This window comes from Sphingosinicella sp. SM1-17 (genome assembly GCF_056821765.1).
The window spans coordinates 2,014,718-2,124,232 of sequence record NZ_JBPDIO010000001.1; the positions used below are offsets into that span (position 1 = coordinate 2,014,718).

The window sequence follows — 109,515 nt, forward strand, 5'->3', positions numbered from 1 at the left end:
GATCGCGTTGAGCGGCGCGGCACGGAAATTGGACAAAGCGGCCGGGTCCAGTTCCAGGCCGGCTTCGGTCAGCCGGTTCGCCAGTTCGCGGGTCTGGTGCGGCATCCACATGCCTTCTTCGGCAAAGGCGGCGCTGGCCATCAGCGCGGCAAAGGCGGACAAACCCGCGGCGATCGACTTCATTATCTGCACCCTCCCATTGAAAAGCTCTTGATCCGGTCACTGCGATTAGGCGGCTTTCAGCCCGTCGTGAAGCATGGGCAAAACACGATGTCCGGGCGCATCGACGTGTCAGAAAAGGAAGGCCAGTAGGCCTTGCAGCCACGGCGTAGGGAGCGCTCCGTCGGCGGGAACGCGTTCAAGCCTTGCCTCGGTTTGGCTTGTTTGTTATGATATAGCATCTCATTCTTCATACTGCCTCGTCATCGGAACATCGTCAATGGCTTCATCCTCCGGCTCGGCAAGGGCTTCCTCATGGCTCGACGGTCTGGCGATCGGTGCCTCCAGCCTGTGCCTGCTCCACTGCCTGTTCCTGCCGCTGGTCTTCGCCCTTCTTCCCGCCGCCTCCAGGTTGATCGAGCTTCCGGAGAGCTTCCACCTTGCCGCCTTCGTGGTGGCCGTGCCGGCGAGCGCTGTGGCGGTGGTCACGGGCTACCGCCGCCACGGCCTGTGGCTCCCGGCCCTGATCGCCATTCCCGGCCTGCTCCTGCTCGGAATCGGTGCGCTTGGCGGACTGAGCCTCCTCTACGAAACCGGCCTGTCGGTGATGGGTAGCCTGCTCCTGGCCGGCGGCCACCTGGCTAATTGGAAACTGCGCCGCCGGGCCGCCGAGTGCCCGATCGGGCAGACAGCAAGCGGCTGAGGGCGCGGCGTGCGGCCGACCGGGCCGCACCGTCGGCGAGGCGCCAGTCGGACCTTGCATGCGCGGCCTTTCGAATGTTATTACATTACCGTGGCAAGATTCCTGTCCCTGCTGATGATGTTCGCGCTCGTTCTGACGAACGGCGCCGTCGCCACCGCCATGTGCCGCCACGTCGACGATCAGGCGCATGCGCAGGCGATTGCGAGCAGCGACGCCGGGGTGGCCTCGGCCGCCAGGGCGGAGGAGACGGCTGCGGCCGCCGCCAAGAAGGGAACCCTGGTCGACGCCGCCATGGTCCAGCTGGCGGGTTTCCTGTTGCCGCCAAGCCCTTCCGTGCCACTGCCGCAGGCCTCGACCGAGGCACCGCGTCCTGCGATCGAATCGGTCAGACTGGCGAGCCGGGCGATCAGCCCGCTGCTCGAACCGCCGCTCGGCTGAACGCCTCGCTCCGGTGAGGGCGCATAGCGGCTTCTAGCCGGTCCGGCGGTCATTCCGACCGTCCGTGCCTGCCCCAAGATCCGGCCCGAGACGTTCCCATTCTCGTTCGAATTCTGCGCGCGCCGAGCGCGATTCCGCTGTCCTGAGGGGCAGCCAAACAATGGAAACCTGTACACATGCTTCGACTGACCTTGCTCGCCGGAACGGCAGCCGCCATCCTCGCTCCTGCCAGCGCCTTCGCCCAGGCCACTTCCGACGCCGCGCAAAGCCGGCCGGCTCCTGCCGCTCCCCACCATGAGGAATCGCAGGAAATCATCGTCACTGCGTCCTTCGTTCGCGAGCTGAATGTGCTTGCGGGTACCTCGGTCCTGTCCGGCACCGAGCTCCAGCGCGACATCCGCCCCCAGATCGGCGACACTCTGACGCGGCTTCCGGGCGTTTCCGCCACTTCGTTCAGCCCCGGCGCCTCCCGGCCGGTCCTGAGAGGTTTTCAGGGCGAGCGGATCCGCGTGCTCACCGACGGCATCGGTTCGATCGACGTGTCCAACACCTCCGCCGATCATGCGGTGACGATCGATCCGCTCACTTCCGAACGGATCGAAGTGCTTCACGGTCCGGCCGTGCTCCTGTTCGGCGGCCAGGCGATCGGCGGCGCGGTCAACGTGCTCGACCGCCGGATCCCGCGCTCGATCCCGGAAAATGGCGCCCATGTCGACATTCTTGGGGTCTACGGCTCGGCCGCGGACGAGCGCTCGGTCGGCGCCGCCGCGGACGTCGAGCTCGGCAATAGCGGGCTCGTTTTCCACCTCGATGGAAGCTTCAGGAAGACCGACGACCTGCGGGTCGGCGGTTTCGTCCTGTCGCCGACCCTTCGTGCCGAGCAGCTCGAGATTGCGGAAGAGGAAGCGGCGGAAGGCCATGCCGAGGAGGCGGCGGAGGCGCTCGAGCTTGCGGGGCTCCGCGGCCGGCTCCCGAACAGCGCCACCGAGCAGAAGACCCTTGGTGCCGGGGTCGCCCTGATTCGCGATCGCTTCAGTCTTGGCGCCTCGCTGAGCTGGTTCGACACCAGTTACGGGGTGCCGATGCGTCCCGGCGCCGGCCACCATCATCACGAAGGTGAGGAAGGCGAGGAGGAGCATGAAGGGGAGGAGGAGCATGGCGAAGAGGCCGTGACGATCGGCCTCGATCAGCTTCGCTTCGACGTTCGCGGCGAGTTCGAGCTGGGCGGCGGCTTCCTCGACCGGATCAGGCTTCGCTTCGGCGCCGCCGATTACGAACATACGGAGTTCGAAGGCGACGAGGTCGGAACCATCTTCCGTTCCGACGGGATGGAAGGTCGGCTGGAGTTCGTTCAGCGGGACCGCAACGGCTGGCGCGGAGCGAGCGGGGTCCAGTTCGCCACTCGCGACTTCGAGGCGATCGGCGCCGAGGCCTTCGTTCCGCCCAACGAGACCCGGCAGCTCGGCCTGTTCACCTTGCAGGAGTTCGACCTGGGGCAGGTCGGGCTGGAAGCCGCCGCCCGCTACGAGAATGTCGACGTCGGTTCGAACCAGGTCGGCGTCGATCGCAACTTCAACGCCTTCTCGTTCGCGGCCGGCGCGTCCTACGAGCTCGCCCCGCGCACCCGGATCGGCCTCAATCTTTCCCGGACCGAGCGCGCCCCGGCGGCGGAGGAGCTCTTTTCGGACGGGCCGCATATCGCGACCCAGGCCTTCGAAGTCGGCGACCCGACTTTGTCCAAGGAAAAGAGCTGGGGAGCCGAGGCCTATGTCCGGGTCCAGAGGGATCGCTTCACGCTCAACGCCACCGCCTTTGCCAACTGGTTCGACGACTTCATCTACCAGTCGGCGACCGGCGAGGAGGAGGACGAACTTCCGGTCTTCCAATATCTTCAGCGTGACGCCCGTTATTACGGGTTCGAGGTCGAAGCGACCGCGACCCTGTTCGAGGCCGGCGGATTCCGCTTCGTCGCCGATACCGTCGCCGATTATGTGCGCGCCTCGATCCGTGACGGCGGCGGCGCCATTCCGAGAATCCCGCCGCTCCGGCTGCTCGGCGGCATCGAGGCCCAGTCCGATTCGCTTGACGGGCGGGTCGAGGTCGAATGGGTGGACGATCAGGAGCGGGTCGCCGAGTTCGAGACCCCGACCGACGGCCACACGCTCGTCAACGCGTCGATCGCCTGGCGACCCTGGGGACGCGAGCGCGAGGCGGTGCTGATGCTTTCCGCCAACAACATCTTCGACGTGGATGCGCGGCGCCACGCCTCGTTCACCAAGGATTTCGTTCCGCTTGCCGGACGCGACATCCGGCTCAGCGCCAGGCTGAGCTTCTGAGGCGATGGAAACCACTCGGATGGCGCGGGCAGGCCGGCAGGAGGAGCCGGAAGCCCGCGCCGCCGGTGCGCTTCCGCCTTTTGCCGATTATCACCGTCTCGGCATCGAGCGCGGGATTCAGTGGAGCGCGCTTCGCCTCGATCTCCTGGCCCTGCTCTGGGAGACCCGGGAGGCCTGGGGCGCCTATGGGATCGTCGATCGCCTCAGCCGCGAGGGCTGCCGGATCCATCCGAACAGCGTCTACCGTTCGCTCCGAAGCCTCGAAGCGGCGCGACTCCTGGTCCCGATCGTCACCTGGAGCCGCTACGTCATCTCGCCGGACCCGGGCATCGGCTTCTGGGGGGTGGCGCTCTGCTCGGGATGCCGAAGCTTCATCTTGTTTCCGATGCCGGAAGAGGAAAGCTGGCTCTGGGCCGTGGCTCGCGAGGCCGGCTTCCGGCCTCGCCGCGCGGCGGTGGAGTGCGTCTCGACCTGTGCAAGCTGCTCGGCGTCAAGCGGCGGGTGAGAGGGGCTCGATGCGTTCCGTCTGGCTGGCCTTGATCCTTTCCTGCTCCGCCGCCGCTGCGGACGCGAGCGAGCGGGCTCATGAGCGCCTGAATTCGGCCGTGCGCGCCGGGGAGATCCTGCCGCTGCCCTCCGTGGAGGCAAGAATCCTGCCGATGATGGAGGGGCATCGCTATCTCGGCCCGGAGATCGACCTGGAAGGGCGGATCTATCGGCTTAAGTTCCTGAAGGACCGGCGAGTGATCTGGATCGACGTGGACGCCCGAACCGGCCGAGTGATCGGCCGACTGGGCGGCTGAGGAGCCCGGCTCGAACGGCGCACTGGTAACAGGGCCGTATCGACCCTATATTGGCGAGACCGTCCCCCTTGCACCAGGCGCCGGGGCGGCTGAGAGAGAGTTCGTGCTCCCGTCTGATCAAGGAGCCGAAACATGATCCCCAATCCAGACAAGTCGGCGGTCAGTCCCGCCGGCGCCGACGCCCGGAGAGTTGCGGCCGGACATCGTGCGGGTGCCCACAACAAGTCCGTGGCGATGTCCGACCTGCTCACGGTCCTCGAACGGCGCGACCCGGATCTCGAGCCTCGCGACCCCTCTTCTGCCGCGATCGAGCCTTCGAATGTCTCGCGCCTCGCTTCCAATGCGCCCGGCGCGGAGGTCGCGGCGATGCAGGCGCAGTTCCGAAGCGACTTCGCCGGCGGCCTGATGGGCCGCCACCATAACAGCTACCAGCATCGTTCCCGGGTCCTTCGACGGCTCGGCGAGGAAGAACCGTCCTAGCAGCCTGCTTCCGCCGGGATTCTCCGGCGGCGTCAGCCTCAATCGCACGCAGAAGGAGCCTGAGATGGCCAAAGGCCAGAAAAAAGGAAACAAGGAGGCGCGAAAGCCGAAAAAGGCTGCGCCTCCCAAGCGGAATGCCTCCAACCCTTCGACCAAGGGGATCGTGGGCGGGCTAGCGAAGAGCTGAGCCGCCCGAAGAGTGACGGCCAACGATCGTTTTTTGGAAAGGACGACAGATGCAGCTCTCATCCGCCTTGTGCAGGGCCCAGCAGGCCTTTCATAGCAATCGCGCGGCCGATGCCCGGCTCGACAATGTCAGGATCATTGCGACCAACGCAGCGGCGGCCTGGGGGCAGGAAGCGCTCAACGCCGAACGCCGCGAGGCTCGAGGCCTGCGTGCCCGGGAGAATGCCCTGCGCAACTCGACCACCGCCTCCTCGGCGGGCTCGGAAAACCAGCCTTCATCCGGGGATGATCCCGCCAAAGCCTAGGCTGGCGTGCCTGCCCCGGCCGCGTCCGAAGCCGGAGAGGCCCCGGGCTCAGCCCTGCCTTGAATCGCGTAACCGCCAGGGCAGGCTCGGGAGCTTGACCATTTCGCGTCCGCACAGGGTGCATTGGCTGACGAAATAGCCGGCTTCCCAATGGCTCGTCTCGAAGTCGGGCACATGGCGCCCGAACAGGTCGTGGAGGCTCATCTCGCTCTTTCCCGCTTTGGCGCGCCGCGCTTCACTTGCGCCAGCGCATCGTCGAGGTTGGAATAATGGTAACCATCGACATGATAGCGATAGGTCGCGGTGCGGGTGATCCCATTGCGCTCGATCAGCGCAAGTTCGGAATCGCCAGACGACGTCCGATCGCTTTGGCGAGACGGTCCCTCGACCTCCAGCCCGGCTGAATATGCACTACCCATGGGGTTCACCTGTCGTCCTTCCTGCCGTTTTGGCCGTTTCGCAGGCCTTCCGGTCGCCGCCGGTCAATGGAGAATGGCTGGCCGCTCCAGACTGCCGGCAAGCCTCGCCTGCCGCTGATAGGTTCCCGCCATCTTGAGATGCTCGACCCGTTCGCCGCTGTCGGTGGCGATCGCCGCCAGATATTCGGCCCCGATTGCCAGCTGCTCGTAATAAGTGGCCTCGTCCTTCACTCCGAATGGCCCGGCGGCCAGGGACAGGATGTCCGAGCGGTTCCGGAGCCGTAGCTGCCGGCCAATTCCCGACGGATCAAACCCGCCTCCGCCGGAGTCGCGCTCCGGGCCATCATCGCTGCCACGCTGTTGCGGGCCAGCCAGTCGTGGGTTTTCATGGGATCACCTCGATCGGCAAGCGGGAGCACGATCGTCTCTCTGTCACGGGATGCTTGCGGTCAGGATCGGGTGATGCCTGCACTTATAGCATGGCTGGGACCGGTGGGATAGAGCCGCGTCGGAATTCATTCGCTCCACCCACGCTGCGCTTTCAGCGGATGAGCAGCAGGCGCTGTCTCGGATAGTCGACGATGAACCGGGACCAGTTTTGCAGGCTATAGGCGCCGAGGAAGCCGACCGCGTCTAGGCTGGCAAAATAGCCGATCGGCTGCTGGACGATCAGTTGGGGGCTGGCGACCTCCAAGCCGCCCAGGGAAAGTGTTTCACCCTGGAGGACGGGGATCCGGATTTCGCCGCCTGTGCCCCGCGCCGTGAAATGGCGAACGGGCTCGAGGCTCGGATCGCGCTCCCTGAGCTGACGGTAAAATGTCTGGGTGATGTTGACGAACGTCGTCGGTCCTCTTCCGATCGACGCTCCGGTGTCGATCCTCAGCGTGACCGGCAATCCGTTGATCCGCGCCTCCACTCGCGGAATTCCATTGTCGATCTCCATCGGGACGACGACCGCCCGATCGGCTCCCTCGAAATCTTCCGCCCTCCTGGCAAAGGCGATGGCTTCATTCCTCATGTCGAACATGACGGCATGATCCTTGATGACGTCATGGCCGATGATCCCGGCAATGCGCTGCCCTTCGGGCGCCAGCGAACCCGACAGATCGTAGACGGTCGGCTGAAGGTCGCGCGCGACCACGCCGCCCAGGTCGAGCAAAGGCAGTCGCACCCCCCTGACCTCCACCGTTCCGGCAGAGCCCTGAACGGTCGTCCGCTCTGTTTCCGCCAAACCCAGTTCGGCGGCGATGCGGCTGTCCAGGGCGCTTCGATTCGCTCCGGTGTCGATCAGGAACCATAGGGGCCGGCTGCTGCCGATCCGTCCCTCGACGAAGGCGACATAGTTCCGGAACAGCGAGGGCGGAGCAGCAACCGTTGTCGCCGGGTCTCGACGCCCCGGCTCCGCAGATGCACTGAAAGCAAAGGTCGCCAACAGAAGCAGAAGGGGCCTCATTCGCCTTCGAAACTCCCACCACTGAACGATCTTCGCCGCGTCAATCGGAGACGGAGTTTGGAGCTTGATCATAATGGGTCAATCTTCGCAACTTTTGGCAAGCGAAGACTTGCGAAAGCGTCTAGCGGGAGACGACGTCTTTGGGGGGGAGAGCGCTCATGTCCTGGCGACGCCTGGTTGGCCTGGAGGAACAAACCGCCTCCGAGAAGCGAGCGGCGCTGAACGGCGTTTCCCTTTTCTTCGGTGCACTGATCGGCGCCAATCTCGGCACCATCGACCAGATGCCGATTGGCGATTACGTTCTGCTGATCGCGATCATCTGCCTGATCGTCCTTTACATCCACCTGGCTCCGGTGGCGCGCAACCGCTGGACCGTGCTGGCGCAGCTTCTGGCGCTCATCGTCGGCCTGTTCCTTCTCCTCGTCCACGAGGCGGGGGCGTCCGCCTTCGTCGGCCCGCGGCCGACCGGGCATGTCTTCGCTACCATCTGTCTCTGGCTCGTTTCCGTCGCGCTGGTGGAGCTTCGGCCCATTGCCGGCCGCTCGGAGAGTCCGGCCGACTAGACCGGAGCGATCGTGGCCTCCGGTGCGGCAGGCTCCGGACCGAGGTTCGGCAGACCGCCAGCCTGCAAGTCGCAGTCGGCAAGGCATGGCGCGCAACCATGGGCGGGAGTCGCGCGTCTGGTGAACCTGGATGCGCCTGTCACTCGCCAAGACCTTCGCCTTCGGAATGATCGTGCTGGCGAGCGGCTGCGGCTCCGGCGGCGGTCCGCCCGTGTCCGAAGCGGAACGAAGTGCCGGCGCCGAAATCCATGGCCAGCTGCTTCAGGAGTTTGGCGGCGCTTATTCCGGCGACGAAGCCGACTTCGTGGCCGCGGTGGGCGAAAGAGTCGCCAGCGCCGCCGGTCTTCAGGGGCAATGCACCTTCACGCTCGTCAACAGCGACGTCGTCAACGCCTTTGCGGTGCCCGGCTGCTACATCTACGTGACCCGCGGATTGGTGAGCATCGTCAACAGCGAGGGCGAACTTGCCTCGGTACTCGCCCACGAACTCGGCCATATCACCGGCAATCACAGCGAAAGACAGCAACGGCGCTCAATCCTCCGAAGCCTCGGAGTCGCCGCCCTCGGCCTGATCACCGAATCCGAACAGGTCAGCCGGATCGCCTCGGCGGCGGCGGGCTTCTTCACCCTGCGCTATTCGCGCAAGCACGAATATGAAGCCGACGATGCCGGCATCGGCTATCTCCGCGCCGCTGGCTATGATCCCTACGCCGCGGCCGACATGCTCCAGGCGCTTGGCCGCCATTCCGAATTCCTGAGCCGCAGTCGGAGTCGCGACGAAGCCCGGAGTCTTCCCGAATGGGCGGCGACCCATCCGCTGACGGCGAACCGGATCGAGCGATCGCGTGCCAAGGCAGCGGCAACGGGCCTCGATCCCGACCAGCTTCCGGAGCATGAGGCGAACTATCTGCAGGCCGTGGACGGCCTGCTCTATGGCGACGATCCGCGGCAGGGCTTCGTCATGGGCCGGAGCTTCGCCCATCCGGTGATGCGGATCGCCTTCGAGGCTCCGGAAGGCTTTTCGCTGACCAACAGCCCGCAGGCGATCCTGATCGAAGGGCCGGACGGAATCCGTGGCGAATTTGCCGGCGGCAAGCTCCCGGCCGGAGGGCTCGAAGCCTATGCCGAAGCCGTGCTCACCGGCCTGCTCGGCCATGCCCAGGTCAGGATCGGCGCCGGCCGGCGCGAGCGGATCAACCGCGTGCCGGCGATCATCCTGCCCGCGGCGGTCGAGACAGAGCAGGGAAGGGTGAGGATCGCCCTCGCTGCCTACCAGGCGGGCCGGGATTCCGCTTATCACTTCCTCATCATCTCGCCGCCCGGCGCTCAGCAGGAAGACGCGCTGGCCCGGCTCTTCGCCTCGTTCCGGTTGCTGAGCGCCGCCGAGGCGGCAAGGCTTCGCCCGCGACGGATCGAGGTCGTGGCGGTGCGGACCGGCGATACACTGCAGAGCCTCGCGGGCAGGATGGCGGCGGAGCAGCCGGTGGCCCACTTCCTGATGCTGAATGGCCGGGAAGCCTCCGATCCGCTTCGGCCCGGTGAGAGCGTGAAGCTGGTCGTCGGCGGTTGAGCGCCGAGACTCGTTCCTACTGGCTCTGCAAGAGGGATGGATGAGCCTGTCGAAGCAGGAGCGGTTGTGAATGGGCCAGCGCCAGGGTGAAAGACGAGAGCTCCTGGTGTAGCTTGCCGGCATGTGGAGCCGGCTTCTTCTCGCCATAGGATGGTCCTCGGCACTTCTGGTTCCTCCCGGCTCGGGCAAATCTGCCGAGCTTCCCCAGGGCGTCGAAATCATCGCTGGCTCGAGCCTGGACGACATGCTCCGTCAGTGCTCCCGGAGCGCGCCCGAAAAGGGCGAAGGGACGTGGCAGCCGACGCCCCGCAACGTGCTGGACCTCGAAGCCCAGCTCAGGTCTGAGCTTCCACGCCAGCTGAACGGGATCAGCGGGATGCTGCCGTCCGATCGGGATCGGCTGGACGACTTTCCGACAGGCTTCTGGCGGGAATATGTCGGCATCATTCGTCGGGGGCGTCGCTACATCTACGGAAATTTCGGTCCGATCGGCGGGTTTCCCGGTGATTGGGGCCTGGCGATGGAGGGCCCCACCCAGATCTGTGACGGTGGCCCGGTCTTCTTCGGCGCGGAATATGACGTGACTTCGCGAACCTTTACCCATTGGGGGTTCAACGGCCCGCTGGGGTGAGTGGCTCCTCTCCGTGGCGGTCGTGGAACCTGGCCCGGTTGCAGGGCCGCTGAGACTTCGCCGACTCGAGCCACATCGTCCCCCTGATGCCGCTTCCCCAGCTGAAAATCGGCTCGGCCCGGCGTCCTGGCGGGGCTCCAGCAGCGGTTGAGGCGTTGTAGCGCCAGGAGGTTTGGCTGGATGCAGGACGACAGGCCATCGCGACCCGGGGAGGGCGGGCATATGAGCTCCACCGGCGGGACCATCGTTCGAACGTCTGACCCCGACCGGCCCTACAAGGTGGTTCTCGCCCATGAGAAGGCGCAGCCCACCGAGCATGCCTTCGCGACGATGCGGGAGGCCGAGGCCTTCATTCGCCGCAACACGCCGGTTCCGGCGGAACGCTCCACCTTCTTCGACAATCCCGGCAAACAGGGCTGACCCTTGCCGATCACAAGGCGAGGCGGATCAGGGCGAATCCGCCGAGCAGGGCCGTCGTGAAGGCAATGCTGACAAGGTTGAAATGCCGCTCCACCAGCCTCTTCATCGGCGCTCCGAAGCGCCAGAGCAGGGCGGCGACGGCGAAGAACCGTGCGGCTCGAGAGATCGCCGAAGCGAGCAGCAATATGTGGAGCGGCATTGCGGTCGCGCCGGCGGCGATGGTGATCACCTTGAATGGCAGCGGGGTGAAGCCGGCGACGAGCACGATCACCCAACCGTGCTGGTTGAAGCGGGCTGCGAAGTCGGCGAAGCGCTCCTCCAGTCCATAGATGGAAAGGATCAACTGGCCGAAGGATTCGAACAGGAACAATCCGATCGCATAGCCGAACAAGGCGCCAGCGACCGAGGCGAGGGTGCAAACAAGCGCGAAGCGAAAGGCGCGCTGGGGCTGCGCCAGGCACATCGGGGCGAGCAGCGCGTCCGGCGGAATCGGGAAGAAGCTCGCCTCCACGAAAGCGATGAAGGCAAGCCATCGCTCGGCGAACGGATGTCCGCACTTGGCCAGGGTCCAGTCATAGAGTCGGCGCAACATGGGGCCGGTCCATAATTCGGCTGCAGCTTGGTGGAAACTCGGCCGGGTCCGGGAGCGTGAGGCGATAGCGGGATTGACGAGGAGCAGCCGGATCATCAGTCAGGCGGCTTCAAGCCCCGGCTTGGCGAACGGGGCGGGCGCGAACCTCGCCGCCTTGTTCCAGATCCAGAAAGCTTCGATGCCTTCCATGAACAGCGCTTCGACCCTTGCCCTGACCGGCTTTGCGATCCTCGTCGCGTCGGCTTCCCTGGGCTCGGTTGCCCAGGCGCAGGAACATCCACCCGCGGCCGAAGCCGATGACGGGCATTCGGAAGAAGAAGAGGAGAAGATCATCGTCCAGGGCACCCGGACCCGTCGCCGGGTGCAGGACGAGCCCATCCGGGTCGAGGTAATCACGCGCGAGGAGATCGAGGAGAAGCTCCTGATGCGGCCCGGCAATATCGCGATGCTGGTCAACGAAACGGGAGGCGTTCGGGTCCAGGTCACCTCGCCGGCGCTGGGTGCCGCCAACATCCGGGTTCAGGGGATGGAAGGCCGTTACACCCAGCTTCTCGCCGACGGCCTGCCGCTCTACGGAGGCCAGACCTCGTCGCTGGGCCTGCTTCAGATCGCACCCACGGATCTCGGCCAGGTGGAGGTGATCAAGGGCGCCGCCTCGGCGCTCTACGGTCCATCGGCACTCGGCGGAGTGATCAACCTGATTTCGCGGCGGCCGGCGGATCGGCTCGAAGCGGAACTGCTGGCCAACGCCACCACTCGCCGCGGTCAGGACCTGACCGCTTATCTGTCCTCACCGCTGGGCGGCGGCTGGAGTGCCTCGGTGACCGGCGGTGCCCATCGACAGAGCCGGAACGACCTCGACGGGGACGGTTGGCTCGACATTCCCTTCTATGAGCGCTTGACCGCCCGGCCGCGCTGGTTCTGGGAGGGTGCGAACGGCGCGTCGGCCTATGTCACTCTGGGCGCGATGGCGGAGCAGCGCGTCGGCGGAACCCTCCCGGGGCGCACGGTTCCGGACGGTCGCCCGTTCCGCCAGGCGCAGGACACCGACCGGCTGGACGCCGGGCTGGTGGCGGAAATCCCGGTCGAAGGGGTGGGGCGGCTTCACCTGCGCGGCTCCGGAATGAACCAGGACCATCGGCATGTCTTCGGCGAAGTGGTGGAGGATGATCGTCATTCGACCGCTTTTGGCGAAGTGTCTCTGGCCGGCCGGTCGGGCGCGACCTCCTGGGTCGCGGGGCTGGCCTTCCAGGCCGACCGCTTCCGGTCCGATAGCTTTGCGGCCTTCAACTATGATCACGACGTGCCCGGGCTGTTCGGCCAGGTCGAGCAGGAGGTCACGCCTGAGCTGACGCTCGCCGGAAGCGCCCGGCTCGACTTCCACAACGCTTATGGAACGCAGTTCAGCCCGCGCCTTTCCGCGCTCTACCGCCCCGGTCCCTGGACGGTCAGGGCCTCGCTCGGGCGGGGCTTCCATGCGCCGACGCCGTTCGTCGAGGAAATCGAGGCCGCCGGACTGTCGCGGCTCGAGCCGCTCGGGGAGCTGGAGGCGGAGACCGCCGAGACGGCGTCGCTCGACATCGGCTATGCGCGCGGCTCCATCGAGGCGAGGGTCACCCTGTTCGGATCGAACATCGACCGGGCAACCCGGCTGGTGCCGGTCGCGTCCGACCGCGTCCGGCTCGTCAATGTTGACGGCCAGACTCGGATCCGGGGCTCGGAGCTCCTTTTCCGCTACCGCCGGGACGCCTTCACGATCACCGGCAGCTATGTTTATGTGGATTCGAGCGAGCCCGACGAAAGCGGTACCGGGCGCCGCCGGGTGCCGCTGACTCCGCGCCACAGCGCCGGAATGGTCGCGATGTGGGAGGAGCATGGCCGGGGCCGGATCGGGATCGAGGCCTATTATACCGGTCGACAGTCGCTGGACGACAATCCCTTTCGAACCGAGAGCCGGCCCTATCTCCACCTCGGAGTGCTTGGCGAGATCGTGCTGGGCAAGTTCAGCCTGTTCGCCAATGCCGAAAACATTCTTGGCGTTCGCCAGACCCGCTACGATCCGCTTCTCCTCCCTCGGCGAGCGCCGAGCGGGCAGTGGACGGTGGACGTGTGGGCACCGACCGAAGGGTTCGTCCTCAACGGCGGCTTGCGGCTGCGTTTCGGCAGCCGCTAGGCGTTGCTCCGGTGGCTTCGAAGAGACGACTGCGCAATGGGTGGAATGCCGGCTTGGCGCGCGGTACGCCGGGCCGATGCCGTCGGCCGCTTCCCGCCTGTTGAGAAACTTCATGGTCAAGCTCGCAAGACGGCTGGCGATCGCTCTCGTCCTCCTCCTGTTCCTCCTTTCCCTTACCTTCGTCAGCTTGACGCCGACCGTTCCGGTTCAGGGCCGCCCGTCGGCGCAGGACGTTCAGGCCGCTCGACAGGCTTGGGAGCAACTGAAGCTCGCTCGCGGCCAAACTCCCACCCAGCTCCGGATCGACGAGCGGATGATATCGGGACTGTCCGCCCTCGCCCGCGATGCCCTGGGCATCGAGCGGATCGATGCCGGCCTGTCGGAGGAGGGTTTGCGGGCTCGCGCAAGCCTCCCGCTAGCGTTCGGCCTGTGGCTCAACCTGTCGGCATGGGTCAGCGGCGATCATCCGAATTTCCCGCCCTTCCAGCTGACCGTCGGCCGGCTGGATCTGCCCGCCGCGGCCGGCCGGCCGCTTGCCGGCCTGGTCCGGTGGGTGCTCCGCCTCAGGGGCGCGGAGATCCCGCGGCTGGACGACGCCGTCCAGGGCATCAGCATCGGTCGCGACCATGTCCGTGCCGACGTCGCTCTGCCCTCCGGTACGGGCCTGGTCGACGGGGTGCTCGCGGCGCGGAGCGGCGGGGTCGATGCTGCGCTGGTGGAAGCGATCCATTGTCGGGTCGCGACCGCCCAGCAAAGGCAGCCCGTCGGAACGCTTTCGGGCCTCGTCCGGCGCGCCTTCGTGGAATGGCCCGGGACCGACGCCCCCGGCTATGCCCGGGCGGCCTTCGTGGCGCTTTCCCTCGGCGTCGTCGGAGAAAGGGCCGAAGCGCTGATTCCCGGTGGCACCCGGCTGAGGCGGGAATGCCCCTTTCCCGAAGGCGCCGTGCTTCTGCAGGGGCGGGACGATCTCGCGAAGCACTGGATCTTCTCGGCCGCTTTGACCTCGGTGCTGGGCGCCCAAGCCGCCGGGAGTCTGGGCGAGTGGAAGGAATTGGACGACAGCTTGCCGGACGGCTCCGGCTTCTCTTTCGTCGATCTGGCGGCGGATCGGGCCGGCGTCCAGGCGGCGCTTCGTGCGCTGGATCCGCAGACCTCCGTCGCGACCTTGCAGGGCCTCGGCCGGGTCACTGACGACCAACTCCTGCCAAGGGCCCTGCTCGGCGGCGCCGAAGGCCTGGAGGACGTTTCCTTTGTCGAACGCTTCGGAAGCCTTGATCAAGCGCGATATCGCGAAGCGGTTGCCCGGATCGACCGGATCCTGGCCCGGCAGGGGCGGAAATCGCCTCCGAATTGAACGGGATCAGTCGAAAGCGACACCGTCGCGGCGCTGCGCCACGTGCCAGAGCACGCCCGAAGGATCGATCACATAGGCGATCCGCAATCCCCAGGCTTGCATTGCCGGCGCGCTGGGCGACGGCACTCCGAACCGGCCGGGCAGGTCGAGCGCCTCGATTTGCGCCCACCAGCCGTCAAGATCGTCGACCATCAGCTGCATCATGAAATTGGCCGCCCAATCCTCCTGGAAATAGTTTTGAAGGACGAAGCTGCTCGGCCCGATCGCGAAGATCGCCACCTCGCTGTCGAGCAGCTTGGCGAATCCCAGCGCCTCGTAGAAGCGCTTGCTGAGCTCGAAATCGCGGGCCGGAAGGAAGGGCCGCGCCAGTTCGGTGCCGGTGGGGACAGGCTTCACGGCTGCCCCGCCGCGCCCGACTGTGGCCGAAGGTAGCGTTCCAGCCAGCCATGGCGGCAAGATCGGCCTCCCCCACGCCGTAGACCAGCCAGTTGCCGTCGGGCGAAACGGCCGGCGCGGCAATCCGCCCCATCGTCGCGAGGTCGGTCGCCGTCATCGGCCGGGCGAATGCGGCGGGGGCGGCGGCGAGACCCTTGTCCACCAGGGGAGGCTAGAGTGGCAAAGCGACGGGTGCAACTTAGGTTTGGAGGCGAACCGGACCGGCACTAGCGGTTGGATATCCCCTCCTATCGGTGGCGGAGGGCGATTGACGTCGTGCCGGTCGTCCAAGACTGGGCACGATGTAGTAGACGTTCCCGGGCGCGCGCCCGGCGCTGTTCGGCGGCTAGCCCTTGCTGGCGGCCAGGGTGTGGGCGACGATCGCGTTGGCGTGGCCGTGGCCCATGCCATGCTCGTTCTTCAGCATGGCGACCAGTTCCATATGCTTGGCCGGCAGCCGGCTTCGCACCAGGTCCTGCCATTCCGAAACGGGCCGTCCATACTTCTTCTCGATCGATGGGAAGTAAGAGGCGGGTCCTTTCACCGGTCCGTCGGCCATGGCTTGGCTTTGCTCCTTCGCGATCCTTGAAGGCTCCGTCATCGCCTGGCACCGTGCCAATTGCAAACCGGCTGCGGGGCTTCGTTCGCCCCCGGAACAGGGAATGCCCAAGCTTCGGCGATGATCCCAGGCGATGAAGCGGCAGTTCGGGAATGATTCGCGGCACCTGCTCGGCTAAGACCATGCTGATGCTGTCGGCGGCGGGGGTTTTCGAAGTGGTGCGACTCGCGTTCGTTCGGAGGCTCCTGTTCGTCCTTGCCGGCCTTGCCGTCGCGCCCGCGGCGCAGGCGCAGACGGTGGCGGAGATCGCCCAGACCTGCCGCCGGGTCGGCGACGTTCCGAGCCGGACGGGGACTCCGAATTTCATCCGGATCGATCCCGCCGCCGCCGAGCAACTGGCCCGGATCGGGCTGGACCGGGCCGCGATCTTCGAGCGCATGGCCGAGACCTCCATTCCGGAAACGATGGGCTGCTGGGCGATGCCGGTCGGCAATTTCGACAGCCAGCTCATCTCCGTGGGCATGTCGCAATGGAATTTCGGCACCGGCAGCCTCCAACCGGTGCTGGAGCGCTGGCGCGACAGTTTCCGATCACTCCGACGCTTCCGCCGGGCGATGGCCGAACTGGCGCCGAACTATGGGCCGCTGCTCTTTTCGCGGGACTGTCTGGCCGTGCCGGTGCGCGAGCGCTGCAGGGCCGCGATCCTCGCCGCGCACGACAGCGACGGCCGGCTTCATCCCGTCCTGGCGGCCGAGCTGACCGCGATCTTCGAAAGCGATGCCATGCTCCAGGTCCAGGCCGATGCCTATGTGCAGCGGCTGCTGTTCGTGCGCGACGAGCTGATGCGGGTCTTCCCTTCCGGCCCGATCACGATGCGCAAGGTGCGCTGGGCGATCGACACGATCGTCCAGCAGACCCGGCTGCCGCCCGACGAAGACATCGCCCGGCTCCGCCGCAAGCTCGCCGCAATGCCGCCGGCGGAGCGCTGGCCGCGGCTGCGGGCGATCTTCGGCTGGTACCGGGCGCTGGCGGAAACGATCGACCAGGATGGAATCGTTCGCGACTATGCCTGGAATGTCGAGCAATGGAGCTGCCTGATCGATTGGGGCCTGATCGATCCCGAGCAGTATGAGCTGCTTCACCTCACCTTCCTGAGAAGCCGGACCGCGATCGGCAATAGCGGGCGCTGGCAGGCGCTGACCTTCTCCCGTCGGGCGAAGATCATCCTCGGCGTCGGCAGCGTCAGCGGCCGGAGGGACGGCGAATGTCCGGCTGCGGAGATGTCGCGTCACTCGGAGGCCACCGGATGAAGCCGCGGTGGATCAAAAAGGAACGAGGCAGTCTCGGAGCTGGCAAAGTCGAAAGCGGAGCGAAGTGATGAACGAACTCACGGATCCACTGCCCAAGCCGGCCGGCCATTATTCCAAGGCGGTCAGCGCCGGCGACCTGATCTTCACCGCCGGGCACCTGCCGGAGCGCGCCAGCGAAGGCGCCCATGAAGGGCTGTCGTTCGAGGAGCAGGTCCGGTCTGCCTTCCGGGGCCTGTTCGCCACCCTGGCCGCGTTCGGCGCCGGCCCGGCGGACGTGGTCAAGGTCACCGCCTATGTCGTCGACGTGGAGAGGTGGGGCGAGTTCAACCGACTCTTTGCCGAAGCCTTCGGCGAGGACCGCCCGGCGCGAACCGTTCTTCCGGTTCCCGAACTCCATCATGGCTGTCTGGTCGAAATCGAGGCGATCGCCGCCCGGCCGGGCCTTGCTCATTCATCGTCCTCGCATGCCGTTGGGGGCGCTTCGGCTTGACCGCTGTTGCGGTCGCAGCGAATGCCGCGCGTTCGTAGAGCGGGTGGAGGACCTGCGACCGGAGGCGCGGTTTCGCCGGGGTGACGCATTGATCGATCCTTGGACAATCCTTCTCGCCGGCGGGGCGGGCGTGGTCGGCGGCGCGATGAATGCGCTTGCGGGTGGCGGCACCTTTGCGACCCTGCCGGCGCTGATCGCGCTGGGGTTGCCGGCCAACATCGCCAATGCGACCTCCAATGTCGCCTTGCTTCCGGGGGCGGCAACGAGCGCCTGGACCTTTCGCGACGAGCTCGGTCCCGTGGCAGGCCTTTCGGTCCGGTTGCTCGCCGCGCTGACCTTTGCGTTCGGACTGGTCGGAAGCCTTCTCCTCGTTCTCACGCCCACCGAGACGTTCGACGTCATCATTCCCTGGCTTCTGCTATTCGCTTTCGTCGTCATGGCGTTCGGCAGGCGCGCCGCCGACTGGCTCCATTCGAGGGTGACGATCGGCCGGCCGACGCTGATCGCGACCCAGGCGCTGCTCGGGATCTATGGCGGCTATTTCGGCGGCGGGGTGGGGCTGATCCTGACCGCCATTTACGGCCTGCTCGCCAACATTCGGCCGCGCGAGCTGTTCGCGATCCGGACGACGATGCTGGCGGTGGCGAACTTCGCCGCCGCCTTCGTTTTCATCGGCTTTGCAATGGTGTGGTGGTGGGCGTGCCTGCCGATGCTCGCCGGGGCGATCGTCGGCGGCCGCCTGGGGGCGCTGCTTGGCAAGAAGCTGTCGCACCGCGCCGTACGCATCTGGACCTTGCTGGTCACGGCCGCGACGACCTTCGTCTTCTTCGTTCGGGCTTATGGCTGAGGGAGGTTGGCGGCTCCCAGCACCACGGCCGATCCCGAACTCCGTCGAGCCTTCGTGAAGGGTGGCGGGACATTGTAGCGTCGGCCACGATCTCGGCTAAGGTCGTCGAATGATCAGGAAAGGCGCGATCGCTTCTGCAGGGCTCATCCTCTTGCTGCTGCTTGCCGTGATCGCCGCCATCTTGTGGCCTGTCAGTGCGGCTCCATTCAGGGACGGTCCACGCGATTATCTCCTGCGCAACGTGCACGTGGTGGATGTCGAGAGCGGGATTGCGAGCGGCCCGACATCGGTCCGAATCCGCCATGGCGTCATCGCGGCCATCGGAGAAGATGCGGGCACTTCGGACGACGCGGCGATCGACGGGGGTGGCGGATATCTGATCCCGGGCTTGTGGGACATGCACGCCCACACCTTCCAACTCTCTCCCCAGATGCATCTACCGCTCTTCCTCGCTAACGGCGTGACGAGCCTTCGCGACATGATGGACTGCCCCGGCGAGCAGGACAGCCTCATCGCTTGCGTCAACGACAAGCGCGCGTGGAACTCGGCCGTGGAAGCCGGCCGGATGGCCAGTCCGAGGATCGTCAGTGTTGCGAGCTACTATCTGGAGAATTCGGAACTCACGGCCGCCGAGGTTTCGGGCCGAGTGCGTGAAGCTGCGCTTCGGGGGATCGACGAGGTCAAGGTGTATAACCGTCTTTCCCGCTCTGCTTATTCAGCGGCGGCCGCGGAGGCCCGGCGAACAGGCCTTCGGCTCGTCGGTCACCTGCCCAGGGCGGTCAGCCTCGAAGAGGCGCTTGCGGCGGGCCAGCGCAGCTTCGAGCACGCTCATCTGCTTCCGAGGCACTGTTTCGATGGAGCGGCTGCCTGGCGGAGCGGAGAACTGGATCAGACGAACCGGACGTTGATCGCGGAGGCAATCGTCAGAGATCATGATCCGGAGCGATGTGAGCGAGCCTTCGCCTTGCTGGTCGAGGCTCAGGCTTGGCTCGTGCCGACCCACGTAACCAGAGAAGAGGATGCCAGGGCAGGCGAGGGACGCTTCATCGATGATCCACGCCTGGTCTATCTGGACCCGCTGTCGAGATGGGCGTTTCGAGACGATCTGGCTTCCACTCGGTCAGCCTTTCCCGGCGAGCGGGGAGAGCAGGTGCTCCGTGACTATTTCGAACTTGGGCTGCGCCTGACCGGCGCTGCGCATCGGGCGGGCGTGCCCATCCTGGTCGGCACCGACACGGCGATTGGTGGCTTTCGTTATCATGACGAACTGGAACTGCTGGTTCGCTCCGGTCTCTCTCCCTCCGAGGTGCTGCGGTCCGCGACGATCCAGGCTGCCCGCTATGCGGGCGTTGAAGAGGCCTCCGGGTCTGTGTCCGTTGGGAAGGCGGCCGACTTGGTGCTGCTGGACTCGAACCCATTGGTGGATATCCGCAACGCCCGAAGGATCAGGGCGGTCATGGTTGCCGGTCGGTTCTACGGCCGCCAGGACCTTGACGAACTCCTCAGTTTCACCCGGAGGCAGGCAGCCCGGCCCGACAACTGGGTCAAGCTTCTGTGGGGCCTCGCACGCAGTTCCGTGGCGTCGGACTTGTAGTCGATTCCAGCGGGCAAATGTCCGCTTCCCCTTGGGAAGAACTTGGTCATAGCTCGCATGACTCGACGGGCGATCTCGCCCGATCTTGCCGGAGCGACATTGCGGCTTATGACGATGGCATCCGGTTGAGAGGGGGAGGGAGCATGAATCGCGCCGCTTTGTTCACGGGGGCGCTGCTGGCGCTCGCTACGCCGCTCATCGCCCAGACGCCGCCGGCCGCGACCGGCGCAAGCGCCGATCCCGCGCCCGGACCGAGCAGCGTCTTCGACGCCAACGACCTGTTCGGCCTCGAAGTCGCCGACAATCCGCGGATCAGCCCTGACGGCAGCCAAATCGTCTATGTCCGTCAGTCCGGCGACATCATGACCGACCGGATTCGCTCCACCCTCTGGCTGATCGACACCCGCACGGGCGAGCAGGCGCCTCTGGTTGCCGGACCCGGCAACCATTTCTCCCCGGTCTGGTCTCCGGACGGCCGACGCCTCGCTTATATTTCGACGGCCGAAGGCGGCGCCGCGCAGCTCTACGTGCGCTGGCTGGACAGCGGCGAATCCGTCCGGATCACCGGGCTTCCGAACAGCCCAAGCAGCATCGCCTGGTCGCCCGACGGCCGGCAGCTCGCTTATCTGATGCTGGTGCCGGCGGAAGCGCCGAAGCTCGGCCGGACTCCCAATCGGCCGGAAGGCGCGCAATGGGCGGAGCCGCTCCAGCAGATCACAGCCGTCACCTACCGGGCGGACGGTCAGGGGCTGATCCGCCCCGGCTTTCGCCACCTCTTCGTCGTTCCCGCGGAGGGCGGCGCCCCAAGGCAGCTGACCCGCGGCGATTTCCATCATGACGGGCCGATTTCTTGGAGCCGTGACGGGCGAACGCTCTATCTCAGCGCCAATCGCGAACCGGACTGGGAGCGCGAGCCCGAGCAATCGGACATCTATGCCGTCGAGACGGCGTCCGGAATCATGCGGCGGATCACCGATCGCTCCGGCCCGGACGGAAGCCCGGCCGTGTCGCCCGACGGCCGGAGCATTGCCTATATCGGCTACGACCATCGGCCCCACGGCTACACCCAGAACCGCCTCTACGTGATGGACGCCGACGGCTCCAATGTAAGGGCCCTGACCGAGCGGCTGGACCGCGACGTCGGCGCCCCCGCCTGGGCGGCGGACGGCCGTTCGATCTTTGTCCGCTATCAGCGCGAAGGCCTGGGCCGGGTCGCCCGGATCGGCCTCGACGGCAGCGTTCGGGAGTTCGAAACGGGCCTCGCCGGCGCCGGGCTCGACCGGCCTTATTCGGGGGGAACGTTCAGCGTCGCCCGCGACGGCAGCCTCGCGGTCACCACCGGCAGCGCCACCCGCCCGGCCGACATTGCCCTGGTCCGCGGGACAAGCACCCGGATGCTGACCGACCTCAATCGCGACCTGCTCGGCCACAAGCGGCTCGGCGAGGTCAGGCATATCGCGGCGACATCCTCGGCCGACGGGCGAGCGATCGATGCCTGGCTGACGCTTCCGCCCGGCCATTCGCAAGGACAGCGCCATCCGCTGATCCTCGAAATCCATGGTGGGCCGTGGCAGGCCTATGGCCCGAACTTCGCCACCGACAATCAGCTGTTCGCGGCCGCCGGCTATGCCGTGCTTTCGGTCAACCCGCGCGGCTCCACCTCCTACGGGCAGGAATTTGCCGACCTCATCCACCTCGCTTATCCGGGTCAGGATTATGACGACCTGATGAGCGCGGTCGATGCCGCGATCGCCGCCGGCTTCGTCGATCCCGACCAGCTCTACGTCACCGGCGGGTCGGGGGGAGGCGTCTTGTCGGCCTGGATCATCGGTCAGACCAACCGCTTCCGGGCAGCGGCGGTCCAGAAGCCGGTGATCAACTGGACGAGCTTCGCCCTGACTTCGGACGGCGTTGCCGGCTATTCGCGCTACTGGATGGGGGCCATGCCCTGGGAAAATCAGGAAGCCTATTGGCGCCGTTCGCCGCTCTCGCGGGTCGGTAGCATCGCAACGCCGGCACTGGTCATCGTCGGGACCGAGGATAACCGGACTCCGCCGAGCGAGGCCGAGCAGCTGTACAATGCGCTTCACCTGCGCGGCGTGCCCACCGGTCTGATCCGGATTCCGGGCGCGACCCACAATCTGGTCGGCCGGCCCTCACAGAATGCGGCGCGGGTAAGCGCCATCCTCGACTGGTTCGGCCGCTACCGTACGAACCGCTGGCAGCCGCCGGCCTCGGCCGGGGGGCAGTAGCTCGAGGTTCGCCCGGAGCGGGGGCCGTTCCGAGAGACGATGGGTTCCGGGTCCGGCCGCTCGGCTGCCGGACCCGGGAGCCCAGTCGCGGCAGTCAACGCGCGGCGAGCATCTCCACCATCGCATCGAACCGACCCTCGCGCTCGGCCCAGCGAAGCGGTTTGACGTTCTCGACCAGGATTTCCGGCGGCGTCGGCTGGAGCTGGAACAGGGCCATGGCTTCGTCGATGAAGGCGTCCAGGGGCATGTAGCCGGCCCGCGTCGATTGGCCGGGCGTGAGCTCGGTCTGGACCCCCGGCGGCACCAGCTCGATCACCTCGGTCCGGCCCTTGAGCTTCGCCCTCAGGGCAACGGTGTAGGAATGGAGCGCCGCCTTGGTCGCGCTATAGGTCGGGGCCGCCGCCATCGGCACGAAAGCGAGCCCCGAGGTGACGTTGACGATCGCCGAGTCCGGCCGGCTTGCCAGGTGATCGACAAGGGCATCGATCAGCCGGATCGGACCCAGAAGATTGGTGACGATCGTCGCTTCCGCATCGGCGAGGTCACGGCTGCGGCCAGCCTCCTCGCGGCGCATGATGCCGGCATTGTTGACGAGGATGTTGAGCGAAGGATGGGCCTCCGTCACCCGGGCGGCGAAGGCCTCCAGGGCGGCGGGATCCTCCACGTCGACGGGGACGGCGTGCATGCCCTGACGGCCGGCGATCGTTTCCTCCAGCGCCTCCATCCGGCGGCCGGCGACGATCACTTCGTTGTCGAGCGCATGGAAGCGGCGGGCGAGCTCGCGCCCGATGCCGGAGCCGCCGCCAGTGAGGAGGATCGTGTTTCCTGTGAGTTTCATGCTCTGCTCCTGTATCTTCTGCTGCGACGATGCCGGTCCGCTGGGTCAGATGACGTTGCTGGCAGTCGGGCGGACGATGATCTCGCTGACGTCGACATCGGTCGGCTGCTCGATCGCGAAGCGGATCGCGCGGCCGATCGCATCGGCGCCGAGCGCAGCCTCGCGAAACGCTTCCATCATCTGCTGGGTGCCGGGATCGCTGATCGTGTCGGCGAGTTCGGATGCCACGACCCCCGGCGAGATGATGGTGGCGCGAAGATCCTTATGCTCCTGACGGAGACCGTCGGTGATCGCCCACACCGCGAACTTGGTCGCGCAATAGACGGCGCCGGTCGGCACCACATAATGGGCGCCGAGTGAAGCGACGTTGACGAAATGGCCCGAGCCCTGTTCGCGGAAAAGGGGAAGGGCAGCGGCGATGCCGTTCAGGACGCCGCGAACATTGACGTCGATCATCCAGTCCCAGTCGTCGACTCGAAGCGAGGCGAGCGGCGACAACGGCATCACCCCGGCATTGTTGACGAGCACGTCGATCCCGCCGAAGCGCGCCTTCGCTTCGGCGACGAAGTCGGCGAATCCGGTGCGGTCGGTCACGTCGAGCGGTGCCCAGGCAACCTGCTCGCCAAGCTCCTCGGCGAGGCGCTCGAGCCGGTCGGTCCGGCGGGCGCCGAGCATCAGCCGGGCGCCGGCCGCCGCAAGCTCGCGCGCGGTCGCTTCGCCGATCCCGCTCGAGGCGCCGGTGATCAGGACGGTCTTGCTGGAAAGGTCGGTCATGGGTCTGCTCCATCCTTGGTGTGGAAAGGGTGCAGCCCGGATGGCTCAGGGCGGGTGCGGAGCGTTAGACCGATGCTCCACGATTCTTGCCCGATCCGACGAGCGAGCGGCTTTTCGCCTTGCGCGCGCTTGAGGCGCCGTGCGACAGGAAACTCATGGAATTGCTCGAAATCATCGCTGGTCAGATCGCCCGCCATGCGCCGGGCGACGGCTTCCACTCGACGCTCCTGGAGCGAATGTCGCTTGTTCGATCCTCCACGCCGACGATGCCGATGCCCAACATTTACCGACCGATGCTCTGCCTCGTCGCCCAGGGGCGAAAGCAGGTCGTGCTCGGCGACCGTCTCTTCACCTACGATCCGGCGCGCTACGTGATCGTCAGCGTCGATCTGCCCGTGGTCGGCCGGGTGATCGAGGCCAGCGCCGAGCGACCCTATCTGTGCATGGCTCTGGAATTCGACCTCGTCGCCCTGAGCGAGCTGGCGTTGCGGGTGCCACCGCCACCGGAGGAGGCGCCGCCGCTCGGCCTATCCCTCGCCGATGCCGGATCTGGCCTTCTGGAAGCCTCGCTCCGGCTCCTCCGATTGCTGGACGATCCCGCCGCGCTTCCGGTGCTCGCGCCGCTCGCCGAACAGGAATTGCTCTATCGGCTGCTGACGGGCCCGCACGGCCCGACCATGCGCCAGATCGCTTCCGGCCAGGGAAGGGTCGCCCAGGTGGGCCGGGCGGTGGCCTGGATCCGCCGGCACTTCCGCGAACGGTTCAGCATCGGCGAGCTTGCCGAGGCGGTCGGGATGAGCCCGTCCAGCCTCCACGAGCATTTCCGTTCGGTCACGGCGATGAGCCCGCTCCAGTTCCAGAAGCAGCTTCGGCTCGCCGATGCCCGCCACCTGATGCTGACCGGCGGAATGGATGCGGCGAGCGCGGCCTTCGAGGTCGGCTATGAAAGCCCCTCCCAGTTCAGCCGCGAATATCGTCGGCATTTCGGCGAGCCGCCGGCGCGCGACATCGCCCGTCTTCGCTCCTCGCCCGAGCTGGCGCTTGTGGCCTGAACAGGACGGTCACGTCTTGCCAGTCGGGTCGCGGCGACGACTGGCGGCGCCGCCGCCGACCATTGGCTCCGCTTATGCTTGCGCGCCGTGATTTGATTGGTCGAGCGCAAAGGGCAAGCCCATCTTGATGGCAGGAATGGCGCGGCATGTGCAGCGCCGGAAAGGGAGCCTTGCCATGACCGCTCAGAGCCGGATCGCCGCCGCCGCCGTGGATGCGCCGCTGACATTCCTGAGGCCGATGAACGCTCGGCCGGCTTCCTACCAGTACGATCCGCCGCCGGGCATTCCAAAGCGGAACGGCACCTATGACGCTCATGTCGTCACGATCCGCAATGCCCGCCCTCTGGCTGCCGAGCTTTCGCTGGACGTGCAGGGTTTTGCGTTGATCGATGCGCCCAGCGCCTTCACCGAGTTCGGCGACAGCGACGCGATCCGAACGGATTATTATGCCGAGGTCGAGCGGCTGCTTGCCGCGACGACCGGGGCGGAGCTCGTGGTCAACTTCGACCACAATATCCGCAACGCCGGGCGCGCGGCGAGCGGGGAGAAGGGCATCCGGCCGCCGGTCGCCAACGCCCATAACGACTTCACCTTCCGGTCGGGGCCGGAACGAGCGCGCCGCGAGCTGGAAGCGCGCGGACTGGACGCCGGCTCGCTGCTTGCCCGACGCTTCGCGATCGTCAATCTTTGGCGGCCGATCGCTCGACCCGTCGAGAAGTCGCCACTGGCCCTCTGCGACGCTCGGACGCTTGGCCGGGACGATCTCGTCGCCACCGATCTTCTCTATCGGGACCGAACGGGCGAATCCTTTTCGCTGAGCCACAATCCCGCCCAGCTTTGGTACTATTTCCCGCGCCTCAGGCCCGACGAGGCGATCCTCATCAAGGGCTACGATTCGGATTCCACGCGGGCAAGGCTGTCGCCCCACACCGCCTTCGATGATCCCTCCAGCCCCCCTGACGCGCCCGAGCGGGAGAGCATCGAGACTCGAGCCCTGGTGATCTACGCCGCTTAGCCGGGGAGGCGCTGAATTCTCCTCGCCTGCGCCTTCTTCCCTGGACCTCTTTTCCTGACTCGAGGAAGAGCGCTCTTGCGAACGGTTCGCAATAGCGCTAGCGGCGGGTCAGAAAAGGGGTGAAGGATGAAGAACAAGCTTTCGAACAAGGTCTCGATCTTTGCTGTCGTTGCCGCCGCACTTCTGGCGGGATGCGGCTCCTCCGGGGAGGCTCCTGAAGGCAACAACTCGGCCGCCGCCGAGGCTGGCGTCGTCAATCTCTACACCGCCCGGCATTATGACAGCGATCTTCCGCTCTACGAGCGCTTCACCCGGGAAACGGGAATCCGGATCAACCGGATCGAGGGCAATGCGGACCAGCTGATCGCGCGCATGCGCAGCGAGGGCGAGAACAGCCCGGCCGACCTGTTCATCACCGCCGATGCCGGCGCCCTCTGGCGGGCCCAGCAGGCGGGACTGTTCCAGCCGGTCCAGTCGGCGGTGCTCGACGAGCGGGTTCCCGGCAATCTGCGCGAGCCCGGCGGCAACTGGTACGGCTTTTCGCGGCGCGCCCGAGTCGTCGCCTATCATTCCGGCCGGGTCCGGCCCGAAGAAGTCGACACCTATGAGGAACTGGCCTCGCCGCGCTTCCGCGGCCGCCTTTGCGTCCGTTCGTCCGACAATATCTACAATCTCTCGCTCGTCGGCGCCCTGATCGAAGCCTGGGGCGAGCAGCGCGCGGAGGAGTGGGCCCGCGGAATCGTCGCCAACATGGCGCGTCCGCCCGAAGGCGGCGATCGCGACCAGATCCGCGCCGTCGCCGCCGGGGTCTGCGATATCGCCATCACCAACAGCTATTATTACATCCGGATGGCCAATGGCGAGCCGGCCGACCGGCAGGTGACCGAGCAGGTGAAACTCGCCTTTCCGAGCCTCAACGGCCAGGGCGCGCATGTGAACATTTCCGGCGGCGGAGTGGCCGCCCGGGCGCCCAACCGGGCCAACGCGATCCGGCTCCTGGAATTCTTCGCCTCGCCCGAAGTCCAGCAGCACATTTCCAGCAACAACAACGAATTCCCGGCCAGCCCGAACGTCCCGGCGCCGCCGCCGGTCAACGCTTATGCCGACTTCCAGGCCCATCCGATGCCGGTTTCGGCCTTTGCCGCCCGGCAGCCGCAAGCCCAGGCGCTGATGAGCCGGGTGGGGTGGCGCTGATCGAGACAGCGCGAACGCTCGTCCCGCCGAACCGGCGCTTGAAGGCGCCAGGCGCGCTTCAGTGGCTGGCGCTCGCCGCCGGACTGGTGGCCGTTCTTCCGCTCGCCGGGATCGTGTTCACGGCCCTCTCCGGTCCGGGGGCCGCCATCCCGGCGAGCGACGTCCTCCGCTACGGGGCGACCTCCGCCTGGCTCGCCTGCCTCGTCGGAGTGGCGGTTGCCGTCCTGGGCTCGGCCGCGGCCTGGCTGGTGGTCATGTTTCGCTTTCCCGGCCGCGCCTTCTTCAGCTGGGCGCTGGCGCTTCCGCTAGCCGCGCCCGGCTTCGCGCTCGCTTATGCCTATGCCGACCTGTTCGACGTTGCCGGCCCGTTCCGGATCTGGCTTCGCTCGACGATCGGCATCGATTGGCCGTTCGAGATGCGCACCGTCGCGGGCGCCGCTTTCGTCCTGTCCTTCGCTTTCTACCCCTATGTCTATCTCGCCATGCGCGCGGCTCTGACGAACCAATCGGCGAGCGCGATCGAGGCGGCGCGCCTTCTGGGCTGCTCGGAACGCTCGGCCTTCCTTCGCGCATCGCTTCCGCTCGCCAGGCCGGCGCTCGCCGCCGGAGTGGCGCTGGCGGTGATGGAGACCCTGGCCGATTATGGCGCCGTCCAATTTCTGAGTGTCCAGACGCTCACCACCGGCGTCGTCCGCGCCTGGTCCGTGTTCGGATCGACGGCGGGGGCGGCGCGCTTCGCCTTGCCGCTGCTCGCCGCAGCCGCCTTCCTGTTGTGGATCGAACGCCGAAGCCGATCAGGCCAGGGCCATTACAATCAGCGCTCGGCCTGGCGCGCTCTTCCGGTCCGGGAACTCAGCGGCTTCAGGGCGGCAGCGGCCTTCGCCTTCTGCGCGCTTCTGCTGACGGCGGGCCTCGGCCTTCCTCTGGCCTGGCTCTTCTGGAACGCCTTGGCCCACGCTCCGGAGACCGTCCGGCTGGTTGAGGCGGCCAGGAACAGCCTGAGCCTTGCGGTCGGCGGCGCTGTGCTCACCACCTTCCTTGCCGGTGCCCTGGCGATCGGCGGGGCGCGGCTTCCGTTGGCTTCGCGCCTGGCCAGCTTCGGCTATGCGACTCCCGGCGCAGCAATGGCGATCGGTCTCCTCGTCCCAGCCGCTTTCCTTTGGCAGGCGATCGGGGGCGCCGGCGGATATGTGCTGGGGATCGCGCTTCTCCTTTATGCTTATGCCGCGCGGCTGATGGCGGCGGCGCTGGAACCGATCGACGCCGGCCTTTCCCGGGTGACTCCGTCCATGCTTCAGGCCGGCCGCAACCTCGGCCGGTCGGAAAGCGGAGTCGCTGTGAGCGTTCAGCTGCCGTTGGCGCGCGGCGCCTTCCTCACCGCCGGACTGATCGTCTTCATCGACATATTGAAGGAGCTTCCGGCGACCCTGATCCTCCGGCCGTTCGACTATGACACTCTGGCGGTGATCGCGAACAATTACGCGCTGGACGAGCGGCTTGGGCAGGCCGGCTGGCCCTCGCTCGCGATCATCCTTCTCGCGCTCGGACCGACCATCTGGCTCAGCCGGAAGATCGCCGGCTCCCGTCCGGGTGCCTGAAGCCGGGCCTTGCCGGATCTGGCGGTCGTGACGGTTTTGCGCGGCACGCACCCCGAACGGACTGCTTCGCGCCTTGCCCGGTCCCAGCCCTTCCACCCGCCCGGGTCAGGCACTAGACCCACCGGCGTGTCGCACTCGCCGGTCCTCGATATACGTTCGGTCAGCAAGCGCTACGGCGACGAAAGCGCCGTCGCCGAGGCCAGCCTCCAGCTCATGGCCGGCCGGATCACCTGCCTGCTCGGGCCTTCGGGGTGCGGCAAGAGCACCCTGCTTCGGCTGATCGCCGGCCTCGAGGCGCCGGATTCCGGCGAGATCGAGGCGGCCGGGCGCCTGCTCGCCGGCAGGGGCGTGAACGTTCCGCCGGAACATCGCGGAATCGGCCTCGTCTTCCAGGACTTCGCACTGTTTCCGCATCTGACCGCCGCGGAGAATGTCGCATTCGGATTGCGGCACCTGCCCGCCAAGGCCAGGCGGGAGCGGGCGCTTCATCTGCTCGATCAGTTCAAGCTCGGCGGCCGGGCCGAGGCCTGGCCGCAGACGCTTTCCGGTGGCGAGCAGCAGCGCGTCGCGATCGCCCGGGCGCTCGCCCGCGATCCGGCCGCCATCCTGCTCGACGAGCCCTTTTCGGGACTGGACGGTGACCTCAAGGCGGAAGTTCGCCATGCCGTCCTTTCCGGACTTCGAGCCGCCGGCGCCGCCGTCCTGATCGTCACCCATGATCCGGAGGAAGCGATGCTGATGGCCGATCGGCTCGCCCTGATGAGCGGCGGCCGAATCCTTCAGCAGGGAACGCCAAGCGAATGCTATCTGAGGCCGCGCTCGGTCCATGCGGCCCGGCTGCTCGGCGCGGTCAACCTCCTGCCGGCAACCCTTACCGCCGGCGTCGCGGCAACGGCGGCGGGCGAACTGGCAGCGCCGGACCTGCCCGACGGCGAGGCCGTCGCCATGGTTCGCCCGGAGGGGCTTCGTCCGTCAGAATCGGGAATCGTCGCTCGGATCACGGGCGTCCGCTTCGGCGGCGCCTTCTGGGAAGTCACTCTCGACATGGCCGGTGTCGAAGTTCGGATGAACCTGGTCGACCGGCCGCCGGAAGGCGAAACCCTGACCGTATCGATCGATCCCGAGCGCGCCGCCGTCTTCCGGCACTGATCTCCGGTCAGTCGGAGACTTGCTGTCCGATGGCGCCCGGCGTCGGCTCCTGCCAGCCTCCCCCCAAAGCGAGGAACAACGACACGAGATAGTCCGAACGCTGGGCTTCGGACTGGGCCAAAGCGGCGTCGATCTGGGCGAGCGAGCGTTCCGCGTCGAGGACGATCTGGAACGGTTCGCGGCCGGCCTGATAGCGCAGCCGGGCGATCCGAGCCGCCTCTGCGCTCTGCGCGCGCGCTCGGCGAAGGGACTGGAGGCGGTCGAGTTCGCGCGCGTAGCGGGTGAGGGCGCTTTCCGTTTCCTGCAGCGCCCGAAGCCAGGTTCCCTCGAAGCCAGCGAGTGCCGCTTCGGCCGAGGCTTCGGCCTGCGCCACACGCGATCGCGCCACCGCCAGATTGGGAAAGCTCCAGGAAATGAGCGGCCCAAGGCTGAAGCGCAGGGAATCGCCCGAGCCGAGGCCGCCGATCGAGGTGGCGGTGGTTCCGATCAAACCGCCGAGCGAAACCCGCGGATAAAGATCGGCCGTCGCGACACCGACCCGGGCCGTTGCCGCGGCAAGCTGGCGCTCCGCCTCGCGAATGTCGGGGCGGCGGGCCAGAAGCGAAGCGCCGTCGCCGACCGGAACCGGCCGGGCGAGCGCTGGCGGCTGCTCGCAATCGGCAACCTCGGGTGGAAAGTCCGCCGGAGGCCGGCCGGTCAGAACCGACAGGCGGTACAAGGCCGTCTGGCGCTGCGCCTCGAGCGAGGGAAGACTTGCCCGGATCTGTTCAAGCTGGGCACCGGCCTGGCTGGTCTCGAGCGCCGTCGCCCGGCCCCCTTCGAACAGGCGCCGGGTAAGATCGAACGTCTGTTCCTGAAGCTCCACCGTCTCCCGCGCGACGGCGAGCTGGCGGCCGGCGCTGCAGGCATCGGCATAAGCCCGCGCCGTTTCCGCGGCGACGCTGATCCGGGTGAGGTCGAAGGCCGCCTGGACGGCGCCAAGGTCGGCCCGGCTGGCCTCGATCGCCCGGCGAATCCCGCCGAATAGATCGAGCTGGTAGCTGACATCGAAGCCGGCATCATAGAGTTCGCCGGCGTCGCCGCCCGGTTCCTGGCCGTAGGTCGCGCTTCCGGACAGATTGGTGGACGGAAGCCGTCCCGTCCGGGTCTCGCGAAGCGCGGCTCGGGCCCTGGCTAGATTGGCGGCAGCCACCCGAAGGTCGGTATTGGCGGCCAGCGCCTCCTCCACCAGGCGATCGAGCAGCGGGTCGCCGAACAGGCTCCACCAGCGCCCCGGCGGCTCGTCGCCGGTGAAGGCCGGCGAGCGTGCACCGAGGAAGGGCGACTGGGCCGGCGCATTGGGCGCGGGGGATCCATGGTCCGGGCCGACCGTGGTGCAGGCGGCAAGGGTGAGTGCCGCGCAGCCGGCGGCGAGAAGGCGCTTCATTCGGCAGCCTCCGGCTGGGGCTCGTAGGAGGTCGGATAATGGCTTCCGCCCTTCGGCGGCGGCTTCGGGAGCCAGCGGTCGAGGGTTCGGCAGACGACATAGAAGACGGGCGTGAAGACGAGTCCGAACAGGGTCACCCCGAACATCCCGAACACCACGGCCGTGCCCATGGCCTGGCGCATCTCGGCGCCCGGACCGACGGCGATCGCCAGCGGGATGACTCCGAAGATGAAGGCGAAGCTGGTCATCAGGATCGGCCGGAGGCGCGATCGGGCGGCGTGGACCGCGGCCGCGAACCGGTCCATCCCCTGCTCCTCCTCCGCCTGGCGCGCGAACTCGACGATCAGGATCGCATTCTTGGCGGCGAGTGCGATCAGCACGATCAGCCCGATCTGGGTCAGGATATTGTTGTCCAGGCCGCGGGCGTTGATTCCCAGCATTGCCGCAAGCACGCACATCGGAACGATCAGGATGACGGCGAGCGGCAGGGTCAGCGACTCATATTGCGCGGCGAGCACCATGAACACGCACAGCACCGCCACGGCAAAGACGAGCGGCGCCGTGTTGCCCGCCTGCTGCTGCTGGAAGGCGAGGCCGGTCCATTCGAAGGTGAAGCCGGGCGCAAGCGCCTGTCCGGCAATCTCCTCCATCGTCCGGAGCGACTGACCGGAAGCCACTCCGGGCGGAGTCTGCCCCTGAAGCTCGGCGGCGGGATAATTGTTGTAGCGGGTCACCTGGACCGGACCGCTGCCATAGCTGAAGCTGGCGACCGCCGAGAGCGGAACCATCTCCCCGGTCGAGGATCGCACCTGCAGCCGGCCAATATCGGCCAGATCGTCGCGAGCGCCCGCTTCCGCCTGAGCGGTGACCCGGAAGGTCCTCCCCAGGAAGTTGAAGTCATTGACGTAGGTCGAGCCGAGATAGGTTCCGAGCGCCTGGTAGACCTGGGTCGGCTGGACTCCGAGCATCTGCGCCCGGTCGCGGTCGACTTCGGCCTCGATCCTCGGCGAGCCGGTGTTGAACAGCGAGAAGACCTGGGCGACGCTCGGATTGTTCTGAGCCGCGCCCATCATCGCGAAGGTCGCCCCCTGGAGCGCCTCGTAGCCGGCGCCCGATCGATCCTGGACCATCATTGCGAAGCCGCTGCCATTGCCGAGGCCCGGAACGGGCGGCGGCGACAGGAAGAAGACCTGGGCGCCTTCCTCGGCGCCGGCGATCGCCCCGGTGAGCTGGCCGGCGAGCTCGGCGGCCGACTGGCCTTCGCCGCGCCGTTCCTCGTGCGGCGCGAGGCGGATGAACATGATTCCGGAATTGGAGGCAGGGCTGAAGGTCGAGCCGTCGAGACCGGCGAAGCTGCCGGTGTCGAGCACCATCGGATTTTGCGACACGATCTCGCGGATCCGGCTGACGGCGGCGTCGGTCCGGTCGAGCGAGGCGCCGGGCGGGAGCTGGATCACGCCGATCAGGAAGCCCTGGTCCTGGTCGGGGATGAAGCCGGTCGGGGTGGCGTTGAGCCGCCAGGCGGTGAGTCCGAGAAGTCCGCCATAGATGACCAGCATGATCGCCGAGCGATGGACCAGCTTGGAGGTCATCCAGCCATAGCGGTCGGAGAGCCAGTCGAAGCCGCGGTTGAACCTGTCGCCGGCCTTGCGAAGCGGGGCGAGCCAGCGGCTGCCGTCGCCCGGCTCATGTTCGCGATGCGGCTTCAGCAGCAAGGCGGCGAGCGCCGGCGAAAGGGTCAGCGAGACGAGCGTCGAAATCACCGCCGCCGCCGCGATGGTCACGGCGAACTGGCGGTAGAAGATCCCCGGGATTCCGGAAATCATCGCGGCCGGAACGAACACGGCGACCAGCACCAGCCCGATCGCGATCAAGGCGCCCGAAATCTCCTGCATCGTCCGGTGCGCGGCATCGCGCGGGGAAAGACCCTCGCGAATATGCTTTTCCACCGCTTCGACGACGACGATCGCGTCGTCGACGACGATTCCGACGGCAAGGACCAAAGCGAACAGCGATAGGGAGTTGATCGTGAAGCCGAGCGCGAGCTGGACCGCGAACGTGCCGATCAGCGAGACCGGAATGGCGATGATCGGGATGATCGCCGCCCGCCAGGTCTGAAGGAAGACCATGATGACGAGGACGACGAGAACGACCGCCTCAATCAGGGTGCGCTGCACTTCCTCGACCGAGGATTCGACATATTCCGTCGGATTGTAGGGGATCAGATATTCCATCCCCGGCGGGAATTCGCGCGACGCCGCTTCGAGGTCGGCAAGGACTCCGTCGGCGGTGTCGAGCGCGTTGGAGCCGGGGAGCTGCTGGATCGCCACGAACACCGCCGGACGATCGTTGGCGGTTCCGCGGATGCTGTAGTCCTGGCTTCCGAGCTGGACCCGGGCGACGTCGCGAAGCCGGGTGATCGCTCCGGTCGCAGTGTCGGTCTTGAGCACGACATTGGCGAATTCGGCCGGGTCGGTCAGCCGTCCCTGGACCTGCACGGGAAGCTCGAAAGCCGTTCCGTCGCCCCGGAACGGCGCCTGGCCGAGCGAGCCGCCCGCAACCTGGACGTTCTGGCCGCGGAGCGCCGTCACCACCTCGTCGGCGGTCAGGCCGCGAGCCGCCGCCCGGTCGGGATCGATCCAGACGCGCATCGAATAATTGCCGCCGCCGAACACCTGGACCGCACCCACGCCCGGAAGCCGGAGCAGCCGGTCGCGCAGGCGCGAATTGGCGTAGTTGCCGACATAGTCGATATCCAGCGCCGGGTCCGTCGATCTCAGCGCCGCGACCATCAGGAAGTCGGACGCCTGCTTGTTCACGGTAACGCCGATCTGGCGGACCTGCTCGGGAAGGCGCGGTTCGGCCAAAGCGACCCGGTTCTGGACCAGCACCTGGGCCGTATCGATGTCGGTTCCGGGCTGGAAGGTGACCGTGATCTGCGTCAGGCCCTGGCTCGAATTCGAGCGCATGTAGAGCATGCCTTCGACGCCGTTCACTTCCTGCTCGATCGGCGCAGCGATCGTTTCGGCCATCGTCTCGGCCGAGGCTCCCGGGAAGGCGGCGGTGATTGCCACCGACGGCGGAGCGATCTCCGGATATTGGGCGAGCGGAAGCACCGGATAGGCGAAGGCGCCGATCAGGGTGATGAAGAGCGCGATTACCGATGCGAAGATCGGCCGGTCGATGAAGAAGCTCGAAAAGTTCATTCTCATGGTCCGGCCTTTCAGCGGCTGGCGGTCTGGGAGACCGGGGTCGCCACCGAAGCCGGGACCGGTTGCGGAGTGGGTGCATCGGGCTCGGTCGTCGTCGCCGGAGCGATCCGTGCCATTCGCACCTGCACCGGCTGTCCCGGCATGGCCCGCTGAATTCCGCCGATCACCACCCGGTCCTGGGGCGTGAGGCCGCTTCGAATCACCCGGAGGTTGCCGGTGAGCGGCCCGAGCTGGACGGGACGCATGGCGACCTTGCCCTGCCGATCGACGATATAGACGACGCGTCGGGCAGCGTCGGTGACGATCGCCGTGTCGGGAACGAGCAGGGCGCGGTAGGGCGGCGAGGCGGCAAGGCGCAGATGGCCCATCATTCCCGGCTTCAGGAAACCGTCGGCATTGGCCACCACCGCCCGGGCCCGGATCGTCCCGGAAGCGGTGCTCAAGACATTGTCGATGAATTCGAGCCGGCCGCCATGGGCATATTGCGCTTCGTCCTGAAGTCGGATCCGGACCGGTGCGCCGAGTCGGCTGCCGCTCTGGCGCTGGTAGCGCAGAAGCAGCGCCTCGGAGCCTTCGAAGGTGAAGTGAAGCGGGTTGGTCGAAACGATCGTCGTCAGCACCGTCTGATCGGCGCTCACCGAATTGCCGGGATCGACCCGGCGCTCCGAGATCCGCCCGGAAATCGGGGCGACCACTCGGGTGAATCCGACATCGAGCTGCCGCGCCCTCACCGCGGCTCGGGCCGCCGCCACTTCCGCCTGGGCGGAGCGAAGCGAAGCCTGGCGCTGCTCGAGCTCTTCGATGCTCGCCGCCTGCTGGGCCGCAAGGATACGCGAGCGTTCAAGCTCGGTCCGGGCATTGACGAGCTGAGCCTCGGCGCGGGCGAGCTGGGCACGCGCCTGGTCGAGCTGCGCCTGGGCCGGACGGGCATCGATCGTGAAAAGGAGCTGGCCGCGGCGGACGAACTCGCCATCACGGAAGTGCGACCCGACGAGATAGCCGGAAACGCGCGGCTTCACCTCGACGCTTTCGATCGCCTCGAAGCGGCCGACATATTCGTCCCAATCCACGACATCCTGGGCCAGCGGGTTGGCAACCGTCACTTGCGGCGCAGGGGGCGCCGCTTGCGATTCGGCGGGGCCCGAACAAGCGGAAAGAAGGAAGGGCAGCGCGGCGGCCGCGGCAACTAAGTATTTGCGCATATTCTATTTTCCGAATGGCCGGCTCGGCGGTGGCGTTACTTTAATCGACTGCCCCGGATCGATCCCGCACCTGAATCCAACTTTGCGGCGGCGGAATTATGCCCGCGCACGGAGGAAGTCAACGCCCGTAGACAGAAAAGTCACCTCTTGTTGACTTATAAGGAAAAATTGTTACAGCCCTTCACGTGAAATGCCCCGTCTGCAGCACGCCGCGCGTCCGCAACGCGGCCGCAACCCGGCAGGCGATGCTGGTGGCCGCCCGGCGTCGATTCCTCGAGGAAAGCTATGACAATGTCGGGTTGCGCGAGATCGCGGCCGACGTCGGTGTCGACGTGTCGCTGGTCAATCGCTATTTCGGAAGCAAGGATGCGCTGTTCAAGGAAGTGCTTCGAAGCGGCAAGAAGAAGCTCGAGCCCGATCTCACCGCCGAACAGCTGCCTGCCTTCCTCGCGGGGATCATCCTGGACCGGGACTGCAATGATGGCGGCGAGCATATCGAGCGCCTGCTGATCATCCTTCGCTCCGCCTCGTCTCCCCGGGCGATCGAGATCGTCCGCGAAGCGATGCGCGAGGACGTGCTCGAACCTTTTGCGAAGCTGCTCGGCGGCGAGGATGCGGAAATGCGCACGACCTTGTGCATGGCCTTGCTGATGGGGACGACCATCCAGCACTCGATCATGGACGTCGGTCCGGTGCGCGGGTGCGATCCGACGATCTTCCGCCGGAAGCTCGAGCGAATGTTCGAGGCGGCGCTGGAAAAAGAGGAACTGCCTTAGCGCGGCGCTTCTCCCGGCCTCGCCGGCTGCAACCCGACGTTGAGCTGGCGAGGCGGTTTGCGGCCTTCGAACGGCCGATCAGAAAGGGCTCGACATGGATCGATCGCGAAGCCGGATTGAAGAATCGAACCACTCTCGAGCGAGACTCGAGCGCGAAGCCGATCGCAGGCGTGCCCGATTGGATCTTGAACGGGAGCGTTCCCGAGCGAGGCTCGAGCTCGAGGCGGAACTGGCCGCCGCCCGAATGGCTGACGAAAGCAACCGCGCGGCTTCGCGGGCGGTGCGGTTCCAGCCTTCGGAACCGGCCGCCAGGGATTCGCGAAAGAGCGAACGGAGCCGCCGTGGACGTCCAAGCGGACCTCGTCCTCGTCCCGATCCAGCGCCGGTTCGTCCCAGGAATCCGAGCCACCTGAACGGAGGAGCGGAAGCGCCGATCGATCCGTGAGCCCGGAGCCGGCGCGGTTCAGGCGTCCGAACGCCTCAACCGTTCGGCGTGCCATTGCAGATGGTCGGCCATGAAGGTCGAAATGAAATAATAGCTGTGGTCGTAGCCGGGTTGGAGGCGCAGGATGAGGTCGATCCCGGCCTCGCCGCAGGCGCGTTCCAGAAGCTCCGGCCGGAGCTGCTCCTTGAGGAAATTGTCGGCTTCGCCCTGGTCGACGAGGATCTCGGGAACTCGCGCGCCGTCTTCGATCAGAGTAACCGAATCGTGGTGCCGCCAGGTCGAGCGGTCCGGGCCGAGATAGCGGGAAAGCGCCTTTTCGCCCCACGGAACCTGGCTTGGAGCCACGATCGGCGCAAAGGCGGAAACGCTCCGGTAGCGGCCGGGATTCCTGAGCGCGATGGTGAGCGCGCCATGTCCGCCCATCGAATGGCCGGTAATCGCCTGGCGCTGGAGGTCGATCGGGAAGGCCGAATCGACCACCGCCGGAAGCTCTTCGGTCACATAGGAATACATGTGATAGTGGCGGTCATAGGGCGCCTGCGTCGAATCGACGTAGAAGCCGGCGCCCTGGCCGAAATCATAAGCCTCGTCGTCGGGAACGTCGGCGCCGCGCGGGGACGTGTCCGGAGCCACGAAGATCAGCCCGAGCTCGGCGCAGGCACGCCGATATTCGCCTTTCTCGGTGACGTTGGCGTGGGTGCAGGTCAGGCCCGAAAGATACCAGACGACCGGAAGCCTGGCGCCATTTTCGGCCTGAGGCGGAATGAAGACCGAAAAGGTCATGTCCGTGCCGGTCGTGCGGCTCGGATGCTTCACGACATGCTGAGTGCCGCCATGGCTCCGAACTACCGAGATCGTTTCCAGGTTCATCTTCCGCTCCGTCTGATGACGTCATCGTCGAAGCGGGCCTGTAGCGTGGGCCCGACCCGGGCAACAGTGGCGGCAACGATGAGCGGCGGTCGCGGCGGCGAGGTCAGGCCGCCGAGGCGCAGGGCCCTGGCGAGAGGGCCACGCAGCGGTTCCGGCCGGTCCGCTTGGCCGAGGCAAGGGCAGATTCAGCCTCCGCAACCCACTGTTCCGAGCTTCCCGTCAACGGCGTCGCTTCCGCGATCCCGAAGCTGGCGGTGACCGTCAGTTCCCCCGTTCGGATAATCAGGAAGGTCCGGATCCGCTCGGCGAAGGCGGTTGCCTCGGCAAGGTTCGTCCGGGCCAGCAGGATCCCGAACGTCTCGCCGCCGAGGCGGCCGAGAAGATCGGCTGGTCGAAGGAACTGTCGACAGCATCCCGCGACTTCCGCGAGGATCCGGTCTCCGGCTGAGTGACCAAGTGCGTCGTTGACCGTCCTGAAATGATCAAGGTCGAACAGGATCAGCGACGAGGGTTCGTCGGGCCTGTCGAACTTCACAAGCGCCTTGTCGAGCTCATCGAAAAAGGAGCGTCGACTATGGGCGCCGGTGAGGCTGTCCCTATGGGTGCGGGTGCGCAGTTCCAGTTCGTTCACGACGAGCTCGGCGAAGCTCCACAATATGGCGACCTGCTCGGGCGAGAATGTCCGTGGTCGTGTATCCTTCACGCAAAGTGCGCCGACATTGTAGCCGTCGGGTGTCGTCAGCGGAACGCCGGCATAGCTTCGGATGAAGGGAGGACCGGTGACGAGGCTGCTCGAAGCGAATCGCTCATCGGCGGTTGCGTCCGGAACGATCAGGGCTTCAGGGCTCAGGATGGTGTGCGCGCAAAAAGCGACCTTGCGCGGCGTTTCCCGGTCCGGAACGCCCTGGATCGACTTGAACCATTGTCGGTCCCGGTCGACGAGCGAAACGGCGCAGATCGGAGCTCCGAGCAAGTCCTGCACGATGGACGTGATCTTGTCGAACGCGTCTTCCGGCTCGGAGTCGAGCACGCAATAACGATCCAGTGCGGCGAGGCGGCCGGCCTCGTCCATCAATTTGGCGTTGCTCATTGGGGCGGTTCCTCGAGTTTCTCGGAGGCGGCGCTCAGCTCGCGGCGATAGTGATCCACGAGCCCGGCGAGGTTCTGTTCGATCTGACGATCGCCGAGCCCGGCAGACCGGAGTGTCCAGGCGATCTCGCAAAGATGTTCGTGATGCCTTCGCACGACGTCCGCGAGCGGCAAAGGCACCTCCACGCCAAGATAGATCAGAGTGGGGCGATCGGGACTGGGATGGGGAGCCTGCGGCAGCGCGGCGATCGGTGGGGACACAGGCAGCTCCAATCCGTAGTCCCCGGAGCGTAGGTGAAAGCGAGTTGAGCCGGTGTTAGTCAGTCGACGGTATTTTTACCGCCGGCAAGGAAGATCATTCCGGCAGGGCGTGACCTGCCGTCGGATCGAGAGGATGTCTGGCCACCCCCGAGACTTGCTGCCACCCGTCAGACGCTCGCCTTCAGTAGACGACCACCGACCGGATGCTCTCGCCGGCGTGCATCAGGTCGAAACCCTTGTTGATCTCCTCCAGACTCAGCACGTGGGTGATCATCGGGTCGATGGCGATCTTGCCGTCCATGTACCAGTCGACGATCCGGGGAACGTCGGTGCGGCCCCGAGCGCCGCCGAAGGCCGTTCCCTTCCAGACCCGGCCGGTGACGAGCTGGAAGGGACGGGTGGAGATTTCCTTGCCGGCCTCGGCGACGCCGATGATGATGCTTTCGCCCCAGCCGCGATGGCAGCATTCGAGCGCGGTCCGCATCACTTCGGTATTGCCGGTGCAGTCGAAGCTGTAGTCGGCGCCACCATCGGTGATTGCGGCGACATCGGCGACGATCTGTGCCCGGTCCTTGTTGCGGGCGTCGATGAAGTGCGTCATTCCGAATTTGCGGCCCCACGCCTCCCGGTCGGGATTGATGTCGATACCGACAATCCGGTCCGCGCCGACCAGTTTCGCGCCCTGAATGACGTTGAGGCCGATCCCGCCCAGCCCGAACACGACGATATTGGCGCCGGGCTCGACCTTGGCGGTGTTCACCACCGCGCCAACCCCGGTCGTCACTCCGCAGCCGATATAGCAGCTCGTCTCGAAGGGGGCGTCCTCGCGGATCTTCGCAACCGCAATTTCCGGAAGGACGGTGAAATTGGAGAAGGTCGAGCAGCCCATGTAATGGAAGACGGTCCGGCCTTTGTAGCTGAACCGGCTGGTGCCGTCGGGCATCAGGCCCTTGCCCTGGGTCGCTCGGATCGCGGTGCACAAATTGGTCTTCCCCGAAAGGCAGCTTTTGCACTGCCGGCATTCGGGGGTGTAGAGCGGGATCACATGGTCGCCGGGCTTCACCGACGTCACTCCGGCGCCGACCTCACGAACCACTCCGGCCCCTTCGTGGCCGAGAACGGAGGGAAAGATTCCCTCCGAGTCGAGGCCGTCCAGCGTATAGGCGTCGGTATGGCAGATCCCGGTTGCCATGATTTCGACGAGCACTTCGCCGGCCTTTGGCCCTTCAAGGTCGAGCTCGACGATCTCGAGCGGTTTCTTGGCTTCGAACGCGACGGCGGCGCGGGTCTTCATTGATGGCGACTCCCTTGACAGGGCGCGACATATAGCGGCTCGACCGGTCCAGGGAACCCGCCGACGAACACCGCATTGGCGTCATATGATTCAGGCCAATCCTTTCATCAGACATGCCTTTCTCGCCCTTCTGCTGCTTGCCGCATCGGCCTGCGAGGCTTCGACTCCGACCGCTCCGGACTATCGGCCGGAAGAAGCGGGAACGGTGGATCACGCTTTGTGCCTGCTCGGTTTCAAGGCCCTGCCGCTTCGCCAGACGGCAACCACCGGTCACCATCTGATCGAAGGCCGCCTGAACGGTCGGCCGGCTCTGTTCGTGGTCGACACCGGTGCCAATGTCAGCGTCATCGACGACGATCATGCGGCGGCGTTCGGCCTGGCCGAACAGGGGGTCGCCCGGGGCGGCGCGGTCCTGGTCGGCGGCGCCGGAGCGGCTCGGCAGGTGTCGATCGAAAGCCTGACCCTTGGGCCGGTCGCGATCCGGCAGCAGCGCATCGTCGTTGCGAATCTTGGGCAGATCTCGGCAATGCTGGGGCCGCTGGCCGGCGGCGATGTTCATGGGCTGATCGGCCAGGACGTGCTCAACGAGCACCGCGCCGTCATCGATATGAGCGAGCCCATCCTTTACCTGATGGAAGAGGATCATGACCCCGCGCCGGTTCCGGCGGAGCAATGCCGCCGGCAGGCGGAGGCCGGCGCCGCTAACGAGTCAGGAACCCCCTGATCCACTGCCCGACCCGAACAGTGTCGTTGGGGCGGTCGAGCGAGGCGAGCGCGGAGTCCGGATCGGGAAGTCTCGACCGGCGGCTTTCGATCAGGGCTTTCGCATAGTCCGGCTCGAACTCGGGATGGAACTGGAACGAGATTGCCGGCTGGTCGCGCCAGGCCAGCGCCGCATAGGGGGTGAAGACGGAGGAAGCGAGCACGTCCGTTTCCGGCGGCTGGACGACGACCTGGTCCTGGTGGGAGGCGGGCACCGAAACGAGAGCGGCCCCGTCCATCCAGGCTCGCCGCTCGACGACCGGATAGCTGTGCAGACCGACACCCCATCCCTTGTTCGACTTTTCCACCCGCCCGCCGAACGCCTGAGCCATGATCTGGTGGCCGAAGCAGATGCCGACCAGCCGGGCCTTGCCCCTGGCGGAGCGGAGGAATTCGGAAAGGTCGTCGATCCAGGGGAGGGGCTCGTAAACGCCGGCCGGCGAGCCGGTGATCAGATAGGCGTCATGACTGGCAGCATCGGCCGGAAGCAGGCCTGAAGCCACGTCGTAACTCTCCGCCTCGATGCCGAGAAGGCGCCGGAACATGTCGGGGTAACGACCGAAGCGCGGGATGAGCTCTTCGGGAGGGGTTCCGGTTTCAAGTATCGCAAGCCGCATCCTCGGTCCTTTCTCACGCTCCTGCGCCTCACCACAGTGGCATCGTGCTGACTATCCTGTCCTCGACCTGCCGTCGCCACGGCCGTCGTGGGCGTCGCCGGAGCCCGCTGCTGGATCGGAAGGCGTTCAGCGGGCGGCGAGGCGATCCCGCTTTGCCGCGATCCGAAGCCTCAATGCGTTGAGCCGGATGAAGCCGGCGGCGTCGCGCTGGTCGTAGGAGCCCGAGCCTTCCTCGAAGGTGACGAGATCCTGGTCGTAGAGCGCGTACGGGCTTTCGCGGCCGATCACCGTCGCATTGCCCTTGTACAGCTTCATCCGGACGGTGCCGGCGACAGGCTCCTGGCTCTTGTCGATCAGCGCCTGGAGCATTTCGCGTTCGGGGCTGAACCAGAAGCCGTTATAGATGAGCTTGGCATAGCGCGGCATGATCTCGTCCTTGAGGTGCATCGCTCCGCCATCGAGAGTGATGCTCTCGATCCCGCGATGGGCGGCGAGCAGGATGGTTCCGCCGGGAGTCTCGTAGACTCCGCGCGACTTCATTCCGACGAAGCGGTTCTCGACCAGATCGAGACGGCCAATGCCATTGTCGTGGCCGAGCTGGTTGAGCCTGGTGAGAAGCGCCGCCGGCGTCAGGCGCTCGCCGTCGATCGCGACCGGGTCGCCGCGCTCGAAGGCGATCTCGATCACGGTCGGCCGGTCGGGCGCCTCTTCGGGAGAGATGGTGCGCTGATGGACATATTCCGGCGCCTCAACCGCCGGGTCCTCGAGCACCTTGCCCTCCGACGAGGAGTGGAGGAGATTGGCGTCGATCGAAAAGGGGGCTTCGCCCTTCTTGTCCTTGGCGATCGGGATCTGATGCTTCTCGGCAAAGTCGAGCAGGCCTTCCCGGCTGGAAAACTCCCATTCGCGCCAGGGCGCGATCACTCGGATGTCGGGCTCAAGCGCATAATAGCCGAGCTCGAACCGAACCTGGTCGTTGCCCTTGCCGGTGGCGCCATGGCAGACCGCGTCGGCGCCGACCTGCCGCGCGATCTCGATCTGGCGCTTGGCGATCAGCGGTCGGGCGATCGAGGTGCCGAGCAGATACTGCCCTTCATAGACGGTGTTCGCCCGGAACATCGGAAAGACATAGTCGCGGACGAACTCCTCGCGCAGGTCTTCGATGAAAATGTTCTCGGGACGGATTCCGAGCATCTCCGCCTTGCGTCGGGCCGGCTCGACCTCCTCGCCCTGGCCGAGGTCGGCGGTGAAGGTGACGACTTCCGCGCCATATTCGGTCTGAAGCCATTTCAGGATGATCGAGGTGTCGAGCCCGCCGGAATAAGCAAGCACCACCTTGTTCGGCTTGTCACTGGTCATGCGATCGTCTCTTTGGATTGGCCCATCAGCTGCCGGAATCGGTCGAGCAGAGCGGGCAGGGGAACGCCGTCGCGGACGGCAAGGAACATGGTATCGTCTCCGGAAACCGTGCCGGCAATTTCCGGCAGTCGCGCCTGGTCGATGGCGGAGGCGACGAGATGAGAGGAACCGGGCGGAGTCCGGATCACCAGCAACTGCCCGGCGGCCTCGATCGAAAGCACCCATTCGCGAAGGATCCGCTCGAGCCGCTCGGTGCTCCAGTCGGCGTCCGCAATCTGGTCCGGAAGCGCATAGGACAGGATTCCGCCCTTCTTCACCTTGATCGCTCCGAGCTGCTCCAGGTCACGGGACACCGTCGCCTGAGTCACCGCGAAGCCGAGCCGACGGAGGCGCTCGGTGACTTCCTCCTGGCTGGCGAAGCTTCCGCCTCGGAGCAGGTCGGCCAGCGCGCGCAACCGTCGGGCGCGCAGGTCGCTCATCGCCGGACCAGCCAGGCGAGCGCCCCGCGCGCCGTGTGCATCCGATTTTCCGCCTGGCGCCAGACGGCCGAACGCGGTCCGTCGATCACGGCCGCCTCGACTTCCTCGCCGCGATGGGCGGGAAGGCAGTGCATGAACCAGGCATCGTCGGTGAGCGCCATCAGCGCTTCGTCGACCTGATAGGGCGCCAGCGCCGAATGGCGGGCGGCCGTCTCCTCGGCCTGGCCCATCGACACCCAGACGTCGGTATAGACGATCTGTGCGCCTTTGACGGCCTCGGCGGGATTGACGACCTGCCGAACGCCTTCCGGCGGAGCGGCGAGCTGGAACTCCTCCGGGCTTGCGATCGTCAGGCTCGCTCCGGCAAGGGCGCAGCCTTCCGCGAGCGACTTGGCGACATTGTTGTTGCCGTCGCCCACATAGGCGATCCGAGCGCCTTCAAGGGTTCCGACCAATTGTTTGATCGTGAGCAGGTCGGCCAGCCCCTGGAGCGGATGATCGGTGTCGGAAAGCATGTTGAGAAGCGGGGTTTCGGTCGCCGCGGCCATCTGCTCAAGATGGGCGTGGTCGAAGACTCGCGCGGCGATCACTTCGTGATAGCAGGAAAGGGTCCGCGCAACGTCCTCGGCCGTTTCGCGGAGCCCGAGCCCGATTTCTTCGGCCTGGATGTAGACGGGATGGCCGCCGAGCTGGACGACCGCCATTTCCATCGAATTGCGGGTGCGCGCGCTCGGCTTCTGGAACAGCAGGGCAACGCCCTTTCCGGCCAGCGGCGCTCCGACGTCGCTTCGCTCGGCGAGCGCGAGGATTTCGAACAGGGCTTCGCGGTCCAGTTCCGCGAGTGTGAGTAGATCGCTCACCAGCTTTTCTCCCGCCGCACCATGGTTCCAATGCCTTCGTCGGTCAGCAGCTCGATCAGCAGAGCATGGGGCACTCGCCCGTCGATGATATGGGCGGTGCCGACCCCGCCATCGACCGCGTCGGCGCAGGCCCTGAGCTTGGGGATCATGCCTGCGCTGACAGCGACCCGGCCCGGAGTGGCCGAATCGCCCTGGTCGATAAGCTCGCGAAGCTCGGCCGAGGTCAGCCGCGGGATCAGGGTCGATTCGTCCCTGACGTCCTCCAGAAGGCCGGGAGCCGCGGTCAGATAGACGATCTTCTCGGCGCCCATCGCCACGGCGATCGCGCGGGCGGCTTCGTCGGCATTGACGTTGTAGGGCTGCCCGGTCGGATCCGCGCCGATCGTCGACACGACGGGGGTAAGCCCTTCGTCAAGCAGTCGGTGAAGCACCGAGGCGCGGACATGGCTGACATCGCCGACATAGCCGAGCGAGGATTCGCGCGGAGCGACCGTCAGAAGGCCGCCATCCTCGCCCGAGACTCCGACTGCGACCGGTTCCTCGATCGCCTCGCGATTGATCGTCCCGACCAGGTCGCGGTTGATCTTTCCGACCAGCACCATCCGGACCAGTTCCAGGGTTTCGGCATCGGTCACGCGCAGGCCGTCGCGGAATTCCGGCTCCTTGCCCACCCGGCGCATCAGCACGTCGACCTGCGGACCGCCGCCATGGACGAGAACGCAGCGCACGCCGACGCTTCGAAGCAGCAGCACGTCCTGGGCGAGCGCCTTGTCGAGCGTCGCGTCGATCGCGGCTCCGCCCAGCTTCACCACCACCGCCTTGCCGGCGAAGCGTCGGATATAGGGGAGGGCCTGGACGAGGACCTGGGCGGTAACGGCGGGACTCATCATGACGTCTTCACATTTTCCTTGATGTAACCGGGGCCGAGATCGATCCCGATGACCCGCGCTTCGCCACGGCCGACGCCGAGGTCGACTTCGATCTCGATCTGCTCGCGCTTCATATGTTCGGCGACGGCCGCTTCGTCATGGGCGATGGGCACGCCGCCGCTGGAAACCATGATGCCGCCATAGGATACCCGGCTCCGCTCGGAGTCGAAGGCGATCCCGGCCGATCCGGCGGCGGCGAGCAGACGGCCCCAATAGGGATCTCCGCCATGCCAGCTGCACTTCACCAGATTGTTCTCGGCTATATTCTTGGCAGCGATCCGGGCCTCGGAGTCACTGGCCGCCCCGCTTACCCGGAGCAGTGCCATCTTGGTCATGCCCTCGGCATCGCGCGCCATCTGCAGGGTCAGGTCCTCGCACAGCCGGTGCACCGCATTGGCGAATTCCGCTTCGTCCGCCTTGCCGCGCCGGCCGTTGGCAAGAAGGATCACCGTATCGTTGGTCGACGTCGCTCCGTCGACATTCAGCGTGTTGAAGGTGCGGTCGGCGGCGTCGCGAAGGATCTGCTGAAGCCGGTCCCGGGGAAGATCGGCGTCCGTGGTCAGGAAGGCCAGCATCGTCGCCATGTTGGGAGCGATCATTCCACAGCCCTTGGCCATTCCACCGAGCGTGAAGGTCGAACCCCGGACGAGGGCCTGCTTCGGCAGGTGGTCGGTCGTGAGAATGCCTCGGGCGGCTTCCTCGGCCCCATCCACGTTGAGCTTCCTTGCCAGCTTCGGCGTTGCCTTCAGGATGACGTCCATCGGCAGTGGCGTGCCGATGATCCCGGTGGAGCAGACGAGCACATCCTGCTTGTCGATCCCGAGCGCTTCGGCGGCAGCGGCCGTCATCGCATCCGCGTCGGCAAGCCCGGGAGCACCGGTACCGGCATTGGCGTTGCCCGAATTGACGATCACCGCCGCAGCGCGCCCGCCATTGGCGGCAAGGCGCTGCCGATCCAGAGTGACGGGCGGAGCGACGAACTTGTTCTGGGTGAACACGGCGACCGCGGTCACCGGCTGGCGATCCTCGGTCGCGATCAGGGCCATGTCGTGCTTTCGGCGCTTGATCCCGGCATGGCAGCCGGCGGCGACGAAACCCTCGGCGGCGGTGACGCTCATGGCCAGACCCCGACACGCGGCAGTCCGGCCGTCTCATCGAGGCCGAGCATCAGATTGGCGCACTGGATCATCTGTCCGGCGGCTCCTTTCACGAGGTTGTCGAGGGCGGCGATGGCAAGGATGTAGCCCGTCCGCTCCTCATAGCGCGCGGTGAGGTGCACCGCGTTGGACCCCAATGTCCATTTGGTTGAGGGCGGCCGTTCCGTCACGTGGACGAATGGCTCGTCCGCATAAGCCGACCGAAGAGCCTCGAGCGGATCGCAGGGAGTCTTCGCCTTGGCGTAGCAGGTCGCAAGTATTCCCCTGTTCATCGGGGCGAGGTGCGGCGTGAACAGCACCGGGCCGCCCAGCTCCATCTCCATCTCGGCGGTATGGCGGTGGGAAAGCAGGCCATAGGCGGTCAGATTCTCGTCGACCGTGTTGAAATGCGTGTCTTCCTTGAGCGCCTTGCCCGCGCCCGACACGCCCGAAGCGGCGTCGACCAGGATCGTGCCGGGCTCGACCAGCTCCAGCAGCGGCTTCAGCGCCAGGATGGCGGAGGTCGGATAGCAGCCCGCTGCAGCCACGCTGCTCGAGGCGGCGATCGCCTCGCGATGAAGTTCCGGGATGCCGTAAACGAAGCGGCCGAGCAGGTCAGGGGCCTGATGCGGCTCCTTGTACCAGCGCTGATATTCCGATGCCTCGTTCAGTCGGAAATCGGCGCCGAGATCGACGAAGCGGATTCCTCGAGCCAGGATCTCCGGTGCGATCGCCTGCGAATGACCGTGCGGAAGGGCGGCAAAGACGAGATCGATCCCGGCGAGAAGCTCAGGCGCGAAGCGCTCCACGACCAGGTCGGGATAGGCTGGCGCGAGGTGCGGGTGGACGGTTTCGAGCGGAAGGCCGGCCTGGCTGTCGCCGAACAATCGGACCGGCCGCAGATCCGGATGTCCGGCGCAGAGTCGGAGCAGCTCTCCTCCGACGAATCCGGAGGCTCCCAGGATGGCAATGTTGATCGACATCGCGGCTATATGCATACCAATGTATAGATATGCAACGTCGAACCGGGCTTGCTACAAAAAAAGTAAGCTGCCCCCGAAGGAGCAGCTTACCCTGTTCAAATCCCTTATCCCTTACGGGCTGTCGGGATCGTCGTCGAACGGCCAGGTGTCGGTCAGGGCGAGAATCGCCACGACCACGACCGCGATGCCGACGAACGGCAGGATGCCCATGCCTTCCAGCCGGTTCGCGTCCTCGGCCTCGGCACCGGCCCGCTCGATGGCGGGGGCGTTGCTGAGGCTGAGCGGCGAAGCCGACTGGGCGACGGCGGCGGTGCTGCCGACCATCAGCGAGAGGGCAGCCAGAGCCGCCAGCTTCTTGGAAAGCATTGTTTCCTCCCACAAATGCCGCCCGACGGAGTCGGGCGGAGACAAGTCCGGCCGGCCGAGCAAATCGGCCGACCGGATTCCTGCACAATATACTGTACTATGTTCCAATCAAGTTAAAACGGGTTGCGAGTTCTGCAATCGCCACCAATTCAGCCCAATTGCTGTTCGGTCCAACGCCTGACTACCTGCCCCAGTACTTCAAGCGGCATGTCGCCGTTTAGCAATACAGCGTCGTGGAAGCCCTTGATATCGAAGCGCTGACCGAGCCTCGAGCGCGCCTCCTCGCGCAGTCGGACGAACTCGTTGTGGCCCAGCTTGTAGCTGCAGGCCTGGCCCGGCCAGACGATGTAGCGCTCGACCTCGCTCGTTGCGGAGATGGGGTCCAGCCCGACCTTTTCGGTGAAATAGCGGATCGATTGCTCGCGGCTCCACCCCTTGGCGTGCATCCCCGTATCCATGACGATCCGGGCCGCGCGGTAAAGGAAGCTTTGCAGCATCCCGATCCGGCCGGTCGGGAAGTCGGCATACATTCCGATCTCGTCGGCCAGCTGCTCCGAATAAAGTCCCCAGCCTTCGCCATAGGCCGGGATCCCGATGTTGCGGTGAAGCAGCGGGATGGACTGGTTCTCCAGGACGATCGACCCCTGCCAGAGATGGCCCGGAATGCTCTCGTGATAAGTGAGTGTCGGCAGCGCCCATTTCGGCCAGATCCGGGTATCGACCAGGTTGATGTAATAGGCTCCGGGTCGGGAACCGTCGAGGCTCGGTCCCTGCGCATAGCCGCGCGGCGCGCCCACTTCGATCGCCGGCGGAACCCTTTTCACTTCCATTGGTGATGTCGGGATCGTCGCGAAATATTCGGGCATCCGGGCCCGGATTGCGTCCATCTGCCGATCAAGGTCGGCGAGCAGCTCGGCCCGGCCGGAATCATTATTCGGATAAAGGAAACGCTCCTGCTCCCTCAGTTCGTTGATTCGCTCGCCGACGGTGCCGCGGCTAAGGCCCTCCCGCCGGAGCAGGGGATCGAGCTCGGCGGTAAGTTCGGCGACCTGGGTCAACCCGATCTGATGCGCCTGATCCGGCGTCAGGCTGGTGCTGGTGTGGAACCGAAGGCACAGATTGTAGAAGCGCTCGCCGTCCGGCAGCCGTCCAGCCGCCGGATTGGTGCCTGCACCGCGCCGCAGTTCCGTCAGCAGAGCGATCTGGCGGTCGAGCGCCGAGGCTAGGCGGCCGTCGACGATGGCCGTCGCCTGGGTCTGCCAGTCGCCGGGAATTCCCTTTTCGCGAGTCCGCCGGACCAGCGACTGGACGAGCCCGGATTCCTGGCCCCGCTCGCTTCGGAGATTGCGGGTCTGGGTCAGGGCCTTGTCGAGAATATAGGTGGGAGGGACGACGCCTCGGGCCGAGTCGGCCCGTGCGGCATCGACTTCCAGGTCGACGTTGCGCGCGAATGCCTCCAGTCGCTCGACATAGGCCAGCGCGTCCTCGCGAGTCTCGATCTTGTGCTGGCTGTCCAGGAAATCGGGGACGCTTTGATAGGATCCGGTTAGCTGCGAGAGCACATAAGGAACCGGATAATTGTAGCCGCCAATGCCGCCATAGGAGAAGGTCGCCGCTTCGCTCATCCGGTCGCCCAGCCAAAGCACGGTGTCGAGCCAGGCCTGTTCGCGCGACTGGAGGCGATCGCGGCCGACCTGCCGAAGCCGCGGAAGGTGGTCGAGCAGCGGCTGGTACATGCCCATCTTGCCCGCCGGCGAGGAATCGTCGAGCCGGCTCTTGAGATAGGCCCGCTCGCCCGAATCCAGACCCAGGCTCGTTGCCATCTCGGGCGAGGCCCGGAGCATGCCTTCAAAGATGCTGTCGTAGAGTGCCCGTGCGGCGGCGGCCTCCGACCTCGGTGCAAGGCCGGCGCAGCCGGAAAGCGCAAGCGCGCCGGTTGCAGCCGAGCCGAGCAGGAACTGGCGGCGATCCAGACTGATCATCTATTCAGGCTCCCTCATTGTTCTTGTCGGTCGTGGCGGTGGACCCGCCCCCGGGCCATGACGAAACGCACGTTCCTGAGCAGCGCGACATCCGCGAGCGGGTTTCCCCGGACGGCGACGATGTCGGCGCTCTTGCCGGCCTCGATCGTTCCGATCTCGCTCGCCAGGCCGAGCAGGTCGGCGGCATTGACGGTGGCCGCGACGATCGCCTGCATCGGCGTCATTCCGTTCTGGACCATGAGCGGGAACTCGTCGGCATTTCGGCCGTGCATCGACACTCCGGCATCGGTGCCGAAGGCAATCCGCACGCCCGCCGGAACCGCCCGCCGCAGCGCCTGGCCGGTGATCCCGATCCGCCATTCGATCTTCTCGCGAACCTCGCCGGTATAGGCATTCGGGTTGGCGCGGAGCCGCTCGATATAGCCATTCACCGTCGAGAGGGTGGGAACGTAATAAGCGCGGCTGTCCCGCCACAGTCGAAGGGTTTCGTCGTCGATCAGGGTTCCGTGCTCGATCGAATCGGCTCCGGCCCTGAGAGCGAGATTGATGCCGTCGGCACCATGGGCGTGAACCGCGACCTTCTTGCCGTAAAGATGCGCCGTCTCGACGATCGCCCGGACCTCGTCCTCGAACATCTGCGCTCCGAGCCCGAGGCCGATGCGGCTGTTGACCCCGCCGGTGGTGGCGATCTTGATGACGTCGACTCCGCGGGCGACCTGGCGCCGAACCGCGCGGCGGCAGTCGTCCGGCCCATCGCAGGTGCTTCCCGACCGGCGAAGCTCGTCATGGAAATCCTCGCGATAGCCGAGGGTCGGATCCATGTGCCCCGTTGTTGTGGAAAGGCTGGTTCCTGCGTCGACGATCCGCGGACCGATCGCCCAGCCGCGGGCGATCGCGTCGCGAAGGCCCAGGGTCACGCCGTCGTCCGAGCCGAGGTTGCGAACCGTGGTGAAGCCCGCGTCGAGCGTCTTGCGGGCATTCCACGCCGCCTCATGGGCGCGCAAAGCGACATTGTCGGTGAGGGCGGCGAGCTGACCTTCCACGCCGGCGCGATCGCTGTCGAGATGGACGTGGGAGTCGATCAGTCCCGGAAGGACGAAGCTGTCGGAAAGATCGATCAGCCGCGCGCCGGGCGGTGGCGGGACAAAACCCTCCTGGACGGACTCGATCCGGCCGTTGCGGACGAGAACGCTCGCGTTGCGCCGGGGTTCACGGCCCGGCCGGTCCAGAAGGGAGCCGGCATGGATGACATAATGATCATCGGCCGGCGCGGTCTGCACCGTCTGCGCAGTTGAGGCGGCGGGACCGACGACGAGTGCGAACAGGATCGGCAGCAGGGCGGACAGGCGCATCGATGGATTCCCCGTTTGATCGATGGGCGACGATAGCGAAACCGGGGCGAGGGCCAATGGCCCATTTGGTTTACGGGTGTTCCTGTGGCTCCGCTGCAACGGAGTGTCGCCGATTTGCGGCGGGAGTCTTCAGAATGTTGTCGCAGTCATCCCGGCAAAGTAACCTGATGGTCACAATTAGAAGGGGGTTCGCATGCTCAGCTACCGGTTTCGCGCCCGTCAGGTCATCCTCGCCAGCGCCGTCTCGCTGCTCGCGCTGGGCTCCCAGCCGGCTTTAGCCCAGAGCGGACAGGAGGCCGCGCCGGAGCCGCAATCCTCATCTGCCTTTGGCGAGGAGAATATCATCGTCACGGCGACCAAGCGCGAAACCTCGTTGTTCGAGGTGCCCTTCTCCATCAATGCCCAGACGGAGCAGGACATCCAGCGCTCCGCCGCGACCACGATCGAGGATCTGTCGCGCAACGTCGCCGGCCTCACGATCCAGAATCTCGGACCGGGTCAGAGCCAGGTTTCGGTTCGCGGCGTGTCGGCAGGACAGGTCGTTCGCGACCAGCCTGGCGTGAAGGAGCAGGTCGGCGTCTATCTTGACGAGTCGGTGATCTCGCTTTCGCTCTTCACCCCGGATCTCGATCTGTTCGACCTCAACCGCGTGGAAACCCTGCGCGGGCCGCAGGGAACGCTGTTCGGTTCGGGTTCGGTCGGCGGAACCATCCGCTACATCACGAACCAGCCGGAAATGGACGAGCTCTACGCCACGGTCGAAGGCAACCTCAACGTCATCGGCGACGATCTGGGTGGGCACATCAAGGGTGCGCTCAATGCGCCGCTCGCTGACGGCGTGGCGGCTCGCATCGTCGGTTATCATACGGAATATGCCGGGTTCATCGATGCCTTGCGGGAAGGCGGCGGCGTCGACGAGAACGTCAACAGCGGTCACCGGACCGGAGGCCGCTTCTCGGTGGCGATCGAGCCGACCGCCGACGTCCGGATCACGCCGCGGGTCGTCTATCAGGAGATTCGAGCGAACGGATTCAACCGGCAGGAAATCTACAATCTCTTCGCCAATCCCTATACCACCACCCGTCCGGCGATCACGCTCGACGAACGCGAGCAATATCTGCTGCTGCGCGAGTCGTTCGCCGACAACACCTTCCTGACCGACCTGACGTTCAGCTGGGACATGGGCCCGGTCGAACTTACCTCGATCACCTCCTACATCGATCGCGATATCCTGGTCAGCCGCGACGCCAGCGCCCTCACCGGCAGCGTGTCCGTCGACCTCGGCTTCCCGGACTCCGCGGTGCTCCTGCCCTCGAATCTCGTGGACAGGACGGACCTCCAGTCCTTCGTTCAGGAGGTGCGCCTCAGTTCCAGCGTCTCGGGGCCGTTCCAGTGGGTGGTCGGCGCCTTCTATTCGAACACCGACCGCTTCTATCGCCAGCGGCTGCCAACTCCGGGCTATGACGCCGCGACCGATGCGACGCTCGGCGCGGGTACGTCGGCGGCGGTGCGCAACGGCTTCCCGGCGGACTCGCCCTACAATTCGGACCTGCCCTACGACATCCGCCAGACGGCTCTCTTCGGCGAGGCGAGCTACGACATCACCGATCGGTTCACCGTCACCGCCGGCGGGCGCTATTACGACTTCGAGGAAGAGCGCAGCTTCAAGTCCGGCGGCCTGTTCGCGAACGGCGACAATCGCACCGACCGGACGACTTCGAACGGCTTCAGCCCACGCTTGATCGCGACCTACGAAGCCACCGACAATGTCCGGGTCAATGCCCAGGTTTCCAAGGGCTTCCGGCTGGGCGGCGTCAACGATCCGCTCAACCTGCCGCTTTGCTCGCCCGAGGACGAGGCCCTGTTCGGCGGCTTTCAGACCTATGACGACGAGACGCTCTGGAATTACGAGCTGGGCGTCCGCGCTCAGCGGCGTGGGCTGAATTTCTCGGCCGCCGCCTTCTACACGGACATCAGCAATCTCCAGGTGACTCTGGACGCCGGTTCCTGCTCATCGCGCATCGTCTTCAACGTGCCCGAGGCACATACGATGGGGCTGGAGTTCGAACTCGGCTACGAGCCGGTCCAGGGCCTCGCCCTGCAGATTGCGGGAAGCGTGCTCGAGGCTGAGTTCGATTCGACGCTGCCCGAGCCGCTGGCGACGACGACCGGGATCCGCAACGGCAACCGGCTGCCGACCGTACCCAACTTCCAGATTTCGGCCTCGGCAAGCTACAGCTTCCCGGTTGCGACTGATGCTGAGGGCTTTGTCTCGGCTTCGGCCCAGCATGTCGGAAGCCGCTACACCCAGCCGAGCGACCAGGAGAATAACCCGCGTACCTTCGTCCATGGCCTGCCGTTCGGCGGGGCGCCTGCCAGTGCGGCAACGACTGTGGATCTGAAGCTCCCGGACTATCAGCTGGTCAATCTCAGCGCCGGCGTGGACTGGGACAACGGGCTTGGCGTGATGGTCTATGTGACCAACCTGTTCGACGAAAACCCGTTGCTCTCCTTCGATCGGGAGCGCGGCGGACGGGCGCGTCTGGGCTTCAATATCGGCCAGCCGCGGACGATCGGCATCACCGTCCGCAAGCGGTTCGGTTCCTGAGCAGATCCGCCTTCCTCGCCGAAGGCGGCTTCGCTGGACTGCAGCCATGGCGCGATTGACCCGTCGCTCGCTTCTGCTCTCCGGTGCCGGGGCGGCGGCCACGCTCGCCGCGCCGGCGCTGGCCAGGGCGCAATCGCTCGGAAGCGATCCCCGCACGGTCGTGATCGGCGCGGGCGCGTTCGGCGCCTGGACGGCCGAAAAGCTTCGCGACCGCGGCGGCAAGGTACTCCTGCTCGACGCCTGGGGACCGGCCCATGCCCGGTCCTCCTCCGGCGGCGAGTCACGCATGACTCGCGCAGCCTACGGACCGGACGAGGTTTACACCCGGATGGCGCTGGCGTCGCTTGCCGACTGGAAGCGCCTCTCCGATAGCGCCGGGCTTCCGATCTTCCACGAGACCGGCGTGCTCTTCTTCTTTCCGACGGTGGAGCCCTATGTCGAGCAATCGCTCGAGGTTCACCGCCGTCTGGGTCTCGAAACCGAAAGCCTCGATCGCGCCGCGATGCAGGGCCGTTTTCCAGGCATCGATTTCAGCGGCGTTGAAGTGGGCCTGTTCGAGCCGCGCTTCGGCGCGCTGATGGCCCGGCGCGCGGTGCAGACGCTGGTTCAGCGCTACATTCCGGCGGGCGGGCTTTACGAGCGCGCTGCGGTCGCCCCGCCGGCCCGGGACGATCTCGAGCGGCTTCGGCACGTCACGACACTGGACGGGCGGACGATTGAGGCGGATCGCTTCGTCTTTGCCTGCGGCCCCTGGCTTGCCAAGCTGTTTCCGCAGCTGCTGGGTTCCCGGATCTTCCCGACCCGGCAGGAAATCTTCTACTTTGCCACGCCTCCCGGCGACTCCCGTTTCACCCCCGGCCATCTGCCCGGCTGGGCGGACTTCAACGGCGGCGACATCTACTACGGCTTTCCGGATCTCGAAAATCGCGGCTTCAAGATTGCCCACGATGCTCATGGTCCGAGGATCGATCCCGACACGATCGAACGAACGCCGACGCCGGAAGCGCTCGCCGAGGTCCGCGCCTTCATGGCCCGCCGCTTCCCAGCGCTGGCGCGGGCACCGATGAACGAGGCGCGCGTCTGCCAGTATGAGAACAGCTCCAATGGCGACCTCCTGATCGACTTCCATCCGCAATGGCGCAACCTGCTCCTGGTCGGCGCCGGATCGGGCCATGGCTTCAAGCACGGGCCGGCGGTCGGCGCCTATGCCGCCGACTTGCTCGAGGGGCGGCTCGATGAGGTCGAGCCGCGCTTCTCGCTGGCAACCAAGGCGGAAGCGCAGAACCGCGCCGTTCACTAGGCCGGACCTGACGCCCGGAAGGCGTAGCGAGCTGAGCGCCTCTCCGGGGTCAACCCTGACCGGCTCAGGCGAGCACGTTGAGCGCCGCTAATCGGATCGGCTCGCGGTCGAAGGCGAGGAACGCCGGGTCCATCGAGGTGTCGAAATCGGCGCGTTCGCCGGTGATCTGGCGCGCGATCAGGCTGCCGATCGCCGGGGCGAGCTTGAAGCCGTGCCCGCTGCAGCCATTGGCGACGTAGAAGCCCGCCAGCGGAGTCGCGCCCACGATCGGGTGCATGTCGGCGCGATTAATCGTGTAGAGCCCACTATAGCCCCGGATCGGCCCCTTCAGATCATCGAGGCGCAGTCGGTGCTGGAGCGCGAACAGCTTGGGGTGGAGGAATTCGTCGTCGACGAAGCGCGCGAACTCGTCCGGGTCGGCAATCGCCTCGCGCTCGTCTTCCTCCCGGACCGAGCCGACGATGATCTGCTGTCCCCGGTTCTGCGGACGGAAATAGATGCCGCCCGGAAGATCGACGCAGACGGGCAGGGGCTCCGCAACTTCCGCGGGTCGATCGATATGGACGATCTGGATCCGGGTCGGCTCGAGCGGCCAGCGATCGAGACCCTGCTGTGCCAGGAAGTCGAGGCACCAGGACCCGGCGCCGAGCAGGACGGCGCCGCAGGAGAGGGTTTCGCCCGAGGCCAGGCGGACGCCGCGGACTGAGCCGCCCTCCGCCTCGATCCCGTCGACCGGACTGTTGAAGCGAAGCTCGACGCCGAGCGATCGTGCCGCGCCGATCAGGTCCTGGAGCGCGTCGACCGGGTCCATATAGCCGCCGTCGCGCTCGAACAGGTGGCCGCCGCCGCCGCGGCAGTCATGCGCCTCGCCGCCGACCAGGTCGGGCGCGACCCGGCATGCGCTGATCGAGGGAAAGTTTCGCGCCAGATCCTCGTCGTCGAGCGAGTCGGCAGCGACTCCGAGCGAGGACAGACGCGCCGATTCCTTTCTTGCCCATTCGCTGTCGTTGCCGAGCCAGAGGACTCCGATCGGGTGATAGCGGGCGATCGGTTCGGAGACGCCCAGAAACTCGCTCCAGTGGCGGTAGGCGGAGATGCCGTCGGTGGCGAGCTGGACGATCTCCGGATTGGAATATTTGAACCGGCAAACCGCGGAGGAGGCGCCGGTCGAGCCCTCCGCGGGGCCGGCGCCCTTGTCGAGGACGACGACTCGAAGCGCGGATCGGCGGGCGATCTGGAAGGCGGCGCTCATCCCGATGATCCCGGCGCCGACGATCACGACATCGGCAGTCTCAGCCATAAGGCAACACTCCTGCTTTGATTGGACGGTCTAGGCGCCGAACCGGTTGACGAATGGAACCAGCGCGCCGGCGAAGATTGCGGACATCAATCGTGACCCCTTGATCGGCTTCAGGTCGGTCACGGGCAGGGCCAGCCGCTCGGCGGGTTCGCCGAGGATGAGCCGGGCGGCCTCGCGCGCGGCGAGCGCGCCCAGCGTGAGCCCGAAACCGTTGCAGCCGGTCACCGCGACCATTCCGTCCCGGCTGAACAGCCGCGGCAGGCCGTCGGGCGTCAGCGCGATCCGACCGGAGGAGAAGCGCGTGAAGGGGGCGAGCGGGTGGTCCGGGAACGCCGTCCGAAGCCTTCGAAGGGCGGGCCTGATTGCCACGGTCGGATCCGCGGCCGGATCGGATATGAGAAAGCTGACGGCGAGCCGTCCGTCGGCGGTGATCGCCGGCGCGAAAACCGCCTTGTCGTCCAGGTCGACGACCGGACCGCGTTTGGGGAGCAGCGAAGCGGCGCGGTCGGCGATCGGATCGGTCGTCGCGAAGCCGCAGCCGGCGGTGAAGGTCGTGCGGTCGAGACCCGGCCAGATCTCGCCGCCCGCCGTCCCGCAGGCGACCAGCAAATGCGGAGCGATCGCCTTTCCTTCCGGAGTCGTCGCCACCCACAGGCCGCCCTGCTTCGTCACCCGGCTCACCGGCGTGCGGAAGTGGATCGCCGCGCCCTGCCGCTTGGCCGCTTCGATAAGGCCGGCCAGCAGCAAGGCGGGGTTGAGCGAGCCGCCGTCGGGGAGGAGGATCCCGCCGGCATATTTCGGCGAACGAATGTGGTCCGAAAGCTCGCCTGGGCCGAGCGTCAGCGCGGCGCCCCCGTAAGAGGCCCACTTGTCGAACCTGGCGCTCGCCTGGCTGAGGCTGCGCTCGCTTCGGCTAAGGCACAGCAGGCCGGTGCGTGCTTCGCATTCGATTCCGTGCCGGGCGATGGTTTCGAACAGCCATCGCCCCGACGCGGCGACGGCGCGGTTCAATCGCTCGCCCTGCTCCCGCCCGAGCCTTGCGATGACGCTGTCGGGGCTTTTCCTGGCGCCGTAGAAGAGCGGACCGATCTGGCCGGCGCTCGCTGCCGAACCATTGCTCGCAAATCCTCCGCCATCGAGGACCACCACCGAACGGCCGGCCGTCGCCAGTTCCAGAGCGGCGATGGCCCCGGCGAAACCGGCGCCGACGACGATCACATCGGCCGAAACCGGGTCCTGGAGCGGAATCGATGCCGGCGTCGCGCTTCCTGCCGTCCAGGCCGGGGCGACGCCGCGCTTCATTGGCCGCCGGCTTCGAAATGAGCGGCGATCGCCTGGAGGGCTCCGGACAAGTTCGCATGGAGCAGCGCGCCGAGCGCTTCGGGGTCCTCGTCCATCGGGTTGGCCATCGCCGTCCAGGACAGCAGGCTCGCACCGCCCGCCGGGGTGACCTGCGCCAGGCCGAGATAGTGCGTGCAGGGCAGGGGGCCGGGATCGAGGATCCGATAGACATAACGGAAGAGGGATGGATCATATTCCTCGATCCGCTCGACGACCTGATGGCCCCCAACCAGATGGTAGGTCCTGATCGCGCCTGCACCCTCGCCGACCAACTCGACCCGCTCGATCATCCCGCCGCCGGGCACGAGGCTGGCGAGATCGCCGACCACCGCCCAGACCTCGGCCGCCGGCCGATCGAGGCGGATCGCACGATGACATCGAACCGAGGGGACGAACAGGTCGGCAAGCATGGGCATATCCATTCCCTTCTTCAGAAGGCCGCCATGACCTCGATCTCGACGAGGCATTCCGGAAAGGCGAGCCGCCGGACCTCGACCGCGGTGGCGGCAGGCAGAGCACCTGCATAGGCGTCGATCCGGCGGCTGTTGGCAGCCAGGAAAGCGTCCATATCGGTGACGAACAGGGTTTCCTTGACGATGTCCGCCATGCCGAGGTCATGTGCTTCAAGAGTCCGGGCGATGGCCTGGTAGATCGTGGCGATCTGGCCGCCCATGTCCCCGGATGCGACCGGCTTGAAGGAATCGTCGACGGCAAGCGTGCCGGCGACGAGCAGCCAATCCCCGGTCCTCACCGCCTGAGCGTAACCGAACGCCTTCTCGCCTTCCGGTCGCAGGTGAAATCGGACTTGTTCGGTCATGATCTTCCTCAGAATCGGAAGCCCAGCTCGACTCCGACGATCCGGCCGGGGTCGGGCTGGATCGCGTCGCTGTTGAGCGGGACGAGGGCGGCGGCGAAGATGTAGCGGGAAAAGGCGCTGGTCGCGTAATCCCGCTCGAACAGGTTGCGCACGAACAAGGTCGCGGTCCAGTTCGACCCTTCCAGACCGAGCTGGGCATCGACGGTGCCGTAGCTGCGCTGGAAGAGATAGAGCTCGTCATTCTGCGGGAACTGAAAATCCTGGAAGGACTGCCTGCCGATGATGGCGGCATCGACCCGGGCGCGACCCGTCAAGCTCCCGCTAATCGGAAAGCGGTACTGGGCGCCGGCATTGAGGGTGAATTCCGGTGCATTGGGCATCTGCTGCCCGACATACAGTTCGGTGCCGTTGAAATCGTCGATCCGGGCGTCGAGATAGCCGAAGGCGGCACTGAGCTCGAGGCCGCGAATGGGCCGGGCGTTCAGCTCCAGCTCGAAGCCGGTGATTTCCACCCGATTGGCGTTCAGCGAACCCTGAGTGATCGTTGCGGGGTCGAGTTGGAAGATCTGCGGATCGAGATGCTCGGTATAGAAGGCCGCGCCGTTGAAGATGAGCCGGCGATCGAGCAGGGTCGACTTGAATCCGAGCTCGTAGTTGCGCGACGTCTCCTCCCCGAGAACCCGTGGAAAGGCCGGTCCGGCCGCGGCGGGATTGAAGCTGCCGCTCTTGAAGCCCTGCGAATAGGTCGCATAGACCATCAACTGCCGCGAGGGACGATAGGCGATCGACACTTTCGGCTGGAGCGCCTCGAACGTTTCCTCGGTGACGAGCGAGGAAAAGAAGTCGTCGATGCGTCCTTCGGTGGCGTCGTAGCGAAGTGCGGCGGTGAGCTCGAGCTGCGGCGTCAGGTCGAAATTCAGCTGTCCGAACAGCGCATATTGATCGAAGGTGATCCGGTTGTCGGCGAGCGGCGCCGCCAGCGTGCCTCCCGACGCGAAGCTGCCGCCGGGGCCGCTGAAACAGCTTCCCGCGAACAGGCACAGGTCGAGCACCGCCGACGTCTCGATGTCGCGGCGTGAGTGCTGGTAATAGGCGCCGAGAATGTAGCGCAGCCTTTGTCCGCCCGGCGAAGTCAGCCGTATCTCCTGGCTATAGGCTTCGGTGTCGCGGGACTGCTGGGCGTTGGGCACCAGCGGGAAGGGCGACAGGTCCAGGTCCTGTCGGAAGAAGACGTCGATCCGGTTGTAGGCGGAGATCGAGGTGAGGGTGGCGAAGCCGGCATCGTAATTGACCAGCATCGACAGGTCGGTGATTTGGCGCTCGGTCAGCGATCTTGTGTCCTGGGACGGCCGGATCGCGGCGATGTCCTCGGTGATCGCGCCCCCCTGGCCGAGCACGTCGGCGCGGCTGAACCATGTCGAGCCGCCGGTCTCGTCCGTATGAGCGGCGCGAAGATCGATCTCCAGGCCGGGCGCGGGCGTCAGGATCAATCGGCCGGTGAGGCGTGACTGTCGGCTTCGGTCGATTCCCTCGCCGTCGAACTGGTTGATGATGGTGCCGTCGCTGTCGCGGTGGGATACGGAAATGCGGGCCAGAACCGTATCTTCGACGATCGGGCCGGCAACCGCTCCGAAAACCCGCCAGGCATCGCCGGTCTGGTAGCTTGCCCGGGCTTCGCCTTCCCATTCGTTGGTGGGGCGACGGGTGGTGATGTTGATCGCGCCCGCGATCGCGCCTCGACCGTAGAGTGCGCCCTGCGGCCCCTTGAGAACTTCCACCCGCTCCACGTCCGTGAGGTCGATCGTGAAGGCGTCGGAATCGGGAAGAACCACACCGTCGACCGAAAAGGCGACCGCGGCTGCCTGGTTGCGGTTGGCGCCCAGACCGCGGATCGCGATGTTGTTCGTTGCTGTATCCTGATCGTTGTTGATCCGGACGTTGGATGTGACCGCAAGAAAGTCGTCGATCCGCTCCAGGCGCCGCTCGGCGATATCGTCGGCGGTGAATGCGGTAATGGAATCAGGAACGTCCTGAAGGCTTTCGGCGCGACGCCGAGCCGTGACGATGATGTCGGCGCCGCCTTCGGCATTTGCGGTCGCGGCGCATTGCTGCGCCTCGGCCGACCCGTCGGGCGCCGCTGCACAATCGACGGTTTCCTGAGCCGCTGCGGGAACAGTCAGCGCCGCCAAAGCGGACGACATCAGTGCCGCCGCGATCCGATCTTTCCTCATCTTCCTCTCCCCCTTGGCGGCGTCTCTTGGCCGTTTCTTCTAGGCGAATCTGCTCATGTCACTCGAAGTCGCTGGGCAGCGGGTCTTCCTCCGTTTCATTCTCCCAGGCCGTCGCGATGATCCGCCAGCGCCCAGCCTCGCGAACGAGGTGAGCGAAAGTCACGCCGCGTCGGGCCTCGCCGTTGATGGTCGCGACGAAGCTGCTTCGAACGCTCGCGAGATTGGCATAGCCGGTCACCTCCCGGCTGGTTTCGACTTCGGAGAGCTGCGCGACTGCGCCGCTGGTCCGCTGGGCCTCCATGCCTGCGATGAAGGCTTCGAGTCCGATCGGGGTCGCTGCTCCGCTTCCCATCGGCACGAGCAGGATGTCGGGATGGCAGCAGTCACGAAAGGCGGCCCAGTCCGGCGCCTTGTCCTCGCTCCACCCGACCGCTTCATAGAGCCGGGGGCAGACCCTGCCGATTTGTTCGATATCCTCTTCCGTCAGTCTCGCCCCCATGACGCTCTCCTCGTCTTTCGATCAGTTGATGAAGCTCGCCGACGGGTGCGCGCGCGGATAATCCCGAACGTAGCGAAGGAATCTCGATAGCGACTTGTCGCTCTTGGTGAGCGTCCCCGGCCGGAACCTCGCCCGCTCGACGATCGGCAGGTCCTCCGTGGCGACGTGCACCTCAAGGTCGTACATCGCGTCCAGGAAGGCCTTCGTCCCTTGCGGATCGGACGGATCGTCCTCGACGGCGACGGCGAAGAACATCCGGCATTCGCCGGGGCGCGGAAGCCCCATCGGCGCCACAAAGCCGAACCAGCGGCCGCCGAGCATCCCGTGCTGCCAGTAGATGCTGGTGCCGAAGATGCCGACGTCGAACTCGATCCGGGTACCGTCGCGCATCGTGCCCTTGAGCTCGTAGGTCATCGAATGCGGCGCCCAGCGAACCTCGTCGTGCGGCTGCTCGCTGTCGAAGGTGATCCCGTGAACGACATTGATATGCTGCATGTCGGGCGTGTTGCAGCAGATCACCCAGGGATCGACCGGCATCCGGACGTTCCATTCGCCGATCTTCCAGACGAGATTTTCCGCTGGCTTGGGGAATTCGGGGAGGTCGAACAGCGGCTCGGTACCGTTGAACGCGAAGATGCAGCCATATCTCTCGGTGGTGGGGAAGGCGAACAGCTTCGCCGTTGGCGGAACCTTGTCGCCGGTGCCGGTCGCGACGCAGCGGCCATCCGTTCCGAAGCGCCAGAAATGGAACGGACAGCGGATCGTGCCGTCGACCAACTCGCCGCCGGCGAGGTCCGCGCCCATATGGGGGCAATAAGCGCTGAGCACGCTGGCCTGCCCTTCGGAATCCCGCATCACGACCACGCGTCCGCCGAGGAAATCGAAGCCCGCAAATCCGCCCGGTGCAACGTCGGTGGAAAGGCAGACCGGAAACCAGCTCTGGGTGAACTGACCGTCCTCACCTTCCTTGAGCGGCTCGAGCGGCCGGCGGTGGAGCACTGGTTCGGCGATCGCATTCATGGGCCAACTCCCGTTTCGATCCGGTCATCGATTCGTCATAACGTCCTACGAAAACCGTAAGACGTCAAGACACACACTGCGATATCCGGCATAACTTGACAGATACGCTCAGGAATGCGCATCGTTTGGGCGATTGGCCCTGCAGGTCTAGGCTAAGGCAAGGCGGGGAGAACGGAGTTGGAGAAGATGAGCCAGTCGCGCGGGCGCAGGGCCGAACAGGAAGCGGTCGAGGCACAGCTGGAGGGCCCCGAGCTCAATCGACGGATCATCGAGCTGCTTCAGCAGGATGGGCGAATGGCCTATTCCAGCATCGCGTCGATCGTCGGAGTTTCGGAAGGCACCGTTCGCAACCGCGTCCGCCAGCTCATCAACGACAATGTCATCACTATACAGGCCGAGGCGCTTCCCGATGCGTTCGGCTATACCTTCAACACCATGACCTTCATCAAGGTCGCGGCCGGCGCGGACGTCGATGCGGTTGCGCATCGGCTCGCCGAGGTGCCGGAGGTCTATTACCTCACCATGCTGCTCGGCCGCTTCGATCTCGGAATGGCAACCTACCACAAGTCGCAGGACGACTTTCGCGCCTTCCTGACCCGTCATTGCTACGGCCAGAGCGACATCGCCGAGGTCGAGAACAACCTCATTCTGAAGGTGCACAAGGTCAAGCTCCATTGGAGCCTGGACGGGGTGATGGGGCGCGGCGCGAAATCGTCCTGAGCGGGAGAAAGACGATGGTGGTGAACGAACGGGCAACGCGCATCGAAGCGCCTGCGGAAAGGGTGTGGCACCTCCTTGCCTCGCACGACGGACAGCGCGAGGCGAGCAGAGGTTTCGTCGCGGCGATCGAGTTCGAGGGCGAGGGGCTCGGAATGGTCCGGACGATGCGAACCGAAGGCCATCTCGGCGAAACCCATGTCGTCGAACGGTGCGAACATTTCGACTCGGAAGAGATGGAGCTGGCCTATCGAATCGTCGACACCGGCGGCACCGTTCCGTTCGCCGACTATCTCGGCCGGGCCAAGGTGATCCGGGCCGGGCCCAAAGCGAGCATCCTCATGCTTCGTTCGACCTTCATCCCGGTGGACATGGAAGAAGCCGAAGCCAAGGCGATTTCCGAGACCAATTTTCGCTTGTTCCTCCAGAACATGAAGACGATTGCCGAGCGGGAACCGGCCTGATGCCCGTCCTGGCGACGCCGGTCGGCAACAGCTACAATCATATCAGCTACCTCGTCTTCTGCGCCGAAACGGGGGAGGCGACGGCGATTGATCCCTTCCACCTCGATCTCACCCTGGAGACAGCGCGCGAGCGGGGCCTGGACATCACCCAGATCGTCAGCACGCACGAACATTGGGACCATGCCGGCCGGAACGAGGCGTTGCGCGCCGAGACCGGCGCCAGGGTGCTTGCCGCCAGGGCGGCGGTGGGCGTGATCGAGAAGTTCGACCGGATGCTGGTCGAAGGGGACGTTGTCGATATTGGCTCGAGCCTCTCGCTGCGCGTGCTCGAGACTCCGGGGCACACCATGACCCATATCAGTCTCCTCGGAAGCCAGGACGACGAGCCCTTCCTGCTGTGCGGCGACACTCTGTTCGGGGCGGGAGTCGGCAATTGCGGCTTTGGCGGCCATGTCGGGACTCTTCATTTGACGATCGAGCGACTGAAGGACGAGCTGCCGCCCCGCACTCGGCTCTATCCGGGCCACGATTATCTCGCCCGAAATCTCGAATTCACGCTGAGCCTCGATCCGGACAATGCGAAGGCGGCGGAACTGCTTGAGCCGGCGCGACTAGAAACCCTGTTCACCTCGATGGCCGATGAACTGGAGATCAATCTGTTCTTTCGGCTGGACGACCCCGGCCTGCGCGAGCGCTTCGCACAAGAAGGAGGCTCAGTGCTCGAGGCGGCCGACCGCTCGGTGGTCTTCGCCTGGCTGAGAAAAATCCGGGATCAGTGGTAGCCGGTGTGGGACTTCCACTTCGTTCAGTCGCTCTGGCAATCCGCGGTCGTGCGCGACGCGACCGCTTGCAGGCGAGGAGTGGGCATCAACCCTGATGTTCATCTGTCGCTCAGCCTCTGGCGCCCAGGGTGGGATCCGGCGGGCACCTGCGCCGCCAGCGTATCCTGAAGGAGCCCGTTTCATGCTCAGAAAATTCATGCTTGGCGCTGCCGCGTCGCTCTCCGCACTCGTGATGCTGCCCGGCGCGGCGCAGGCGGATCATCGCGACGGCTATTACGACCGTTCCTATGACGGCTATTATCGCGAGGCGCCGCGCCGTTATCGTCCCGGCGACTATTATGGCGGCGGCTATGATCGCCGCGCCTCCCGCCGAGGCTATTACGACCGCGGTTATTACGATCGCGGCTATGACGATCGTGGCAGGTATGCTCGCGGCTATGGCGACCGACGTTATTATGATCGCCGGCTCTGCGGAAGCGGCACCACCGGAGCCATCGTCGGCGGCGCCGCCGGCGCTCTTCTCGGCCGGGAAGTCGCCCGCGGCGGTAATCGCCGCTATTCGCGCCGCGGCGGCGACGGAACGGTCGGAGCGGTCATCGGCGGCGCCGTCGGCGCCCTGGTCGGACGCGAGATCGATCGAAGCTGCTGACGGCTCAGCGCGCCAGGGAATGGGCGAGTCCTTCCAGGATCATCGTCCATCCCTGGCGCGTCCGATCCTCGTAGGGCGTCCAGCGCGCGTTCATTCGATGCGTCAGGGTGAGCAGCGAGCCGTCGCCGTCGGCGGCGACCTCGACGATCACTCGGCTGCGTTCGTCGCTGAAGCGGGTCCAGAAGTCGAAGGCGAGCCGCCGTGGACGGTCGATCTCGACATATTCGCCGAAATGCTCCGCCAGTTCATCGCCTCTCCGCTCGGAAATGACAAACCGGCCGCCGACCCGCGGATCGAGTTCGCACGTCTCCATGACGCCATCCTCCGTGGCGAACAGCCAGTGGCGGACTTCGGCCGGATCGAGCCAGCAATCGAAGACGCGTTCCGGCGGCGCATCGAATCGCCGCCGGACCGCGAGGACGAACGATTCGTCCGTCATGCGTCCTGCCGCAGTCTCCGGGCAAACTGCTCCAGCTGGCTCGCAACCGTTCCCCAGCCTTCGTGAAAGCCCATCTTCGCGTGCGTGTCGCTGTCGGCCGAGTCCTTGTGGAGCGCAACCGCGCGGTACAAGGTCCGGCCGTCGCCGGTATCCTGGAAGGTGATGATCGCCGTCATCGGGAAGGACTCGCAGCCTTCCGTTGCAAGCGCGGTGGGGCGGAAGCCCGGGCCAAGCGCACTGGTCCACACCAGCCTTTCGCCCTCGACGACCTCCAGCACGCAGCCCGCATTGCCATGGCCGGTGTCGAAGCCGTCCGGTCCCACCATCCGGATTCGGAAGATGCCTCCGGGCCGGACCTCGAGCTCGACTTCCGAGATCTCGTAAGGCTTGGGTGCGAACCAGTGTTTCAGATGGTTCGGATCGGTCCAGGCGCGCCAAACCAGCTCGCGCGGCGCGTCGAGGGTCCGTTCCAGGACGAGATCATGTTCGGCCATTCTTTTCCTCCTCGGCTTTCAGGGTTTCGAGATAGGCTTCCAGCCGATCCAGCTGCGCCTCCCAGAGCACTCGCTGTTCGGCGATCCACTGCTCCGCCTCGCTCAAGGCCCTGGGATCGATCCGGCAAGTTCGGACCCGCCCCTTCTTCTCGCTTTGGACGAGGCCGCTCTGCTCGAGCATCTGCAGGTGCTGAAGCACGGCCGGCAGGCTGATGGTCAGCGGCTTCGCCAGCTCGCTCACGGAAGCAGGTCCGCGGCTTAGTCGGGCGACCATCTGTCGGCGCGTCGGATCGGCGAGCGCCTGGAAAGCAAGATCGAGCGCGGCCGATTCGTTAAGCATGTGCTTAACTAATCAGGCCGAGCCCTTCCGCGCAAGAGAAACTTAGGTGAGTGCTTAACTATTGGGGGCAGGAGGTTTCCGGCCCTTCGATCAGGTCGAGACAGCGACCGTCGATCGTCCCTTCCGGGATGGTCACGTCGATCAGCGCCGCAAGGGTCGGCAGGATGTCGGCCGTTTCCACCGCAAGCGGTTGTTCGAACGGCGTCAGGCCGCCGCGCCAGAACAGGATCGGCACGCGCCGGTCATAGTCCCAGGGGCTGCCGTGAGTGGCGCTGTAGCCGCGGCTCGTGTCGAAGATCGGGGTCACCCGCGGCTTCAGCATCACGTAGAAGTCGCCTGATCGCTCGGGGTCGAAGGAGGCACGGGCGCGCTGGATCAGGGTCCAATTGTCCGGCGGTCCGGATGGCGAAGGCGTGGCGGCGATCTCTTCCTTGGTGAAGACGGCCGCCACCTGGGCGTGAGCACGATAGGCGTTCACCGCTTCGGTGAGGACTCGGCGGCGATCCTCGGGCGACAGGTCGCGGCTCACATACATGTCGCCGAAGGCACCGTCGCCGAACAGCAGCCGCCCGGAGAGGCCGAGCTGCCGGGCGAGGGTTTCGTTCATGGTTCGGGCGCTCAGCGCCGGGTCCACGCGAGCCGCGTCCGGACCCGCCTGCTGACGGATCCGCTCCGGAATGTCATGTCCGCCATGGTCCGAGGTCAGCATCACGACATAGTCGATGCCGGTCCGGTCGAGATGATCGAACAGATCGCCGAGCGCCCGGTCGAGAGCGAGCAGCTGAAGGCACATTTCCGATCCTTCGGTTCCGAAACTGTGGCCGACATAGTCGGTGGCGGAAAGGCCGATCGCGAGCAGGTCGGTGCTTTGTCCCTGGCCCAGGCGGAGTTCGTCGCGCAGAGCGACGGCCAGCGCGAGCACTGCCCCGTCAAGTTCCGGCGATGCCCGGAAGGCATTGCGGTTGCCGGCCTCGCGAGCGAAACGGCCCGCTCCGACGGGACCGCCGCCGCCTTCGAGAGGGATGGCCCGGCTTCGCGCTTCGCAGACCGGCGCGAGTGGCATCGCCTGGCGCGGCGCCGCGAGCGCCTGGGCAACCGCCGAATTGATCCTGCGGACCGATTGCGGAGCTTCGGTTCCCGAATGGCTGACGAATTCAACCCCGCCCCACCACCAGCGCTGGGCCGGATCCCGGCCGCCCATCATCACTGCGGCGCGATCCTTCCCGGCCACGGCGACGGTGCGGCTCGAAGAGTCGGCGCGGCGCATATGCTCGCCCAGCGTGGGCACGCGCAGGTGATGGGGGGAAACGGTATAATTGTCCGAACTGCTGCCTTCGACCCGCTCGTCTTCGGCACAATAGATATATTTGTCCTCGCGCGCCGTTCCGAGGTCGTACCAGTTGTTGGCGATGATCCCCGTCCGCGCCGGCCGCGATCCCGTCAGGATCGTCGAATGGCCGGGGCAGGTCTCGGTCGCAGCGTGCCCCTGATAGCCGGAAGGAAAGACGACGCCCTGCGACAGCCGTCTCAGGCCGCCGGTGAAGGTCTGGCGGTATTGAGCGAACAGGTCGGACGAAAGCTGGTCCACGGAGATGGCGACGATCAGCTTGGGCTGGCCTTGCGGCTGCGCACCCGCCGGGGCCGTTGCCGACATCAGAGCAACCAAGGCGGCGGCGAACTTCAACTTCATCCGATTTTCCCCCGATACACGACTCGCTCCGCCTTGGCACAACGCCGTTACAAATCAACAGCTTCCTCGCCAACTTTCTGGACTTGCGAAGACAAGCGGCTAATCGCCCGAATCCTTTCGAGGAGTGTGGCGTATGGACAGCAGGGACGCGGCGGATCTGATCGCCGAAATTCATGAGGATCGCGAGGAGAATGAGAAAGCGGAGCGATTCCGCAACGGTGCCGCTCTGCTGATCGCCTTCCTCGCCGCAGTGCTGGCCGTCGGCGGCCTCGGCGGCGGCAATGCGACCGACGACATGATCTTCAACAACATCCGCGCCAGCGACACCTGGGCGTTCTTCCAGGCGAAGAACATGCGCCAGACCGTTTATGAGATCGCTGCCGAGGAACTGGAAGCGGAAATCGCGTCCGGTGCCGAAAGCGCGGCGAATCGCGCCCGACTGGCCGAGTATCGCGCAACCATCGATCGCTACGAGAACGAGCCCGATCCGGCCGCACCGGCCGATCCGCTCCGCGGCGAAGGCAAGCGCCAGCTCCGAGCCCAGGCTGAAGCCTATGAGGCAGCGCGCGAGCGTGCCTCCGAACGGGACGATTCCTTCGACCGGGCCGAGGTTTTGCTTCAGCTTGCGCTGGTGCTGGGTTCGGTCGCGATCCTCGCGCTCAACCGCGCGATCCTGCTCCTCGCCGGCGGCCTGGGGGTCGTGGGGGCGCTTCTGACGGCCAACGGCTTTCTGATGCTTTTCCCGCTTCCCTGGTAGCTCGCCCTGTTCAGATACTCGCTTGGGAAGCTGAACGCGAGACTACCATCCAGTTCAGGGCGAGGTCAGAGCGCATCGTTTATTATGACTCCAAGCTGCGGAAAGTGTCGCGGCTTTTCAAAGCAGGAGGTTGCCATGAAGGCTCTGACCAAATTCGTAACCGGCGCCGCGGCCGCTGCCGCGCTGACCGTCACCGCCGTGCCCGCACAGGCCCAGTCCTGGGACCGTCGCGATCGCGGCATCGATGCGGGCGACATCATCGCCGGCGTCGCCATTCTCGGCGGGGTGGCTGCCGTCATCGCCGCCCTCGACAATGGCAATGATCGCTATGGCTACGGCTATGACCGCTATAATCGCGGCTATGGCTATAATGGCTACAATCGCGGCTATGGCTACAATTCTGGCTATGGCTACGGCTATAACCGCTACGACACGGCCCAGGCGGCGGTGAATGCCTGCGGCCGCGAAGCCCAGCGCTACGGTCATAACGTCCAGATCACCGATCTCGACCGGACAAGTCGGGGTTACCGGGTCCGCGGACGTGTGGAGCAGGTCGACTATCGCGGCTGGAATCGTCGCGGCCGGATCGACCGCGAAAGCTTCACTTGCTACGCGGCCAACGGCCGGATCTACGACTTCCGAGTCTGATCCGGGAGATTATGAAGGGGCGCGCGGAGCTTGCTTCGCGCGCCTCCCCATGGCGGATCCCCTCCACCTCTCTTTGGCCGATCTTAGCGCCTGCCTTTACAGGGGCCGAGGCGATGCCTAATCGCCGGCCATGACGGTCCAGCCTTCCGACTCCATCCTCATCATCGACTTCGGCAGCCAGGTTACCCAGCTGATCGCCCGACGGGTGCGCGAGGCGGGCGTCTATAGCGAAATCGTCCCCTTCAGCGGAGCGGTCGGCGCCGTCGATCGGATGAAGCCGAAAGGGATCATCCTTTCCGGCGGTCCGGCATCGGTCACCTTTCAGGACAGTCCGCGCGCCGATCACGCTCTGTTCGAACAGGGCGTTCCGGTGCTGGGGATCTGCTACGGTCAGCAGCTTATGGCGGAGCAGCTTGGCGGAAGGGTCGTTGCCGGCGACCATAGCGAGTTTGGCCGGGCCTTTATCGAGATCGTCGACGACTGCGTCCTGTTCGACGGGCTCTGGGCGAAGGGCGAGCGGCATCAGGTGTGGATGAGCCATGGCGACAAGGTCGAGGCAATTCCCGACGGCTTCCGGATCGTTGCCCGGTCCGAAGGCGCGCCCTTCGCGGCGACGGCCGATGACGATCGCCGATTCTACGGCGTTCAGTTCCATCCCGAGGTGGTCCACACGCCCGATGGGGCGAAGCTGATCGCCAATTTCGTCCGGCACGTCTGCGGTCTTGCCGGCGACTGGACGATGGCGGAGTTCCGGGCGACCAAGATCGCCGAGATCCGCGACCAGGTTGGCAAGGGCAGGGTGATTTGCGGCCTGTCCGGCGGCGTCGACAGTGCCGTGGCCGCGGTTCTGATTCACGAAGCGATCGGAGATCAGCTGACCTGCGTCTTCGTGGATCACGGGCTGATGCGCCAGGGGGAGGCCGAGCAGGTCGTGAGCCTGTTCCGGAACAGCTACAATATCCCGCTCGTCCATGTCGATGCCGAGGATCTGTTCCTGGGCGGCCTCAAGGGGGTCACCGACCCGGAAGCCAAGCGCAAGTTCATCGGCAAGACGTTCATCGACGTTTTCGAGGAGGAGGCCGGAAAGATTGGCGGTGCCGATTTCCTGGCCCAGGGAACGCTTTACCCGGACGTGATCGAAAGCGTCAGCTTCACCGGCGGCCCGTCGGTGACGATCAAGAGCCATCACAACGTTGGCGGACTCCCGGATCGCATGAACATGGCGCTGGTCGAACCGCTTCGGGAACTGTTCAAGGACGAGGTGCGCGAGCTTGGGCGCGAGCTCGGGCTTCCCGAAGCCTTTGTCGGCCGCCATCCCTTCCCCGGGCCGGGGCTCGCCATCCGCATTCCCGGCGAGGTGACCAAGGAAGGCTGCGATATCCTGAGGAAGGCCGACGCCATCTATCTCGAGGAGATCCGCAATGCCGGGCTCTACGATGCGATCTGGCAGGCCTTTGCCGTTCTTCTGCCCGTGCGTACCGTCGGCGTCATGGGCGATGCGCGAACATACGACCATGTCTGCGCGCTTCGTGCGGTCACCTCCACCGACGGCATGACGGCTGACGCCTATCCCTTCGACGCGGCGTTCCTCGGCCGGGTCGCCACCCGAATCGTCAACGAGGTCAAGGGCATCAATCGGGTGGTCTACGACTGCACGAGCAAGCCGCCCGGAACCATCGAGTGGGAGTGACGCGCACGATCCGCGAAGCGGGAATCTTTCGACATGTTCAACCCGGCCTTCGCCGCGCGACCCGGTGGATCGACCGTCAGCGCTTGTGCCCGGAGTTCGGCATCATCACCCTTTCAGCGGGCGGCGACCCGGCCGGCTTCAAGGCTGCTTGATCAGGGAATGAACGACCAGAGGGCCACCGAATTGCTGGAGACGGCCGCCTTCGGCGAGCTTGCCGAGATAGATGGAAGCAAAGCCCAGCTGCTCCGCGAGCATGGCGACGTCGCTGGCGGCCCCCGCATCGTCGCTCGACAGGAAGATCGTTCGCCGCCCGCCGTTCACCTCCGGATCGGCGCCGAGCATTGCCGCCGGCAAGGTGTTGAAGGCCTTGACGACTCTTGCACCCGGGACCGTAGCGGCGACGATCTGGGTGGACAGCCGACCTCCGAGGTCGGCCGGCGTGAAATCGGCGAAGTTGATCGCATTCGTCGCATCCACCACAATCCGATTGGCCCAATCGCCGACGCCTGAAACCGCATCGGGAACGGCCGTGAAGGGCACGGCGAGGATCACGATGTCAGCCGACAGGGCCTCGAAACGCTCGGAAGGGGCGATGCTTGGGCCGAGCTCCTCCGCAAGGCTGGCGAGCGAGGCGGGTCCGCGGGTGTTGGCCACCCGAACCCGAACGTTCCTGCGCGCAAATTGCCGAGCGAGCGCGGTGCCGATCGCACCGGAACCGATGATTGAATAAGCCATGATCTGGTCCTCCCCTGTAGTTGAAGCGGGGCAGCAACCCTTCAGCAAGGTGCGGCCTGGTGCTGGACAAAGAACGATTTAGGAGAAGCCGACATAAGGCGAGTGGCAGGTCCGAAGGATTCGGATAATCTCGCGCGGAACGTTCGAGGAATCCGATATGATATCCGAGCCGGGAACGCCCACGCTCGATCAATTGCGTATCTTGCAGACCATCGTGGATGTCGGCAGCTTCGCCGGCGCGGCACGACGGCTCAATCGCGCGACCTCGGTCATCAGCTATTCCATCGCCAATCTGGAAAATCAGCTCGGCGTGAAGCTCTTCGACCGCCAAACCACGCGGAGGCCGCAATTGACCGAAGCCGGTCGGATGGTCGTGGCCGAAGCGCGAACGATCCTGAATGGCGTCGATGGACTTCGTGCCAAGACCAAGGTCCTGTTGCAGGGCGTCGAATCCGAACTCCACCTGGTGTTCGACATCCTGCTTCCCGAGGCGCGGGTGGTCGACGCCCTCACGAGCCTGCGCGACGCGTTTCCGACCGTGTCGCTCCATCTCCATGTGGAAACGCTGGGGGCCGTCACGCAGCGCGTCCTGGACCGGGAGGCCACATTGGGCGTCAGCGGCCCGCTCGATACGGTCGGGGGTGTCGAACGGATCGGTGTCGGCAGCGTTCGGATGATCCCGGTAGCCGCCCCTCAGCACCCGCTGGCCCTCGCCGGACGCAACCCGCCCGGTGCAGGCCGCGATCATGTCCAGCTCGTCCTGACTGATCGTTCGCCGCTCACCAAAGGCCGGGATTTCGGCGTGATGGGCGCGAGAACCTGGCGTCTTGCTGATCTTGCATCCAAGCACATGCTGCTCAAGGCCGGCATCGGCTGGGGCAACATGCCGGAACCGATGATCGCGGAGGATCTCGAGCGCGGGCGTCTCGTTCCTCTCGACATGCCGGACACTATTGGCGGAGACTATGTCATGCATGCCATCTACCGGACGGACACGCCGCCGGGCCCGGCCGCTTCCTGGTTGATCGAACGGCTGCGCAGCCAGGCGGGGAAGGCCTGAAACCGGTTGCTCGCTGCCGGCAAGACAGGCGGCGAACTTTCGGGGCTCGCCGCCTGTGGGCTGGATGGAAATGGAAAGGCGCATCAGCGGCTCGCCGAACGATCTCGGCGCATCCAGGGCTCGATCAGCGGCAATGCGCCGCTAAGTCATCGATCACTTGCCCCATTCGGGTCCGCCGTCCGTGCAGGTCTGGCCGCCGTCCACGGCCAGGGTCGCGCCCGTTATCCACAGCGCTTCGTCGCTGGCCAGAAAGGCGATGGCGGCCGCGATCTCGTCCGGAGTGCCGGCTCGCCGCAGCGGAATGCGTTCCCACGCCTTCGCCAGCAGCGCCTCGTCCTTCATGATCTCGTCCACCATGCCGGTGACCGTGAGGCCGGGGCAAACGGTATTGGCGCGCACGCCATAACGCCCGTTGTCGCAGGCGATGGAGCGCGTGAGATTGGCAACCGCCGCCTTGGCCGCGTTGTAGGCGGCATGACTCCAGCCGCCGCCGAGGGAGGAGACCGATCCGATGCTCACGATTGATCCCCTCGTCCGGCGCAGGTGGGGCAGGGCCGCCCGCGCCATGTAGAAGACGCTGTCGACATCGGCCCCGAAGCAGGCTCGCCAATCCTCGTCCGACGTGTCGTCCACCGAGCCGACGAGGTTCATGCCGGCAGCGTTGACGAGGGTGTCGAGCCGGCCGAAGCGTTCAACCGTCGCGGTCACAAGGCCGTCGCATTCTTCGCGGCGAGACACGTCGGCGCGATGGACCAGGATCCGGTCCTGCGGCATGGTGGCGGCGGCCTGGGCAAGCCGCGTTTCGCTGCGACCGGAAATGGCGACGAAGGCGCCTTCGGCGAGCAGCCGGCGGGCTGCGGCCTCGCCGATCCCGGAGCCTCCGCCGGTCACGATGGCAACTTTGTCTGCAAATCTCGACATGGCAATTCTCCCGTTCTTGTGATGATGGGATTGGGGTTTCAGGCCTGAGGGGAGCCGTCGAAGGCGGTGCTCCGAGTGAGCGCCTCCCACCGCGCGAATTCGCGGAGCATCTCGTCGAGCTTCGCGGTGGCCGCCTCGTAGGCGTCGGCGCCGAGCAGCAGGCGCTTGGGGGGCGAGGCGACGAGAACCGCCTCCGCTATCGCAGCGGCGGCCTTGGCCGGATCGCCGGGCTGCCGGCCTACGGAGTCGCGATAGGCGCGCCGGGCGGCGCCAGCCGTTGCGTCATAATCGGCGATGCTGTTCGCCGCTTCGCGCGAGGAGCCGGCCCATTCGGTCCGGAAGGCGCCCGGTTCCACCGTCATGACATGGATGCCGAGCGGCGCGACTTCCTTCCGAAGCACGTCCGACAGGCCTTCGACGGCATACTTGGTCGCGCAATAATAGCCGACGGCCGGATAGCCCTCGAGACCGCCGACCGAGGTGAGGTTGACGATGGTGCCTTTCCGTCGCCGCCGCATCCCCGGCAGAACGGCCCTCGCCATCGCGGCAACGCCAAAGAAGTTTACTTCGAAAAGCGCCCGGACGGCCGCTTCCTCGCTCTCCTCGATGGCGGCGAAGTAGCCCAGGCCGGCATTGTTCACGAGCACGTCGATGCCGCCAAACCGTTCCTCGGCATCCCTGACCGCTGCCTGCACCTGGGCCGGATCGGTGACGTCGAGCGGCAGGAGCATCGCCTCGCGTCCGGCAACGAGGTCCGCGACATCCTCCGTCCTGCGCGAGGTGACGACGACGCGCTCGCCGCGATCGAGAAGGTGGGTCGCGATCTGCCGTCCGAAGCCGCTGGAGCAGCCGGTGACGAGCCAGACGAGATTTCGTTCATGGGTCATTTGGGATCCTCCTTCAGTTCGGTGGTCAGGCGCGCTCGGCGTCGTCGGATCGGCGGCGGTAGCGGCAGATCTCGACATCGTCGGCGCAGAGGTTCGGAACCTCGGCCATGAACGCCTGGACGTAGGGTGCCGCGAGATGGGCGTCGAAGTCGGCCGCGCTTCGCCAATGTTCGAAGACGAACCAGGCATTCGGATCGTCCTCGGATTGGTAGATGTCGTAGCGGGCGCAGCCCGGCTCGAGCCGCGTCGTTTCGACGAGGGCAAGCAGGCGGGTGCCGAGCTTTTCGCTCTGCCCGGGCTTGGCGGTGAAGAAAGCGGCGATGGTCAGTTCGTTTGTCATGCGATATCCTTCGCGGCCGCGCGGCCGCGCCTTTCCTGTTGTTGGTTTGATTGGGTGCCGGTCTCGACCGGGCTATTCGTCAGCCGATGGCGACGCTCATTCCGCCGTCCGCCATCACGACCGAGCCGACGATGAAGCCGGCTCGATCGGAGGCGAGGAAGGCAACGATCTCCGCAATCTCCTCCGGCACTGCCGCACGGCCGATTGGTGCCTTGGTTCCATGCTCCGCAAGGAAATCCCGGCCATCTTCCATGAAGTGGTTGAGAAGATTGGTGACCACGTCACCGACGCCAATCGCGTTGACGCGAATGCCGTGTTCGATCGCCTCGAGCGCCTGAGTTCGGGTGAGCTGCGCGAGCGCGCCCTTGGAGGCCGTGTAGGCGGCAATCCCCGGGAATGCGAAATAGGAAGCATAAGAGGCGATGTTGACGATCGCTCCAGACCTATTCGGGATCATCGCCTTCATCGCTTCGCGCGAATGGAGGAAAGCGCCGGTGACGTTCGTCTCCATCTGCCAATTCCAATCTTCGCGAGTCATTTCGACGAGGGGTTTGTAGAGAATGCGACCGGCATTGTTGACGAGGATATCCAGGCGCCCGAAGCGCTCGAGCGCAAGTCCAACCGCCTTTTCGGCCGCGCCATCCTGGGTGATGTCGGCGACGAGCGGCAGCAGCCCGTCGCGGGCGAGGGTTTCGACCGCCGGGTCGATGTCCTCGGCAATGACCGTCGCACCGCGATCATGGAGCAACTCGGCCGTGGCCCGACCGATCCCGCTCGCTGCGCCGGTGACGAGCGCGACCTTGCCATTCACTTCGTTCGCTTCGCTTGTCGTGGAAATCATGAAGCTTCTCCTCCTTCAACATTCGAGCGCCTTGATGCGCTGCTGCAGAGGTAGAGAGGCTCGACTATCTAGTTAATCCGCTATAAACAGAATAGGTTCTTTAGATTATCCGAACAAATCCAGCTTCGGAAAGGGATGGGATGTCCGGCGGAAACGACTTGCGGGCCTTCGTTGCGGTGGCGGAACTGGGCAGCTTCTCCAGGGCTGCCGAACGGCTGGGGCTCTCCCCATCGTCGCTGAGCCAAATCATCCGCAACTTCGAGGAAAGGCTCGGCGTCCGCCTTTTCCATCGGACGACCCGGAGCGTCGCATTGACTCAGGTCGGCGAAAGACTGCTGGTGCGGGTGCGGCCGGCGCTTGCCGAGCTGGAGTCGGCTCTCGCCGATGTCGGATACTTCCGCGATCGGCCGGCAGGACTTGTACGGGTCCGTTGCCTGAGGCTCGCTTACACCTCCTATGTGGAACCCATTCTTTCGACCTTTCACGAGGCTTATCCCGACGTCACGCTGGACATCCTCGTCGACGATGCCGTGGTCGATCTCGTCGCCGCAGGCTTCGATGTGGGCTTCACGCTCGGCGAGGTAATGGAAAAGGATATGGTTGGCGTTCGCCTGGGGGGAACGATGCGTCAGATCGCCGTCGCATCGCCGGACTATGTCGCTCGCCACGGCCGCCCGCAGACGCCTCGGGATCTGCACGACCACAAGTGCTTGCGGTGGCGTTGGCCCGGGCGAACGACACCCTATAATTGGGAATTCTTCAAGGATGGGGACTGGATCGAGGTGGAGGTGTTCGGGCCGCTCATCCTCAGCGAGCAACGGATGACGATCGATGCCGCACTGAGGGGCATCGGCATTGCCTTCTGGGTCGAAAGCGAGTTGAGGCCGTTGATCGAAACGGGTCAGCTCGTTCCGTTGCTGGAGGAATGGTCCGCCCCATTCCCTGGCTTCTACATCTCCTACCCCCAGCAGCGCCAGATGGCGCCAGCCCTTCGCGCGTTCATCGACTGTGTCAGGTCAGGGGCCGCAAAGTCCTGAGCCTCGCGATTGTTCGGGCCGGCTGAAAACCCCTTGTAGAACGCGCTGCATTCACGCTGGCCTTGGCGGCCGGTAGAGCGGCCCCGTCGGCCTACGCCGCTTTGTCATCCAATCGCAGCCGTCATGACCCAGACAGTCGCTTGCGGAGAAAATCGAACAATCAAACCCGATCTTGCCGATTTCCTCGGCAAGTCTGCTGGAGGCCTGGATTGAAAGGGGCAAGCACACCGACCTTTGATCAGTTGAGAGTGTTCCTGACGGTCGTGGAGGTCGGCAGCTTCGCCGGTGCCGCGCGGAAGCTCAATCGGGCGACGTCGGTGATCAGCTACACGATCGCCAATCTCGAAGCCCATCTCGGCTTTGCGCTGTTCGAGCGGGAATCGACCCGACGACCGCGTCTTACGGAAGCCGGACGATCGATCCTGGCGGAAACCCGGAGCATTGCAAACGGGGTCAACCGTCTCCACTCGACAGCGCAGGGGCTTCTGGATGGTCTTGAAGCCAGTGTTTCGATCGTCCTCGACATGATGCTCCCGGCCTCGCGCGTCGTCGACCTCCTCAAGAGCTTTCGTCGCGAATTTCCGACGGTTCCGCTCAATGTCCGCAGCGAAGCGCTGGGCGCCGTTGTCGAGCAGGTGCTGATCGGGAGGGCAATAATCGGCGTCTGTGGCCCGCCCGACGTCGAGATCGCCGGGCTGGATCGGATTGGCGTGGGGAGCGTCGACTTGGTGCCGGTCGCTGCACCGGATCACCCTTTGGCAACGGCCGTTCGAAACCCGGTCGGGGCGGGTCGTGACCATGTTCAGATCGTGCTGACCGACAGGTCAGATGGGACGAAGGGCGTGGATATCGGCGTGGTCGGAACCCATACTTGGCGGGTTGCAGACCTTGCGACCAAACATTTGCTGCTGCTCGGGGGCGTCGGGTGGGGAAACATGCCGGTGCCCATGATACGCGACGACCTCAGAACCGGACGGCTGGTCAAGATCGACTTGCCGGAAATGAAGGGCGGCGCTTACCGCTTCTTTGCAATCCATCGTTCCGCCAGCCCGCCGGGGCCGGCGGCGCGATTCCTGATCGATCGGCTGGTCCGGCAGGTGCCGGACTGGGAACCGGGCGCTGGCGACGTCAATGCGCTGTGACTCGAAGAAGGGTGAAGCCCGTCCATGCGGACTTCACCCATCGGAGCCATGACGTTCAGACGCCGCTTCCCGGCCGACCGGCGAGGAGCTGAAGTTCCCAGGCGAGGTTGGTGGCGGTCGCACCGCCATGGGCGAGCATGATTTCCTGGACTCCCGGAACCGTTTCCGCACGAGCCCAGTCGCGCTGGAGCTCGGCCGTGAAGACACCGCTCGTCAACGGACTGGCGCCGGCCTGGACCATGCGCTGGACGGCTACTTGGTGCGCCTCGAGCGTTGTACCTCCTGAGGCGTCCGTGACGAAATAGACTTCATAACCCTCGCCAAGAGCGTGGATCACCGGAAAGGCGAGACAGATCTCAGTCCATAATGCGGCCATGACCAGCTTCCTTCGGCCGGTGCTTTCGACCCATTCGACTACCCGCGGATCTTCCCACGTGTTGATGGTGGTTCGGTCGATCGGCTTCTGATCGGGGAAGACGTCCTGAAGCGGCTTGATCAGATATCCGCCACGTTCCTCGACCACGGTCGTCAGCAAGGTTGGGACGTTGAACAGCTTGGCGGCTTTCGCGAGCTGGACGACATTGTTGATCATCAAGGCCGGGTCATGGCTCCCGATGCCGCTCACCTGGAAAGGCTGATGATCGATCAGAATGAGTGCGCAATTGTCGGGCGTCAGCAACGCGTCTAGCCCGACAGGGGCTGGTCTGGAAATCGGCATGAATGATCCTTTCGCTTCATATTCACCAGTCCTTCTCGGAAGAACGCATGCGCCCGTTGGCGCTCGACGCCGCAGACACTCTGTTAGCCGATCTGCAGAACTGGTGCCGAAGGATTTCACCCGAGCGGCCTCAGGCCGGAAGCCGGATAATCTCGAAACCGTCGTTCGATGGAATAGACAAGACGTGCCAAGTCGCTTCATCGACGAGCGGAGGCTGCGACTCCGGAGTATCGAGCGCCGGCCGCAAGGAATCGGCTAGACCATGCAGGAAACGGCCTACATCACGCAGAATCGCTCCCTTCAGGCGGTCGCGGACCTCATCCGCGAGGTTTCGGCCAATGAAATCCTGCCCCGGTTCCAGGCGCTGCAGCACCACGAAATTGCAGAAAAAAGCCCGGGCGATCTCGTGACGGCTGCCGATCATGGCGTCGAACAGGCCTTGGCTGATAGCCTTCTTGCGCTGACGCCCGGAGCGCGGTTCGTCGGTGAGGAAGGCTGTGCGCGTGCACCTCAGCTGCTCGATCGGCTCGACGAGGGCCTCGTGTGGGTTGTCGATCCGCTTGATGGAACAGGCAATTTTGCCGCAGGGCGACCGCCCTTCGCGGTCATGCTGGCCTTGCTCCGCGACGGCGACACGATCGCGTCCTGGATCTACGATCCGCTGAGCGGGCGGATGATGATCGCCGAACGCGGCGGCGGCGCCTGGTGCGACGGAAGACGGATCGAAATCTCCGCCGGCTTCGCCCGGAGAACTGAGTTGACCGGCATCGTCAGTGCGTTCTCGATGCCCGAGGGGATGCGAAGCGCCGTCGAGGCGCTGACTGCGGGCGTCGGCGAGACGGTGCCGACGCAACGCTGCGCGGGCCATGAATATGCGCTGGTAGCGCTCGGCGAGCGCGACTTCGCGCTCTACTGGCGAACGCTCGTCTGGGATCATGCCGCTGGCGCGTTGCTGCTCGAAGAGGCGGGCGGCGTGGTCGAACGGTTCGACGGAACGCCTTATCGCCCCGGCTCGACAGAGACCGGCATTGTGCTGGCACGTAGTCGTGGCATCGCCGATGCCGTCCAGGCGCTCCTTCGGAGCAGCGCTCGGCGGCCTTGAAGCGCTCCGAGCTATGCCGGTTGCTTGGCGAGCGCGTCGAACGCCTTCAGCTGACGAAGCAGCGCCGGCATTTCGCTCAGCGGCACCATGTTCGGCCCGTCACTCGGCGCGCTGTCCGGATCCTGATGGGTTTCGATGAATATGGCTGCGACGCCCACCGCCACGGCCGCCCGCGCCAGCGGGGCGACGAATTCGCGCTGGCCACCCGAACTGGCGCCGCGCCCGCCGGGTTGCTGAACCGAATGGGTGGCGTCGAACATCACGGGATAGCCGGTTTCCGCCATGATCGGCAGCGCGCGCAGGTCGCTGACCAGCATGTTGTAGCCGAAGCTCGCACCGCGTTCGCACAGGATGATATTCTCATTGCCCGATGCCGCGATCTTGGCCGCCACATTCTGCATGTCCCACGGGGCCAGGAACTGCCCTTTCTTGACGTTGATCGTGCGTCCGGTCTGCGCCGCGGCGATCAGCAGGTCCGTCTGGCGACAGAGGAAGGCGGGGATCTGAAGGACGTCGACCGCTTCGGCGACGGCTGCGCATTGCGCGGCTTCATGGACATCGGTCAGCACCGGACAATTGTAGCGTTCGCGAAGCTCGGCGAAGATTTCGAGCGCGGGCGCCATTCCGATTCCGCGCGGTGAATCGATCGACGTCCGATTGCCCTTGTCGAACGAGCTCTTGTAGATCAGCCCGATCCCCAGTTCCGCGCAAAGGCTGGTGAGCGCATCGGCCATTTCGAAGGCATGGGCGCGACTTTCCATCGCGCACGGGCCCGCGACGAGCACGCAGGGCTTGTCGTTGGCGATTTCGATGGCGCCCACGGCCACTTTCTTCATCATCTCGTCCTCAAAACTGGCCGCATTCGTCAAGGATCGCGTTCACATCGCGGCCGCGCGCGGCCTGGAGGCGGATTCGCGCCTCGTTCGAAAGCACGGCCCAGGCAGCTTCCTCGATTTCGGGCCAGTGCGCACGTGGGATGACCACGACCCCGTCCTCGTCGGCGAACACGACATCGTCGTTGCAGATACGTACCCCGCCCATGCTGATCGGGCGGTTCATCGCCTTCACGGTGCCTTCATATTTGATGTCGTTGCACGTCTGATTCCGGGCGAAGACCGGCAGCCCGAGCGCACGAACGTCCGCCGTGTCACGGGTCGATCCGTCGATCACCGCGCCAACCGCGCCCGAGCGGATCGCGAGATTGGCATTGAGGTCGCCGAAATAGGCATGTTCGGGCACATCGGTGGCGACCATGATGACATCCCCCGGCCGAACGAAGCGATAGGATTGCAGCGCGTCGTAGATGCCGTTCCATGCCCCTCCGGGAGCGCGATCCGGGCGCTCCGCGAGCGCGGTCAGCTCGAGCGTCTTGGCCCGGCCCAGCAGTTTGCCGCCGCTTGTCGGACGGAGGGCCGACGGAAGCACCACGCGCATCCCCCGTTCCTTGGAGATGTCCGAAAGGACGGACGAACTCAGATGCGATCGCATCGCCCGGAAGCGCGTTACCTCGGCCGCGCGCAGACCCGCCGCAACGGTTTCCGCGAACGCCAGATCATCGTCGTGGTTGATGTCGATCTGCTCGAGCGGTTGCAGATCGAACAGGATCGGCTTGGTCCCGAAGCGGCGTGTCGCAGGATCGTCGCCGGTGCGACGAACGATATAAAGGCTCATCGCCTCGATCACGGAGGTCGGCAGGTCGACGCTGTTCGGAACTCGGTCGGTTCCGTAGGCGGGTGTGCGGCCGTTCCAGCAATATTGCTTGGCGCGGCTCACTCCCACGAGACTGTCCGCCTCCGGATCGGCGAGCAGTGCGGCGATCGCACGCGAAATCGTGTCGGCGGTGATGAACGGGGCGGTACACAGGAGCTGTATCCAAAGATCGGCTTCGGGACGCTGCGCGCATTCCCACGCGAACAGCGCATGCCCGTCCGTTGCGTTGGTCGCGAGTTCCGCCGGGCGCGACAGGCGCGACACGGAGAGGTCGCTGGCCAGTTCCGCCAGCCCATCGCTTTCGGTGTCGAGGCAGACTTCGGTGATCGCGCTGCAGTCGAGTGCCTGCCGCAGCTTGCGCTTGAATAGATATTCTCCGTCCAGAACGCGCATATTCTTTCCGGAAACCCGTTCGCTTTTGCCCTTGGCGGGAATGAAGGCGACGATCTTCATACGCTCAACCGTTCAGGATGTCGCTGGCGTGGAGCATGCCGTGGAGGCGCCCTTCGGAATCCGTGACGGGAAGGACGAGCAATCGACTTCCGCGTTCGCGCAGCATCAGCATTGCATCGCCGAGCGTCGCCTCCAGGTCGATCACCTGCGGCTGTCGCTGCATGAGCGCTTTGGCCGGCGTGTCATAGACATCCTGCCGTGCCTGGAAGTGGCGGCGAACGTCGCCGTCGACGACGAGTCCCAGGAGCAGGCCGCCATGATCGACAACACAGGCGGCGCCCATTCGGCGCCCCGACATGACGGCCAGGAGCTCAGCCACCGACGCCGAAGGAAGCACCATGGGCAGGTCGGCACCGCTGCGCATCAGGTTGCGCACCGGGATCATCTGCCGGCCGAGCAGGCCCGCGGGATGGTGGCGCAGGAAATCCTCCCGAGTGAAAGCCCGAGCCCGGCTCGCCGCGACGGCAAGGCCGTCACCGATCGCCATCTGGAGCGTCGTGCTCGCTGTCGGCGCCAGTCCGATATGGTCCGCCTCGCGCTCGACCGTCGCAGGGATCAAATGATCTACCGCCCGGCCGAGCGGCGAGTCCGAGCGGCCGACGATGCCGATCAAGGTGCATCCACGGGCTCTCAGAAGCGGGAGGATACGACAGATTTCCTCGGTCGCCCCGCTGTTTGAAAAGAGCAGAACGACACTGCCCTCCTGCACGGCGCCCAGGTCGCCATGCGCGGCTTCGGCTGCATTGAGGAAGAATGCCGGAGTCCCCAGACTCGACAAGGTGGCGGCGACCTTCGCCGCGACAAGCCCCGACTTTCCGACCCCGAGACAGGTGAGCGGCCGCACCTGTGCCGCGATGAGGGACACCGCGGCCGAGATGCTCTCCGGAAGCGAGTGCTCGAGCTGCTCGAGAGCGCGCCGTTCGCCGGCGATGACTTCGGCAAACCATCCGCAGGCGGCCTCAGCTGCGAGTGGCCGAAGCCGGGCGGCTGACGGACGAGTCAACTTACTCGCTCCTGCTTCACGACTTGAACTCGAGCGATTCCGGCGCCCCAGCGATCGGTGTTCGCTGGCCGCAATGCGCGATCGATCAGTTCCGCTCCTGTCAGTGCGGCGTCCTTCGGGTAGAAGGCCTCATTCGCCAGATGATAGGCAAACCAGCGGCGCGCATCCGCCTGTGCGGGCGCTCTGGCGTTGCCCGACCGGACGGCGGCGACGAAGCGATCGAGATTGGTCTCGGCATTGAGCCAACCCGCGGTTGCGAAGCTCGACCGTCGCAGGATCGGGGTCCCGAACGCGGCTGCCAGGCTGAAGCTCTTGGAATCGCCCAGCAGCATGCCGTCGGCATGCGGGGCAAGCGCTTGGGTGGCGGGCAATCCGAGAATTTTCTCACCCGCAAGAATCACTCGACTGCCGAGCCGGGAGACGGTGTCCTGCAGTCCGCGATCACCGAGGTGCATCGAATTCAACGGATGATCCGTCACCACCAGCGTGCAGTTCGGCGTCACCTTGCTGGCGATCTTCGTCACCAATGCCCGGTTGCTGACCTTCGGCACGCGGTGCTGGACGAAGAAATTCTCTTCATGCTCATATTCAAGCGGGAGGAGCAGCATCGGCCGGTCTTCCGGGATGCCGATCTGACGGAACACGGATCCGCGATCGGGAACGGCGTCTCGCCAATGGTCGCGCATCTCGGACCAGAGCGGATCGATCAGCGCGTCCAGCTGCGCCCGATCGGCAGAGACGAGCCCGGAAGTCGCGCCATAGACGAACGGCTGATCGGTGATCGTCGTCGTCTCCGGTGCCATGTGGAAGGGCGCGGAAGCGACCTCCATCAGGAAGCGGACCGCTCCGGGGAAGTGACGCACGGTTTCGAAATCAGCGGCTCGGCACAGCACGACGTCGGGCGCAAGTTCGCGCACATGCGCGATCAGCCCCGCGGGATCCGCTGCCCTGGTGCGAAGGCTCGGATGGTCCTCGCTGTCGATGATCTGCCACCTGACGTCGTCCAGGTCGAGACACTGGCGCAGTTCGCCGGGCCCGATGCCGGTATTCCGCCACATCACGGGCGCCAGAACGTACACCTCGGCGACGCTCGCGATCCGGCGCAGGATCGGCGCGACGATATGCTCGAACCACCATGAGGTGACGACAGGCAGATAGAACAATATTCTCATCAGGGCCGTCCGCCCGGGGGTGAGCCGACCTCACGAAAGTAGCAAGCAGACGAACGAACCATTGTCGCTCCAGAACGGGGGCGGGCGGGTAGTTGCGGTCCTCTTCTTATAGAAGCGCTCTCAACGGCGATCGCGCGGCACTAGGAAATTTTTTCCCTACTCCTCCGCCGTCCAGGCGGTTGCGGCTAGAATGGGAGCATGACGGCCGCCGTCATATCCCCGCTTTCTCCAACAAGGATCGACATGCCCTATATTCCTGCGCCCGCCGAGGCGGCCTCGGAAGCCGAGAACATCTTTTACTTGCGGGGGGCGGTCGGCCGCATGGGTAAGCTGCTCGCCCACCTGGAACTCTATCGTGCCATCCAGGACTTGCCAGGCGCGCTAGTCGAACTGGGCGTCTACAAAGGCGCATCGCTCATGCGATTTGCCATGTTTCGCGCGCTGATCGAACATGAAGTCAGCCGCGAGATTCACGGATTGGACGCCTTTGGTGCCTTCCCGCGAGAAGGCGTGGGGGATTCGGACGATCGTGCCTTCATCGAAAAGTTCGAGGACGAACGCGGCGAAGGAATTTCCCGGGAGCTGCTCGCGCAATTGTTTGCAGACAAGGCGATCGGCAACGTGCATCTGCACCAGGGAAATGTGTTCGAAACCCTGCCGAACCTGTTGGCGCGCAGGCCCGAACTGCGAGTTGCGCTGCTCCATCTCGACATGGACGTGTACGAACCCACCGCGTTTGCGCTCGAGCAGCTCCTGCCGCACATGGTCCCCGGCGGCCTGATCCTGTTCGACGATTACGGCCTGGTCGCCGGTGCGACGCGTGCCGCCGACGAACTGGTGAAAGGCAAGAGACTCACGCTAAGGAAGCTCCGCCACTATTCGGTTCCGACTTTTGTTCAGATTCCCACCTGAGACATCGGTCACAAAGGATGAGAAGGGATGATGAGGAGGAAGCGGGCGCCATGACCCTGACGCTATTCGGGATCAGGAACTGCGACACCGTCAAGAAGGCGCGCGCCTGGCTGGAGGCGAACGACGTCGCTTACGATTTTCACGACTATAAGAGCGCGGGAATCGAGGAAAAGCGGCTTCGCGGCTGGGTTGCGGAGCATGGCTGGGATCGGCTGCTCAATCGTAACGGCACCACCTTTCGCAAGCTGCCCGACTTCGAGAAGGAAAATCTCGACGACGACAAGGCTGTCGAACTCATGAGCCGGCATCCGTCGATGATCCGGCGTCCCGTGCTCGATCTCGGCGATCGACGCTTGGTTGGCTTCAATCCGGTGGCGTGGCTTGAAATGATCGCCTAATAGACGGATTCGGAACGATTTACCCGCTATATAGGAATTTGATTGGCGGGCTACTCAGGGGGTTCGATTGCGGCAATCGGTGGCCCAGGACCAGGAAATGAAGGCGGGGCACGCCTCGTCCGACGCCTTTGCCGAGATCCACCGCTTCACTGCCACTGCGGGAACGATGCGTGCGCTGATCGAGGCGCATGACTGGACCGGATCGCCGATCGGTACTCCGGAATCCTGGCCGCAGAGCCTCCGGTCGGCCGTCGATTTGATGCTTCCGGCCATGGCTCAGATCGCCCTCTATTGGGGGCCTGACTATGTCGCGCTTTACAACGACGCCTATGTTCCGACGATCGGCGACAAGCATCCGAAGGCGCTAGGGCGGCCTGCGCGGGAAATCTGGGCCGAACTGTGGGAGGATCTCGAGCCGCTGCTCCGCAACGTTCGCGAAACCGGTGAAACCGTCTTCGCCAAGGACCGCCCCTTCTACATGGAGCGGCACGGCTATCCCGAAACCGCCTATTTCGACCTGTCCTATTCGGCCGTGCGCGACGAAAGCGGCGGCGTCGGCGGAATCCTGTGTATCGTCAACGAAACGACGGATCGGGTTCGCGAGGAGCGGCGCGCGCGCGAAAGCGAGGCCCGTTTCCGGGCGATGGCCGACTGCGCACCGGCACCGGTCTGGGTGACGAGTCCGACCGGAGTCGAGTTCGTCAACAAGGCCTTTGTCGAGGTTTCGGGTCTCGCAGCCGACGAGCTCACCGGCGAAATGTGGATGAGCCTCATCCATCCCGAGGACCTTCCCCAGGTGATCGAAACCCGCGCCCGCGCCTGGGAGTCGCGGTCGAGCTACGGCTATGATGCGAGATTTCGCAATTCCGCGGGCGAGTGGCGATGGATGCAGGTCAGCTGCAACCCCCGGATCGACGAGCAGCACAGGCTGATCGGCTATGTCGGGCTCGCCGTCGATATCACCGAACAGAAACGGTCGGCCGACGAGCTTCGGGAAAGCGAGGCTCGGTTCAGGGCCATGGCGAACAGTGCGCCGGCCCCGATCTGGGTGACGAACGAGGTCGGGATCGAGTTTGCGAACCAGGCGCTGTGCGACTTCACCGGCCTTGCCATGGAGCAGCTTTGCGGCGACGCCTGGACGAGGCTCGCCCATCCGGACGACCTTGACGCCGTCCTCGAACGGCGCTCGGCGGCGTGGGAGAAGCGACAGCCTTTCGAATTCGAAGCGCGTTTCCGGCGTCATGACGGCGAATGGCGCTGCCTTCGCTGTTCCTGTGTGCCCCGACGTTTGTCGGGGGAGTTTGCTGGCTATGTCGGCCTTGGCGTCGACATTACGGAGACTCGGCGGGCAGAACAGGAATTGCGGGAAAGCGAAGCTCGCTTCCGAAGGATTGCGGACAGCTCGCCCGTCATCATGTGGGTCACTCGGCCGGACCGAAAGCGCGAATTCGTCAATCAGGCCTATCTCGAATTCCTTGGGCTTTCGCGGGAAGAGGCGGCCGATTTCGACTGGCGCAAGCGGATCCACCCCGACGATGCCAAGCGGCTCGTCGCCCAGTCCATCGCCGGCGAAGCGTCGCTGAAGACCTTCACACTGGAAGGCCGCTACAGGCGGGCCGACGGCGAATGGCGCTGGCTGCACTCGGTTTCCCAGCCGCGCTTCGACGCGAGCGGACAGCCGAACGGCTTCATCGGCGTCGCTCATGACGTCACCGACATGCGCCGGGTCGAGGAGGCGCTCCGCCAGAGCGAGGCGCATCTCGCGGCGCTGGTCGGCCAGACCGCCGCCGGAGTTGCTGAAACGGACCTGGAGGGCCGCTTCATCAACGTGAACGACCGCTACTGCGTCATGGTGGGTCGAGGCCGGGAGGAACTGCTCGGCCTTCGCATGCAGGACATCACGCATCCCCATGATCTGCCGCGCAATCTTCCGCTGTTCACGAAGATGGTCGAAACCGGCCAGCCATTCGACATTGAGAAGCGATACATCCGCCCCGACGGCTCCATCATATGGGTCAACAATACGGTCAGCCTGATCCGCCCGTCCGGCGCTCCGGCCAGCGTTCTTGCCGTCAGCGTCGACGTAATGGATCGCAAGGCTGCGGAAGATGCTCTTCGGGAGAGCGAGGATCGGCTTCGACTGGCCACTCAGGCGGCGGCGATCGGGACCTTCGACTATAATCCGGTAACGGGCGATCTGCGCTGGGACGCCCGCTGCAAGGAGCTGTTCGGACTGCCGCCCGACGCTCCGGTCGATTATCCGCGATTTATCGCCCGGGTTCACCCGGACGATCGCGAGTTCGCCGATCATGCCGTGCAACGCGCGCTCGATCCCTCCGGACCCGGCGAGTTCGACATCGAGTATCGCGCCGTGACTCCGGACGGAACCGAGCGCTGGTTGGCGGCGGCCGGCCGCGCCGTGTTCGACGAGGAGCGGGCGGTGCGCTTCGTCGGCACCGTCATCGACATCACCGAGCGCAAGCGGGCGGAGGAGGCCCTCGCCCAGAAGGAGCAGGCGCTGCGCGCCGAGACCCGGCTTCTGGAAACCCTGAACGGGGTCGGCGCAACCCTCGCCGGCGAGCTCGATCTCGATCGGGTCGTTCAGACGGTCATCGATGCCGCCGTGGAGCTGACCGGCGCCCAGTTCGGTGCCTTCTTCTACAATGTCATCGATCAGGTGGGCGAGAGATACATGCTCTACGCCATATCGGGAGTCGATCGGGCGGAGTTCGAGAAGTTCCCGATGCCGCGCAACACCGCGGTCTTCGCTCCGACCTTCGGAGGCGAGGGGACGGTGCGGTCCGACGACATCAGCAAGGACCTCCGCTACGGCCGGAACGCGCCTTACCATGGCATGCCGGAAGGCCATCTCCCGGTCACCTCCTATCTGGCAGTGCCCGTGACCAGTCGTTCGGGCGAAGTGATCGGCGGCCTTTTCTTCGGCCATGAGGCGCCCGGTCGCTTTACCAGCCGGCACGAGCAGCTGCTGGTCGGCCTTGCCGGCCAGGCGGCGGTCGCGATCGACAATGCCCGGCTGTTCGAGGCCGCGCAGCGGGAGATCGAGGAACGCACCCGGGCCGAGGAAGCCCTTCGCGACCTCAACCATACGCTCGAAGTGCGGGTCGCCGCCGCCATTGCCGAGCGCGAGCGGGCCGAGGAAGCCCTTCGCCAGTCGCAGAAGATGGAAGCCGTCGGCCAGCTCACCGGCGGCATCGCCCACGACTTCAACAATCTGCTGACCGTGATTGCCGGCAATCTCGACATGGTTCAGCGCCGACTCGGCCCCGGAACCGAGGAGCGGGTGCTCCGGGCCGTGAACAGCGCCATTGTCGGCGCCGAACGGGCTGCAACTTTGACCCAGCGCCTGCTCGCCTTCTCCCGGCGGCAGCCGCTGAGCCCCAAGCCGATCGACGTGAACGATCTGGTTGGCGGTATGTCCGAGCTGCTGCACCGGGCGCTTGGTGAAACGGTCGAGGTGGAGACGAAGCTCGATCCAGGACTGTGGCAGGTCGAGGTCGATCCCCATCAGCTCGAGAATGCGATCCTCAACATTGCGGTGAATGCGCGCGACGCGATGCCCGACGGCGGACGTCTCGGTATCGAGACCCGGAATGTCGATCTCGCGCTCGAAGCCAGGGGCGAGCAGGGCGAGCCGACGAGCGGTGACTATGTGCTGATCCGGATGACCGACAGCGGCACCGGAATGGACGAAGACATGCTCGCCCGCGCCTGCGAGCCCTTCTTCACCACCAAGGAAGTGGGCAAGGGAACCGGTCTCGGCCTCTCCATGGTCTATGGGTTCGTCAAGCAATCCGGCGGTTATTTCCGGCTGGAATCGGCCATGGGCGTGGGAACCAGCGTCAGCATCTATCTGCCGCGGCTCGAGGCCTGTTCCACCGCCATGGAAGAGGGACGCCAGGCGCAGGATCTCCAGTCCGGCTTCGACGAGACGATTCTGGTGTGCGAGGATGATCCGGACGTGCGCAACTATACCGTCGAGGTGCTGCGCGACCTCGGCTATCGCGTGGTGGAAGCCGAGGACGGCGCCGCTGCCCTTCAACTGATCGAGGACGAGGGCAGCGCCATCGACCTGCTCTTCACCGACGTGATCCTTCCCGGAGGCATGACCGGCGCCGATCTTGCCCGACGGGCACGCGCGTTCCGGCCGTCGCTTAAGGTGCTCTATACGAGCGGCTATCCGCGCGACGCCATCGTCCATCACGGCCGGCTGGATCCGGGGGTCGAGCTGATCACCAAGCCCTTCGCGTATGCCGAACTGGCGGGCCGGATCCGCGAGGTGCTCGAGCGCGGCTGAGGGCGAGGGTGGTCACGACGGCCACCACCCGTCTGCCGATCAGCCAGACTCCGACCTCGACAGGACCGGACGGCTGTTCGCCTGACTAGGCCGCCGCGGCCGCCTGGGGCTCGGTATCGTTGTCGGCGGTCGGTCTTGCAGAGTCGCTCGCATCGACATCGTCGCCGCGCTTCTCCCCTTCGCTCAGGACCGGATCTGGGATCAGCCAGCGTGCAAGGGCGGTGATGGCAGCAAGCGCCACATAGCCGCCGACCGCCGCCAGCGGCTGGAACAGTAACGCCGCGCCGAACGCGATTCGCAGCCAGAGGGGATTGAAGCCGAAATCCTCGCCCAGTGCGTGGCAGACCCCGAGCAGAGTGTCGTCGCGTGCCCAGGGCGAGACTTGATCTTTCTGCATCGAAAGCTCCTTCTCGCAGCTTCGGATCACAGCCTTCGGCCGGGGCCGCGCCGGAGCGACCGCGCTGATCATCTGCCCAGGAACATCCCGCACCGCCTCGGCGAAGGCTTCCGCTGGAAGAGTTGGGAGGAGCGCTTGAGAGCGTCAAGGGCGCAGGCGCGTCAAAGGAAAGGCCGGAGCTCGCGCCCCGGCCTCCAAGCCGCTCGGTTTCTTGACCCGTGCGGCGGGCTACTTGACCAGTTCGACCTGCTGGAACTCCAGCTCGACCGGAGTTGCGCGGCCGAAGATCGAGACGCCGACCTTCACTCGGCCGCGATCGAAATCGAGCTCCTCGACGATTCCGTTGAACGAGGCGAACGGACCTTCCAGAACCTTGACCTGGTCGCCGATCTCATAATCGACGTTGATCTTCTGCTTGGGAGCAGCCGCAGCGGCTTCGTCCTTGGTGTTGAGGATCCGCGCGGCCTCGGCATCGCTGATCGGCTGCGGCTTGCCGCTCGAGCCGAGGAAGCCGGTCACCTTCGGCGTATTCTTCACAAGGTGATAGACTTGGTCGTTCATGTCGAGCTTGGCCAGCACATAGCCGGGGAAGAATTTGCGGTCGCTCGTCACCTTCTTGCCGCGACGAACTTCCGTCACCTTCTCCGTCGGGACCTCGACCGCCTCGACCATCCGGTCGAGCCCGAGGCGAGTTGCTTCGGCCATGATCGCGTCGCGGACCTTGTTCTCGAAGCCCGAATAAGCGTGGATGATGTACCAGCGGGACATTGTGTTTCCTGTTTCCTTCCTTGCCTCCCACTCCCGCGTTCGGGAGGGGCAGGGGAGGGGGCCTGGCCCCCGTCTAGCTCAAAAGCCCGAGCAGCTGCTGGACGATTGCGCTGAACGCGCTGTCGATGCCGAAGAAGAAGAGCCCGAGCAGAGTTGTCATGATGACGACCATTACCGCCGTCATCATCGTCTCGCGCCGGGTCGGCCATACGATCTTGGCCGTTTCGGAGCGGACCTGCCGCAGAAACTCGCCGGGACTGGTTCTCGCCACTGCTGTCTTCGCCTTCGATCCGATATTTGAGAAAAATGCCCTTGCCCAGATAGGACTGCCGGCCGCCGCCGCAATAGCAGCGCAGTCCGCCTCGGAAAAGCCGCACCGACTCCACGGCCGTTCCGCCGCCTCGCCCAGCGACCCAATGCCGTTTCCCCAGGTCTCCACCGGCTGAGGAGGGAGTTGGCAGGAGTGGAGGGACTCGAACCCCCGGCCCTCGGTTTTGGAGACCGATGCTCTACCAGCTGAGCTACACTCCTAGGCCAGAGCGCCGAGCCCTTAACCGTCAGGCCCTTTCAGCGCAAGGGTCTGCCGTCAGTCCGCCGGGCTGCCTAGGCGGCGGCTTGCTTGCGCTCCTGATTGAGCATCGACTTGACGGTTGATCCGGAAACCGGCCTCGAGAAGATATAGCCCTGGATCCGGTCGCATCCCAGCGACCTTACCAGTTCGAGCTGCTCCATCGTGGCGACGCCCTCGGCCACCGTTTTCATGCCGAGGCTGCCGGCGAGGGCGACCACGGCGCGGATGATCGCGGTGCTCTCCGGATCCTCCGCCGAAATCGCCTGAACGAAACTCCGGTCGATCTTGAGCGTGTCGAAATCCGCCTTGCGCAGATAGCCGAGCGAGGAATAGCCGGTGCCGAAATCGTCCATCGCAAGCCGGACCCCCAGGCTCTGGATCTGCTGCAGCACCTTCTGAGTCGCGGTGGTGAGCTCGAGAAAGACCGTTTCGGTGACTTCAAGTTCAAGCCGCCGCGGCTCGAGCCCCGCCTGGGTGAGCGATGACACGAGCGTGACGATGAAACCCGGATCACGCAGCTGGCGCGGCGAGACGTTGACGGCAATGCAGATATCCTGGGGCCAGCTCGCGGCCTCTCGGCAGGCGGTTCGGAGCACCCATTCGCCGATCCGGCCCAGCATTCCCATTTCCTCGGCGATCGGGATGAACTTGGCGGGCGAGATCGAACCGAGCTCCGGGTTGTTCCAGCGGAGCAGCGCTTCGAAGCTGCGAATCTTCATCGTTCCGGCGTCAACGACCGGCTGATAGTTCAGGCTGAACTCGCCACCGTCGACCGCCGAGTGGAGGGCGAGTTCGATCTTTCGACGCTCTTCCGCGCCGGCATGGAAAGACGGCTCGTAGAATCTCATGTCGTTGCCGCTGCCGGCCTTTGCCTGGTAAAGTGCGAGATCGGCATTGCGGACGAGTTCCTCGACCGAATCGCCGTCCTCAGGGCCGATTGCCACTCCGACGCTGGCGCCGACAAACAGCCGCTGCTCGCGATACAGGAACGGTCCCTGGAGCGCTCCGACCAGCGCCAGGCAGAGCTGTTCCAGTTCGTCACGGGTCGAGACGATGGGAACGACGATGGCAAATTCGTCGCCGCCGAGCCGGCCGGCCGTCATTTCCTCGGAGATCACCGTCTCGAAGCAGCGCGCGACCTGCTGCAACAGGTGATCGCCGGCAATATGGCCGAGGGAATCGTTGATGGTCTTGAACCGGTCCAGATCGACCAGAAGAACCGCGCATTGACGATCCTGGCTCTTGGCCAAGGCGAGCGCATCGTGAAGCTCTTCGAGCAGCTGGACCCGGTTGGGAAGGCCGGTGAGGGCATCATGCCGAGCCATGTGGGCGATGCGGTCGGCGGCCTGGCGAGCCTCGGTGACGTCGGATCCGACTCCCTGATAGCCGACGAAGCGGCCATGCTTGCCGTACATCGGGCGCGCCGAAAGCTCGATGCACTTGGTTTCGGTGCCGACTGCAAGGGGGATGACCAGGTCGGCAATCGGCTCGCGCCGGAGAAGCGCGCCCTCGGCCGCGGCAATCGCCCGCCGGGTGCTCTGATCCGCCTGGCTGCGGTCCTTGAGCAGGGCCAGCAGCGAAAGCCCCTCAAGCTCTTCCCGAGCCCGGCCGATGGCTCGGGCGAAGCGGCTCGAGACGTTGGTCAGAGCAAGCTGGCTGTTCGTCTGCCAGAGCCAGTCGGCGTCGCTATTCTCGAACTCGCGAAGCAGCAGGCTGACCGTCTCCCGCCGCTCCTCCAGAGCGATGTCGAGACATTTGCGCTGCATGAAGGCGCGGCCGTTGTGAAGCACCATATGCAGCATCGCACAGGTGTAGATCGGTCCGATTGCCGCTATCACCCAATTGTCTGTCGTCGCGAGCATTCTGGTGGCAGCGACGCCCATGACGACGACATAGGCGGCAGCGGCGGCCGGGATTGGGGAGAAGATGAAGGCCGCACCGGCCATCATCGTTGCGGTCATGACCCCGATGGCAAGCTGCTGCCCGTGATTGGCGAACTCGAAGAAATAGCGTGCCGGAAAGCTCCACAGAAAGCCGAAGATGATGCTGTGATAGGCGACTCGATTGATTGTCTGGCGCGGTACCGAATGGATCAGCCGGCCGGCCAGTTTGGCCCGGTGCCCGAAGACATAGTGAAGGAGCAGGGCCAGGCTCACCAGCCACAGGGCAACGTGGAGCGACGGGGCGCGACCGCCGACCAGATAGATGACGAGCAGGGCGTTGAGCGACTGTCCCCACGCCGCGATCGAGAGGGTTGCCCCCGTCTCCTCGAGCTGTGCGGCGCGCACACGTCCCCAACCCCTGCTGCCAGGGGGCGTGGCGCGGTTGAAAACCACCCGCCAGTCGAGCTTGGGCAAGCTTTTGTCGGTCATGACGCTCCATCAGAGGTCATACCGCTCAAAGCGTTAGTGAAGCGTTATCTGTCTTCGATCAGGCGGCGATATCGTAGGTCGGCATCTCGCCCGCCAGATACAGGTTTCGAGCCTTCGCCCGGCTGAGTTTGCCGGAACTCGTGCGCGGCAGCGAACGGGGCGGAACCAGCTCGACCACGCAATTGATTCCCGTGATCGCCCGGACCCGCTCGCGGATCATCTCGCGGAGCCGGCCCCGCTCCTCCGAATCCGACGTGCGGCATTGAACGAGCACAGCCGGAGTTTCCTCGCCTCCAGGAGTGGTGATCGCAAAGGCGGCAATGTCTCCGGCCTTGAAGCCCGGCATCTGCTCCACCGCCCACTCGATATCCTGAGGCCAGTGATTCTTGCCGTTGATGATGATCATGTCCTTGGCTCGGCCGACGATGTAGAGATAGCCGTTGGACAGATAGCCCATGTCGCCGGTGTCCAGCCAACCTTGCTCGTCGAGGCAGGCGTCGGTCGCCTCCTCGTCGCGGAAATAGCCGACCATCACCGACGTGCCGCGGCAATAGACCCGGCCGATCTCGCGCTCGCCGATCGGATTTCCGTCGTCGCCGCGGATCTGCACCTCCATTTCTCGCACTGGTTTGCCGCAATTGACGACCGCTCGATAGCGTTGCGGCCGGTCGCGTTCGCCCGGAGTCCCGCCTGCGAGCAAGGTCTCCTCGACCATTTCGACGACGATTCCCTCGCCCGGCGGCATCACGGTGACGGCGAGGGTTGCTTCGGCGAGGCCGTAGCTAGGAAGGAAGCTGGACGCCTTGAAGCCGGCCGGCGCGAAGGTGTCGACGAAGGCCTGCATCACGTCCGGCCGGATCATGTCGGCGCCGTTGCCGGCCACCCGCCAGCGCGACAGGTCGAACCGTTCGGCGACGTTCATCTGGCTTGAAACGCGGCGGGCGCAGATGTCGTAGCCGAAGGTCGGCGAATAGCTCATCGTCGTGCCCTGGTTGCGGCTGATCAGGTCGAGCCAGGCGAGCGGACGACGGGCGAAATCCTCGGTCTTGAGATAATCGACCGACATCTGGTTGGCGACCACCGAAAGCAGGCAGCCGACCAGGCCCATGTCATGATAGAAGGGCAGCCAGGACACGCCGCGGTCGGTGGGGCCCATTTTCATCGCATGAGCGTGGGCGGCGAGGTTGCTGAGCAGGGCCCGATGCGTGATCGCGACTCCATGCGGGAAGCGGGTCGAGCCGCTCGAATATTGCAGATAGGCGATCTCGTCCGGCTGCGCCTTCGGAAGCGGGCACTCGCCGGCGCCGTTCTCGGCGAACCTGGCCCAATCCTCGCTGTCGACGCCGACCGCGGCGGCGGCCGCGGTGCACAGGCTCTCCAGTTCGGGCGGATAGAATAGCCGCTTCGGGTCCGCGCTCTTCAGCTGCACCGAAAGCTGTTCGATATAGGCGTCGCGGCCGCCGAACGAGGTCGGCAAGGGCAGCGGCACCGGCCAGGCGCCGGCGTAGAGCGCCCCGAAGAAGAGCGCGACGAATTCAGGCGCGGTTTCCGCGATCAGGGCGATCCGATCTCTCGGCTGGATACCCTGGGCGATCAGCCGATAGGCGTTGGCAAGGGCATCGGTGCGAAGATCGCTGAACGGGTAAGGACGAACGAGATTGCCCCGGGCATCATGGAAGTTGAGTCCCCGCTGCCCTTGCGCTGCATAATCGAGGGCGTCGGGCATCGTCCCGAAATCCGCGAAGCGGCGCGGCAGGTTGTCGTCGGTGGGCGTCGGCGTCAGAGTCACGGGCGCCGCGCTCCCCCGCGGTTCTTCCCGGCCTTCATTTTCAAGCACGTCCGGCTGAATCCTCATTCATGGACCTTTGCGGTCCGCAAAACTGCAGTTCAGCCTCGCTCTAGGAGATGAGGCGCGTTCATAATCCGGCCCGACTGTGGCACAAACATGGCGATGAGGCCCAGAAGTCCCAGAAAGCCGCGTCAGCCCCTTGATCGCGAGGCTCTGGAGCAGGCCGCTTTGGCTTATGCCAGCCGCTATGCGACCACTCGTGCAAGGCTTGCCGCCTATCTTCGGCGCAAGCTCGCCGAACGCGGCTGGGCGGAGGCGGATGAACCTCCCGTCGAGGCGCTGGTCGAGCGGATGGCCGGCCTCGGCTATGTCAACGATCGAGTCTTTGCCAGCGCCAAGGCCGCCTCGCTCGGCCGGCGCGGCTATGGGGAGCGTCGGGTTCGCGACGCCCTGCGAGCCGCCGGAGTCGAAGCCGAGGATGCCGCTCAAGCACGGGAGGAAGCCCAACGGAGCGCCTGGGAGGCCGCGCTTCGTTTTGCACAGCGGCGAAGGATCGGGCCTTTCGCCGAGACCCCGCCGGAGCGGCCGGCTCGCGAGAAGGCGCTTTCAGCCATGATCCGCGCCGGTCATTCGGTGGATCTGGCGCGTCGGCTCGTCTGGGCCAGTCCCGGCGAAGTCCCGGACGCGGACAGTGATTGAAAGGGATAGTTCACAATCGAAGAATCCGTGATACTCATACCGTGAACCCACGGGGGGACCAGGTGTTAAAGATGTCGCGTCAGGAGATGTTCGACGGGCATACGGACGCTCCGCCGGAGAGCGGCGATCCCGCGCGCGACGAAGAGGCGCTTGTCCGGGTGACGGGCACGGTGAAATGGTTCGATGCCACCCGCGGCTTCGGCTTCGTCGTCAGCGAGCAGGTCGAAGGTGACATTCTCGTCCATTTCAGCGTTCTCAAGGAGCATGACCGCAGAAGCCTCCCCGAAGGAGCGATAGTCGAATGTCTGGTTGCGGAGCAGGAGCGCGGCCTCCAGGCGCGCAAGGTGCTGAACATCGATCTTAGCAAGGCGATCCTTCCCGATGCCGGACGGACGGTGGCGGTGCGCAGCGATCGGATCGATCCTTCAGCCCTGCTCGACCAGGCCGGGGCGTTCGAGCCGGTGCGGGTCAAATGGTTCAATCGGCTGCGCGGCTATGGCTTCCTCGTTCGCGAGGACGATGACAGCGAGGATATTTTCGTCCACATGGAGACGGTGCGTCGCGGCGGCCTTTCCGATCTGATCCCCGATCAGCCGCTTCGGGCGCGCATCGCCGTCGGCCGGAAGGGGCCGCTCGCCGTGGAGGTCGAGGACCGTTGAAATCGCGTCAAGTGCTGCTGGCGGTCGGCTTCTCGATCGCTCTCGTCGCCTGCCGGGCGGAACCCGCGGCCAATGCCTCGCAGCCCGCGGCGGTTCGAACCGCGCCGTCAGGACTGGATCTGGTGCCGCTCACCATTCAAAGCGGCGGGCGGACTCATCGTTTCACGGTGGAGGTTGCGCGCACTCCGGAGCAACAGGCGCGGGGACTCATGTTCAGGGAGCGCCTTGGGCCGAACGAAGGCATGATCTTCCCCTTCGCTCCGCCTCGTCCGGCGAGCTTCTGGATGCGCAATACCCTGATTCCCCTCGACATGATCTTCGTCCGGGAGGACGGCACAATCGCCCGAATCGCTGCCAACACCGTCCCGCTCTCGGAGGAATCGGTGGGCGTGGACGAGCCGGTCGCCGCTGTGCTGGAGATTCCAGGCGGGCGTTCGGCGGAGCTCGGGATCGTCGAAGGGGATCGGGTCGTGTGGCAGGACCGACCCGGCTCCTGACGGGCTTGCACCGCCCCTTGCTTCGGGGCTAGGCGAAGCCGCCATGGGTTTCTTCAAGAATCTGTTCACCTGGTGGGAGGGGGCAACCCTCGGGACCGCCCTCTACAGCTGGCGCAACGGCACCAAGGTCGGGGAGGATTCGCTCGGCAATATCTACATGCAGTCCAGGCGCGGCGATCGCCGTTGGGTGATGTACAAGGGCTCGAACGACGTCAGCCGGGTGCCGCCGGAATGGTATTCCTGGCTGACCCGCCAGATTGACGGCGTTCCCGACGAGTCGCTTCCGCCTGCGCCGAAGTTTCTCAAGCCGCCGGCGCCGAACCTGACGGGCACGCCCGATGCCTACCGGCCGTCCGGGGCTCTGGAGCGCGGCGCCCAGCGGCAGGCGGCAAGCGGTGACTATCAGGCCTGGACGCCCGACTGAGGCATGATCCGAGCGCGCAATAGCCTGGTGATAGCTGCGCTGGCCGCCCTTGGCGCCTGTGGCCCGACCGGCGCGCCGGAGCGGACTCAGACCGAAAACGAGACGATCGAGACGGTCGACATTCCCCAGACCGTCAGCGAAGTCCCGGCCGGTACAACGCCGATGCCGGAACGAGTCGCCGTTCTTCGGCTGCTCAACAAGCGCAACGGGCAGATGCGCGAATTCTCACTTCGGCCTGGTCAGGCGGTCCGCGCCGGGGATGTCGTGGTCCGGCTCCGCGCCTGCGAAACGACCGCTCCCTGGGAGGTCCAGCAATTGACCGGCGCCTTCGTCCAGCTTGACGTCAGGAATCCTCAGCGCCGGGTGGAGCGCGTCTTCTCGGGATGGCTTTACAAGGAATCGCCGTCGCTTAACGTCGTCGAGCACCCGGTCTACGACGTCTGGCCGATGAGCTGCGCGATGACCCATCCGGGCGGCGAATCGGATCCGGCGAGCAACCGGTCGAGCGCTTCGAACTCGACCGGCGCCGCTCGCTCGGGTCCCAGAACGCCGGCTCCGGCTCCGGCTCCGGCTGCGCCGGAAACGGCGAGCGAGGCGCCTCCGCCGAGCGCCGAGGCCAATAACGACAGATAATCGTCCTGGCTGATCTCGACCGCTCCGAGGCTTTTGAGGTGCGGGGTCATGAACTGGCAATCGAGCAGCCTGAAGCCGCCGACGATCAGCCGCGCCACCAGCCAGGCCAGCGCTACCTTTGAAGCGTCGCTTCGGGACGAGAACATGCTCTCGCCGAAAAAGGCCGCCCCCAGCCGCACCCCATAGAGCCCGCCGACAAGTTCCGCCTCGGCACCCGAACGACCAAGTTCGTCCGCTGGGGTTTCCCACACTTCGATCGAATGGGCGTGTCCGGAGGTATGGAGAAGATTGTAGCTATGCTCGATCTCGTCGTTGATCCAGGTGTCTTCGCGATCGGCGCAGCGTCGAACAACTTCGGCGAAGGCTCTGTCGGCTGTGATCCGGAAGCGATCGGATCTGAGCGTCTTTCGGAGCGACCTTGAAAGATGAAATCGGTCAAGCGGAAGGATTGCCCGCCGCCGCGGTTCCACCCAGAAGATATCCTTGGCGTCACGGCTGTCGGACATCGGAAAGACGCCGATCGCATAGGCTCGAAGCAGCAGGTCCGGGTCGAGCACCTTCACGCTCTTCCCTATAGACCGGGGCGGCCTGTTGTTCCCAGCCGGATCAGAGGATTTCGCGCACCTTTTCCTGAGGTCGGCACAAACGCACCCCCTTCTCCGTCTCGACGATCGGCCGTTCGATCAGGATCGGATTCTCGACCATCGCGTCCAGTATCGCGTTGTCGCTGACGGCGCCGCTCACGAGATCGAGATCCTGCGCCAGCGCTTCCTTCGCGCGCAGGCCTTCGCGCGGAGTGATTCCGGCGCGATCGTAGAGCCGCATCAGTTCGGCCTTCGAGGGCGGATCCTTGAGATATTCGACGACGGTGACTTCGGCGCCGGCGTCCTGGAGAATCTCCAGCGTCTTGCGCGACGTTCCGCATCTTGGATTGTGATAGATCGTGGCCCTCATCGCTGCTTCCCTCGAGTTGCGGGGCCAATAGCATGTTCGTCGCCCGGGACGAGAGCCGGAGAAGAAGCGGCTCAGGCCGAGCGAGAGATTGCCGGACCGCGGTTCAGCCATGCCTGCACTTCCTCGGCCGGCATCGGACGCCCGAAATAGAAGCCTTGCCCTTCCGCGCAGCCCATCTGACGGAGGCGGTCGGCCGTTTCCCAATTCTCGATCCCCTCCGCGACGACGGGCAGATCCAGGCTTATCGCCAGACTGGTGATCGCCCGCACGATCTTCAGGGCCTCGGGATCGTCGACGAGCGAGCCGATGAAGGTGCGATCGATCTTGATCTTGTCGAAGGGCAGCATCCGCAGATGCTGGAGCGATGAATAGCCGGTCCCGAAATCGTCCAGAGCGACGGTGATTCCCTGGTTCTTCAGCGACTGGATCGTTCGCCGGGCATTGTCGGCGTCGACGATCAGCGCATTTTCGGTGATCTCCAGCGCCAGCCGGCGCGGCGGGAAATTCAGCCGGGCAAGCTCGGTCAGGATCTTCTCGCTGAGCCAGGGATCCTTCAGCTGGACCGGAGAGATGTTCACGGCGATGGACAGCGACGGATCCCAGGTGAGAGCCTCGACGCAGGCACAGGCGAGCAGCTTCAGCATGAGTTCGTTGATCAGCCCGCATTCCTCGGCAATCGGAATGAACTGATCCGGTCCGATGACCGAATCGCCCTCCCGCGACCAGCGGGCAAGCAGTTCGAAGCCGATCGTTCGTCCGCTCGTCAGGTCGACCAGCGGCTGGTAGGCCGGCCGGAAGGCGTCCGCGGCCAGTGCGCTTCTGAGCTGTCGCTCGATCGCCGATCGCCGCTTCAGCACGGCGTCCATCACCGGCTCGAACGCGCGTGACTGGCCGCGGCCTTGTTCCTTCGCCTGGTAAAGAGCGATGTCGGCTCGGCGCATCAGCGTTTCGCGGTCCGACGCATCTTCGGGGAAGAGGGCGATTCCGACGCTCGCCCCGATATGGTGGACCAGATCGGAGGATCGGAAGGGTTCGTTCATCCCCTGAACGATCCGACGCGCAATCCGGTGGGGAGCGGAGCGATCCTCGTCCGTGGTCTCGATGACGATGGCGAATTCGTCGCCTCCGAGCCTGAAGACCTGACCGCTGCGACCGACCAGCTCGACCAGCCTCTCGGCCACTTCGCGAAGCAGATTGTCGCCGGCCAGATGTCCATGAACATCGTTGACGGACTTGAACCGATCGAGGTCGACGATCAGCAGCCCGGCCGTGCAGCCGCATCCGTGAAGGCTGCTGAGAGCGTCGAGATACTCGCCCAGCGCCCGCCGGTTCTGCAGGCTGGTCAGGGGATCGTTATAGGCGAGGCGATGAGCGCGCTGTTCAGCGTCTCGCGCCCGTTCGCGTTCGACGACCATTTCGGACCGCGACGAAAGCACTTCCTCGAAGCTCGAATAGTTGGCCTTGAGGCTTCGCTCGCTGAGCAGGCCCACCAGAACGAGGCTGAGCCCCAGCCCGGCCAGCAGAGCGTGCCCGGATGCGAGCATCTGGACCGTCACCGGGGCTGTCGCAACGAGCATCACCAGCCGTGCCGTCGAGGGCAGGGGTTGGAGGCAGAAGGAACAGCTGATTGCGCCAATGAAGACAAGCAGCCCGACCAGGGAGCGTTGAACCAGGTCGGCCTGGTGGAAGAGCAGAAGGGCCCAGCCGCCGAATCCCAGGCCAAGAGCGATCGAGATGAATGCGGCTGCGCGGACATGACGGCGAACCTGGGCGATTCCCCGCACGCGCCCACGCCGCCGAAGCCAGATCATGGCGGTCGTCGCGGCGGCGAGCCCCATCGACATCGGGACGCCGAGGCTTGCGGCCAGCGGGATCGAGCCGAGCGTCGCCGCCACAAGGGCGGAGGCAGTCACCACCGCCAGCGCGATCGCCAGCGGGACCTGCCGTCGCAACGATCGGTACTGCTCTTGGAGCAGGGCGCGCCCGCGCTGCGTTGTCGGGTCGGGGATCGAGAAATAGCCGTTGTTCAAGCCGCTCCCCCTGGCCCCGCAAGGTGTTGCGCGCCGATAGATCCATAACGGCCGCGCAACGGTGAAGTTTAGGGTTGTGGAAGGGGCGTCGGTGGTGACTGGCAGACTCGGTCGAACGCTGTCCGTCGCCTGTGCGTGGCGGATTGCAGCGACTGCCAATCTGGTTTCGGCCTTGTCGCGACTCCGGATGACACGACGGCTTTCGTCCGTCCCCCGGACGGACCTAGCCGCTATCGCGGGTCAGCCACTCCTCCAGATGGCTGGAGTCGTGGCTTCAAGTCCGTCCCCCGGACGAACCTAGCCGCTATCGCGGCTCAGCCACTCCTCCAGATGGCTGGAGTCGTGGCTTCAGGTCCGTCCCCCGGACGAACCTAGCCGCTATCGCGGCTCAGCCACTCCTCCAGCCATTTGATCGTATAGTCGCCGTCCTGGAATTGGGGATCCTCCAGAAGCGCCTGGTGGAGCGGGATCGTCGTCTTGACGCCATCGATGACGAACTCTTCGAGCGCCCGGCGAAGGCGCCGCATCGCGCCCTGGCGAGTGGTGCCGTAGACGATCAGCTTGGCGATCATGCTGTCGTAATAAGGCGGAACTCGATAGCCCGAATAAAGGCCGCTATCGACCCGAACATTCATTCCGCCCGGGGCGTGGAAATGCTTCACGAGCCCTGGGGAAGGGGCAAATGTCTTCGGGTCCTCGGCATTGATCCGGCACTCGATGGCGTGGCCGCGGAACTGAACATCCTCCTGTCGCAGGGTCAGCGAATGGCCTTCGGCGATCCGAATCTGCTCGCGAACCAGGTCGAGGCCGGTGATCGCTTCCGTCACCGGATGCTCGACCTGAAGCCGAGTGTTCATCTCGATGAAATAGAATTCGCCATTCTCGTAAAGGAACTCGATCGTTCCGGCGCCGCGATAGCCCATGTCGGCCATCGCCCTGGCGACGAGACCACCCATCCGATCGCGTTCCTCCGGCGTGACGACCGGGGAGGGCGCCTCTTCCAGAACCTTCTGGTGCCGACGCTGCAGCGAACAGTCCCGTTCGCCCAGGTGAATGGCTTCGCCCTTGCCGTCGCCGAAGATCTGGAATTCGATGTGGCGCGGATTGCCGAGATATTTCTCGATATAGACGGTGTCGTCCCCGAACGCCGCCTTGGCCTCACTCCGCGCCTGACTGATCTGGCTCTCGAGCTCGGCTTCGTTGCGGACGATCTTCATGCCCCGGCCGCCACCGCCCGAGGCTGCCTTGACCAGCAGCGGGTAGCCGGTCTCGGCAGCGACCTGGCGCGCCTCCTCGGGTCCTTCCACCGGCCCGTCCGATCCCGGGACGAGCGGCAGTCCGAGGCTCGCGGCGGTGCGCTTCGCCTCGACCTTGTCGCCCATCACCCGAATATGTTCCGGCTTGGGCCCTATCCAGATGATCCCGTGGGATTCGACAATCTCGGCGAAGCGGGCATTTTCGGATAGAAAGCCATAGCCCGGATGGATGGCGTCGGCCTGGCTGATCTCCGCGGCCGAGATGATGGCGGGGATGTTGAGATAGGATTCGGTCGCCGGAGGCGGTCCGATGCAGACGGTCTCGTCGGCGAGCCTGACATGCATGGCATCGGCATCGGCCGTCGAATGCACGGCCACCGTTCGGATCCCCATTTCGTGACAGGCGCGGTGAATCCGGAGCGCGATTTCGCCGCGATTGGCGATCAGGACCTTCTGGATCGACATTATTCGATGATGACCAGCGGCTGATCGAACTCGACGGGCTCAGCATCCTGGACGAGCACCTGCTTGACCGTACCCGCCTTGGGCGCGGGAATCGGGTTCATCACTTTCATCGCCTCGATGATCAGCAACGTATCGCCGGCATTCACCTGACTGCCGACCGCAGCGAAGGGAGCGCTCCCGGGTTCTGGCGACAGATAGGCGGTTCCGACCATCGGCGATTTGACGGCGCCCGGATGGCTCGACGGGTCGGCGCTCGGCGCCGGCTCGGCAGCCGCCGAAGGGGCGGGAGCAGCCGGCGCGGCCAGCGCAACGGGCATCTGGGCCTGCGAAGCCTGAGCGGCCATTGCCTGCGCGAAGATCGCCTTGCTGGAATCCCGTTTGACGATGATCTTGCGATCGCCGTCCTCGACTTCGATCTCGCTCAGATCCTTCTCGGTCAGAAGGTCGGCAAGCGACCGGATCAGGTCCGTGTCGATGCGCATGGCGTCGCCGCCACCCTTGTTATCGCTCATCCGCAACCCCTTTTCCCTGTTGGGCCGCCCCCTGTCAGAGACGAGCCGCCGCGTCCAGAGCCAGCTCATAGCCGAGCGCTCCGAAACCCGTGATTGTTCCCCTGGCGGCGGCGGCGATCATGGAGCGGTGCCGGAAGCCTTCGCGCGCCAGCGGGTTGGAAAGGTGCACCTCGATGACCGGCAGTTCGATCGCCCGTACCGCATCGTGAAGCGCGACCGAGGTGTGAGTGAAGCCGCCGGCATTGAGGATCACGGCCTTGGCGCCCTTCAGTCGAGCCTCGTGAAGCCAGTCGATCAGATGGCCTTCATGGTTGGACTGCCGAATGTCGAGCTGGACTCCAAGGTCCCGCGCCCGTCTCTCGAGCCGGTCGGCAATGTCGTCGAGCGTGTCCGAACCGTAGATTTCGGGCTCGCGCAGTCCGAGCAGGTTGAGGTTGGGACCGTTGAGGACGTAGATGGTCGCTGGCGCCGCCATGGCGCGCTCCTATATGACGCGCATCCCTTCCGCGCAAAGGCTCTCATATGGTTCAGGACGGCACCGTTTCGATCAGGGTCAATGGCGAGCACCGCCGCGTTCGTGATGGAATGACCATTGCCGACCTGGCGCTGGATCTCGGTCTCGAGCCCGCCAAGGTGGCGGTCGAGCGGAACCTGGAGATCGTTCCGCGCTCGACGCTGGGCCAGGTCAGGGTCGAGGATGGCGACGAATATGAGATTGTGACTTTCGTGGGCGGGGGCTGAGAAGCAGAGAGATGTTGATGGATAATGGCGTAAATCGACAGCAACGGCCGGGAGGGAACGATTCTTTCGCCGACTCGTGGACCGTGGCAGGTCGGACCTTCACTTCACGGCTGATCGTCGGCACCGGAAAGTACCGGAATTTCGAGCAGAACGCCGCCGCGGTCGAGGCTTCGGGCGCCGAAATCGTCACGGTCGCGGTCAGACGGGTGAACATCTCCGATCCCGGCCAGCCGCTGCTCACCGATCATATCGACCCGAAGAAATACACCTATCTGCCCAATACGGCGGGCTGTTTCACGGCCGAGGAGGCGATCCGGACTCTCCGGCTGGCGCGGGAGGCGGGTGGCTGGGATTTGGTCAAGCTTGAGGTGCTCGGCGAGGCGAAGACGCTCTATCCGGACATGCGCGAAACGCTTCGGGCCACCGAGACGCTGGTGAAGGAGGGCTTCCTTCCGATGGTCTACTGCGTGGACGATCCGATCGCCGCTCGTCAGCTCGAGGAAGCGGGGGCGGTGGCGATCATGCCGCTCGGAGCACCGATCGGCTCCGGGCTGGGAATCCAGAACCGAGTCACCATCCGGCTGATCGTCGAAGGCGCGAAGGTGCCGGTGCTGGTCGATGCCGGCGTCGGCACGGCTTCCGATGCCAGCGTCGCGATGGAGCTGGGCTGCGACGGCGTTCTGATGAACACGGCCATCGCGGAGGCCAAGGATCCGATCATGATGGCTCGGGCGATGAAGCTGGCGGTTGAGAGCGGCCGGCTTGCTTATCTTGCCGGGCGGATGGGCCAGCGCCGCTACGCCGATCCGTCCAGCCCGCTTGCCGGGCTCATCTAGCCGCAAGCCGGGCGTTGCCCATGTCGAGTGGAGGGGCAAGCTCCAGCCCCTCGTCGGCAAGAATGTCGAGCATGGCGAGGACGAGCTCTTCCTGGATCTCCAGGAATTCGTCGATGTCAGTGACGAGGACGTAGCCGAAAATCTCGATCGGGAGGCGATCCTCTACCGGTGCGAGCAGGCGAACGCGCGCCGTTCGGTCCAACAGCCTGTCGTCGCCCGCGAAGAGTTGCCGAAGCCGCTCCAGTGAGCGCCGGAGACGCTCAGGCTCGGTGGCACCCGCCACGTGAAGCTTGGGACTGAACAGGAATCGGTCGCGCACCGTCAGATTCTCGATGTCGCTATTGGCGAGGCTGCTGTTCGGGATCGTCAGCAGCGTCCTGTCGAGCGTTCGCACCCGGCTCGATCGCATCCCGACATCTTCGACCGTGCCGATCCGGTCGCCGAATCGGCAAACGTCGCCAACCCGGAAGGGACGATCAGAGACGATTGAAACGCTGGCGATCAGATTTTCGACGGTTTTCTGAGCGCCCAGCGCCAGCGCGATGCCGCCAATCCCGAGCGCTGCGATCGCCGCGGTCACCTCGAACCCGAAGACATCGAAGATCGAGACGAGCGTGATCGCGACGATGATGAACTTGGCGCCGCGTGCGCTCATCCTGATGATCGCCGTGGCGCTGGCCCGCCCGCGGCGGGCGAGTCCCGCCAGGGCTCCGTCGGCAACGACGTCGACGAGTCGCCACAGGAGCCAGCCGAAGGCGAGCCAGCCGACGATCAGGGTCAGCCAACTCAGCGCTTCCCTGGCGACGATCGAGATTCCGAGCAAAGGTGCCGTCCAGCTCGCCACCGCCACCGCAGCGAACAGGATGATCGGAAGGGCGGTCGCTCGGATGAAGCCCCGCAAGCCGCCGAACCGGGTGCCCAGCAGGTTGAGGGACAGTAGTGCGAGCCAGAGCAGGGCCGTGCTTGCAATCAGGGCGAGCAGGATGACGGCAGCGATCGTCAGCCAGTGAGACAAGGGGGCGCCAGCCACTTCCTGGTCCGACATGGACTCAGGAAGCCACTCTTCCGCAGCCGTCACGTCACCCGGCACTTCGGTGTTCAGCGCTTCGTCCAGGGTGTCGTTCGAGAAGAGCCAGATCGGCGGGCCGGTAGGCTGTTCGACCCGGCGAAGCAGAATCGGAATCGGCTCGGCGGTGCGGCCGATCGTTCCGACTCGCTCCTGGTCCGGTTCAAGCGCATCATTGAGCTCGCCGGCAATGTCCCGGCTGAGCTCGTTGCGCGGTCGCAGATTTCCCTCGCGGTCCAGGAGTGCCTGGAACTGGGCCGCAAGCTCGGGCCCCACCCGGGCCCGGCGAGACGGACGGGTGTCCGACAGATCGAGATAGCGCGCGGCGCGCTCATAATCGCGCGCAGCGATCGCGTCGATGAATCCACCCACCGTTCCCGCTGGGGTGGTCCGCCCAAAGGGATCCTGAACGATCTCTGCCGGCGCGGCGGCATTGTTCGGCTCCGGAAGCTGACCGCTCGCCGGCGCCGCGATCAGGACCAGGAGCAGCAAGAGCCATGCCGGTGGCGCGCGTCTGATCGCGTAGGTCCTCATGGTCGTTGACGGGTCGAAGGGACGGTCCAGGGCACGCCCTGTTCATTTACGAAACGGGGCGAGCTTCGTTCCAAACGTGCTCGGGACCGATGGCTGTTCAGGCGCCGAACGGGCCTTGCGCCTGGGCCAGCCACACCGTCGCACCGCCGCACTCGGGATCGCTCGCCCGATACTCCAGCACGGCGAACCCGCTCGACTCGAGCAGCGCCCGATACTCCTCGGGATCGAGACTCGCGTGGTATAGGGGCTCGCCTTGCCATTCGCCGATGCGGATCCCCGCCTCGTCGCCGCTGGTGAACATGAGGATCGCCCCGGGGAGCGCATGGGCCGCAAAGCGGCCGAACATCGGCCGCTGGTCCTCGGGTGGCAGATGGAACAAGCTGTGCCAGGCGATGATCGCGTGGAACCGTCGCTCCAGGGAAAGCGAACGCATGTCCGCAACCCGCCAGTCCGCCTCCGGAAGTTGCTCCTTGCAGATCCCGATCAGCGAGGAGGAGGAATCGACGCCGGTGACGGCGAAGCCGCGTTCGATCAGGGCACGGGCGATCGGTTCGCCGCTGCCGCAGCCGACATCGAGGATCGCGCCGCCGGAAGGCAGGCGCTCGACGAGCCGATCGAGCCAGGCGCGTTCCAGCGCTCCACTGCCTCGGCGAAGCGACGCCCACAACCGGGCATTCTCTTCGTAGAGGCCGATGATCCGTTCGTTGGAACGCGCCGCCATTGCGCTGGTTTAAGGACGGGGTCGGAGGCAGGGAATGGCCGATTTCACTCGCGAACGCGAAATCATGGTCGATCGCCAGATCGAAGGGCGCGGGATCGGCAACCCCCGACTGCTTGCCGCTATGCGCGAAGTTCCGCGCGAACAGTTCGTCGCTCCCGAGTTTGTCGGCGCGGCCTATGAGGACACGCCGCTGCCGATCGAGGCCGATCAGACCATTTCCCAGCCCTATATCGTCGCCTTGATGGTCGACGCCGCCGAAGTTGCGCCGGGTGACCGAGTGCTCGAGATCGGCGCCGGATCCGGCTATGCTGCCGCCGTCATGGGCCGGATCGCCGAGCGGGTGATCGGCATCGAACGGCACAAGGAACTGGCCGATCTTGCCCAGACGCGGGTTCGGCGACTCGGCTACGACAACGTCACCATCCTTCACCGCGACGGCACCCACGGCTGCCCCGAAGAGGCGCCCTTCGATGCGATCCTTGCCGCCGCCAGCGGCAGTCACGTCCCGGAGGCCCTGCTTCGCCAGCTTTCGATCGGCGGAACCCTGGTCATGCCGATCGGCGAGCCGCAGTCGGTGCAGAATCTGGTCAAGGTCACCCGCACCGCCGAGGACGGATTCGAACAGGAGGATCTCGGCCCGGTCCGCTTCGTCCCGCTGATCGGGGAGCATGGCTGGGCGGGAGGGGAGGAGCCGGGCACTCCGCCGAAAGCGCGCTCAGTCGAAGAGCGGATCAACCGAGCCGCCGAAATCCTTCCCGACATGGACGATCCTGCCTTCGGCGCCCTCTTCGATCGGTTCGGCGACGCGCGCGTGGTGCTTCTCGGCGAGGCGAGCCATGGCACCAGCGAATTCTACCGAGCCAGGGCCGCGATCACTCGGCGACTGATCGAGCGGCACGACTTCAACATCGTCGCGGTCGAGGCCGATTGGCCCGACGCCGCCAGTATCGACCGTTTCGTGCGCCACCGGCCGAAGCGGGAAGGGGAAGGCGCATCCGCCGACGATCCGCCCTTTCACCGCTTCCCGACCTGGATGTGGCGCAACACCGATGTCGATGCTTTCATCCGCTGGCTTCGTCGCCACAATGAGGGGCGGGAGCTCGAGCGGATGGCCGGCTTCTACGGGCTCGACCTCTACAATCTCGGCGGGTCGATGCGGGCGGTGATCGACTATCTGGACGATGTCGATCCTGAGGCCGCCAAGCTGGCGCGCGAGCGCTATGGCTGCCTTGCGCCCTTCAGCCGCGATCCCGCCCGTTATGGCCGTCTCGCTTACTCCGAAGGCTATGCCCGCTGCGAAGCGCCGGTGCTCCAGATGCTTCGCGAGCTTCAGCAGAAGCGACTGCAATATGCGGCCGAGGATGGCGAGGAGTGGCTCGACGCTGCCGCCAATGCGCGCCTCGTGAAGAATGCCGAGGCCTATTACCGGGCCATGTACCAGGGCGCGGCCGAAAGCTGGAACCTGCGCGATACGCACATGTTCGAAACGCTCAGCCAGCTGCTGGAGGCCAAGGGGCCGCTGTCAAAGGCCGTTGTCTGGGCGCATAACAGTCATATCGGCAATGCCGCTCATACCGAAATGGGGCAGGTTCGCGAGGAGTTGAATGTCGGCCAGCTCGTCAAGGAAAAGTTCGGCGAAGAGGCGCGGCTGATCGGCTTCGGAACGCATGGTGGCACCGTCGCCGCCGCGACGGACTGGGACGAGCCCATGGAGGTCAAGACGGTGCGACCGTCGCTCCCCGGCAGCTATGAGCGCCTGTCCCACGACTGCGGCGTTCCGCGCTTCCTCCTCGACCTGCGCGAAGGCGAACTCGACCCGGACCTTCGCGAGCAACTGATGGAGCCTCGGCTGGAACGGTTCATCGGCGTCATCTATCGGCCGGAGACGGAGCGCTGGAGCCACTATGCCCAGGCGATCCTGCCGAGGCAGTTCGACGCCTGGGTCTGGTTCGACGAAACCGAAGCCG

109 protein-coding genes, 1 tRNA gene and 2 pseudogenes (2 of these 112 only partly in view) are annotated in these 109,515 nt (G+C 65.5%); 49 read left to right on the forward strand and 63 right to left on the reverse strand.

Translation table 11 applies throughout. From position 1 onward, the window contains the following. Nucleotides 1-183 carry the 5' portion of a S46 family peptidase gene (locus tag ACRYLT_RS10090; protein ID WP_482663965.1) on the reverse strand. It extends 1,962 nt beyond the left edge of the window, so only the first 183 of its 2,145 coding nucleotides appear in the window; it begins with the start codon at nucleotides 181-183; its stop codon lies beyond the left edge, outside the window. Between the two features lie 256 nt (nucleotides 184-439). On the opposite strand from ACRYLT_RS10090, the gene ACRYLT_RS10095 reads away from it, so the two are divergent. The 7 genes from ACRYLT_RS10095 (at nucleotide 440) to ACRYLT_RS10125 (ending at nucleotide 5,410) form a co-directional block, all read left to right on the forward strand. Then, nucleotides 440-862, forward strand: coding sequence for a MerC domain-containing protein (locus tag ACRYLT_RS10095; RefSeq protein WP_482663966.1), 423 nt, complete (start codon nucleotides 440-442; stop codon nucleotides 860-862). Between the two features lie 90 nt (nucleotides 863-952). Continuing rightward, nucleotides 953-1,300, forward strand: a complete 348-nt coding sequence (locus tag ACRYLT_RS10100) for a hypothetical protein (protein ID WP_482663967.1) — start codon at nucleotides 953-955, stop codon at nucleotides 1,298-1,300. Between the two features lie 176 nt (nucleotides 1,301-1,476). Further along, on the forward strand, nucleotides 1,477-3,636 hold the full coding sequence (locus ACRYLT_RS10105) for a TonB-dependent receptor (RefSeq protein ID WP_482663968.1): 2,160 nt from the start codon (nucleotides 1,477-1,479) through the stop codon (nucleotides 3,634-3,636). A gap of 19 nt (nucleotides 3,637-3,655) precedes the next feature. Continuing rightward, nucleotides 3,656-4,141, forward strand: a complete 486-nt coding sequence (locus tag ACRYLT_RS10110) for a hypothetical protein (protein ID WP_482663969.1) — start codon at nucleotides 3,656-3,658, stop codon at nucleotides 4,139-4,141. Nucleotides 4,142-4,151: 10 nt separating this feature from the next. Beyond that, complete coding sequence (locus ACRYLT_RS10115; RefSeq protein WP_482663970.1) at nucleotides 4,152-4,439, forward strand: PepSY domain-containing protein; 288 nt, start codon at nucleotides 4,152-4,154, stop codon at nucleotides 4,437-4,439. A gap of 132 nt (nucleotides 4,440-4,571) precedes the next feature. After that, complete coding sequence (locus ACRYLT_RS10120; RefSeq protein WP_482663971.1) at nucleotides 4,572-4,919, forward strand: hypothetical protein; 348 nt, start codon at nucleotides 4,572-4,574, stop codon at nucleotides 4,917-4,919. A gap of 236 nt (nucleotides 4,920-5,155) precedes the next feature. Continuing rightward, nucleotides 5,156-5,410: a hypothetical protein gene (locus tag ACRYLT_RS10125; protein WP_482663972.1), complete on the forward strand. Its 255-nt coding sequence runs from the start codon at nucleotides 5,156-5,158 to the stop codon at nucleotides 5,408-5,410. Between the two features lie 48 nt (nucleotides 5,411-5,458). Here ACRYLT_RS10125 and ACRYLT_RS10130 read toward each other — a convergent pair whose 3' ends face one another. The 5 genes from ACRYLT_RS10130 to ACRYLT_RS10150 form a co-directional block, all read right to left on the reverse strand. After that, complete coding sequence (locus ACRYLT_RS10130) at nucleotides 5,459-5,614, reverse strand: hypothetical protein (RefSeq protein ID WP_482663973.1); 156 nt, start codon at nucleotides 5,612-5,614, stop codon at nucleotides 5,459-5,461. Further along, nucleotides 5,611-5,829, reverse strand: coding sequence for a hypothetical protein (locus ACRYLT_RS10135; RefSeq protein WP_482663974.1), 219 nt, complete (start codon nucleotides 5,827-5,829; stop codon nucleotides 5,611-5,613). Before ACRYLT_RS10135 ends, ACRYLT_RS10130 begins: the two co-directional genes overlap by 4 nt. 63 nt (nucleotides 5,830-5,892) lie before the next feature. Further along, the gene (locus ACRYLT_RS10140) at nucleotides 5,893-6,060 is read right to left on the reverse strand and encodes a hypothetical protein (RefSeq protein ID WP_482663975.1); all 168 of its coding nucleotides are present in this window, start codon (nucleotides 6,058-6,060) and stop codon (nucleotides 5,893-5,895) included. Beyond that, nucleotides 6,057-6,218, reverse strand: coding sequence for a hypothetical protein (locus tag ACRYLT_RS10145; protein ID WP_482663976.1), 162 nt, complete (start codon nucleotides 6,216-6,218; stop codon nucleotides 6,057-6,059). The genes ACRYLT_RS10140 and ACRYLT_RS10145 overlap by 4 nt, the downstream gene beginning before the upstream one ends. A 152-nt stretch (nucleotides 6,219-6,370) precedes the next feature. Continuing rightward, complete coding sequence (locus ACRYLT_RS10150) at nucleotides 6,371-7,282, reverse strand: aspartyl protease family protein (protein ID WP_482663977.1); 912 nt, start codon at nucleotides 7,280-7,282, stop codon at nucleotides 6,371-6,373. A gap of 158 nt (nucleotides 7,283-7,440) precedes the next feature. On the opposite strand from ACRYLT_RS10150, the gene ACRYLT_RS10155 reads away from it, so the two are divergent. The 4 genes from ACRYLT_RS10155 to ACRYLT_RS10170 all read left to right on the forward strand — a co-directional run bounded on the left by ACRYLT_RS10155 (nucleotide 7,441) and on the right by ACRYLT_RS10170 (nucleotide 10,466). Continuing rightward, a complete protein-coding gene (locus ACRYLT_RS10155; RefSeq protein ID WP_482663978.1) occupies nucleotides 7,441-7,845 on the forward strand; it encodes a hypothetical protein in 405 nt (134 codons plus the stop codon). A gap of 130 nt (nucleotides 7,846-7,975) precedes the next feature. Further along, nucleotides 7,976-9,415 carry a M48 family metalloprotease gene (locus ACRYLT_RS10160; protein WP_482663979.1) on the forward strand — a complete coding sequence of 480 codons (1,440 nt, stop codon included), beginning with the start codon at nucleotides 7,976-7,978 and terminating at the stop codon, nucleotides 9,413-9,415. 121 nt (nucleotides 9,416-9,536) lie between these two features. Further along, nucleotides 9,537-10,046, forward strand: coding sequence for a hypothetical protein (locus ACRYLT_RS10165; protein WP_482663980.1), 510 nt, complete (start codon nucleotides 9,537-9,539; stop codon nucleotides 10,044-10,046). A gap of 222 nt (nucleotides 10,047-10,268) precedes the next feature. After that, nucleotides 10,269-10,466 carry a hypothetical protein gene (locus ACRYLT_RS10170; protein ID WP_482663981.1) on the forward strand — a complete coding sequence of 66 codons (198 nt, stop codon included), beginning with the start codon at nucleotides 10,269-10,271 and terminating at the stop codon, nucleotides 10,464-10,466. A gap of 10 nt (nucleotides 10,467-10,476) precedes the next feature. Here ACRYLT_RS10170 and ACRYLT_RS10175 read toward each other — a convergent pair whose 3' ends face one another. Continuing rightward, nucleotides 10,477-11,154 (reverse strand): YqaA family protein, encoded by a 678-nt coding sequence (locus ACRYLT_RS10175; protein WP_482663982.1) that lies wholly within the window; start codon nucleotides 11,152-11,154, stop codon nucleotides 10,477-10,479. 91 nt (nucleotides 11,155-11,245) lie between these two features. On the opposite strand from ACRYLT_RS10175, the gene ACRYLT_RS10180 reads away from it, so the two are divergent. Beyond that, nucleotides 11,246-13,231, forward strand: coding sequence for a TonB-dependent receptor plug domain-containing protein (locus ACRYLT_RS10180; RefSeq protein ID WP_482663983.1), 1,986 nt, complete (start codon nucleotides 11,246-11,248; stop codon nucleotides 13,229-13,231). A 112-nt stretch (nucleotides 13,232-13,343) separates the two neighbouring features. After that, nucleotides 13,344-14,585 (forward strand): hypothetical protein, encoded by a 1,242-nt coding sequence (locus ACRYLT_RS10185; protein ID WP_482663984.1) that lies wholly within the window; start codon nucleotides 13,344-13,346, stop codon nucleotides 14,583-14,585. A 6-nt stretch (nucleotides 14,586-14,591) separates the two neighbouring features. Here ACRYLT_RS10185 and ACRYLT_RS10190 read toward each other — a convergent pair whose 3' ends face one another. Both ACRYLT_RS10190 and ACRYLT_RS10195 read right to left on the reverse strand, forming a co-directional pair. Next, nucleotides 14,592-14,981 carry a VOC family protein gene (locus ACRYLT_RS10190; protein ID WP_482663985.1) on the reverse strand — a complete coding sequence of 130 codons (390 nt, stop codon included), beginning with the start codon at nucleotides 14,979-14,981 and terminating at the stop codon, nucleotides 14,592-14,594. 385 nt (nucleotides 14,982-15,366) lie between these two features. Next, the gene (locus tag ACRYLT_RS10195) at nucleotides 15,367-15,621 is read right to left on the reverse strand and encodes a DUF4287 domain-containing protein (RefSeq protein WP_482663986.1); all 255 of its coding nucleotides are present in this window, start codon (nucleotides 15,619-15,621) and stop codon (nucleotides 15,367-15,369) included. A gap of 140 nt (nucleotides 15,622-15,761) precedes the next feature. On the opposite strand from ACRYLT_RS10195, the gene ACRYLT_RS10200 reads away from it, so the two are divergent. The 5 genes from ACRYLT_RS10200 to ACRYLT_RS10220 all read left to right on the forward strand — a co-directional run bounded on the left by ACRYLT_RS10200 (nucleotide 15,762) and on the right by ACRYLT_RS10220 (nucleotide 22,072). Then, a complete protein-coding gene (locus ACRYLT_RS10200; RefSeq protein WP_482663987.1) occupies nucleotides 15,762-16,889 on the forward strand; it encodes a hypothetical protein in 1,128 nt (375 codons plus the stop codon). A 67-nt stretch (nucleotides 16,890-16,956) separates the two neighbouring features. After that, a complete protein-coding gene (locus ACRYLT_RS10205; RefSeq protein WP_482663988.1) occupies nucleotides 16,957-17,379 on the forward strand; it encodes a RidA family protein in 423 nt (140 codons plus the stop codon). A gap of 88 nt (nucleotides 17,380-17,467) precedes the next feature. Continuing rightward, on the forward strand, nucleotides 17,468-18,226 hold the full coding sequence (locus ACRYLT_RS10210; RefSeq protein WP_482663989.1) for a sulfite exporter TauE/SafE family protein: 759 nt from the start codon (nucleotides 17,468-17,470) through the stop codon (nucleotides 18,224-18,226). 109 nt (nucleotides 18,227-18,335) lie between these two features. After that, on the forward strand, nucleotides 18,336-19,820 hold the full coding sequence (locus ACRYLT_RS10215) for an amidohydrolase family protein (RefSeq protein ID WP_482663990.1): 1,485 nt from the start codon (nucleotides 18,336-18,338) through the stop codon (nucleotides 19,818-19,820). A gap of 143 nt (nucleotides 19,821-19,963) precedes the next feature. After that, complete coding sequence (locus ACRYLT_RS10220) at nucleotides 19,964-22,072, forward strand: prolyl oligopeptidase family serine peptidase (RefSeq protein WP_482663991.1); 2,109 nt, start codon at nucleotides 19,964-19,966, stop codon at nucleotides 22,070-22,072. Between the two features lie 94 nt (nucleotides 22,073-22,166). Here the strand turns inward: ACRYLT_RS10220 and ACRYLT_RS10225 are convergent, their stop codons facing one another. Both ACRYLT_RS10225 and ACRYLT_RS10230 read right to left on the reverse strand, forming a co-directional pair. Beyond that, nucleotides 22,167-22,910, reverse strand: a complete 744-nt coding sequence (locus ACRYLT_RS10225; RefSeq protein ID WP_482663992.1) for an SDR family oxidoreductase — start codon at nucleotides 22,908-22,910, stop codon at nucleotides 22,167-22,169. 45 nt (nucleotides 22,911-22,955) lie between these two features. Further along, nucleotides 22,956-23,684, reverse strand: coding sequence for an SDR family oxidoreductase (locus ACRYLT_RS10230; protein ID WP_482663993.1), 729 nt, complete (start codon nucleotides 23,682-23,684; stop codon nucleotides 22,956-22,958). Between the two features lie 155 nt (nucleotides 23,685-23,839). On the opposite strand from ACRYLT_RS10230, the gene ACRYLT_RS10235 reads away from it, so the two are divergent. The 5 genes from ACRYLT_RS10235 to ACRYLT_RS10255 all read left to right on the forward strand — a co-directional run bounded on the left by ACRYLT_RS10235 (nucleotide 23,840) and on the right by ACRYLT_RS10255 (nucleotide 29,692). Beyond that, nucleotides 23,840-24,736, forward strand: coding sequence for an AraC family transcriptional regulator (locus ACRYLT_RS10235; protein WP_482663994.1), 897 nt, complete (start codon nucleotides 23,840-23,842; stop codon nucleotides 24,734-24,736). Nucleotides 24,737-24,911: 175 nt separating this feature from the next. Next, a complete protein-coding gene (locus tag ACRYLT_RS10240; protein ID WP_482663995.1) occupies nucleotides 24,912-25,751 on the forward strand; it encodes a CmcJ/NvfI family oxidoreductase in 840 nt (279 codons plus the stop codon). A 126-nt stretch (nucleotides 25,752-25,877) separates the two neighbouring features. Beyond that, nucleotides 25,878-26,945, forward strand: coding sequence for an extracellular solute-binding protein (locus ACRYLT_RS10245; protein WP_482663996.1), 1,068 nt, complete (start codon nucleotides 25,878-25,880; stop codon nucleotides 26,943-26,945). Beyond that, entirely contained in the window at nucleotides 26,936-28,543 is a 1,608-nt protein-coding gene (locus ACRYLT_RS10250) for an ABC transporter permease (protein ID WP_482663997.1), read from the forward strand. Before ACRYLT_RS10245 ends, ACRYLT_RS10250 begins: the two co-directional genes overlap by 10 nt. A gap of 126 nt (nucleotides 28,544-28,669) precedes the next feature. Next, nucleotides 28,670-29,692, forward strand: a complete 1,023-nt coding sequence (locus ACRYLT_RS10255; protein WP_482663998.1) for an ABC transporter ATP-binding protein — start codon at nucleotides 28,670-28,672, stop codon at nucleotides 29,690-29,692. 7 nt (nucleotides 29,693-29,699) lie between these two features. Here the strand turns inward: ACRYLT_RS10255 and ACRYLT_RS10260 are convergent, their stop codons facing one another. From ACRYLT_RS10260 to ACRYLT_RS10270, 3 genes are read right to left on the reverse strand one after another with little or no spacing between them, the layout of a single operon-like run. Then, a complete protein-coding gene (locus ACRYLT_RS10260; protein ID WP_482663999.1) occupies nucleotides 29,700-31,118 on the reverse strand; it encodes an efflux transporter outer membrane subunit in 1,419 nt (472 codons plus the stop codon). Then, nucleotides 31,115-34,324, reverse strand: coding sequence for an efflux RND transporter permease subunit (locus ACRYLT_RS10265; RefSeq protein ID WP_482664000.1), 3,210 nt, complete (start codon nucleotides 34,322-34,324; stop codon nucleotides 31,115-31,117). The genes ACRYLT_RS10260 and ACRYLT_RS10265 overlap by 4 nt, the downstream gene beginning before the upstream one ends. A 17-nt stretch (nucleotides 34,325-34,341) precedes the next feature. Next, nucleotides 34,342-35,532: an efflux RND transporter periplasmic adaptor subunit gene (locus ACRYLT_RS10270; RefSeq protein WP_482664001.1), complete on the reverse strand. Its 1,191-nt coding sequence runs from the start codon at nucleotides 35,530-35,532 to the stop codon at nucleotides 34,342-34,344. 185 nt (nucleotides 35,533-35,717) lie between these two features. Between ACRYLT_RS10270 and ACRYLT_RS10275 the strand changes: the two genes are divergently transcribed. After that, nucleotides 35,718-36,308, forward strand: coding sequence for a TetR/AcrR family transcriptional regulator (locus ACRYLT_RS10275; protein ID WP_482664002.1), 591 nt, complete (start codon nucleotides 35,718-35,720; stop codon nucleotides 36,306-36,308). A gap of 463 nt (nucleotides 36,309-36,771) precedes the next feature. Here the strand turns inward: ACRYLT_RS10275 and fghA are convergent, their stop codons facing one another. The 4 genes from fghA to ACRYLT_RS10295 form a co-directional block, all read right to left on the reverse strand. Beyond that, nucleotides 36,772-37,623: an S-formylglutathione hydrolase gene (gene fghA / locus ACRYLT_RS10280; RefSeq protein ID WP_482664003.1), complete on the reverse strand. Its 852-nt coding sequence runs from the start codon at nucleotides 37,621-37,623 to the stop codon at nucleotides 36,772-36,774. A 103-nt stretch (nucleotides 37,624-37,726) separates the two neighbouring features. After that, complete coding sequence (locus ACRYLT_RS10285) at nucleotides 37,727-38,713, reverse strand: sensor domain-containing diguanylate cyclase (protein WP_482664004.1); 987 nt, start codon at nucleotides 38,711-38,713, stop codon at nucleotides 37,727-37,729. Next, on the reverse strand, nucleotides 38,710-38,973 hold the full coding sequence (locus tag ACRYLT_RS10290) for a hypothetical protein (protein WP_482664005.1): 264 nt from the start codon (nucleotides 38,971-38,973) through the stop codon (nucleotides 38,710-38,712). The genes ACRYLT_RS10285 and ACRYLT_RS10290 overlap by 4 nt, the downstream gene beginning before the upstream one ends. Before the next feature lie 181 nt (nucleotides 38,974-39,154). Beyond that, a complete protein-coding gene (locus tag ACRYLT_RS10295; RefSeq protein ID WP_482664006.1) occupies nucleotides 39,155-40,267 on the reverse strand; it encodes an S-(hydroxymethyl)glutathione dehydrogenase/class III alcohol dehydrogenase in 1,113 nt (370 codons plus the stop codon). An 85-nt stretch (nucleotides 40,268-40,352) separates the two neighbouring features. On the opposite strand from ACRYLT_RS10295, the gene ACRYLT_RS10300 reads away from it, so the two are divergent. Further along, entirely contained in the window at nucleotides 40,353-40,991 is a 639-nt protein-coding gene (locus ACRYLT_RS10300; protein ID WP_482664007.1) for a retropepsin-like aspartic protease, read from the forward strand. Here ACRYLT_RS10300 and ACRYLT_RS10305 read toward each other — a convergent pair. The 10 genes from ACRYLT_RS10305 to ACRYLT_RS10350 form a co-directional block, all read right to left on the reverse strand. Continuing rightward, complete coding sequence (locus ACRYLT_RS10305) at nucleotides 40,969-41,646, reverse strand: glutamine amidotransferase-related protein (protein WP_482664008.1); 678 nt, start codon at nucleotides 41,644-41,646, stop codon at nucleotides 40,969-40,971. The genes ACRYLT_RS10300 and ACRYLT_RS10305 overlap by 23 nt on opposite strands. Nucleotides 41,647-41,772: 126 nt before the next feature. Further along, nucleotides 41,773-43,005, reverse strand: a complete 1,233-nt coding sequence (locus tag ACRYLT_RS10310; protein WP_482664009.1) for an argininosuccinate synthase — start codon at nucleotides 43,003-43,005, stop codon at nucleotides 41,773-41,775. Continuing rightward, nucleotides 43,002-43,484: an arginine repressor gene (locus ACRYLT_RS10315; RefSeq protein WP_482664010.1), complete on the reverse strand. Its 483-nt coding sequence runs from the start codon at nucleotides 43,482-43,484 to the stop codon at nucleotides 43,002-43,004. Before ACRYLT_RS10315 ends, ACRYLT_RS10310 begins: the two co-directional genes overlap by 4 nt. Beyond that, the gene (gene argF, locus ACRYLT_RS10320; protein ID WP_482664011.1) at nucleotides 43,481-44,344 is read right to left on the reverse strand and encodes an ornithine carbamoyltransferase; all 864 of its coding nucleotides are present in this window, start codon (nucleotides 44,342-44,344) and stop codon (nucleotides 43,481-43,483) included. Before argF ends, ACRYLT_RS10315 begins: the two co-directional genes overlap by 4 nt. Next, nucleotides 44,341-45,234, reverse strand: coding sequence for an acetylglutamate kinase (gene argB / locus ACRYLT_RS10325; protein ID WP_482664012.1), 894 nt, complete (start codon nucleotides 45,232-45,234; stop codon nucleotides 44,341-44,343). Before argB ends, argF begins: the two co-directional genes overlap by 4 nt. Then, a complete protein-coding gene (gene argJ / locus ACRYLT_RS10330) occupies nucleotides 45,231-46,391 on the reverse strand; it encodes a bifunctional glutamate N-acetyltransferase/amino-acid acetyltransferase ArgJ (protein WP_482664013.1) in 1,161 nt (386 codons plus the stop codon). Before argJ ends, argB begins: the two co-directional genes overlap by 4 nt. Next, the gene (gene argC / locus ACRYLT_RS10335) at nucleotides 46,388-47,392 is read right to left on the reverse strand and encodes an N-acetyl-gamma-glutamyl-phosphate reductase (RefSeq protein WP_482664014.1); all 1,005 of its coding nucleotides are present in this window, start codon (nucleotides 47,390-47,392) and stop codon (nucleotides 46,388-46,390) included. Before argC ends, argJ begins: the two co-directional genes overlap by 4 nt. Before the next feature lie 111 nt (nucleotides 47,393-47,503). After that, nucleotides 47,504-47,758 (reverse strand): hypothetical protein, encoded by a 255-nt coding sequence (locus ACRYLT_RS10340; protein WP_482664015.1) that lies wholly within the window; start codon nucleotides 47,756-47,758, stop codon nucleotides 47,504-47,506. A 149-nt stretch (nucleotides 47,759-47,907) separates the two neighbouring features. Further along, a complete protein-coding gene (locus tag ACRYLT_RS10345; protein WP_482664016.1) occupies nucleotides 47,908-49,740 on the reverse strand; it encodes a DUF885 domain-containing protein in 1,833 nt (610 codons plus the stop codon). A gap of 14 nt (nucleotides 49,741-49,754) precedes the next feature. After that, the gene (locus ACRYLT_RS10350) at nucleotides 49,755-51,092 is read right to left on the reverse strand and encodes a metal-dependent hydrolase family protein (protein ID WP_482664017.1); all 1,338 of its coding nucleotides are present in this window, start codon (nucleotides 51,090-51,092) and stop codon (nucleotides 49,755-49,757) included. Between the two features lie 193 nt (nucleotides 51,093-51,285). Between ACRYLT_RS10350 and ACRYLT_RS10355 the strand changes: the two genes are divergently transcribed. Together ACRYLT_RS10355 and ACRYLT_RS10360 are read left to right on the forward strand one after the other, a co-directional pair. Further along, nucleotides 51,286-53,700 carry a TonB-dependent receptor gene (locus tag ACRYLT_RS10355; RefSeq protein WP_482664018.1) on the forward strand — a complete coding sequence of 805 codons (2,415 nt, stop codon included), beginning with the start codon at nucleotides 51,286-51,288 and terminating at the stop codon, nucleotides 53,698-53,700. 46 nt (nucleotides 53,701-53,746) lie between these two features. Continuing rightward, a complete protein-coding gene (locus tag ACRYLT_RS10360; protein ID WP_482664019.1) occupies nucleotides 53,747-55,000 on the forward strand; it encodes an FAD-dependent oxidoreductase in 1,254 nt (417 codons plus the stop codon). Nucleotides 55,001-55,064: 64 nt separating this feature from the next. On the opposite strand, the gene ACRYLT_RS10365 is transcribed toward ACRYLT_RS10360, so the two are convergent. From ACRYLT_RS10365 to ACRYLT_RS10395, 7 genes are read right to left on the reverse strand one after another with little or no spacing between them, the layout of a single operon-like run. Next, the gene (locus ACRYLT_RS10365; RefSeq protein ID WP_482664020.1) at nucleotides 55,065-56,300 is read right to left on the reverse strand and encodes an NAD(P)/FAD-dependent oxidoreductase; all 1,236 of its coding nucleotides are present in this window, start codon (nucleotides 56,298-56,300) and stop codon (nucleotides 55,065-55,067) included. 30 nt (nucleotides 56,301-56,330) lie between these two features. Further along, nucleotides 56,331-57,602 carry an NAD(P)/FAD-dependent oxidoreductase gene (locus ACRYLT_RS10370; RefSeq protein WP_482664021.1) on the reverse strand — a complete coding sequence of 424 codons (1,272 nt, stop codon included), beginning with the start codon at nucleotides 57,600-57,602 and terminating at the stop codon, nucleotides 56,331-56,333. Continuing rightward, nucleotides 57,599-58,057 carry an SRPBCC family protein gene (locus ACRYLT_RS10375; RefSeq protein WP_482664022.1) on the reverse strand — a complete coding sequence of 153 codons (459 nt, stop codon included), beginning with the start codon at nucleotides 58,055-58,057 and terminating at the stop codon, nucleotides 57,599-57,601. The genes ACRYLT_RS10370 and ACRYLT_RS10375 overlap by 4 nt, the downstream gene beginning before the upstream one ends. 14 nt (nucleotides 58,058-58,071) lie before the next feature. Then, the gene (locus ACRYLT_RS10380; protein ID WP_482664023.1) at nucleotides 58,072-58,458 is read right to left on the reverse strand and encodes a RidA family protein; all 387 of its coding nucleotides are present in this window, start codon (nucleotides 58,456-58,458) and stop codon (nucleotides 58,072-58,074) included. A gap of 8 nt (nucleotides 58,459-58,466) precedes the next feature. Continuing rightward, a complete protein-coding gene (locus tag ACRYLT_RS10385) occupies nucleotides 58,467-60,689 on the reverse strand; it encodes a TonB-dependent receptor (protein WP_482664024.1) in 2,223 nt (740 codons plus the stop codon). Between the two features lie 58 nt (nucleotides 60,690-60,747). Further along, nucleotides 60,748-61,188 carry a nuclear transport factor 2 family protein gene (locus tag ACRYLT_RS10390; RefSeq protein ID WP_482664025.1) on the reverse strand — a complete coding sequence of 147 codons (441 nt, stop codon included), beginning with the start codon at nucleotides 61,186-61,188 and terminating at the stop codon, nucleotides 60,748-60,750. 21 nt (nucleotides 61,189-61,209) lie between these two features. After that, nucleotides 61,210-62,208 (reverse strand): aromatic ring-hydroxylating oxygenase subunit alpha, encoded by a 999-nt coding sequence (locus ACRYLT_RS10395; RefSeq protein WP_482664026.1) that lies wholly within the window; start codon nucleotides 62,206-62,208, stop codon nucleotides 61,210-61,212. 186 nt (nucleotides 62,209-62,394) lie between these two features. Here ACRYLT_RS10395 and ACRYLT_RS10400 point away from each other — a divergent pair, with 186 nt between their 5' ends. From ACRYLT_RS10400 to ACRYLT_RS10415, 4 genes are all read left to right on the forward strand, one after another. Continuing rightward, a complete protein-coding gene (locus ACRYLT_RS10400; RefSeq protein ID WP_482664027.1) occupies nucleotides 62,395-62,928 on the forward strand; it encodes an Lrp/AsnC family transcriptional regulator in 534 nt (177 codons plus the stop codon). 14 nt (nucleotides 62,929-62,942) lie between these two features. Continuing rightward, entirely contained in the window at nucleotides 62,943-63,389 is a 447-nt protein-coding gene (locus ACRYLT_RS10405) for an SRPBCC family protein (RefSeq protein ID WP_482664028.1), read from the forward strand. Further along, nucleotides 63,389-64,171 carry a hydroxyacylglutathione hydrolase gene (locus ACRYLT_RS10410; protein ID WP_482664029.1) on the forward strand — a complete coding sequence of 261 codons (783 nt, stop codon included), beginning with the start codon at nucleotides 63,389-63,391 and terminating at the stop codon, nucleotides 64,169-64,171. Before ACRYLT_RS10405 ends, ACRYLT_RS10410 begins: the two co-directional genes overlap by 1 nt. 181 nt (nucleotides 64,172-64,352) lie before the next feature. Further along, the gene (locus tag ACRYLT_RS10415; protein ID WP_482664030.1) at nucleotides 64,353-64,820 is read left to right on the forward strand and encodes a hypothetical protein; all 468 of its coding nucleotides are present in this window, start codon (nucleotides 64,353-64,355) and stop codon (nucleotides 64,818-64,820) included. Between the two features lie 4 nt (nucleotides 64,821-64,824). Here ACRYLT_RS10415 and ACRYLT_RS10420 read toward each other — a convergent pair whose 3' ends face one another. From ACRYLT_RS10420 to ACRYLT_RS10435, 4 genes are read right to left on the reverse strand one after another with little or no spacing between them, the layout of a single operon-like run. Next, on the reverse strand, nucleotides 64,825-65,259 hold the full coding sequence (locus ACRYLT_RS10420; protein ID WP_482664031.1) for an SRPBCC family protein: 435 nt from the start codon (nucleotides 65,257-65,259) through the stop codon (nucleotides 64,825-64,827). Then, complete coding sequence (locus tag ACRYLT_RS10425) at nucleotides 65,256-65,753, reverse strand: SRPBCC family protein (RefSeq protein ID WP_482664032.1); 498 nt, start codon at nucleotides 65,751-65,753, stop codon at nucleotides 65,256-65,258. Before ACRYLT_RS10425 ends, ACRYLT_RS10420 begins: the two co-directional genes overlap by 4 nt. Beyond that, a complete protein-coding gene (locus ACRYLT_RS10430) occupies nucleotides 65,740-66,093 on the reverse strand; it encodes an ArsR/SmtB family transcription factor (RefSeq protein ID WP_482664033.1) in 354 nt (117 codons plus the stop codon). The genes ACRYLT_RS10425 and ACRYLT_RS10430 overlap by 14 nt, the downstream gene beginning before the upstream one ends. A 58-nt stretch (nucleotides 66,094-66,151) precedes the next feature. Beyond that, nucleotides 66,152-67,783 (reverse strand): alkaline phosphatase family protein, encoded by a 1,632-nt coding sequence (locus ACRYLT_RS10435; protein WP_482664034.1) that lies wholly within the window; start codon nucleotides 67,781-67,783, stop codon nucleotides 66,152-66,154. Nucleotides 67,784-67,916: 133 nt separating this feature from the next. Here ACRYLT_RS10435 and ACRYLT_RS10440 point away from each other — a divergent pair, with 133 nt between their 5' ends. The 3 genes from ACRYLT_RS10440 to guaA all read left to right on the forward strand — a co-directional run bounded on the left by ACRYLT_RS10440 (nucleotide 67,917) and on the right by guaA (nucleotide 70,878). Beyond that, nucleotides 67,917-68,540, forward strand: coding sequence for a DUF4337 domain-containing protein (locus ACRYLT_RS10440; RefSeq protein WP_482664035.1), 624 nt, complete (start codon nucleotides 67,917-67,919; stop codon nucleotides 68,538-68,540). A 135-nt stretch (nucleotides 68,541-68,675) separates the two neighbouring features. Then, the gene (locus tag ACRYLT_RS10445; RefSeq protein WP_482664036.1) at nucleotides 68,676-69,188 is read left to right on the forward strand and encodes a hypothetical protein; all 513 of its coding nucleotides are present in this window, start codon (nucleotides 68,676-68,678) and stop codon (nucleotides 69,186-69,188) included. Between the two features lie 130 nt (nucleotides 69,189-69,318). Further along, a complete protein-coding gene (gene guaA / locus ACRYLT_RS10450) occupies nucleotides 69,319-70,878 on the forward strand; it encodes a glutamine-hydrolyzing GMP synthase (protein WP_482664037.1) in 1,560 nt (519 codons plus the stop codon). A 138-nt stretch (nucleotides 70,879-71,016) separates the two neighbouring features. Here the strand turns inward: guaA and ACRYLT_RS10455 are convergent, their stop codons facing one another. After that, nucleotides 71,017-71,613 carry an NADPH-dependent F420 reductase gene (locus ACRYLT_RS10455; protein WP_482664038.1) on the reverse strand — a complete coding sequence of 199 codons (597 nt, stop codon included), beginning with the start codon at nucleotides 71,611-71,613 and terminating at the stop codon, nucleotides 71,017-71,019. 160 nt (nucleotides 71,614-71,773) lie between these two features. Here ACRYLT_RS10455 and ACRYLT_RS10460 point away from each other — a divergent pair, with 160 nt between their 5' ends. Continuing rightward, complete coding sequence (locus ACRYLT_RS10460; RefSeq protein ID WP_482665431.1) at nucleotides 71,774-72,673, forward strand: LysR family transcriptional regulator; 900 nt, start codon at nucleotides 71,774-71,776, stop codon at nucleotides 72,671-72,673. Nucleotides 72,674-72,826: 153 nt separating this feature from the next. On the opposite strand, the gene budC is transcribed toward ACRYLT_RS10460, so the two are convergent. From budC to ACRYLT_RS10480, 4 genes are all read right to left on the reverse strand, one after another. Next, nucleotides 72,827-73,594 (reverse strand): meso-2,3-butanediol dehydrogenase, encoded by a 768-nt coding sequence (gene budC / locus ACRYLT_RS10465; protein WP_482664039.1) that lies wholly within the window; start codon nucleotides 73,592-73,594, stop codon nucleotides 72,827-72,829. A 38-nt stretch (nucleotides 73,595-73,632) separates the two neighbouring features. Then, nucleotides 73,633-74,481 carry an oxidoreductase gene (locus ACRYLT_RS10470; protein WP_482664040.1) on the reverse strand — a complete coding sequence of 283 codons (849 nt, stop codon included), beginning with the start codon at nucleotides 74,479-74,481 and terminating at the stop codon, nucleotides 73,633-73,635. A 25-nt stretch (nucleotides 74,482-74,506) separates the two neighbouring features. Beyond that, nucleotides 74,507-74,821 carry a putative quinol monooxygenase gene (locus ACRYLT_RS10475; RefSeq protein WP_482664041.1) on the reverse strand — a complete coding sequence of 105 codons (315 nt, stop codon included), beginning with the start codon at nucleotides 74,819-74,821 and terminating at the stop codon, nucleotides 74,507-74,509. A 79-nt stretch (nucleotides 74,822-74,900) separates the two neighbouring features. Further along, complete coding sequence (locus ACRYLT_RS10480; RefSeq protein WP_482664042.1) at nucleotides 74,901-75,662, reverse strand: SDR family NAD(P)-dependent oxidoreductase; 762 nt, start codon at nucleotides 75,660-75,662, stop codon at nucleotides 74,901-74,903. Between the two features lie 140 nt (nucleotides 75,663-75,802). On the opposite strand from ACRYLT_RS10480, the gene ACRYLT_RS10485 reads away from it, so the two are divergent. After that, a complete protein-coding gene (locus ACRYLT_RS10485) occupies nucleotides 75,803-76,699 on the forward strand; it encodes a LysR family transcriptional regulator (RefSeq protein ID WP_482664043.1) in 897 nt (298 codons plus the stop codon). A gap of 209 nt (nucleotides 76,700-76,908) precedes the next feature. Continuing rightward, nucleotides 76,909-77,841, forward strand: a complete 933-nt coding sequence (locus ACRYLT_RS10490; RefSeq protein ID WP_482664044.1) for a LysR family transcriptional regulator — start codon at nucleotides 76,909-76,911, stop codon at nucleotides 77,839-77,841. 55 nt (nucleotides 77,842-77,896) lie between these two features. On the opposite strand, the gene ACRYLT_RS10495 is transcribed toward ACRYLT_RS10490, so the two are convergent. Next, nucleotides 77,897-78,559 (reverse strand): hydrolase, encoded by a 663-nt coding sequence (locus ACRYLT_RS10495; RefSeq protein WP_482664045.1) that lies wholly within the window; start codon nucleotides 78,557-78,559, stop codon nucleotides 77,897-77,899. Between the two features lie 262 nt (nucleotides 78,560-78,821). Here ACRYLT_RS10495 and ACRYLT_RS10500 point away from each other — a divergent pair, with 262 nt between their 5' ends. Then, nucleotides 78,822-79,661, forward strand: coding sequence for an inositol monophosphatase family protein (locus tag ACRYLT_RS10500; protein ID WP_482664046.1), 840 nt, complete (start codon nucleotides 78,822-78,824; stop codon nucleotides 79,659-79,661). A gap of 11 nt (nucleotides 79,662-79,672) precedes the next feature. Here the strand turns inward: ACRYLT_RS10500 and kdsA are convergent, their stop codons facing one another. From kdsA to ACRYLT_RS10520, 4 genes are read right to left on the reverse strand one after another with little or no spacing between them, the layout of a single operon-like run. Continuing rightward, nucleotides 79,673-80,497: a 3-deoxy-8-phosphooctulonate synthase gene (gene kdsA, locus ACRYLT_RS10505; RefSeq protein WP_482665432.1), complete on the reverse strand. Its 825-nt coding sequence runs from the start codon at nucleotides 80,495-80,497 to the stop codon at nucleotides 79,673-79,675. A 10-nt stretch (nucleotides 80,498-80,507) separates the two neighbouring features. After that, nucleotides 80,508-81,824 carry an RraA family protein gene (locus ACRYLT_RS10510; protein WP_482664047.1) on the reverse strand — a complete coding sequence of 439 codons (1,317 nt, stop codon included), beginning with the start codon at nucleotides 81,822-81,824 and terminating at the stop codon, nucleotides 80,508-80,510. Between the two features lie 4 nt (nucleotides 81,825-81,828). Further along, on the reverse strand, nucleotides 81,829-82,827 hold the full coding sequence (locus ACRYLT_RS10515) for a KpsF/GutQ family sugar-phosphate isomerase (RefSeq protein ID WP_482664048.1): 999 nt from the start codon (nucleotides 82,825-82,827) through the stop codon (nucleotides 81,829-81,831). Continuing rightward, a complete protein-coding gene (locus tag ACRYLT_RS10520) occupies nucleotides 82,824-83,999 on the reverse strand; it encodes a hypothetical protein (protein WP_482664049.1) in 1,176 nt (391 codons plus the stop codon). Before ACRYLT_RS10520 ends, ACRYLT_RS10515 begins: the two co-directional genes overlap by 4 nt. A gap of 198 nt (nucleotides 84,000-84,197) precedes the next feature. On the opposite strand from ACRYLT_RS10520, the gene ACRYLT_RS10525 reads away from it, so the two are divergent. The 3 genes from ACRYLT_RS10525 (at nucleotide 84,198) to ACRYLT_RS10535 (ending at nucleotide 89,624) form a co-directional block, all read left to right on the forward strand. Then, nucleotides 84,198-84,911, forward strand: coding sequence for a TylF/MycF/NovP-related O-methyltransferase (locus tag ACRYLT_RS10525; RefSeq protein ID WP_482664050.1), 714 nt, complete (start codon nucleotides 84,198-84,200; stop codon nucleotides 84,909-84,911). A gap of 50 nt (nucleotides 84,912-84,961) precedes the next feature. Further along, entirely contained in the window at nucleotides 84,962-85,309 is a 348-nt protein-coding gene (locus tag ACRYLT_RS10530; RefSeq protein WP_482664051.1) for an arsenate reductase, read from the forward strand. A 67-nt stretch (nucleotides 85,310-85,376) separates the two neighbouring features. Continuing rightward, complete coding sequence (locus ACRYLT_RS10535) at nucleotides 85,377-89,624, forward strand: PAS domain S-box protein (protein WP_482664052.1); 4,248 nt, start codon at nucleotides 85,377-85,379, stop codon at nucleotides 89,622-89,624. An 85-nt stretch (nucleotides 89,625-89,709) separates the two neighbouring features. On the opposite strand, the gene ACRYLT_RS10540 is transcribed toward ACRYLT_RS10535, so the two are convergent. The 6 genes from ACRYLT_RS10540 to ACRYLT_RS10565 all read right to left on the reverse strand — a co-directional run bounded on the left by ACRYLT_RS10540 (nucleotide 89,710) and on the right by ACRYLT_RS10565 (nucleotide 95,587). After that, entirely contained in the window at nucleotides 89,710-90,021 is a 312-nt protein-coding gene (locus ACRYLT_RS10540; RefSeq protein ID WP_482664053.1) for a PspC domain-containing protein, read from the reverse strand. A gap of 228 nt (nucleotides 90,022-90,249) precedes the next feature. After that, nucleotides 90,250-90,789 (reverse strand): transcription termination/antitermination protein NusG, encoded by a 540-nt coding sequence (gene nusG / locus ACRYLT_RS10545; protein WP_482664054.1) that lies wholly within the window; start codon nucleotides 90,787-90,789, stop codon nucleotides 90,250-90,252. 73 nt (nucleotides 90,790-90,862) lie between these two features. Then, nucleotides 90,863-91,060 (reverse strand): preprotein translocase subunit SecE, encoded by a 198-nt coding sequence (gene secE / locus ACRYLT_RS10550; protein ID WP_482664055.1) that lies wholly within the window; start codon nucleotides 91,058-91,060, stop codon nucleotides 90,863-90,865. 184 nt (nucleotides 91,061-91,244) lie between these two features. Then, nucleotides 91,245-91,320, reverse strand: a tRNA-Trp gene (locus ACRYLT_RS10555). Nucleotides 91,321-91,392: 72 nt separating this feature from the next. Beyond that, a complete protein-coding gene (locus ACRYLT_RS10560) occupies nucleotides 91,393-93,732 on the reverse strand; it encodes a putative bifunctional diguanylate cyclase/phosphodiesterase (RefSeq protein ID WP_482664056.1) in 2,340 nt (779 codons plus the stop codon). Nucleotides 93,733-93,790: 58 nt separating this feature from the next. Further along, complete coding sequence (locus ACRYLT_RS10565) at nucleotides 93,791-95,587, reverse strand: fatty acyl-AMP ligase (protein ID WP_482664057.1); 1,797 nt, start codon at nucleotides 95,585-95,587, stop codon at nucleotides 93,791-93,793. A gap of 96 nt (nucleotides 95,588-95,683) precedes the next feature. Between ACRYLT_RS10565 and ACRYLT_RS10570 the strand changes: the two genes are divergently transcribed. The 5 genes and pseudogenes from ACRYLT_RS10570 to ACRYLT_RS10590 form a co-directional block, all read left to right on the forward strand. Then, the gene (locus ACRYLT_RS10570; RefSeq protein ID WP_482664058.1) at nucleotides 95,684-96,220 is read left to right on the forward strand and encodes a regulatory protein RecX; all 537 of its coding nucleotides are present in this window, start codon (nucleotides 95,684-95,686) and stop codon (nucleotides 96,218-96,220) included. 71 nt (nucleotides 96,221-96,291) lie between these two features. Continuing rightward, a complete protein-coding gene (locus ACRYLT_RS10575) occupies nucleotides 96,292-96,879 on the forward strand; it encodes a cold-shock protein (protein ID WP_482664059.1) in 588 nt (195 codons plus the stop codon). Then, the gene (locus ACRYLT_RS10580) at nucleotides 96,876-97,376 is read left to right on the forward strand and encodes a DUF192 domain-containing protein (protein ID WP_482664060.1); all 501 of its coding nucleotides are present in this window, start codon (nucleotides 96,876-96,878) and stop codon (nucleotides 97,374-97,376) included. The genes ACRYLT_RS10575 and ACRYLT_RS10580 overlap by 4 nt, the downstream gene beginning before the upstream one ends. Nucleotides 97,377-97,419: 43 nt before the next feature. Further along, nucleotides 97,420-97,800 carry an NADH:ubiquinone oxidoreductase subunit NDUFA12 gene (locus tag ACRYLT_RS10585; protein ID WP_482664061.1) on the forward strand — a complete coding sequence of 127 codons (381 nt, stop codon included), beginning with the start codon at nucleotides 97,420-97,422 and terminating at the stop codon, nucleotides 97,798-97,800. A 213-nt stretch (nucleotides 97,801-98,013) separates the two neighbouring features. Continuing rightward, a pseudogene (locus ACRYLT_RS10590) lies at nucleotides 98,014-98,196 on the forward strand (DUF2155 domain-containing protein); the annotation flags it as partial. Between the two features lie 35 nt (nucleotides 98,197-98,231). Here the strand turns inward: ACRYLT_RS10590 and aat are convergent. From aat to aroQ, 6 genes are all read right to left on the reverse strand, one after another. Next, nucleotides 98,232-98,996: a leucyl/phenylalanyl-tRNA--protein transferase gene (aat, locus tag ACRYLT_RS10595; protein WP_482664062.1), complete on the reverse strand. Its 765-nt coding sequence runs from the start codon at nucleotides 98,994-98,996 to the stop codon at nucleotides 98,232-98,234. A 43-nt stretch (nucleotides 98,997-99,039) separates the two neighbouring features. Then, nucleotides 99,040-99,387 (reverse strand): arsenate reductase (glutaredoxin), encoded by a 348-nt coding sequence (gene arsC / locus ACRYLT_RS10600; RefSeq protein ID WP_482664063.1) that lies wholly within the window; start codon nucleotides 99,385-99,387, stop codon nucleotides 99,040-99,042. Between the two features lie 71 nt (nucleotides 99,388-99,458). Beyond that, nucleotides 99,459-101,417, reverse strand: a complete 1,959-nt coding sequence (locus tag ACRYLT_RS10605) for a putative bifunctional diguanylate cyclase/phosphodiesterase (RefSeq protein WP_482664064.1) — start codon at nucleotides 101,415-101,417, stop codon at nucleotides 99,459-99,461. Nucleotides 101,418-101,788: 371 nt separating this feature from the next. Next, the gene (gene accC / locus ACRYLT_RS10610; RefSeq protein WP_482664065.1) at nucleotides 101,789-103,138 is read right to left on the reverse strand and encodes an acetyl-CoA carboxylase biotin carboxylase subunit; all 1,350 of its coding nucleotides are present in this window, start codon (nucleotides 103,136-103,138) and stop codon (nucleotides 101,789-101,791) included. Then, the gene (gene accB / locus ACRYLT_RS10615; protein ID WP_482664066.1) at nucleotides 103,138-103,650 is read right to left on the reverse strand and encodes an acetyl-CoA carboxylase biotin carboxyl carrier protein; all 513 of its coding nucleotides are present in this window, start codon (nucleotides 103,648-103,650) and stop codon (nucleotides 103,138-103,140) included. The genes accC and accB overlap by 1 nt, the downstream gene beginning before the upstream one ends. A gap of 34 nt (nucleotides 103,651-103,684) precedes the next feature. Continuing rightward, entirely contained in the window at nucleotides 103,685-104,125 is a 441-nt protein-coding gene (aroQ, locus tag ACRYLT_RS10620; protein WP_482664067.1) for a type II 3-dehydroquinate dehydratase, read from the reverse strand. A 47-nt stretch (nucleotides 104,126-104,172) separates the two neighbouring features. Between aroQ and thiS the strand changes: the two are divergent. Further along, nucleotides 104,173-104,391: pseudogene (gene thiS / locus ACRYLT_RS10625) on the forward strand (sulfur carrier protein ThiS); the annotation flags it as partial. 17 nt (nucleotides 104,392-104,408) lie between these two features. Further along, complete coding sequence (locus ACRYLT_RS10630; protein ID WP_482665433.1) at nucleotides 104,409-105,227, forward strand: bifunctional sulfur carrier protein/thiazole synthase protein; 819 nt, start codon at nucleotides 104,409-104,411, stop codon at nucleotides 105,225-105,227. On the opposite strand, the gene ACRYLT_RS10635 is transcribed toward ACRYLT_RS10630, so the two are convergent. Both ACRYLT_RS10635 and ACRYLT_RS10640 read right to left on the reverse strand, forming a co-directional pair. After that, nucleotides 105,220-106,785 (reverse strand): mechanosensitive ion channel family protein, encoded by a 1,566-nt coding sequence (locus ACRYLT_RS10635; protein ID WP_482664068.1) that lies wholly within the window; start codon nucleotides 106,783-106,785, stop codon nucleotides 105,220-105,222. The two genes, ACRYLT_RS10630 and ACRYLT_RS10635, sit on opposite strands and share 8 nt — an antisense overlap. A 139-nt stretch (nucleotides 106,786-106,924) precedes the next feature. Continuing rightward, nucleotides 106,925-107,548 (reverse strand): class I SAM-dependent methyltransferase, encoded by a 624-nt coding sequence (locus ACRYLT_RS10640; RefSeq protein ID WP_482664069.1) that lies wholly within the window; start codon nucleotides 107,546-107,548, stop codon nucleotides 106,925-106,927. A 34-nt stretch (nucleotides 107,549-107,582) separates the two neighbouring features. On the opposite strand from ACRYLT_RS10640, the gene ACRYLT_RS10645 reads away from it, so the two are divergent. Further along, nucleotides 107,583-109,515 carry the 5' portion of a protein-L-isoaspartate(D-aspartate) O-methyltransferase gene (locus ACRYLT_RS10645; protein WP_482664070.1) on the forward strand. Its footprint extends 62 nt past the window's final position, so only the first 1,933 of its 1,995 coding nucleotides appear in the window; its start codon is at nucleotides 107,583-107,585; the stop codon falls past the right edge of the window.

What these genes read in the sequence shown, in the direction of transcription:
- aroQ (WP_482664067.1), bottom strand. Translation starts at nt 104,125, where the DNA reads ATGGCGGCGCCAGCGACCATCTACGTCCTCAACGGTCCCAACCTCAAC.
- ACRYLT_RS10390 (WP_482664025.1), bottom strand. Translation starts at nt 61,188, where the DNA reads ATGGGGGCGAGACTGACGGAAGAGGATATCGAACAAATCGGCAGGGTC.
- ACRYLT_RS10585 (WP_482664061.1), top strand. Translation starts at nt 97,420, where the DNA reads ATGGGTTTCTTCAAGAATCTGTTCACCTGGTGGGAGGGGGCAACCCTC.
- argJ (WP_482664013.1), bottom strand. Translation starts at nt 46,391, where the DNA reads ATGAGCGTCACCGCCGCCGAGGGTTTCGTCGCCGCCGGCTGCCATGCC.
- ACRYLT_RS10110 (WP_482663969.1), top strand. Translation starts at nt 3,656, where the DNA reads ATGGCGCGGGCAGGCCGGCAGGAGGAGCCGGAAGCCCGCGCCGCCGGT.
- ACRYLT_RS10410 (WP_482664029.1), top strand. Translation starts at nt 63,389, where the DNA reads ATGCCCGTCCTGGCGACGCCGGTCGGCAACAGCTACAATCATATCAGC.
- ACRYLT_RS10495 (WP_482664045.1), bottom strand. Translation starts at nt 78,559, where the DNA reads ATGCCGATTTCCAGACCAGCCCCTGTCGGGCTAGACGCGTTGCTGACG.
- ACRYLT_RS10375 (WP_482664022.1), bottom strand. Translation starts at nt 58,057, where the DNA reads ATGCCCATGCTTGCCGACCTGTTCGTCCCCTCGGTTCGATGTCATCGT.
- ACRYLT_RS10560 (WP_482664056.1), bottom strand. Translation starts at nt 93,732, where the DNA reads ATGACCGACAAAAGCTTGCCCAAGCTCGACTGGCGGGTGGTTTTCAAC.
- ACRYLT_RS10380 (WP_482664023.1), bottom strand. Translation starts at nt 58,458, where the DNA reads ATGACCGAACAAGTCCGATTTCACCTGCGACCGGAAGGCGAGAAGGCG.
- accC (WP_482664065.1), bottom strand. Translation starts at nt 103,138, where the DNA reads ATGTCGATCCAGAAGGTCCTGATCGCCAATCGCGGCGAAATCGCGCTC.
- ACRYLT_RS10425 (WP_482664032.1), bottom strand. Translation starts at nt 65,753, where the DNA reads ATGGCCGAACATGATCTCGTCCTGGAACGGACCCTCGACGCGCCGCGC.
- ACRYLT_RS10215 (WP_482663990.1), top strand. Translation starts at nt 18,336, where the DNA reads ATGATCAGGAAAGGCGCGATCGCTTCTGCAGGGCTCATCCTCTTGCTG.
- ACRYLT_RS10220 (WP_482663991.1), top strand. Translation starts at nt 19,964, where the DNA reads ATGAATCGCGCCGCTTTGTTCACGGGGGCGCTGCTGGCGCTCGCTACG.
- ACRYLT_RS10200 (WP_482663987.1), top strand. Translation starts at nt 15,762, where the DNA reads ATGCTGATGCTGTCGGCGGCGGGGGTTTTCGAAGTGGTGCGACTCGCG.
- arsC (WP_482664063.1), bottom strand. Translation starts at nt 99,387, where the DNA reads ATGAGGGCCACGATCTATCACAATCCAAGATGCGGAACGTCGCGCAAG.
- ACRYLT_RS10520 (WP_482664049.1), bottom strand. Translation starts at nt 83,999, where the DNA reads ATGAGAATATTGTTCTATCTGCCTGTCGTCACCTCATGGTGGTTCGAG.
- ACRYLT_RS10170 (WP_482663981.1), top strand. Translation starts at nt 10,269, where the DNA reads ATGAGCTCCACCGGCGGGACCATCGTTCGAACGTCTGACCCCGACCGG.
- ACRYLT_RS10340 (WP_482664015.1), bottom strand. Translation starts at nt 47,758, where the DNA reads ATGCTTTCCAAGAAGCTGGCGGCTCTGGCTGCCCTCTCGCTGATGGTC.
- ACRYLT_RS10270 (WP_482664001.1), bottom strand. Translation starts at nt 35,532, where the DNA reads ATGCGCAAATACTTAGTTGCCGCGGCCGCCGCGCTGCCCTTCCTTCTT.
- ACRYLT_RS10230 (WP_482663993.1), bottom strand. Translation starts at nt 23,684, where the DNA reads ATGACCGACCTTTCCAGCAAGACCGTCCTGATCACCGGCGCCTCGAGC.
- ACRYLT_RS10155 (WP_482663978.1), top strand. Translation starts at nt 7,441, where the DNA reads ATGTCCTGGCGACGCCTGGTTGGCCTGGAGGAACAAACCGCCTCCGAG.
- ACRYLT_RS10195 (WP_482663986.1), bottom strand. Translation starts at nt 15,621, where the DNA reads ATGACGGAGCCTTCAAGGATCGCGAAGGAGCAAAGCCAAGCCATGGCC.
- ACRYLT_RS10530 (WP_482664051.1), top strand. Translation starts at nt 84,962, where the DNA reads ATGACCCTGACGCTATTCGGGATCAGGAACTGCGACACCGTCAAGAAG.
- ACRYLT_RS10305 (WP_482664008.1), bottom strand. Translation starts at nt 41,646, where the DNA reads ATGCGGCTTGCGATACTTGAAACCGGAACCCCTCCCGAAGAGCTCATC.
- ACRYLT_RS10365 (WP_482664020.1), bottom strand. Translation starts at nt 56,300, where the DNA reads ATGGCTGAGACTGCCGATGTCGTGATCGTCGGCGCCGGGATCATCGGG.
- ACRYLT_RS10295 (WP_482664006.1), bottom strand. Translation starts at nt 40,267, where the DNA reads ATGAAGACCCGCGCCGCCGTCGCGTTCGAAGCCAAGAAACCGCTCGAG.
- ACRYLT_RS10430 (WP_482664033.1), bottom strand. Translation starts at nt 66,093, where the DNA reads ATGCTTAACGAATCGGCCGCGCTCGATCTTGCTTTCCAGGCGCTCGCC.
- ACRYLT_RS10105 (WP_482663968.1), top strand. Translation starts at nt 1,477, where the DNA reads ATGCTTCGACTGACCTTGCTCGCCGGAACGGCAGCCGCCATCCTCGCT.
- ACRYLT_RS10285 (WP_482664004.1), bottom strand. Translation starts at nt 38,713, where the DNA reads ATGAGCAACGCCAAATTGATGGACGAGGCCGGCCGCCTCGCCGCACTG.
- ACRYLT_RS10485 (WP_482664043.1), top strand. Translation starts at nt 75,803, where the DNA reads ATGTCCGGCGGAAACGACTTGCGGGCCTTCGTTGCGGTGGCGGAACTG.
- ACRYLT_RS10175 (WP_482663982.1), bottom strand. Translation starts at nt 11,154, where the DNA reads ATGATCCGGCTGCTCCTCGTCAATCCCGCTATCGCCTCACGCTCCCGG.
- ACRYLT_RS10385 (WP_482664024.1), bottom strand. Translation starts at nt 60,689, where the DNA reads ATGAGGAAAGATCGGATCGCGGCGGCACTGATGTCGTCCGCTTTGGCG.
- ACRYLT_RS10510 (WP_482664047.1), bottom strand. Translation starts at nt 81,824, where the DNA reads ATGAAGATCGTCGCCTTCATTCCCGCCAAGGGCAAAAGCGAACGGGTT.
- ACRYLT_RS10565 (WP_482664057.1), bottom strand. Translation starts at nt 95,587, where the DNA reads ATGAGGATTCAGCCGGACGTGCTTGAAAATGAAGGCCGGGAAGAACCG.
- argB (WP_482664012.1), bottom strand. Translation starts at nt 45,234, where the DNA reads ATGATGAGTCCCGCCGTTACCGCCCAGGTCCTCGTCCAGGCCCTCCCC.
- ACRYLT_RS10445 (WP_482664036.1), top strand. Translation starts at nt 68,676, where the DNA reads ATGAAGGCTCTGACCAAATTCGTAACCGGCGCCGCGGCCGCTGCCGCG.
- ACRYLT_RS10260 (WP_482663999.1), bottom strand. Translation starts at nt 31,118, where the DNA reads ATGAAGCGCCTTCTCGCCGCCGGCTGCGCGGCACTCACCCTTGCCGCC.
- accB (WP_482664066.1), bottom strand. Translation starts at nt 103,650, where the DNA reads ATGAGCGATAACAAGGGTGGCGGCGACGCCATGCGCATCGACACGGAC.
- nusG (WP_482664054.1), bottom strand. Translation starts at nt 90,789, where the DNA reads ATGTCCCGCTGGTACATCATCCACGCTTATTCGGGCTTCGAGAACAAG.
- ACRYLT_RS10205 (WP_482663988.1), top strand. Translation starts at nt 16,957, where the DNA reads ATGAACGAACTCACGGATCCACTGCCCAAGCCGGCCGGCCATTATTCC.
- ACRYLT_RS10165 (WP_482663980.1), top strand. Translation starts at nt 9,537, where the DNA reads ATGTGGAGCCGGCTTCTTCTCGCCATAGGATGGTCCTCGGCACTTCTG.
- fghA (WP_482664003.1), bottom strand. Translation starts at nt 37,623, where the DNA reads ATGAACCTGGAAACGATCTCGGTAGTTCGGAGCCATGGCGGCACTCAG.
- ACRYLT_RS10570 (WP_482664058.1), top strand. Translation starts at nt 95,684, where the DNA reads ATGAGGCCCAGAAGTCCCAGAAAGCCGCGTCAGCCCCTTGATCGCGAG.
- ACRYLT_RS10420 (WP_482664031.1), bottom strand. Translation starts at nt 65,259, where the DNA reads ATGACGGACGAATCGTTCGTCCTCGCGGTCCGGCGGCGATTCGATGCG.
- ACRYLT_RS10160 (WP_482663979.1), top strand. Translation starts at nt 7,976, where the DNA reads ATGCGCCTGTCACTCGCCAAGACCTTCGCCTTCGGAATGATCGTGCTG.
- ACRYLT_RS10315 (WP_482664010.1), bottom strand. Translation starts at nt 43,484, where the DNA reads ATGAGCGACCTGCGCGCCCGACGGTTGCGCGCGCTGGCCGACCTGCTC.
- guaA (WP_482664037.1), top strand. Translation starts at nt 69,319, where the DNA reads ATGACGGTCCAGCCTTCCGACTCCATCCTCATCATCGACTTCGGCAGC.
- kdsA (WP_482665432.1), bottom strand. Translation starts at nt 80,497, where the DNA reads ATGAAGAAAGTGGCCGTGGGCGCCATCGAAATCGCCAACGACAAGCCC.
- ACRYLT_RS10630 (WP_482665433.1), top strand. Translation starts at nt 104,409, where the DNA reads ATGGATAATGGCGTAAATCGACAGCAACGGCCGGGAGGGAACGATTCT.
- ACRYLT_RS10185 (WP_482663984.1), top strand. Translation starts at nt 13,344, where the DNA reads ATGGTCAAGCTCGCAAGACGGCTGGCGATCGCTCTCGTCCTCCTCCTG.
- ACRYLT_RS10475 (WP_482664041.1), bottom strand. Translation starts at nt 74,821, where the DNA reads ATGACAAACGAACTGACCATCGCCGCTTTCTTCACCGCCAAGCCCGGG.
- ACRYLT_RS10480 (WP_482664042.1), bottom strand. Translation starts at nt 75,662, where the DNA reads ATGATTTCCACGACAAGCGAAGCGAACGAAGTGAATGGCAAGGTCGCG.
- ACRYLT_RS10300 (WP_482664007.1), top strand. Translation starts at nt 40,353, where the DNA reads ATGATTCAGGCCAATCCTTTCATCAGACATGCCTTTCTCGCCCTTCTG.
- ACRYLT_RS10130 (WP_482663973.1), bottom strand. Translation starts at nt 5,614, where the DNA reads ATGAGCCTCCACGACCTGTTCGGGCGCCATGTGCCCGACTTCGAGACG.
- ACRYLT_RS10395 (WP_482664026.1), bottom strand. Translation starts at nt 62,208, where the DNA reads ATGAATGCGATCGCCGAACCAGTGCTCCACCGCCGGCCGCTCGAGCCG.
- ACRYLT_RS10120 (WP_482663971.1), top strand. Translation starts at nt 4,572, where the DNA reads ATGATCCCCAATCCAGACAAGTCGGCGGTCAGTCCCGCCGGCGCCGAC.
- ACRYLT_RS10310 (WP_482664009.1), bottom strand. Translation starts at nt 43,005, where the DNA reads ATGACCAGTGACAAGCCGAACAAGGTGGTGCTTGCTTATTCCGGCGGG.
- ACRYLT_RS10240 (WP_482663995.1), top strand. Translation starts at nt 24,912, where the DNA reads ATGACCGCTCAGAGCCGGATCGCCGCCGCCGCCGTGGATGCGCCGCTG.
- ACRYLT_RS10145 (WP_482663976.1), bottom strand. Translation starts at nt 6,218, where the DNA reads ATGAAAACCCACGACTGGCTGGCCCGCAACAGCGTGGCAGCGATGATG.
- ACRYLT_RS10415 (WP_482664030.1), top strand. Translation starts at nt 64,353, where the DNA reads ATGCTCAGAAAATTCATGCTTGGCGCTGCCGCGTCGCTCTCCGCACTC.
- ACRYLT_RS10235 (WP_482663994.1), top strand. Translation starts at nt 23,840, where the DNA reads ATGGAATTGCTCGAAATCATCGCTGGTCAGATCGCCCGCCATGCGCCG.
- ACRYLT_RS10500 (WP_482664046.1), top strand. Translation starts at nt 78,822, where the DNA reads ATGCAGGAAACGGCCTACATCACGCAGAATCGCTCCCTTCAGGCGGTC.
- ACRYLT_RS10180 (WP_482663983.1), top strand. Translation starts at nt 11,246, where the DNA reads ATGAACAGCGCTTCGACCCTTGCCCTGACCGGCTTTGCGATCCTCGTC.
- ACRYLT_RS10350 (WP_482664017.1), bottom strand. Translation starts at nt 51,092, where the DNA reads ATGCGCCTGTCCGCCCTGCTGCCGATCCTGTTCGCACTCGTCGTCGGT.
- ACRYLT_RS10265 (WP_482664000.1), bottom strand. Translation starts at nt 34,324, where the DNA reads ATGAACTTTTCGAGCTTCTTCATCGACCGGCCGATCTTCGCATCGGTA.
- ACRYLT_RS10435 (WP_482664034.1), bottom strand. Translation starts at nt 67,783, where the DNA reads ATGAAGTTGAAGTTCGCCGCCGCCTTGGTTGCTCTGATGTCGGCAACG.
- ACRYLT_RS10225 (WP_482663992.1), bottom strand. Translation starts at nt 22,910, where the DNA reads ATGAAACTCACAGGAAACACGATCCTCCTCACTGGCGGCGGCTCCGGC.
- ACRYLT_RS10345 (WP_482664016.1), bottom strand. Translation starts at nt 49,740, where the DNA reads ATGATCAGTCTGGATCGCCGCCAGTTCCTGCTCGGCTCGGCTGCAACC.
- argC (WP_482664014.1), bottom strand. Translation starts at nt 47,392, where the DNA reads ATGTCGATCAACATTGCCATCCTGGGAGCCTCCGGATTCGTCGGAGGA.
- ACRYLT_RS10125 (WP_482663972.1), top strand. Translation starts at nt 5,156, where the DNA reads ATGCAGCTCTCATCCGCCTTGTGCAGGGCCCAGCAGGCCTTTCATAGC.
- ACRYLT_RS10355 (WP_482664018.1), top strand. Translation starts at nt 51,286, where the DNA reads ATGCTCAGCTACCGGTTTCGCGCCCGTCAGGTCATCCTCGCCAGCGCC.
- ACRYLT_RS10525 (WP_482664050.1), top strand. Translation starts at nt 84,198, where the DNA reads ATGACGGCCGCCGTCATATCCCCGCTTTCTCCAACAAGGATCGACATG.
- ACRYLT_RS10370 (WP_482664021.1), bottom strand. Translation starts at nt 57,602, where the DNA reads ATGAAGCGCGGCGTCGCCCCGGCCTGGACGGCAGGAAGCGCGACGCCG.
- ACRYLT_RS10470 (WP_482664040.1), bottom strand. Translation starts at nt 74,481, where the DNA reads ATGACCCATGAACGAAATCTCGTCTGGCTCGTCACCGGCTGCTCCAGC.
- ACRYLT_RS10405 (WP_482664028.1), top strand. Translation starts at nt 62,943, where the DNA reads ATGGTGGTGAACGAACGGGCAACGCGCATCGAAGCGCCTGCGGAAAGG.
- budC (WP_482664039.1), bottom strand. Translation starts at nt 73,594, where the DNA reads ATGTCGAGATTTGCAGACAAAGTTGCCATCGTGACCGGCGGAGGCTCC.
- ACRYLT_RS10455 (WP_482664038.1), bottom strand. Translation starts at nt 71,613, where the DNA reads ATGGCTTATTCAATCATCGGTTCCGGTGCGATCGGCACCGCGCTCGCT.
- ACRYLT_RS10540 (WP_482664053.1), bottom strand. Translation starts at nt 90,021, where the DNA reads ATGCAGAAAGATCAAGTCTCGCCCTGGGCACGCGACGACACTCTGCTC.
- ACRYLT_RS10575 (WP_482664059.1), top strand. Translation starts at nt 96,292, where the DNA reads ATGTCGCGTCAGGAGATGTTCGACGGGCATACGGACGCTCCGCCGGAG.
- ACRYLT_RS10640 (WP_482664069.1), bottom strand. Translation starts at nt 107,548, where the DNA reads ATGGCGGCGCGTTCCAACGAACGGATCATCGGCCTCTACGAAGAGAAT.
- ACRYLT_RS10115 (WP_482663970.1), top strand. Translation starts at nt 4,152, where the DNA reads ATGCGTTCCGTCTGGCTGGCCTTGATCCTTTCCTGCTCCGCCGCCGCT.
- ACRYLT_RS10135 (WP_482663974.1), bottom strand. Translation starts at nt 5,829, where the DNA reads ATGGGTAGTGCATATTCAGCCGGGCTGGAGGTCGAGGGACCGTCTCGC.
- ACRYLT_RS10400 (WP_482664027.1), top strand. Translation starts at nt 62,395, where the DNA reads ATGAGCCAGTCGCGCGGGCGCAGGGCCGAACAGGAAGCGGTCGAGGCA.
- ACRYLT_RS10150 (WP_482663977.1), bottom strand. Translation starts at nt 7,282, where the DNA reads ATGAGGCCCCTTCTGCTTCTGTTGGCGACCTTTGCTTTCAGTGCATCT.
- ACRYLT_RS10360 (WP_482664019.1), top strand. Translation starts at nt 53,747, where the DNA reads ATGGCGCGATTGACCCGTCGCTCGCTTCTGCTCTCCGGTGCCGGGGCG.
- ACRYLT_RS10245 (WP_482663996.1), top strand. Translation starts at nt 25,878, where the DNA reads ATGAAGAACAAGCTTTCGAACAAGGTCTCGATCTTTGCTGTCGTTGCC.
- ACRYLT_RS10440 (WP_482664035.1), top strand. Translation starts at nt 67,917, where the DNA reads ATGGACAGCAGGGACGCGGCGGATCTGATCGCCGAAATTCATGAGGAT.
- ACRYLT_RS10095 (WP_482663966.1), top strand. Translation starts at nt 440, where the DNA reads ATGGCTTCATCCTCCGGCTCGGCAAGGGCTTCCTCATGGCTCGACGGT.